Source organism: Mycobacterium sp. IS-1742 (genome assembly GCF_001500125.1).
GTDB lineage: Bacteria > Actinomycetota > Actinomycetes > Mycobacteriales > Mycobacteriaceae > Mycobacterium.
On sequence record NZ_LQIV01000005.1, the window covers coordinates 1 to 114981 of the forward strand.

Sequence of the window (114981 nt, forward strand, 5' to 3'; positions counted from 1 at the left end):
CCCCCGTCGCCCACCGTGACTGCGTTGCCTCCCCCGCCACCACAACCGGGAACGACCTGCCGGGCGGCATCATGACCACCCAGCCGCAGTCGCCGGTGACGGTCACCCCGCCGCTGCCGAATCGGCGCAACGCCGAGCTGCTGCTGCTGGCCTTCGCCGCGGTCATCACCACCGTCGCGCTGCTGATGGTGGAGGCCAACCAGGAACAGGGCATCAGCTGGGATCTGGCGCAGTACACCGCCGGATACCTCGCGTTGTTCGCCGGCGCCCACCTCGCCGTGCGCCGCTACGCGCCCTACGCCGACCCGCTCCTGCTGCCGGTCGTCGCGCTGCTCAACGGGTTGGGTCTGGTGATGATCCACCGCCTCGACCTCGCCCAGGGCGAGCTGACCGGACGGGGCCTGGGCGGCACCGCGAACCAGCAGATGCTCTGGACCCTGGTTGGGGTCATCGGATTCGCCTGTGTCATCACGTTTCTCAGTGATCACCGGATGCTGGCCCGGTACGGCTACGTCTGCGGGCTCAGCGGCCTGATCCTGTTGGCCATCCCGGCGGTGCTCCCCGCGTCGATGTCGGAGCAGAACGGCGCCAAGATCTGGATCGAGTTGCCGGGCTTCTCGATTCAGCCGGCGGAGTTCTCCAAGATCCTGTTGCTGATCTTCTTCGCCGCCGTGCTGGTCGACAAACGCGAACTGTTCACCAGCGCGGGCAAGCACTTCCTCGGGATGACGCTGCCGCGGCCGCGCGATCTGGCGCCGCTGCTCGCGGCGTGGATCGCCTCCATCGGGGTGATGGTGTTCGAGAAGGACCTCGGCACCTCACTGCTGCTCTACACGTCGTTCCTGATCCTGCTCTATGTCGCTACCGACCGGGTCAGCTGGGTGGCGATCGGACTGAGCCTCTTCGCGGTGGGCTGCGTCGTGGCGTACTACCTCTTCGGCCACGTCCGCGTGCGGGTGCAGACGTGGCTGGACCCGTTCGCCGATCCGGAGGGCGCGGGATACCAACTCGTGCAGTCGATGTTCAGCTTCGCCACCGGCGGCGTCTTCGGCACCGGCCTGGGCAACGGCCAGCCGGGTACGGTGCCCGCGGCGTCGACGGATTTCATCATCGCCGCGATCGGCGAGGAACTCGGCCTGGTCGGGTTCTCCGCGGTGCTGATGCTGTACACGATCCTCGTCATCCGGGGCCTCCGCACCGCGATCGCCGTGCGCGACAGCTTCGGCAAGCTGCTCGCCGCCGGACTGGCGTCGACGCTGGCGATCCAGTTGTTCATCGTGGTCGGCGGCGTGACCCGGCTGATTCCGCTGACCGGGCTCACCACGCCGTGGCTGTCCTACGGCGGTTCCTCACTGCTGGCCAACTATCTGCTGCTGGCCATCCTGCTGCGCATCTCGCACGCCGCACGCAGGCCGATCAGCACCAAACCGCTGCCGCAGACACCGATCGCCGCCGCCAGCACCGAGGTGATCGACAAGGTATGAACACCTCACTGCGGCGCATCTCCGTCACGATCATGGTGCTGATCGTGTTGTTGCTCGGCAACGCCACCATCACCCAGGTCTTCACCGCCGACGGGCTGCGCACCGACCCCCGCAACCAGCGCGTGCTGCTCGACGAGTACTCCCGCCAGCGCGGCCAGATCACCGCGGGCGGTCAGCTGCTGGCGTATTCGGTCGCCACCCCGGGCCGGTTCCGGTTCCTGCGCGTGTATCCCAACGCGCCCGCCTACGCGCCCGTCACCGGCTTCTACTCGCTGACGTATTCGAGCACCGGCCTCGAACGGGCCGAGGACACGATCCTCAACGGGTCGGACGAGCGGCTCTTCGGCCGCCGGCTGGCCGACTTCTTCACCGGCCGGGATCCGCGCGGCGGCAACGTGGTCACCACGATCAACCCGCAGGTGCAGCAGGCCGCCTGGGAGGCGATGGAGCAGGGCTGCAACGGCCCGTGCAAGGGTTCGGTCGTCGCCCTGGAGCCGTCGACGGGCAAGATCCTGGCGATGGTGTCCGCACCGTCCTACGACCCGAACCTGCTGGCGACCCACGACGTCGAGGAGCAGACCGCGGCGTGGCAGCAGTTGCGGGACAACCCGGACAACCCGCTGCTGAACCGGGCGATCTCGGAGACCTACCCGCCCGGGTCGACGTTCAAGGTGATCACCACCGCGGCCGCCCTGGAGAACGGCGCGACCCCGGACACCCCGCTGACCGCCGCGCCACGCGTCCCGCTTCCCAACAGCTCGGTGACGCTGGAGAACTTCGGCGGCTCCGCCTGCGGCGGCGGGCCCACCGCGCCGCTGCGTGAAGCGTTCGCCCGGTCGTGCAACACCGCCTTCGTCGAGATGGGCATCGACAACGGGGCGGAGGCGTTGAAGAGGACCGCCGCGGCCTTCGGGCTCGACACCCCGGCCGCGCCGATCCCGCTGCAGGTGGCCGAATCCACGGTGGGTCCCATCGGCGACGCCGCCGCACTCGGCATGTCGAGCATCGGGCAGCGGGACGTGGCGTTGACACCGCTGCAGAACGCGATGGTCGCTGCCACCGTCGCGAACGAAGGGGTGACCATGCGGCCCTACCTGGTCGACAGCCTGCGGGGACCCGACCTGGCAAACCTCACGACGACCGATCCGGTCGAAGAGCGCCGGGCGGTGACACCCGAGGTCGCGGCTACACTGACTGATCTGATGGTCGGCGCCGAGCAGCAGACGCAGCAGAAGGGAGCCATCGCCGGCGTGCAGATCGCTTCGAAGACGGGCACGGCGGAACACGGGACTGATCCCCGCAACACTCCGCCCCATGCCTGGTATATCGCCTTCGCACCGGCGCAGGCCCCGAAGGTCGCCGTGGCCGTGCTGGTCGAGAACGGCGGCAACCGGCTCTCGGCCACCGGGGGACAGGTGGCCGCGCCGATCGGCCGGGCCACCATCGCCGCGGCATTGCGGGAGGGCTCATGAGCCCCCGCGTCGGCGTCACCCTCTCCGGCCGCTACCGGCTCCAGCGGCTGATCGCCACCGGCGGTATGGGTCAGGTCTGGGAAGCCGTGGACAGCCGCCTGGGCCGCCGCGTCGCCATCAAGGTCCTCAAGGCCGAGTACTCGACCGACCCCGAGTTCGTCGAACGGTTCCGCGCCGAGGCGCGCACCGTCGCGATGCTCAACCACCCCGGCATCGCCAGCGTCTACGACTACGGCGAGACCGACATGGACGGGGAGGGCCGCACCGCCTACCTGGTGATGGAACTCGTCAACGGGGAGCCGCTGAACTCGGTGCTCAAGCGCACCGGCCGGCTGTCCCTGCGGCACGCGCTGGACATGCTGGAACAGACCGGGCGCGCACTGCAGGTCGCGCACACCGCGGGTCTGGTGCACCGCGACGTCAAACCCGGCAACATCCTCATCACCCCGACCGGTCAGGTGAAGCTCACCGACTTCGGGATCGCCAAGGCCGTCGACGCGGCCCCGGTCACCCAGACCGGCATGGTGATGGGCACCGCGCAGTACATCGCGCCCGAACAGGCGCTGGGCCACGACGCGACCGCGGCCAGCGACGTCTACGCACTCGGCGTCGTCGGCTACGAATCCGTCTCCGGCAAGCGGCCTTTCACCGGTGACGGGGCGCTGACCGTGGCGATGAAACACATCAAGGAGACGCCGCCGCCGCTGCCCGCGGATCTGCCGCCCAACGTGCGCGAACTGATCGAGATCACGCTGGTGAAGAACCCCGGCATGCGGTACCGCTCCGGCGGCCCGTTCGCCGACGCCGTCGCGGCCGTGCGGTCCGGTCGCCGTCCACCGCGGCCGAACCAGGCGCCGACCCTCGGTCGTGCCACCCCCGCCGCCGTTCCGTCGGCCGCGCAGGCCCGCGCCGCCGCCGACCTCACCGGCCGCGCGCCGGTCACCGCCGCCAGGGCGCGGCCCACGGGCGCAATCCACCGGCCGCCCCCGCCGCGGCGCACGTTCTCGTCCGGGCAGCGCGCGCTGCTGTGGGCCGCCGGGGTGCTCGGTGCGCTCGCCATCGTCATCGCGATCCTGATCGTGCTCAACGCCCAGGACCGCAAGGACCGCGAGTTGCCGCCGCCGACGGTGACGAACACCATCACCGAGACCACGCCCTACCAGTCGCCCGCAGCCATGCCCGAATGGATGCCCGATTGGACCTCCCCGGCGGTCATCGGTCATGGTGGAGACACCTCCGGGGCGGTCCGCCCCGACGCGGCCGCCGCATCCACGCACCTCAGGGCGCTGCCCGCCCCAGCACAGACATGGCCCCGAACACAGACATGACCACCCCACAGCACCTGTCCGACCGCTACGAACTGGGGGAGATCCTCGGCTTCGGCGGGATGTCGGAAGTCCACCTCGCCCGTGACACGCGGCTGCACCGCGACGTCGCGATCAAGGTGCTGCGCGCCGACCTGGCCCGCGACCCGAGCTTCTATCTGCGGTTCCGGCGTGAGGCGCAGAACGCGGCGGCGCTGAACCACCCCGCGATCGTCGCGGTCTACGACACCGGGGAGGCCGAGACGCCGACCGGGCCGCTGCCGTACATCGTGATGGAGTACGTCGACGGCGTCACGCTTCGCGACATCGTGCACTCCGAGGGGCCGATGCCCATGAAGCGGGCGCTGGAGGTCATCGCCGACGCCTGCCAGGCGCTGAACTTCAGCCACCAGCACGGCACCATCCACCGCGACGTCAAACCCGCCAACATCATGATCAGCAAGACCGGCGCGGTGAAGGTGATGGATTTCGGCATCGCCAAGGCGCTCGCCGACGCGAACAGCGTCACCCAGACCGCCGCGGTGATCGGCACCGCCCAGTACCTGTCGCCCGAGCAGGCCCGCGGCGAGAAGGTCGACGCCCGCTCCGACGTCTACTCGCTGGGCTGTGTGCTCTACGAGTTGCTCACCGGCGAACCGCCGTTCGTCGGTGACTCCCCGGTCGCAGTCGCCTATCAGCACGTTCGCGAGGATCCGGTGCCGCCGTCACAGCGCCATGCGGGCATCTCGCGCGATCTCGACGCCGTGGTGCTCAAGGCGCTCGCGAAGAACCCCGACAACCGCTACCAGACCGCCGCCGAGCTGCGGGCCGATCTGGTGCGGGTGCACAGCGGCGAGCCGCCCGAGGCGCCGAAGGTGTTCACCGACGCTGAGCGGACGTCCATGCTCGCCGCGGCGCCGCATCCCGACCGCACCGAACCCATCACGCACATGCCGCGTCCGGAGCCGCGGCTGGTGGAGCGCAACCGCGGGGGCTCGATCGGGCGTTGGCTCGCCGCGGTCGCCGTCCTGGCGGTGCTGACCGTCGTGGTCGCGGTGGCCATCAACACCTACGGCGGGGAGACCCGCGCGGTCCAGGTGCCCGATGTGCGCGGCGAGGTGTCCGCCGACGCGATCGCGCAGCTGCAGAACGCCGGCTTCGCGGTGCGCACCCAGAACGAGCCGAACTCCGAGGTGGCGCCCGACCACGTGATCAACACCTCGCCGGAGGCGAACACCGAAGTCGACGCCGGCGAAGAGATCACCATCAACGTCTCCACCGGGCCGGAACAGCGCGAGGTGCCCGACGTGAAGTCGCTGACCTACGCCGAGGCGGTCCGCAAACTCACCGACGCCGGATTCGGACGCTTCCGCCAGCAGGCCTCGCCGTCGACCCCAGAACTCAAGGACCGGGTGATGGCCACCAACCCGCCGGCCAACCAGACGTCGGCGATCACGAACGAGATCACGATCATCATCGGCTCGGGCCCCCAGAGCCGGTCTGTTCCCGAGGTCGTCGGGCAGACGGTCGACACCGCGCGGCAGATCCTCACCGCGTCGGGTTTCAGCAACTCGGTGCCCGCCGAGGTCGACAGCACCGAACCGGCCGGCCAGGTCCTCGGCACCAGCCCGGCGGCCGGCGAGAACGTCCCGGTGGACACCCTGATCCAGCTTCAGGTCTCCCGCGGCAACCAGTTCGTGATGCCCGACCTCACGGGTCAGTTCTGGACCGATGCCGAACCGCGGCTGCGCGCGCTGGGGTGGACGGGTGTGCTCGACAAGGGCGGTGACGTGCCGAACAGCGGTCAGCGCACCAACGCGGTGGTCCGTCAGACCCCGCCGCCGGGCGCGGGCGTCAACTTCGACAGCAGGATCACGCTGAACTTCGCGTCGTAGCCGACGCGACCGTGGTGGCGACCTCGTCCTCGAGGCGGCGGACCAGTGCCTCGTCCGGGGCGCTGCCGCAGTAGCCGAGCCAGTTGGCCAGCATCCGGTGGCCGCCTTCGGTGAGGATCGACTCGGGGTGGAACTGCACACCGTGGATGGGCAATTCGGTGTGGCGCACACCCATGATCACGCCGCCCGGGGTGCGGGCGGTGACCTCGAGTTCGTCGGGCATCGTCTCGGGGAGGATCGTCAGCGAGTGGTACCGCGTGGCGGTGAACGGGTCCGGCAGTCCCTTCAGCACACCCGTGTTCGTGTGGTGCACGACGCTGGTCTTACCGTGCAGCAACTCCGGCGCACGGTCGACGGTGCCGCCGAACGCCACGCCGATCGCCTGGTGGCCCAGGCACACACCGAGCAGGGGAGTGCCCGCCGCCGCGCACGCGTGGACCAGCGAGATCGAGGCCCCGGCGCGCTCGGGCGTGCCCGGGCCGGGACTCAGCAACACCCCGTCGAAGTCCTCGGCGGCCCGGGCGATGTCGGCGTCGGTGCCCAGGCGGCTGTCGTCGTTGCGCCAGACGGTCACGTCCACCCCGAGCTGCCCGAGGTACTGGACGAGGTTGAACACGAAGCTGTCGTAATTGTCGACGACCAAGAACTGCATCCGGCCAGGTTACCTCCGGGGTTCAGTACCCGACGGGTCCGATCGGCTGCGCGAATTTCATCCGCACCGGTTCGGTGTGCCCGACCAGTTCGACCTCGGCGCGAGGCTCCTCGGTGTAGCCGAGGCCGAACCGCACCACGTACTGCTTGTACAGCGCCACCAGCGGCGACGCCGACAGCGCGGCCCGCATGGCGTCGGCGTCGCCGATCGCGGTGATGACGTAGGGCGGGCTGTACGTGCGCCCGTTGAGCAGCAGCGTGTTGCCGACGCAGCGGGGTGCGGACGTGGCGATGATCCGTTGGTCCTGCATCTGGACGCCCTCGGCCCCCGCACTCCACAGCGCGTTGAGGACGGCCTGGATGTCCTGTTGGTGGACCACCAGGTCGTCGGGGGAGGCGTCCCTGGGAAAACGCCCCTCGGCGTCGCGCTGGGCGTCGTTGAGGGTGACGGTCAGGCCGGGCCCCTTCACCGGGTTCAGCCCCGCGTCGGCGGCCAGGGCCGCCGACCGGTTCGTGATCGCGGTCAGCGCCGACTCGGTCCCCGGGCTTCCGCCGTGGTGTCCGTCGACCTCCGCCGACAGGCCGTCGCGTTCGGCGCCGAGCCGGTCGACGGACTGCTGCGCCTCGCGGACGAGGTCGACGAGCCGTGGCGCGTCGCTGCGGCGGATCTCGTCGCCGCCGGACACCCCGTGGGTGGCGGCCAGCAACAGGCCCGCGGCCAGACACACCATCGGCACCCCGAAGCGCCAGCCGGAGGGTCGGCCGGGGCGGGTACGCGCCGGGGCGGCGGGGGCCGCCGACTCCGTGGGCGGCGTTCCCCGGTCCGGTCCTGCGTTAGGCTCAGGGGGCATCTGCACCATCGTCGCATCTCGGAGCCGGTCAGCGCACCGGTGGAACTGCGACGCCGACAGCCACGAAGGTGACCATGCCCAAGTCGAAGGTCCGCAAGAAGAACGACTTCACCATCAACCCGGTGAGCCGGACTCCGGTGAAGGTGAAGGCCGGCCCGTCGAGCGTGTGGTTCGTCGCGCTGTTCGTGGGCCTGATGCTCATCGGGCTGATCTGGCTGCTGGTCTTCCAGCTCGCCGCCACCAATCCGGTCGACGCCCCGGGCATGCTGCAGTGGATGGCCGACCTCGGCCCGTGGAATTACGCGATCGCGTTTGCCTTCATGATCACGGGTCTGTTGCTCACGATGCGCTGGCGCTGACCCGCAGAACGGCGAAATGAATTCATTTCGCGCCCGGTCGGCCGGTAACACAGCAACGATGGGCCCGCGCAATCACATCCGTGTAGTTCATCCCCATTGGGGATAGCACTTGTGGATAACCCCATCGGCAACGGTAAAAGGGTGTGCAGAACGCATGCAGCAAACTGAGTGGAGCCCCCCTGCGGCGGGAATCGCAGGTTGCGGCCTCGTGGGTGTGTTGATGGCTACCGCGGCTGTGACTGTTGTCACAGACCCCCCGGGCAGGATTCTCACCGGGATTGCCGCAGTGGGATTGATCACGTTTGCAATCTTGTCGTGGCGGGCACGACCGAAGCTGGCAATCACACCCGAGGGCGTGGCGGTGCGCGGCTGGTGGCGCACCAGCGTGTTCGGGCGCGCCGACATCGAACTCGTGCGGATCACCGAGTTCCGGCGCCTGGCCCGCACGATGCGGCTCCTGGAGATCGACACAGCCGACGACCGGCTGCACGTGTTCACGCGGTGGGACCTGGGAACCGACCCACTCGACGTGCTCGACGCCCTCACCGCGGCCGGCTACACCGGCCCGCGGTGACGGGCGCGGTCGGTCAGCTGATGGTGACCGATTCGATGACCACCGGATCGGTCGGGCGGTCGTTGCGGTCGGTCGCGGTCGTGGCGATCGCGTCGACCACCTTCTGCGACTCGGCGTCGACGACCTCACCGAAGATGGTGTGGCGGCGGTTGAGGTGCGGGGTCTTGCCCACGGTGATGAAGAACTGCGAACCGTTCGTGCCCGGTCCGGCATTGGCCATCGCCAGCAGGTAGGGCTTGTCGAACTGCAACTCGGGGTGGAACTCGTCGGCGAACTGGTAGCCCGGCCCACCACGGCCGGTGCCGGTCGGGTCGCCGCCCTGGATCATGAACCCGTCGATGACCCGGTGGAACACCGCGCCGTCGTAGAACGGGCCCGACGTGCTGCCGGAGGCGTTCTCGCCCTTGTAGTCCTTCGTGCCCTGCGCCAAGCCGACGAAGTTCGACACCGTCTTGGGTGCGTGGTTTCCGAACAGGGCGATCTTGATGTCGCCACGATTGGTGTGCAGGGTCGCCGTCGCGGTCTGAATGGGGCTCGTCACGGGATGTCAGTGTGCCATCCGCCGATTGGGCGTCGACACCGCACCCTGTGGTGGCAGGCTGTACCCACCCGTTCCTTGCCACCGACCGGTCCCATCGCCGTGAAAGAGGTCCCGATGAGCGTGAAGCCACTGACTCCGCGGCAGCGGTTGGCCCAGGGCCTGCGGTACACCGCGGTCGGACCCGTCGACGTGACCCGGGGCGTGCTGGGGATGGGCGCGGATTCCGCGCAGGCCACCGCGGCGGAACTACGCCGGCGCTACCGCAACGGCCAGCTGCGCCGGGAACTCGCCGCCGCCCAGAGCACCCTCGTCGCCGAGCTCGCGGCCGTCCAGGAGGCGGTGAGCGGTCTTCCCGAGGCCCTCACGGGCGCACGCGCGCGCACCCGGCGCCGCAAGCGCCTGCTGGCGCTCGGGATCGGCGCCGGGGTACTGGCGGTGGGCGCGGTGACGTTCTCGATCCTGCGCCGCTCGATGAAGCCGGAGCCGTCGCCGCTGCCGCCGAGCGTGGAGGTGACGCCCAAACCCTGACCGGGTCGGGCGGAACGAAACAAGTGTGGAGCCTAGGAGATTCGAACTCCTGACATCTGCCTTGCAAAGGCAGCGCTCTACCAACTGAGCTAAGGCCCCTCGCGGGTCAGGCTGGCCGTTCGTCGAGCGCGTGCCACACCTCGGGGCCGTGCCGTGACCGCCACACCAAGACCGACACCGCCACCGCGGCGAGCACCAGGACGAATCGCACGGTGCCCCCTTCCAGTGGGCCTAGGAGGACTCGAACCTCCGACCTCTTCGTTATCAGCGAAGCGCTCTAACCGCCTGAGCTATAGGCCCGTGGTCACTACGGACGAGCAGCGAGATTACCGTAACCGCGCCGCTGTCCCCAAATCCCTAGTCGCGGTCGGCCAGGGTCACCTCGACGCCGCCGACGAGGTCGGTGGTGAGGTTGTAGATGAACGCCCCGGCGGTGGCCATCGCGGTGAGGACCACGATGTTCACGAGGCCGATGAGCGCGGCACCGCCGAAGATGGTCCCGCTCGACACCAGCTCGCCGCCACCGGACCCGCTCGTGCTGGTCAGCAGGTCGCCGACGTTGCTGTTGAGCTTGTCCCACACGCCCATCCCGCCGAGCACGAGGTACAGGAACGCGACGGCGATCATCCACACGAAGAACAGCGCGACCGACAGCACGAGCGAGACCTTCAGCGCGCTCCACGGATCGACGCGACGGATCTGCATGCTGGCACGCACCGGGCCGCGGGCGGGCCGCTGACCCACCTGCGTGCGGGCGGCGGGCCGGGCCGGCGGTTCGGCCGCGGGCCGATCACCGGCCGGCTTGCGCTGCGGTGGCCGCGGCACCGGGCCGGAGAGGTCCGGGAGCTCGCTGGCGTACGCCTCGGGACGGGGGGTGTCCGTGCGTTCGGAGGTCCGGACCGGGGCGGCGGGCGCCTGCGTCTCCTCGGTCGGTGCGGACCCGCTCACCGGGAACCGACTCGTGTTGCGGGCCTCGGCGCCGGGAGCGTGGGTGGCCGACGCGCTGCGGCCGGGCTTCGGCCGGGCCGGCCCACCCTGCGGCGGGCGGCTGGGGCGGCCGCGCTGCCAGGGCGGGACGTCCCCGCCTTCGGTCCCGACCCGACCGGCCGGACCGGCCGGCGAACCGTTGTCGCGGCCCGCGCCCGGCGTGGGGGAGCCGTTCCCGCTCCCGGGCCCGTCGCCCCCGCGCGGGAATCCCGGCTCGTTCGGTGCACTCACCTACGGCTCCTCACTGATCAGACCGCATCCGGGTCGGTGTTGACCTCGTCGGTGCTGTCGCCCGCCTCGGCGTTGCGCGCGATGGCAATCAGTGTGTCGCCCTCACCCAGGTTCATCAACCGAACGCCCTTCGTCTGCCGCCCGGCCTTGCGGACCTGGCGGGCCGCCGTCCGGATGACACCGCCACCCGAGGTGATCGCGTACAACTCCGTATCGTCATCGACGATCAACGCCCCGACCAGATTGCCACGTCGGCGGTCGTACTGGATCGTCAGGATGCCCTTTCCGCCACGGCCCTGCGCGGTGTACTCCTCGATCGAGGTGCGCTTGGCGTAGCCGCCGCTGGTCGCGACCAGCAGATAGGTGTCCGGTCGCACCACGTTGAGGGACAGCAGTTCGTCGTCGGCGTTGAACCGCATGCCCTGCACACCGGAGGTGGCGCGGCCCATCGGCCGCAGCGCCTCGTCGGTGGCGGAGAACCGGATCGACTGCCCCTTGGCCGACACCAGCAGCAGGTCGTCCTCGGAGGAGGACAGGACCGCGCCGACCAGCTCGTCGCCGTCGCGCAGGTTCACCGCGACGATGCCGCCGGAGCGGTTGGAGTCGAAGTCGGTCAGGCGGGACTTCTTCACCAGCCCGTTGCGGGTGGCCAGCACGAGGTAGGGCGCGTCCTCGTAGCCCTTGATCTGGATGACCTGCGCGATGCGCTCATTCGGCTGGAAGGCCAGCAGGTTCGCGACATGCTGGCCGCGGGCCGTGCGGGACGCCTCGGGCAACTCGTAGGCCTTCGCCCGGTAGACCCGGCCCTGTGTGGTGAAGAACAGGATCCAGTCGTGGGTGGAGCAGACGAAGAAGTGGTTGACGATGTCGTCCTGCTTGAGCCCGGCGCCCTGGACACCCTTGCCGCCGCGTTTCTGGCTGCGGTACAGATCGGTCTTCGTCCGTTTGGCGTATCCGGTCTCGGTGATCGTGACGACGACGTCCTCGCGGGCGATCAGATCCTCGTCGCTGACCTCACCGTCGGCGGGCATGATGCGGGTCCGTCGGTCGTCGCCGTACTTGTCGGCGATCTCCTTGAGCTCGTCACGCACGATGGCGCGCTGGCGTTCCGGCTTGGCGAGGATGTCCTCGAGGTCGGCGATCTCGGCTTCGATCTTGGCCAGGTCGTCGACGATGCGCTGACGCTCCAGGGCGGCCAGCCGCCGCAGCTGCATGTCGAGGATCGCCTGGGCCTGGATGTCGTCGATGTCGAGCAGTTCGATCAGGCCGGCCCGCGCGATGTCGACGGTCTGCGACGCCCTGATCAAGGCGATGACCTCGTCGAGCGCGTCGAGCGCCTTGACCAGACCACGCAGGATGTGGGCCCGCTCGTTGGCCTTGCGCAGCCGGTATCGGGTGCGCCGCACGATCACGTCGAGCTGATGGTCGACGTAGTAGCGGATCAGCTGGTCGAGCCGCAGCGTGCGGGGCACCCCGTCGACGATCGACAGCATGTTGGCCCCGAAGCTGGTCTGCAGCTGGGTGTGCTTGTAGAGGTTGTTCAGCACCACCTTGGCCACGGCGTCACGCTTGAGCTCGACGACGATGCGCAGACCGACGCGGTCACTGGACTGGTCCTCGATGTTGGAGATGCCGGCGAGCTTGCCGTCGCGGACCTGTTCGGCGATCGAGGTGATGAAGTTGTCGTGGTTGACCTGGTAGGGCAACTCGGTGATGACGATGCCGGTACGCCCGCGGCTGTCCTCCTCGATCTCGACGACGCCGCGCATCTTCACCGACCCGCGGCCGGTCTTGTAGGTGTCCTCGATGCCCTGGCTGCCCACGATCAGTCCGTAGGTGGGGAAGTCCGGACCCTTGACCCGTTCCATCACCGCGGCGAGGGTGGTCTCCTCGTCGGCCTCGAAGTTCTCCAGGCACCAGTAGACGGCCTCGGCCAGCTCGCGCAGGTTGTGCGGCGGGATGTTGGTCGCCATACCGACCGCGATACCGCCGGAACCGTTGGCCAGCAGGTTCGGGAACCGGCTCGGCAGAACCGTCGGCTCCTGCACCCGGCCGTCGTAGTTCGGTATGAAATCGACTGTCTCCTCGTCGATTTCGCGCAGCATCTCCATCGCGAGCGGGGTCAGCCGCGCTTCGGTGTTGTGGCTGACGAACCCGTTGGTAATGAAGGCGTGGTCTGCGGTGTCGACCCGCAGGCTGTAGACCGGTTGAACGCCGGCATCGGTCACCGAGGCCACTGTGGCGTAATAGAACCGGCCGTCGGTCAGCTCCGTGGCGATGGCCCGTACGTCGCGATCCTCGATGTGGCTGAGCATTTCAGCACCGTCGCGTTGCCACCGCGAGATGCGATCGACGTTGTGCTTGCGCAACCATTCCTTGTCGGCCCACCGGCCGCCGCCGTGCTCGCGGATGAGGCGCGCCAGGCCGGGCACGAAGTCCCGATCGAGACCCGCAGCGTCGCTTGGAAGTGCCGCCAGGATTTCGAGCAGCTTCGACTGCTTCGCCCCGCCGAAGCCGATCTGACGGGCGAAGACTTCCGCCTGGGCGCGGTTGGTGAGCACCACCTGGTATTCGCCAACGGCGTGGCAGTAGCGCCGGGACACGATGCCGAACTCCAGCAGCATCTGCTGGACGTCAGCGGCCAAGCGCTCGCTCTGAGTTGAGTACGACACCTGAACGGTGTTGCGCGGCAGGCTCGAGCACGAGCCATCACCTTCGAACAGTGCCTGCAGGAAGACCCGCTTGACGGCGGCAGGTGACTGCCAGATCCAGTCCGGCACGAACTTGTCGGCAGATCGCTGACCCACTGCGACTCCCAACCTCGAAGCGCGCAGGGCATCGAGATTGTGGATGTCCAGTTGGTGCAGCAGAGATCCGGACGCGATCGTCCGACTGGAGACGTACCGGCGACCACCGACGACCGCGTCATAGGCAGCGACAACCATGTTGAAGAAGTCGCGATCGAGATTGTTGAATACTGCGCGATTGTCCGAGATAAAACCTTCGCTGATGAAGGCTCCTGCAAGCAAGGCCTCGAGTGTCTCCTGCCAGTTGGCCGGACCAAACTCCATAGGCGGGGTCCGTTGGAGCACCACGGTGTCGCCGGGTCGAATCTCCTCGACCAGCTTCCACAGGAGAGTCGGAACGCCGCCGACATCCACCAGGCAGAGCAGCGGATGGTTCTCGGTGCCGGTGACCGTGTACCCCTCCGTAGTGGTCACCGTGAATGTCTGTTGTTCACCGGAGTGGAACAGCCGGTCAGCAGCCACGGGATCGCCGTGGCGGTCGACGACCTTGAGGTCGATGACATTGTCAGTGTTCGGCTTCGCGCCCGGGACGACATCATTGATGCGCACCGACTGCCCCAGCGGCAACCGAACCAATGCATCGCCGGTGACGCAGTACCTCATCGCCGCCGGCGGATCGTTGCCCGGCGAGCCGAAGTTGCCCTGCCCGTCGACCAGCGGATAGCGCAGCGACCACGGCTGCGCCATGCGCACCAGGGTGTCGTAGATCGACGCGTCGCCGTGCGGATGGTAATTGCCCATCGTCTCGGCAACGGAGCGTGCCGATTTCGCGTGGCCGCGGTCCGGTCGGAAACCGGAGTCGAACATCGCGTAGAGGACCCGGCGGTGCACCGGCTTGAGGCCGTCCCGCACCTCGGGCAGCGCACGACCGACGATGACGCTCATCGCGTAGTCGATGTAGCTGCGCTGCATCTCCTGCTGGATGTCGACCGGTTCGATCCGGTCTCCGGTTTCGTCGCCGGGAGGCAACGTGGTATCAGTCATCGAGGATCCCTAGATAGCGGTCGGATGTCTCTACACGTCAAGGAAGCGAACGTCTTTGGCGTTCCGGGTGATGAAGCTTCGGCGCGCCTCGACGTCCTCGCCCATCAGGATCGAGAACAGTTCGTCGGCGGCCGCGGCATCGTCGAGCGTGATCTGGCGCAGCACCCGCACCGACGGGTCCATCGTGGTCTCCCACAGTTCCTTGGCGTCCATCTCGCCCAGACCCTTGTAGCGCTGGATGCCGTCCTCGGCGTTGATGCGCTTACCCGCGGCGCGCCCGGTTTCGAGCAGACCGTCGCGTTCCCGGTCGGAGTACGCGAATTCCGGTGCGCTGCGCTGCCATTTGAGTTTGTAGAGCGGCGGCTGGGCCAGGAACACGTGGCCGTTCTCGATCAGCGGCTTCATGAACCGGAACAGCAGTGTCAGCAGCAGCGTCGAGATGTGCTGGCCGTCGACGTCGGCGTCGGCCATCAGCACGATCTTGTGGTACCGCAGCTTGGTGATGTCGAACTCGTCGTGGATACCGGTCCCCAGCGCGGTGATGATGGCCTGGACTTCGGTGTTCTTGAGCACCCGGTCGATCCGGGCCTTCTCGACGTTGATGATCTTGCCGCGCAACGGGAGGATGGCCTGGAACATCGAGTCGCGCCCGCTCTTGGCCGAGCCACCCGCCGAATCGCCCTCCACCACATACAGTTCCGACTTGCGCGGATCGGTCGAACGGCAGTCGGCGAGCTTGCCCGGCAGACCGCCGATGTCGGTGGCGCTCTTGCGCCGCACCAGTTCCCGCGCCTTACGTGCGGCCAGGCGCGCCTGCGCCGACGAGACCGCCTTGTTCACCACGGTTTTCGCCTCGGCGGGGTTGGCCTCGAACCAGTGGCTGAGCTGCTCGTTGCAGATTTTTTGCACGAACGACTTCACCTCGGTGTTGCCGAGCTTGGTCTTGGTCTGACCCTCGAACTGCGGCTGGGACACCTTGACCGAGATGACCGCGGCCAGGCCCTCGCGGATGTCGTCACCGGTGAGGTTCGGATCCTTGTCCTTGAGCAGCTTCTTGTCCTTGGCGTACTTGTTCACCACCGACGTCAGCGCCGTGCGGAAACCCTCTTCGTGCGTGCCGCCCTCGTGGGTGTTGATCGTGTTGGCGAAGGTGTGCACCGACTCGGAGTAGCCGGCGTTCCACTGCATCGCGATCTCGACCTCGTGACCTTCGCCCTTGCCGTCGAAGTCGATGACGCTGGGCTGGATCGGGGTCTTCGTGCGGTTGATGTGCTTGACGAAGTCGACCAGACCGCCGGGGTAGTGGAACACCCGGTGCTTGACCTTGTGCGGTTTGGCCGCCTCGGCCGATTTCTCCTCGGCGCTCTTGGGCGCCTCGGCGTGGTCGCTGACGACGTCGTCGACGACCTCCTCGGGGGTGACGCGCTCATCGGTCAACTCGATGGTCAGTCCCTTGTTGAGGAACGCCATCTCCTGCAGCCGGCGGGCGATCGTCTCGAAGTCGTAGTTCGTGGTCTCGAAGATGTTCGGATCGGCCCAGAAACGGATCGTGGTGCCCGTGGCCTTCGTCTTCTCGCCCTGCTTGAGGGTGCCCGGCACGGACCGGTCGTAGGTCTGGAACCACTCGTAGCCGTCGCGGCGGATATCCGCCTCGAGCCGGGTGGACAGCGCGTTGACCACCGACACACCGACACCGTGCAGACCGCCGGACACCTGGTAGGCGCCTTCTTCGAACTTGCCGCCCGCGTGCAGCACCGTCATCACGACGTCGACGGTCGGCACACCCGTGGCATGCATGGCGACCGGGATGCCGCGGCCGTCGTCGGTGACCTGCACACCCCCGTCCTCGAGGATGCGGACGTCGACCTTGGAGGCGTACCCGGCCATCGCCTCGTCGACCGCGTTGTCGACGACCTCCCAGATGAGGTGGTGCAGGCCGCGCTCTCCGGTGGAACCGATGTACATGCCCGGGCGCTTGCGGACCGCTTCCAGACCTTCGAGCACCTTGATCGCATCGGCACCGTACTCGCTGGGAGCGTTCTTCTTCTGGGCAGCCACGTTGGACGCGTCTCCTCGGGGTTCGCGGGCGAACGGTCGACGGACCGCCGCGTAGTTCCTGTCCAGTCTACCGGGAGATACCGTCAGGACCGACGCTGCGGCGGCGTTTTCACCTATCTGTCCGCGCCGTGCGCGGAATTTCTCGAACTTCGGTGCGTCCAGACGCTCGAGAACACGCCTCGAGAACCCCAGGCGGCTCTCAGCGCACAGTTGTGACCGCTCATCCGTACGTGTCACGGGGTCCGCGGCCCGCGATGTGATAACGGCCCTTACGCCACGACGGCGCCGTCGGCCCGGTGATCTTCAGCGAGGTGACCACCCCGTCACCGACCGCCGCCGCGATCTTCGCCAGCAGCTGTGACTGCACCATCCGCAGCTGGGTCGCCCAGGCGGTCGACTCGGCGGCGACCGTCAGCACGCCCTCGCGCAGGGAACTCGGTGTGGCGTGTTCGGCGATCTGCTCGCCGACCACGGTCGACCACTGTCCGAACACCGCACCTTCGGCGACCCGCGGTGACCATCCGCGGGTGCGCGCCAGGTCACGGGTCGCGGCGCCGAGGGTCTGGGGATCCCGGGAGTCCGGGCCGGGACCCGACCAGGTGCGGCGGCGACCCGTCCCGGCCACCCGGCGAGTGGGGGAGGTCCGACCGCGGCCCACATCTTTACCCTGGCTGCGCGCCGCGCCCCTGGCTTCCTCGAGAGTCCGGCGCACGAGGTCCATGCCCTTGAGCTCCGACAGGTGCGCCGGGGGGCCTGCCCCGTCGTCGCCCCGGTCCCGGTCGCCGTCCTCGTTCATCCGTCCACCATCGACACGCGCCCATCGTCGTCGTCCTGCATCCGGATCATGATCCGACGCGCATCCCAGTCGGCGGGGATGTCCTCGGCCACCGCCGCGGTGACCAGCACCTGTTCGGCGGACGCGGCGACCTCGGCCAGCGCGCGCCGCCGTGCGGCGTCGAGTTCGGCGAACACGTCGTCGAGCAGGAGCACCGGATCGCTGCCGTCGGTCCGCAGCAGTTCGTAGGCGGCCAACCGCATCGACAACGCCATCGACCACGATTCCCCGTGGCTGGCATAGCCTTTCGCCAACTGATCGCCGAGGCGCAGTTCGAGGTCGTCGCGGTGGGGTCCGACCAGGCAGACGCCGCGTTCCAGTTCGGCGTCCCGCCGGCGGGCCATCGCATCGAGCAGGGCGGCCTCGTAGTACTCCGCGCTGACGTCGGCGTCCACGTCGTCGGCGTCGACGCTGGTGCGGTACCGGATCGCCGCGGGCCGCGATCCGGGGGCCAGGAGCTGGTAGGCCTTCTCGACTTCCGGCGCGAGGTGATGCACGAGGTCGGCGCGCGCGGCCATCAGCAACGCGCCGTGCGCGGCGAGATGCCCGTCCCAGACGTCAAGGGTGTCGAGCACGCTGCGGTCCCCGCGGTACCGGGCTGCCGCGGCGCTCTTGAGCAGTGCGGTGCGCTGGCGGATGACCCGGTCGTAATCGGCGCGCACCCCGGCGATGGCCGGACGGCGGGTGGTCGCCAGTTCGTCGAGATAGCGGCGCCGTTCACCCGGATCCCCGCGGACCAGCGCCAGATCCTCGGGCGCGAACAGCACCGCCCGCAGCACCCCCAGCACTTCGCGGGGGCTGCGTACCGGAGAACGATTGAGCCGCGCCTTATTGGCCCGGCCGGTGGTGATCTCGAGGTCGACCGCCAACTCGCGACCCTCGTTCACGACGATGGTCGACACCACTGCGCGCGGTGCGCCGGCCCGGATCAGCGGGGCGTCCGACGCCACCCGATGCGACCCCAGGGTAGCCGAATACCACAGCGCCTCAACAAGATTGGTCTTGCCGAAACCGTTGGGTCCCACGAAGACGGTGCGGCCGGACTCCAGTTCCAGGTCGGCTCGCGCCCAGGACCGGAAATCGGTCAGCGTCAGGTGTCGGACGAACAACTCACGCACCTAACCCGACTTGCTGATCCTCTGCACCGCATGCCCACCGAACTGGTTGCGCAGCGCCGAGACCGCCTTCATGGTGGGGGAGTCCTCCTGGCGGGACTCGAAGCGCGCGAACAACGACGCGGCGATGGCCGGCACCGGCACACGGAGCCGGATCGCTTCCTCGACCGTCCACCGGCCTTCGCCCGAATCCTCGGTGTAGCCGGAGATCTCGGCCAGCCCGGGGTCTTCGCGGAGCGCCTTGGCGAGCAGCTGCTGCAGCCACGACCGCACCACGGTGCCGTTGGTCCAGGCCTGGTACACCGCCTGCGGATCGCGGATCAGCTCCTCGGCGGCCAGCATCTCGTAACCCTCGCCGTAGGCGGTCATCAGCGCGTACTCCACGCCGTTGTGCACCATCTTGGCGAAGTGGCCCGCGCCGACGGGACCCGCGTGGACGAAGCCGTCCGCCCGGTCGCCGGGGGGACGCAGGGTGTCGAAGATCGGCATCACCCGTTCGATGTCGGCGTCGTCGCCGCCGACCATGAGGCCGTACCCCTCCGCCAGACCCCAGACACCGCCGGACACACCTGCGTCGACGAAGCCGATTCCCTTGTCCTTCAACAACTCCGCGTGCGGGGCGTCCTCGGTGAAGCGGGAGTTGCCGCCGTCGATCACCAGGTCGCCCTCGGCCAGGACGTCGGCCAGGGAGACGATCGTGTCGTGTGTGACCGGACCGGAGGGCACCATCACCCACACCACCCTGGGGGCAGGCAGTGCCTCGGCGAGGGCGGCGAGCGACGGAACGTCGGTCACCTCCGGCCGCGGGTCGTAACCGACCACCTCGTGACCGCCCTCGCGTAGGCGTTCACGCATGTTGAAGCCCATCTTGCCGAGCCCCACCAGACCCAGTTGCATGTCCGCCCCTCTACGTTGCGTCGGCCGGTCAGCCGGGAAGCCGTACCGGCATCAACAGATACACGTAATCGGTCTGCAGTGCCGGGAACGGGCCCGCGCCGCCGCCGGTGTCCTCGTCGCCCGCCGGACGCAGGACCGCGGGGCGGCTGGGCGTCGTGAAGCCGAACGTCACGCGTTCGGAATGCAGCGATCCGAGCCCGTCGGTGAGGTAGGTCGGGTTGAAGGCGATGGTCAACGGCTCACCGGAGAAGGCGACCGCCAGATCCTCCTCGGCGCGGCCGACGTCGTCGGCGCCCGCGGACAGCCGCAGCACGTCGTCGGCGAATTCCATCCGGACCTGGGCCCCGCGGTCGGCCACCAGCGCGACGCGTTTGATCGCCTCGGTCAGTTCGGCGACGCCGATGGTGGCGACCGCCGTGTGCTCGCTGGGCAGCAGCTGCCGGAATTTCGGGAATTCGGCGTCGAGCAGGCGGGTGGTGCTGCGCTTGCCCTCGCTGCGGATACCGAGCAGGCCCTCTTTGCCGACGGCGGACCCGGCGCCGAGCGCGAGGTGCACCTCGGTGCCGTCGGTGCCGGCCTTGGCCGCCTCCGCGAGCGTCTTGGCCGGGACCAGCACCGCGGCCTCGACGTCGGGGGAGCTCGTCGACCAGGTCAGCTCGCGCACCGCCAGCCGGAACCGGTCGGTGGCCGCCAAAACGACGCTCTCACCGGTGATCTCGACACGGATACCGGTGAGCATGGGCAGGGTGTCGTCGCGGCCGGCGGCGACCGCCACCTGGCCGATGGCCTCGGCGAACAGGTCGGCGCCGATCACGCCGGTCTCATCGGGCAGCGTCGGCAGGGCCGGGTAGTCCTCGACCGCCATGGTGGGCAGCGAGAACCGGGCGCTTCCGCAGGTCAGCGAGACGCGGGTGCCCTCGACGCTGACGTCGACGGGTTTGGCCGGCAGTGCCCTGGTGATGTCGGACAACAACCGCCCCGACACGAGAACGCTTCCCGGAGAAGCGATTTCGGCTGCGACGCGGACCTCGGCCGAGACCTCGTAGTCGAATCCCGAGATCGTCAGCCCGTCGTCGTCGCCGGTGAGCAGCACACCGGCCAGGACGGGGACGGTCGGACGGGTCGGCAGATTGCGGGCCACCCAGGCCACTGCATCGGCGAAGTCCTCGCGCACCAGGCGGAACTTCAGATCGGTGTGACCCGCCGTCGTCGGCACCACGTCCATAGCGTCCCTTCGCATAACAACCACAATGAGCTCTACCAGCGGTTTCACCGGCGTCTCGGAACGCGTCGCCCTGATGCGTCTCGACGACCGTAACGGCTGTCGATGAACCACCGTAGAGCTTTCCACCCGAACTTGAAAGCTAATCGATCGGGCTGACATCGGGCGCACCGGAGGCGACGATCCGGTGTGTCCCCAGAGCCTTTGTTCTTAGAAGAGAACTAGAGAGATATACAAGCAACAGTATTAGGGCCTGTGGAGATTGGGGATGAACGCCGTTCGTCGCAGCCTGTCAGGCGTGTCGGGCTGTGCGGTGGCTGTGGAGGAAGTCCCGCGCCGGCCGCGGCGGCTGTGTACGGCGAGCGCGTTGTGTAACAAGGTCGAGGTTCTGCGAGGTTCGGCCACCAGGTTGTCCCCAGTCTGTCCACAGGCGCGATGAGTGACGGATGTGACAGCCGATACCCAAATTTTTTCGGCGTGGATGCGGACGAACCGGTTTCGACACGTGACAGAAGGCCGCCGGATGGACCCCGGCGGCCGGAAATCGAGAAAAACTAGGGCGCTCAGCGCTTGGCGCGCTGGCGGATCCGCGTGGTGAGTTCCTTGACGTGATCGAACACCTCGCGGCGTTCGGCCATCTCGCCCCGGATCTTCTTCTCCGCGTACATCACTGTGGTGTGGTCGCGGCCGAACGCCTGGCCGATCTTCGGCAGCGACAGATCCGTCAGCTCGCGGCACAGGTACATCGCGATCTGGCGGGACTGCGCCAGCGCGCGGGTCTTACCGGGGCCGCGGAGCTCTTCGACCGTGGTCTCGAAATACTCCGCGGTGGCCGCCATGATCGCGGCGGTCGAGATCTGCATGGTGCTGGCGTCGGAGATGAGATCCCGCAGCACGATCTCGGCGAGCGACTTGTCGATCGGCGTCTTGTTCAGCGACGCGAACGCGGTGACGCGGATCAGCGCCCCCTCGAGTTCGCGGATGTTGCGTTCGATGCTGCTGGCGATCAGTTCGAGGACGTCGTCGGGGACGTCCAGCCGGTCCATCTGGGCCTTCTTGCGCAGAATCGCGATACGCGTCTCGAGTTCGGGCGGCTGCACATCGGTGATCAGGCCCCATTCGAAACGCGTCCGGAGCCGATCCTCCAGCGTCGCCAGCTGTTTGGGCGGGCGGTCGGACGAGATGACGATCTGCTTGTTCGCGTTGTGCAGCGTGTTGAAGGTGTGGAAGAACTCCTCCTGGATGCCTTCCTTGCCCTCGATGAACTGGATGTCATCGACCAGCAGGACGTCGATGTCGCGGTAACTGCGCTTGAACGACGCCTTCCGGTCGTCGCGCAGCGAGTTGATGAAGTCGTTGGTGAATTCCTCGGTGGAGACGTACTTCACGCGCATACCGGGGAAGAGGCGTTGGGCGTAGTTGCCCGCGGCGTGCAGCAGATGCGTCTTGCCCAGGCCGGACTCACCCCAGATGAACAACGGGTTGTACGCCCGGGCCGGTGCCTCGGCGATGGCCAGCGTCGCCGCATGGGCGAACCGGTTCGAGGCGCCGATGACGAAGGTGTCGAACGTGTAGCGCCGGTTGAGGCTGACCGCATCCGGATCCTCGGCGGCCGGCGTCTCCGGCGGGCGGCTGAAGTACCGCGGCCAGGTCTCTTCCGCGCTGACCCGCGCCTCGGTGTCCTCGTCGACCTCGTCGGCGTCGGACATGACCGGGGCCGGCGGCGGATCGTCGTCGGTCGGGGAGGGGGTGGCGATGCGGACGCCGAGTTCGACGCGCTGGCCGAGATGACGGCTCAGTGCGGTGATGATGGGTTCGCGCAGGTGACGTTCGATCTCGTTCTGGACGAACGGCGTGGGGACCGACAGCAGGGCGAACCCCTCGGTGATCACCAGGGGTTTGACCAGTTTGAGCCAGGCTCGTTGCTGAGGGGTCAGGGTCGGCAGCGCGCCGTCACCGTTGCGCGGTCCGGTGGCCGCGGGGTCGCCGTTCAGTTCGGCGACGACGGTGTTCCAGACGGCGACGAAAGGTGGGTCGGGGTCAGCTGTCAACGACTGCTACCCCCTTGCGGTCCGTCCAGAGACGACCAATCGAACGAAGACACAAAGCTGTCCACAAAGTTATCCACAACCTGTGGAGTAACGGGCAGGCGTCGTTCGTTCTGTTGTCTACCGGTTTGGACGCCACCGGGACGGGGCTCGGCACAGCGGATGGTGCGGCTGTGGGCTCGCGGCCGGTGGATCGTCCTCGTTTCGTTGTCGGCGGCCGTTTCGGGTGCGAAACGGCATTGCCAGAAGCTAACAGTTTTCTCTCGTAGTGCCAACCGTTCGACAACATTGGGGGACTTCATCTTTCTGTCCGCCGGACGACGGTGAACAATGTGACGAATGTCAACGGTTCGGCGCCTCGAGGGCGAGGTTTGACCCGGGGAAATCTCGTCAGTACCCTCGAACAGTCGCCCGCACGTGGCGATACGGCTGCGATCCGTACGCGGAGACCGCGCCGGCAAGCCAGCAAGACGCACGAGCTTAACAACGGCGACCGCGTCCACCCGCGAGTGACATGCGGAGGGAATGCGGGTGCCACACGTAACGAGGAGAGATTGCCGTGGCCAAGGGCAAGCGGACGTTCCAGCCCAACAACCGCCGTCGCGCGCGGGTGCACGGGTTCCGGCTGCGGATGCGCACCCGTGCCGGGCGGGCCATCGTGACGGGCCGTCGTCGTAAGGGCCGCCGTTCTCTGACTGCGTGAGTCGACGCAGGATCTCACGCGGTGCTTCCGGCTCGGTACCGGATGACCCGGTCGACGGAGTTCAGTACCACGGTCAGTAAAGGGGTGCGCTCGGCGCAACCCGATCTCGTGCTGCACATGGCGAACGTCACCGACGATCCGAGCGGTCCCCGGGTGGGTCTGGTCGTGGCGAAGTCGGTGGGTAACGCCGTAGTGCGCCACCGGGTCTCCCGTCGGCTCCGACACAGCGTTCATCCCATGCTCGGGGAGTTGCAGCCCGGACACCGGCTGGTGATCCGCGCGCTCCCGGGCGCCGGCACGGCCACGTCGCAACGGCTCCGCCAGGAACTGTCCGCGGCCCTGCGCCGAGCCCGGCCGCGCGTCGAGGCGTCGGCGTGAATGCACCACGACGAGTTCGCATCTCGGCCGCTTCGCTCCCGCTGAAGGTCGTCGTGTACGTCATCCAGCTCTACCGCCACATGATTTCTCCGCTTCGTTACCCGTCATGCCGCTTCACGCCGACCTGTAGTCAGTACGCCGTGGAGGCGCTGACCGAATACGGGTTGGTGCGCGGTGGCTGGCTGTCGCTCGTGCGGCTGGCCAAGTGCGGTCCGTGGCATCCAGGAGGATGGGACCCGATCCCCGAACGCCCGGACGCGGCGAGCGCGCCGCCCCGAGACCGAAGCGGTGCAGACTTCACCGCCGACCCCGTCAGGAGCAAGTCGCGTGTTTAACTGGTTCAGCCTCGACATCATCTATTACCCGGTGTCGGCGATCATGTGGGTCTGGTACAAGGCGTTCGCCTTCCTGCTGGGCCCCGAGAACTTCTTCGCCTGGGCGCTGTCGGTGATGTTCCTGGTCTTCACCCTGCGCGCGATCCTCTACAAGCCGTTCGTCCGGCAGATTCGCACCACACGACAGATGCAGGAACTGCAGCCGCAGATCAAGGCGCTGCAGAAGAAGTACGGCAAGGACCGCCAGCGGATGGCGCTGGAGATGCAGAAGCTGCAGAAGGAGCACGGGTTCAACCCGATCCTCGGCTGTCTGCCGATGCTCGCGCAGATCCCGGTGTTCCTCGGCCTCTACCACGTGCTGATGTCGTTCAACCGGACACAGACCGGTATCGGCCGGCTGGGCCTGTCGGTGGAGGAGAACCGCAGCCTGCCGAACTACGTGTTCAGCTCGACCGACGTCGCACACTTCCTGGACGCCAACCTGTTCGGGGCGCCTCTCGGCGCGACGATGATCCAGCAGCACGGCCTCGAGGCGTTCACCGAGTTCGACCGCTTGGCCGTGGTGATCGTCGGTGTGCCGATCATGCTGCTGGCGGGCATCGCCACGCACTTCAACAGCCGCGCCTCGGTCGCCCGTCAGACACCGGAAGCGGCGGCGAACCCGCAGACCGCGTTGATGAACAAGCTTGCGCTGTACGTCTTCCCGCTCGGTGTGGTGGTGGGCGGACCGTTCCTGCCGCTCGCGGTGATCATGTACTGGCTCGCCAACAACATCTGGACCTACGGCCAGCAGCACTACGTGTTCGGCAAGATCGAGAAGGAAGAAGAGGCGAAGAAGGCCGAGGCGCTCGAACGCCGTGCCGCGAACGCCCCCGCGCCCGGCGCCAAGCCCAAGCGCGCACGGAAGGCGCAGGAGGCGGCCGAGGCCGGCGAGGACGTCGTCGACGGTTCCGGGACCGGTGTCGACGGCGCCGACGGCGCTGTGGGCGGGCCCGTGGCGAAGGCCGGCGGGCCGGCCGCGAAGGCGAGTGGGAACGGTGCCGCGAAGGCGAGTGGCGGCCAGGGCGCGAGCCGAGCGCCGAAGCCGGGAGCCCGGCCGAAGAAACGCAAGCGTTGACCAGTCCGGGACTGGCGGGAGAGGGAAGGCAGACATGACTGACGCTGATACGACCGAGCGGGCCGAGGACGTCGAGACGCGGGAGGGCGCGGAGACCGCGGCTCCGGAGGACGACCTCGAGGACCGGTTGGTGGCCGAGGGAGAGATCGCCGGCGATTACCTGGAGGAGTTGCTCGACCTCCTGGACTTCGACGGCGACATCGATCTGGATGTCGAGGGTGACCGCGCGGTGGTGAGCATCGACGGGGGCAGCGATCTGAACAAGCTGGTGGGTCGCAAGGGCGAGGTGCTCGACGCGCTGCAGGAGCTGACGCGGCTTGCGGTGCACCAGAAGACGGGCGAGCGAAGCCGTCTCATGCTCGACATCGCCCGGTGGCGTCGGCGCCGCCGTGACGAGCTGGCCGCACTGGGCGAGAAGGTGGCGCGCCGTGTGCTCGAGACCGGTGACCGCGAGGAGCTCGCGCCGATGACGCCGTTCGAGCGGAAGATCGTCCACGACGCCGTTGCGGCGGTCGACGGCGTGCACAGCGAGAGCGAGGGCGTCGAGCCGTCGCGGCGCGTGGTCGTCCTCGCCGACTGACGCCCACTGAACGAGTTACACCCATGTAGTTCACCGAGCTGTCGGCCAGAAGGCAGGGGATGTTTCACGTGAAACACGTAGCGCCGCCGCCCGCCGCAGAGGCAGTCTTCGGCGAGCGTATTGCGCTTGCGCAGCGCTATGCCGACCATCTGGCGACCGCCGGTGTCGAGCGCGGGCTGATCGGTCCACGCGAGACGGACCGGATCTGGGATCGGCACATCCTCAATAGTGCGGCCCTCGGCGAGTTGGTCGAATCGGGCGAGCGGATCGCCGACATCGGAAGCGGAGCGGGCCTGCCCGGGATACCGTTGGCGCTGGCGCGGCCCGATGTCCACGTCACGTTGATCGAGCCGATGCAGAGACGCTGCGACTTTCTCACGGAAGTGGTCGACGCTCTCGGTGTGACGGTCACGGTGGTGCGAGGGCGCGCGGAGGAACCGGGGGTGCTGCGCGAGGTGGGGGAGATGGACGTCGTGACCTCGCGGGCGGTCGGATCGCTGGACAAGCTCGCGGCGTGGAGCTTGGGACTGCTCCGCGTCGGCGGACGCATGCTGGCGCTCAAGGGCGCGCGGGCCGAGACGGAGATCGAGGAGAACCGGCGTGTACTTGCCCGGGTGGGCGCAGTCGATGTCAGGGTGTTGAGATGTGGCGCGGACTATTTGAACCCGCCCGCGACCGTGGTCGAGGCGCGGCGCGCGGCACCGGTGACGGGCCGCGGCCGGCCGGGAAGATCGGGCAGGAGATGAGCATGAGCGAGGGTCCCGACGGGCCGCGGGCGGCACGAGGCGGTGCGCGCGTTTCACGTGAAACATGGCCGGTGGGGCCGAAGGGCGCGTCGGCCGACGCCGCTCAGGACTGGCAGAACGATGCCGTGATCGACACCCCGATCGGCGCCGAGGCGGAACGGGCGGTGCGGCTGCTGCACTCCGCATCCCGCGGCGGCCTACCACGTCCCGCACGGCAGCGGGTGTTCACCATCGCCAACCAGAAGGGCGGGGTGGGCAAGACGACCACCGCCGTCAACATCGCGGCGGCGCTCGCTCTCCAGGGGTTGAAGGTTCTGGTCATCGACCTCGATCCGCAGGGTAACGCGAGCACGGCGCTCGGCATCGAACACCGGCCGGGGACGGCCTCGTCGTACGAGGTGCTCATCGGAGACATCCCGGTTCAGGAGGCGCTGCAGCAGAGCCCGCACAGCGAGCGGTTGTACTGCGTGCCGGCGACGATCGATCTGGCCGGCGCGGAGATCGAGCTCGTCAGCATGGTCGCCAGGGAGGGCAGGCTACGGACGGCGCTCGCCGAGTTGAAACAGTACGACTTCGACTACGTGTTCATCGACTGCCCGCCGTCGCTCGGGCTGCTCACCATCAACGCGTTGGTGGCCGCACCCGAGGTGCTGATCCCGATCCAGTGCGAGTACTACGCCCTCGAGGGGGTGGGTCAGCTGCTCCGCAACATCGAGATGGTGAAGTCACACCTGAACCCGGAACTGACCGTCTCGACCGTCGTCCTCACGATGTACGACGGCCGGACGCGGCTGGCCGATCAGGTCGCCCAGGATGTGCGCGCGCACTTCGGCGACAAGGTTCTGCGCACGGTCATCCCGCGCAGTGTGAAGGTCTCGGAGGCGCCGGGTTACGGCATGACGATCCTCGACTACGACCCCGGGTCCCGGGGCGCGATGAGTTACCTCGACGCCAGCCGTGAGTTGGCGGAGCGGGGAGCTCCCCATGACGGCACCACACGATGACCATCGGTGCGCGAAGGAGAGAAGGACATGACGCAGCCCACTCGTAAGCGCAGCGGTCTCGGCCGCGGCCTGGCCTCCCTGATCCCGACCGGACCGACCGAGGACGGCAGCCAAGCCGCGCTGGGTGGTCCGAGGATGGGCAGCGCCGCGGCCGACGTCGTGATCGGCGGTGGGCCGGCGGTGGTGCCGCCCACCGTGGAGGTCGGCGCGGTCTACCGGGAGATCGACCCGTCGGCGATCGAGCCGAACCCGCGCCAGCCGCGTCAGGTGTTCGACGACGAGGCACTCTCCGAACTCGTGCACTCGATCCGTGAATTCGGGCTCATGCAGCCGATCGTCGTACGAGCCCTCGACGCCGCTGACTCCGGGCCGCGCTACCAACTCGTCATGGGGGAGCGGAGGTGGCGTGCCGCGCAGCAGGCCGGCCTCGCGGCCATCCCGGCAATAGTGCGCGAGACCGCCGACGACAGCATGCTCCGCGACGCGCTGCTCGAGAACATCCACCGCGTCCAGCTGAACCCGCTCGAAGAGGCGGCGGCCTATCAGCAGCTGCTCGACGAGTTCGGCGTCACCCACGATGAACTCGCGACGCGGATCGGCCGCTCCCGCCCGCTGATCACGAACATGATCCGTCTGCTCCGACTGCCGATCGCGGTGCAGCGCCGTGTCGCCGCCGGCGTGCTGTCCGCCGGACACGCCCGCGCGCTGCTCGCCCTCGAAGGCGGACCCGAACGCCAAGAGGAGCTCGCGGCACGCATCGTCGCCGAAGGACTGTCGGTCCGCGCGACGGAGGAGGCGGTCACGCTGGCCAACCGGAGCGATCCGGCCGCGCCGCCGGCGCCGCGGCGCAAGCCCATCCAGATGCCCGGCCTCCAGGATGTTGCCGAACAGCTCTCGACGGCCTTCGACACCCGCGTCACGGTGAGTCTCGGCAAACGCAAGGGCAAGATCGTCGTCGAGTTCGGCTCGGTGGACGATCTCCAGCGAATTGTCGAGTTGATGAACTCGACGAAGCCCTGACCGAGGACACGGGGGCATTACGTCACTGTGACACCAGCACCTTGGGCATCCGGGACTCACCCGGCGGCTGCCGGCAGATCATCTGGCCGGCAACGCTTTTCGTGTGCCGCGGCCGCGCTGCCTATCCTGGAGACCGAACCGCGGTCGCGCGCAGCGTCCGCAGCGCACGAGAACCGGGGAACCTAGTGCCCGCACGCATCACGCCCTTGCGTCTGGAGGCTTTCGAGCAGCTTCCCAAGCACGCGCGGCGCTGTGTCTTCTGGGAGGTCGATCCCTCGACGCTCGGGCGTGAGGATCATCTGTCCGACCCCGAGTTCGAGAAGGAAGCGTGGCTGTCGATGGTCATGCTCGAATGGGGATCGTGCGGGCAGGTGGCGGTGCGGTGCGCGGAAGCGTTGAGCGACGAAGCCGCGGCGACCGACCCGTCCGCCGAGGAACCCTGCATCGGCTACGCGTTCTATGCACCGCCCCGTGCGGTTCCGCGGGCCCGTCTGTTTCCGTCCGGACCGGTCAGCGCGGACGCCGTTCTTCTCACGACGGTGGGGGTGGAGCAGGGCGATGACGCCGACGCTCTGCCGCGCACGCTGTTGACGTCGGTGGTCGGGGATCTCGTGCGCCGCGGTGTTCGCGCCCTCGAGGCGTTCGGCCGCACCGAGGAGGCCGCCGAACTGATGGACCCGCGACTGGTCCCCCCCGAGCTCACCCCGGTGGTCGAAGCGCTGGGTGATTGCTCGGTGCACCAGTGCATGGTGGACGCCGACTTCCTGGAACAGGTCGGCTTCACCGTCGTGTCCCCCCACCGGTATTTCCCTCGCCTGCGGCTGGAACTCGAGCAGGGCCTCGGATGGAAGGCGGGTGTGGAGGCGGCGCTGGAGCGTCTGTTGGAGTCGGCCCAACTGCAGCAGCCCGTCGGCGCAGGCAGCGGCCGCTGTTAGCGACCGAACGGGTCAGTTCGAGCTGAGCCGGCCGGCCTGCTCGACGGACAGTTCGTGGGCCAGCAGCTCGGCGAACGTGAAAGTGCCAGTGGGACGGTCGTTCTTGCCGAGAAGGTAGAGCCGCTTGACCGCGGCGAGTATCCCCTCGGCGATCGCATCGCGATTGTGGTTGGACACCAACAGTTCCCGGTCATGGGGATTGGTGATGTAGCCGACATCGACCTGCACGGTGGGCATCCGGGTCAGGCGCAGCAGATCCCAGGTCCGGCCGTGGGTGCGGCAGTCGCGTAATCCGGTGCGGGCGACGACCTCCCGCTGAATGAAGTCGGCAAGGTTGCGCCCGATGGTGGAGACCGATCCGTGCGAGTTGCCGAAGTGGAACGACGCGACCCCGTTCGCCCCCGGGGTGGGCTGCGCGGCGCAGCGCAGGCTGATCATCAGGTCCGCGCCGACGGTGTTGGCGGTCGCGGCCCGCTCGGCGTCGGAAGGGCTGCGGTTGGCCGGGCGGGACAGGAACGTGTCCATCCCGATGGCGGTCATCCGGCCCTCGAGGCGAGTTGCCAAGTCCCACAGGATGTCCGCTTCGCTGATCGGGCCCTGCGGTCCATTCATGATGAGTCCGTGGTCGCTGCCGCCGCGGCCCGGATCGATGATGACCCGCTTACCGGACAGCCGGGGACCGGAGCGGCGGACCAGCTCCTCCTCCCGGATCGCGTGCGGGGACCCGCCGGTGACCCGCGAACCGAGGAAGTACAGCGAGCGCAGCGTCTCCGGACCACAGATGCCGTCGGGGTACAGCCCGTACTCGCGTTGGTAGGAGGTGAGTCCGTGGTGGGTCTGCAGCCCGAAATGGCCGTCGACCAAACCGGTGTAGAACCCGAGGTCCTGCAGCCGGGCCTGCAGCGTCGCCACGTCGTCGCCGTACATCGGGGCACCGAACTGGTGCATCAACGTACGCGCGCCGAGGCGGTAGGACGCTTCCTTCAGTGCCCGGTACGTGGCCTCACCGACGATGCCGTCGACCAGCAGCCCGCGGTGCTGCTGGAAGGCGCGGACCGCCTGGTCGAGGTCATCGTCGAACAGGTCCGCGACGACGTGTCTTCCGGTGGTGAGGTCGTCGTCGGGGCTGTCCAGCAGGCCCAGAGCCGAAAGCGCTGCGCGGATCTCGGTGACCGCGGCCCCGCGATCACCCTGACGCAGACTCGACATACTCGCCCCTTCGGCAGGCCCTCAGCTCTGGCTGTCAGTACCCCTGCGGCACGGACATATGCACGACAGGCCCGGAAGGCATTCTCTCAGAAGTTTCCGCCAATCCGGAAAACGCCAGGCGAACCGGAATCGGCCCGTGATCCGTCAGAGCAGGTCGGTGAGCTCGCGCAGCAGCGCGGCCTTACCCTTCGCGCCGACGATCCGCTTGACCGGTTCACCGTCCTTGAACAGGATCATCGTCGGGATCGAGACGACCTGGAAATCGCGTGCGGTGGTCGGATTCGCGTCGACGTCGAGCTTCGCGACGGTCAGCGCGCCGGCCTTCTCGCTGGCGATCTCCTCGAGGACCGGGGCGACCATCTTGCACGGGCCGCACCAGGTGGCCCAGAAGTCCACCAGCACGGGCGTGCTGCTGGTCAGCACGTCGCTGGAGAACGAGTCGTCGGTGACGGTGACGGTGGCGCCGTTGTCGGCCATGTCTGCTCCTCGGGTAGGGGTGTCTCAGATCGGTGCTGAGATCTCTTGATCGCTTGGGGCGACGCCGATTTCGGCCAGCCAGCGTTCGGCGTCGATGGCGGCCGAACATCCGCTGCCCGCGGCGGTGATGGCCTGCCGGTAGGTGCGGTCGACGAGATCGCCTGCGGCGAAGACACCTTCGATCGACGTGTTGGTCGTGCGACCCTCGACCAGGACGTACCCGTCCTCGTCGACCTCGACCTGACCGCGGACGATGTCCGAGCGGGGCACGTGGCCGATCGCGACGAACACGCCGGTCACCGCGAGCTTCGATTCCTCACCGGTCACGGTGTCGCGCAAGCGGATTCCGGTCACCTTGGGATCACCCTCGATCTCCGTGACGGCGGTGTTGGTCAGGAACGTGATCTTCTCGTTGGCGCGGGCGCGGTCGAGCATGATGCGGGAGGCCCGGAACTCGTCGCGGCGGTGGATCACCGTCACGCTGCGGGCGAAGCGGGTGAGGAACGTCGCCTCCTCCATCGCCGAGTCGCCGCCGCCGATGACGGCGATGTCCTGGTCGCGGAAGAAGAACCCGTCGCACGTCGCGCAGGTGCTGACGCCCATGCCGAGCAGCGCCTCCTCGCCGGGGACGCCGAGGTGACGCGCGGCCGCACCCATCGCGAGGATGACCGCGCGGGCCCGATGGGTCTCATCACCGACGGTGACCGTCTTGACGGGGCCGTCGAGGGACACCTCGTCGACGTCCTCCATCCGCAGGTCGGCGCCGAAACGCAGCGCCTGCTCGCGCATCTCGTCCATCAGTTCGGGTCCGGTGATGCCGTTGCGGAAACCGGGGTAGTTCTCCACCTCGGTGGTGGTCATCAGGGCGCCGCCGAACTGGCTGCCTTCGAACACGAGCGGCTTGAGCTGCGCGCGGGCGGCGTACACGGCGGCCGTGTAGCCGGCCGGTCCGGAGCCGATGATGATCACATCGTGAACCGTCGATGAGGTGGTCATGTGAGCCTTTCTGCCGTTTCGCACCGGCACGGGTACAACACCAGCCTAGGTCCGGGTGTTCCCGCACGCCTGCAGGGTCACGCTACGGCCGGTCGACCGGCGTCCCGCCGTGGCCCACGGCGCGGACGATGGTCGCGCGGGGGCGGCTGCGGGCGGACCGGGGCACCGCGTGGCAGGCGCGTGGCGTCGTCTCGTCCAGACCGCGCAGTGTCTCGGCGAGTTTCGCCCGGCCCCGGCTGCACCGACTCTTGACCGTGCCCTCCGCGACGCCCAGCATGCGGGCGGTCTCGGCGACCGAGTAGCCCTGCATGTCGACCGCCACGATCGCGGCCCGCTGTTCGACGGGCAGCCGCAGCAGGGCCCGTTCCACCACGATCGCGGTGTCCACCCTGGCGGTCGGATCGCCGGGCGGCGCGACGTCGTCCACGAGGGGGCTGGTGGCGTGGTTGCGGTTGCTGCGCAGACGATCCAGACAGGCGTTGACCACGACGCGGTAGAGCCAGCTGCTCACCGCCGAGTCGAAGCGGAAGCTCGCGGCCTTGCGATGGGCCGAGAGCATCGCGTCCTGCAGCGCGTCGGCGGCGTCCTCGCGGCTGTTGCTGGTGATCCGCGCGAGCCGCTCGAGTTGGCGCTGATGGCGGGCGAACAACTCCGCGAACGCATAGCGGTCACCCGCGACGTGATCGGCCAGCAGCTGGGCGTCGGACCGGCCGACGGCGTCGAAGCTCCCCACAGCCGAACAGTAAGCGGGTGCCGGCCGGGTTCCGCACACCTGATCCGCCGGTGGCCCGTACGCGGAGGTCGGGGGTCGCGGGCCCTGTGGATAACCCGCTAGGTGGTGCCCTTCAGCGTGATCTCGGAGACGTCGGTGCGGTTCAGACCGTCGACCGTGCCGAGTTTGTCGATCCACACCAGCACGTACGGGGTGGGGGAGGCGTTGCTGACCTCGATGGTGTTGTTGCCGGTCCGCAGGGGTGTCGACGGGGTCATCGCGGTGGTGCCGTCGAGCGAGGACGGTTCGGCCGACTGCGACGACCGGATCTGTACGGAGGTGTCGGTCGACGAGACGTTGATGTCCACGGCGGTGATGACGGTGGGCTGCGGCAGCTCCAGCATCAGGCCGACGCCGTTCTTGAAGTTCGGGAACGGGTTGGGGTCGGAGTAGGTGTCGGTGGGCCACACCGTCGTCGAACTGCCGTCGATGGCGTTACCGGCCTGATCGGGGGAGTCGGCGCCGCCGTCGGGGGAGAACACCGTCGCCCGCACGGGGCGCACGACATTGCCCGGGGCCGTCGGCCCGCCCTCGGCTTCGGCCGACGTGCTCGGGTCGTTGAGGCCGAGCTGGTCGCCGCCGAGCCCGCCACCGACGTCGCCGAAGATACGGCTCAGCACGGTCGCCAGCACGATGAGCGCGACGACGACGATCGCACCGCCGACCGTGAGGCCGACCATCAGACCGCGCTTCCGCCGGGCCTGTGCCTCCGGGTCGTCGTCGGCTCCGCCGCGGAAGCGCGACGTCGCGCCGCCGTCGGGCCGGTCGACGGGGGAGATCAGGTCGGTTCGGTCGGCGACGGCGGTGGCCTGCTGCAGCAGGTTCAGCAGCGTCGGTGCGCTGCGGATGCCGCCGTCGGGTTGGACGGCGTGCGCGGCCGCCGCCGAGATCTGGAACGGGATCTCGCGGTCCACGGCCCGTGGTTCGAGGGGTTCGCCCGCCGGGTCGCGGTCGGCCGGGGCGAGGCCGCTGGGGACGCCCGTCTCGGGCAGCGGCCAGCGGTTGACCAGGAGCGCGTAGAGCGCTGCCCCGATACCGCGGATGTCGTCCTCGGGGGTGGCGTCGGGCATCGTGGCGGGGAAGGCCAGGGCGACGTCGCCCTCGATGCTGACCCGCACGCGGCTGGGGTGGTCGATCGACAGCGCCACCCCGGAGCGGTGCGCGGCCTCGGCGGCCGCGGCGAGCGACTGCATCGCGCGGGCGCCGCCGATCGGGGAGGGCGCCGTCTCGGCGACCTCGGCCAGCGATCCGCCGCGGATCCACTCCGAGACGATCAGGCCGCCGGATCCGGTGTTGGCGACGTCGAGGACGCGGGCCACGCCCGGCATGTCGAGGCGGCTGAGCTTGAGGGTGCGCGACAGGATGTCCTGCACCCGTTCGTCGGGCAGGGTGGCGTCCGGGTCGACGAACGTCAGCGCGACCTGACGGTCGAGCGCGGTGTCGAGCGCCTGCCAGAACTGCAGGTTGGGGGGTCCGCCGTGGAACACCAGCAGCCGGTAGCGGCCGCCGCCGATCGTCGCGCCGGGGATGAGGTGCACATCCTCGTCGGAGGTGGCCGCCTCGATCGCCGGTTCGCGCGGCGGTTCGAAGGGCAGCGATTCGCGGGTGGGGTCACCGCCGTAGTCCGAGGGCGGACGACCGGAGGCGGACATCTCGGTGGTGGCAGAGGGTTCGGCGACGTCGGGCTGGAAATCGTCCGCAGAGACCTTGGTGGTCGAAGCGCTGTCGGGCGTCGCTGCGGAATCACCCGCGGAGTCGTCGCTCACCGCTGGTCCCCTCCACCTCTCTTCTCCGGCCCCACGCACCGGAGTTCCCCGAACCGGAGACTCGTACCGGCCGGTCGCGGGGCCCCGACTCCTCCGCACCGGACGCGCACTCCTGCCGTCAGAGTACGGGACGGCACCGGCGGGCCGCGCCTGGTCGGGCCGAGATATCGGTGCGGCGGCCGCAGGGGCGGGCCTTCCGAGGCGCCTGCGCACGAACGCGACGGCGGCGCCGGCCTCGGGCACGCGCGCTGCGAGCAGCACCGCGGCGATGACCGGCAGCATGATCAGGCCCAGCACGGCCAGCCGTACCAGCGACCCCGCTCCGCCGCCGCTGGCCGTCAGCGATTCGAGGCCGAGCAACTGGTCGGCGACGTGGGCGAGCAGCCCGGCCAGCAGTGAGGCGGCGACGGTCACCAGGATGGTGCGGCTCACCTGCACGTCGAGCATCCGCCCGCCCGGCGGGCGCAGGCTCGACTTCAGCAGGAAGTGGCCGACGATCGCACCGGCGAGGAAGCCCAGGCCGTTCGCGAGGCCGAGGAATCCGGCCACCAGGTCGGGGTCGTCGGTCATCGACGGCGCCGCGACCGAGGCGAGCACTTTGACCATGGTCACGACGACGATGACGATGATCGGCGTCCACGGCTGTTCCCGCGCGTAGAAGACCCGCAGCTGCAGGAGCACGAGCGCGTACGGGATCAGCGTGAACGCCGACAGCGTGATCGCCATGCCCAGGTAGCCGGCGTCGGTCTCGCCGAAATTCCCGTAGGCGAACAGCGCGGTGCCGATCGCCGGGCCGCCCACGGTCATGACCGCGACGATCGGGATGAGCGTGACCATCGTCAGCCGCGTGGCGAGCGAGAAGTCGCCGAGGACGGCGCTGATGTTGTCGGCGGCGGCGTTGCGGGACAGCCGGGGCATGACCACCGTGAGCACGGTGACGCCGATGATCCCGAACGGCAGCTGGAGCACCAGCCAGGTGTAGTTGTAGATCGCCGGGCCCGATGCGGCTGCGCCGCTGGCGATCTGGTTGCCGACGATCAGCCCCACCTGGCTGATGAGCACGTAGAGCACCATCGCCGCGGCCATGGTGCCGAACTTCTTGAGGCGATCGTCGATACCCCACAGCGGGCGCAGGCTGATCCGTTCGCGGCGGATCGCGACCAGCAGGACCGCCGTCTGCGCGAACACGCCAAGGGTGGTGCCGATGCCGAGGACCAGCAGTTTGGCGTTGCCCATCTCGACGGGGTCGACCGAGAGTTCGCCCGGCACGATCACATACAGCCCGAGGGTGGCGATGGCGACGACGTTGTTGACCACCGGCGCCCAGGCCGGCGGCCCGAAGACGTTGCGGGTGTTGAGGATCGCCATGAAGACCGACGACAGCCCGTAGAACAGCACCTGCGGCAGGAGGAGGTAGGCGAACGCCGTCGTCAGCGGATTGTTGACCTGCGGGTCGTCACCGAGCATGAGGCGTACGAGCAGGGGCGCGCCCGCCACCGACAGCACCGTGGCGACCAGCAGCAGCGTGGTCGCCAGGGTGACCAGGCGGCGGACGAAGGCCGTACCGCCGTCGGGGTCGTCGCGCTCCGCGCGGGCGAGCACCGGCACGAAGATCGCGGTGAAGGTGGCCTCGAGCACCAGTGCGGCGACGAGGTTCGGCAACTGGTTGGCCACCGTGAACGAACTCGACAGGGCGGCGCCGAGGATCGCGGCGAGCAGCACGATCCGCAGGAAGCCGGTGATCCGGCTGACCAGCGTCGCGACGGCCATACCCCAGGAGCGCGAGACCACGGCCGCATCGGACAGTTCCGGGCGGCCGGCGCGGCGGCGGGGCGCCGGACCGCGAGGGATGCGTTGGCGCGGTGGCGGGGGGGGCGGGCGCCGGGCCGGGTTCGGCCGCGCGGCGCCGGGCGCCGGGGGGATGCGGCGCGGAGGCGGGAACGGCTGCGACGGCGGATGCGGTGGGGGATCGGGTGGCCGGTTCGGCGGTGGACCCGGTTCCCACCCGGTGGTGCTCATTTCTGGTCGCCGACGGGCTGGTCGCCGGGCGCGTACCGGATCGCGGTGTCGAGGGGGTCGCCCACCGGCCGGCCGGTGTCGTGGTCGGAGTGCAGATGCGCCTCGGCGACCGCGCGTTTGGGCCGGTCCAGGTCGGCCGGATCGGGTTGGCCGCGGAAGCGGTGCCACAGCCGGCGGCCGGCCAGCAGCACGAGCACCGCGCCCGCGCTGAGCGTGATGACGAACAGGACCTTGCCGTAGGCGTTGGAGTGCACCGACAGCCGCACCGGTTCACCCAGCGGTACCCCGGCGGCCGTCTGCAACGCCACGTCGACGGCGACCCGTTGGGTGAAGTGCACCTCGATCGGGACCCGCAGGGGCAGGTAGCCGGGCGGGAGGCTGATCTCACCCATGTCGTCGACCGTCATCCCCGGCGGCGCGTCGACGGCGAGCCGCACCCGGATCGGCACGGGCAGGTCGTTGCGCAGCGCGAGCGGCAGCGGGCTGCGTTCGGTGGCCAGGGTGTACGCGCCGCCGGGGTTCATGATGCGGACTGCGCCGAACATGTCGCCGACGGTGTCGGAGGTGACCGCGAGCCGCTCCTGGGCCAGGCCGTTGCGGGCAACCGGGGGCACGGACTGGCTCAGCGCGCGCAGCATGTCCTCGCGCAGCGGGGCGGTGTATCCGATGCCGGTCAGGCCGGTCCGCTCGTCGACGCCGAGCGCGGCGGTCAGCCCGGACAGCCGCCCGTTGGTGGCGGCGACACCGGAGGTCACCGCGTCGTCGATGCGGCCGCGGGGGTTGCCGATGTCGTCGGCCGGCCAGCCGGCATCCGGCTGGGGCGGGACGGCGTCCCCCTCGGCGATCACCTCGCGCAGCGGCCGGGGGCGCGCGAGACCGGCCCGGATGGCGGTGCCCATCGTGGTCAGGACGGCCTGCGCGTCGTCGGGACGCGGGCTCCACACCAGCGGCGGCACCACGATCTGGGCGCGCGGTTCGGTGTCGGGTCGCAGGCTGCGCCACAGCAGGGACCCGATCGCGTTCTGGCGTCGGGCCACCGGCGAGTCCTGGCGCAGCGGGATGTCCAACGAGGGGTCGAGGTAGGTGGGCGCGGTGGGCTCGCTGCCCGCACCGGCCAGTGCCGCACCGACGGTCGGGTCGAACGGCATCGCGACGAGGTTGGGGGAGTAGCGCGTGGGAACCAGCTCCGCGGTCGAGCCGAGGCCGGTCGCATCGTCGCGTGCGGTGAGCGTCGCCGCGGTGACGGCGACCGTGCGGCCCTGCGCGGACAGCAGCTGCGCCGCCGGACCGGTGAGCGGGCCGTCGCCGGTCAGCGTGACCCCGCGGGTGGTGGCGACGCCGAGGATCTGGTCGACGATGTCGGCGGCGCCGGTGGTGGCGACCGTGCTGAGGCGCGGGTCACCCACCCGCTGCAGCGCGTCCAGATCGGCCTGGGCGTACGGCGTGGACGCCACGCACATGCGCTTCGCCAGCGCCTTGAGCCGGTTGAGCCAGCCGACGGCGGCCTCCTGCCCGGTGCCGGGGCGGGTGGGTGTGGTCGGCCCGGCGTCGGGTCCGTCGTTGACGACGTACCCGGCGGTCATCGCGTTGACGGTCACCAGCAGGTCCGGGTCGACGGCCAGGCACAGCGCCCGGCCGACGTCGCCGCCGGGGTCGACGGCCGGGCCGGTGGCGAAGTCGACCGCGGCGAGCAGCGTCTCCAGCCGGCCGCCCGGCGCCAGCGACGCGGCGAGATCGTCGTCGGCGAGTCGCACGGGCGTTGTTCCGCCCGGGATGCCCGCGGCCAGCCGGGGTTTGTCGGCCAGCGGCCAGAACATGGTGAGCCGCACCGGTTTCGAGGTGTCGGGGGCGACGACGGAGGTCAGCGTGTCGGCGGCCGACTCCGCGCCCGGTTCGGGCGGGACGCCCAGCACCGGCAGCAGGAACCGCGCGTCGTCGAGCCGGGCCGGTGCCCCGTACTCCGGCGTGCCGTTGACGTTGACCAGCACCGGATACACGCCCGGCTGGTCGATGCCCAGCGACGGGCCGGCCGCCCCGCGGATCGGGTAGGCGAGGGTGAACGGCACCTCTTTCCCGCGGGCGAGTTCGGGGGCGACGGTGATGAAGTCGGCGACCGGATCGAACTGGTCGAGGTTGCCGGTCAGGTTGGTGCGCAGCCCGGAGGACGAGTCGACGGCCGGGGCGTGCTCGAGGCGGAGTACCACGTCCCGGACCGGGCGGTCCCCGACGTTGCGCACCACCCCGGACACCGTGACGACGGGATCGCTGGCGGTGGTGACGACGTCGGGGGTGACGCGGTCGATGCGCAACTGGAGGAACGGCGCGGCGCCGGGCTCCCCGGCGGCGGCCTGCGGCAGCGCGGTCGAGACGGCGGTCAGCAGCAGCAGGACGAGTGCGGCCAGCAGACGCGGTACCGCCGTCGTCGTGCGTGGCGCCGCCACGGTCCTCACTGGCCTTGTCCGCATCCGTTCGTCCGCCGGCCGGGAGGGGTTTGGCTGGACTCGTCACGACGACGGTTGCGGGTGTGCGAATGGGTCTGGGGGCGTCGGCGCGGCGAGGTGCGGGGCAGCGGTGGCAGGGCCGACGGGCCGTCACTGTGCAGTTTGTCGATGAGTTCGTGGGCGACCTCGGCCAGCCGGCGTTCGTCGGCGTAGGCCAGCCGGTCGGGCAGTTCCTTCAGCGGCACCCACGCCACCTCGGTCACCTCGACGTCCTCGTCGGACAGTTCTCCGCCGAGGAATCGCATCAGGTAATGGTGCACGGTCTTGTGGACCCGCCGGCCCTCGGTCACGAACCAGTAGTCGATGCTGCCGAGCGCGGCGAGCACGTCACCACGGATCCCGGTCTCCTCGGCCACCTCGCGGATCGCGGTCTGCTCGGCCGTCTCGCCCAGCTCGATGTGTCCCTTGGGCAGCGACCACAGCATCCGGCCGCGCCGGTCGATGCGCCCGATCAGCGCGGCGACCTGGCTGTCCTTCGGGCCGTCGATACCGTCGATGACCAGCCCGCCCGCCGACGTCTCGCGCACGGTGCGCAGCCGTTCCTGGGGGCGGCGGGGCCGGGTCTTGCGGGCCTGGTCGGTGGGTTTGGCCGTCGTCTCGGGGGTATCCGTGCCGTCGGCGCCTCCGGCGGAGGCGGTGGGCCGGTCGGTGGCCGCCTGCGGGGGTCCGGCCGCGCGTCGGCCACGACGTCGCCCGCGGCGGCGTCGTGATTTGGGCTGTTCGCCTTCCGACACCCAAGCGATAGTAGCTGCCACCCTGTTTCACTCCGGCCACACTCGCCGGTCGCTGCCGGACCGTTACCCTCTAGGCTCAACGAACGTGCCGGACGACCCACACGACCTCGCCACCGACGCCGAGCTGCTGGCCCGCGCCGCGGTGGCGCTCAACCGCGACGGCGAGGTCCTGCGCGATATCGGCGCGGTGTTCGCCGAAGCCGGCCACAGCCTGTATCTGGTCGGTGGCAGTGTCCGCGATGCGCTGCTCGGCAGGCTGGGCGAGGATCTCGACTTCACCACCGACGCCCGCCCCGAGCAGATGCAGGCCTTCCTGCGGCCGTGGGCGGACGCGCTGTGGGATACCGGCATCGACTTCGGCACGCTCGGGGTCGGCAAGGCCGGTCACCGCCTGGAGATCACGACCTTCCGCGCCGACAGCTACGACCAGGTGTCGCGCAATCCCCAGGTCCGGTACGGCGACCGGCTCGAGGACGATCTGGTGCGCCGGGACTTCACCGTCAACGCCATGGCGGTGGCGATCACGGCGGCCGGACCGGGTGAGTTCCATGACCCGCTGGGCGGTTTGGCCGCGCTGCGCGCGAAGGTGCTCGACACCCCGTCGGCGCCGGAGGTGTCGTTCGGTGACGACCCGCTGCGGATGTTGCGTGCCGCGCGCTTCGCCTCGCAACTGGGGTTCGAGGTCGCGCCGCGGGTGCGGACGGCGATGACGGAGATGGCGCCGCAACTGGCCCGCATCACCGTGGAGCGTGTCGCCGCGGAACTGGACAAGCTGCTGCTCGGTGCCGACCCGGTGACCGGGATCGACCTGATGGTGCAGACCGGCCTCGGCGACGTGGTGCTGCCGGAGGTCGGCGGGATGCGGTTGGCCATCGACGAGCACCACCAGCACAAGGACGTCTACTGGCATTCGCTGACCGTGCTGCGCCAGGCCATCGATCTCGAGGACTCCGGGCCGGACCTGGTCCTGCGCTGGGCGGCGCTGCTGCACGACATCGGGAAGCCCGCCACGCGGCGCCACGAAGCCGACGGCGGGGTGAGCTTCCACCACCACGAGGTCGTCGGCGCGAAGATGGCCCGCAAGCGGATGCGGGCGCTGAAGTACTCCAAACAGATGGTCGACGACGTGTCGCAGCTGGTGTTCCTGCACCTGCGCTTCCACGGTTACGGTGACGGCAAGTGGACCGATTCGGCGGTGCGCCGCTACGTCACCGACGCCGGTCCGCTGCTGGGCCGGCTGCACAAGCTCGTCCGCGCCGACTGCACGACCCGCAACAAGCGGCGCGCCGCCCGGTTGCAGGCGAATTACGACGACCTCGAGCGCCGCATCGCCGAGCTGGCCGCCAAGGAGGATCTGCAGCGGGTGCGGCCGGACCTCGACGGCAACGAGATCATGAGGTTGCTCGACATCCCGGCGGGGCCGCAGGTGGGGGAGGCGTGGCGCCACCTCAAGGAGCTGCGCCTCGACCGCGGTCCGCTCTCGCACGACGAGGCGGTCGACGAACTGGTCAAGTGGTGGAACGAGAAGCAGCAGCCCGGCGTCTGAACATGTGTGGAGTACTGCCTGGGTGAGCCCGACGGGTCGGCGACGATGTGGACCGCCGAGCCGGACATCGACACCGACGGCGACGGAGTGGTCGACGCGGTGGGTCTGGACCTCGACGGCGACGGCCGTCTCGACGATGCACTCGCCGATCACGACGGCGACAGCCGGGCCGAACTAGCCGCCCGGGATCTCGACGACGACGGCGTGGTCGAGGCCTACTTCGGCGACGACGGGACCGGCACCTGGCTGCTGAGCGTCGACCGCACCGGGCAGGTGCGCTGGTTCGGTCTCGACGGCGTCGAGCAGACGGGCGGGCCGGTGGTGGACGTCGACGCCGACGGACAGGTCGACGACCGGCTCGTCGACAGCGACGGGGACGGGCTGGCCGACCGGGTGTTCAGCGGCGAGACCGCCCACGTCGACACCGACGGCGACGGACGCTGGGACGTCCGGTTGTCCGACGGTGACGGGGACGGTCTGGCCGACGCGGCGACGGGAATGTCGCGGCAGCCGTTTACGGGGCGGTAAACCGGGCTACCGCTTGGCTATGACCGGCCCCGAAGTACTCGCAGGCCGCTACGAGCTCCGCGAGGTGCTGGGCCTCGGCGGGATGGCCGAGGTCCGCGACGGATGGGATACGCGCCTCGACCGCGCGGTCGCCGTCAAGCTGCTGCATCCGGCCCTGCGGACCCAGCCGGACGTGCGCAGCCGATTCGAGGCCGAGGCCCGCTCGGCTGCCGCCCTCACGCATCCGAACATCGTCGCGGTGCACGACTACGGCGAGGACGACGGCACACCGTTCATCGTCATGGAGCGGCTGCCCGGCCGCACCCTCGGCGACGTGATCGCCGCGGGCCCGATGTCGCCGGCTCAGGTGCGCGCGATGCTCGACGAGGTGCTCGCGGCCCTCGAGGTCGCCCACGCCGCGGGCGTGCTGCACCGCGACATCAAACCGGGGAACATCCTGCTCTCGGCCGACGCCAACAGCCTGAAGGTGGCCGACTTCGGCATCGCCAAGACCGGCGGCGCCGCCCACACGATGACCGGACAGATCGTCGGGACGCTGGCGTACATGAGTCCCGAGCGGATCAGCGGCGCCCCGGCGTCGGTCGCCGACGACCTCTACGCCGTCGGCGTGATGGCGTACGAGGCGCTGCTGGCTCGGCGGGCCTTCCCGCAGGACAACCCGGGCTGCGTGGCGCGCGCGATCATGGACGAACCCCCGCCCCCGGTAACGGCGTTCCGCTCCGACGTCGACCCGATCCTCGCCGGCGTCATCGAGCGGGCGATGACGCGTGACCCGAGTCAGCGGTTCGGCAGCGCGACGCAGATGCGCGCCGCGCTCGCCGGCGATCAGGGCGCCTTGTTCGGCGGGACCGCACCGGTCGTCCCGCCGCCCCGCCCGGTGACCAGGGTGCTCGCCGCGCCGCTGCCGCCGTCGGCCGTCGGTCCGCCTCCCCGCCGCGGCCCGTCGCGGCGTGCGCGCGCTGCCGCGGGTGCGGTCGCGGTGCTGGCCGCGTTCGCCGTCGCCGCCGTCGCCCTGGCGATGGACCCGTTCTCGTCGGCGCCCGCCCAGATGCCGGTGAGTGACAGCAGCAGCATCGCGCCGCCGCCGCCGACGGCGCCCCCGCCCCCACCGCCGCCGCCACCACCGTCGGTCGCGCCGATCGTGGAGCAGCCCGCGCAGGTCCAGGCCCCGGAGATCAAGGCGCCGAAGGGAGCGGGGAACAACGGCAAAGGCAACGGCGGTGGCAACGGCAAGGGGAACGGCAAACGCGGCTAGCTCAACCGCGGCCGTGGCCGGGCGGGCCGGCGAACGCCTGGGCGATGTCCAGCCAGCGCTCGGCGTCCGGCCCCACGGCGGTCACCTCCAACTCGGCGCGGGGCCGCCGCTGCGTGACGAGGAAGCAGAAATGCTCGGCGGATCCGGTGACCCGCTGCGGAGCGTCGGCCGGCCCCCAGGTCCACCGCGACCCGTCGGGCGCGTTCAGTTCCACGTGAAACGGTTCGACCGGGACAGGCAACCCGTGCACGGCGAAGGCGAAGTCGCGGGTACGGACCCCGATGTGCGCGATGGACCGCAACCGCGCGGTCGGCGGCCGCCGCACGCCGAGCGCGTCGGCGACGTCGAGACCGTGCGCCCACGTCTCCATCAGCCGTGCGGTCGCCATCGACGGCGCACTCATCGGCGGGCCGAACCACGGCAGTTTGCGACCGCCCTCGACGGTGAGCAGGGCGTCGTGCAGCAGATCACGGGTGGCCCGCCAGTCCGCCAGCAGTTCGGCCGGCGGCGTGGTCGCCAGGTCCTCGGCGGCGCGGTCGACGAATCCGGAGGGATCCTCGGCGGCCTCACCGAGTACGACGTTGAAGCCGGCCTCGTCCCGCACCGACAGCAGCGCGACGCGGTCGGTCCACAACAGGTGGGCGATCTGATGGGCGATGGTCCATCCCGGCGCCGGGGTCGCCGTCGACCACGCCGGGTCGGGGAGGTCGGCGACCAGCGCGTCGAGGTCGGCGCTCTCGGCGCGCAGATCGGCGACGATGGAGTCAGCGGCGGCCATGGAGTGCAGACTAGTTGCGCGGTGTCTGCCGGCCCAGTGCGGCATGCAGCGCCAGTCCGACGAGGTAGACGCCCACACCGGTGGCCGCCAGCCCCGGGGAGTGCCCGTCGGGCGGGATGACCCCTGCGGCCGCGGCGATGGCGCCGATGAACGCGATCCAGAACAGCGAATCCTGCACGGTGAACACGTGCCCGCGCAGGGCGTCGTCGACGTCGATCTGCATCGCGGTGTCCGCACAGAGTTTGACGATCTGCCCGGCCGCGCCGAGCAGCGATCCGCAGATCACCATCACGGGAAGGTGCAGTCCGAGGGCGACCAGCTGGACGGCGGCCGCGACGACCAGCGCGCCGTTGCCGGTGCGGTAGCGGCCCCAGCGGCTGATCAGCGCCGGCGTGGCGATCGTCGCGAGGAACGAGCCTGCGCCCGTGGCGGCGACGAACAGCACCGCCGTGCCGAGGCCGGCGACCGCGGTGGTGTCACTGTGCCGCACGATCACCAGCACCAGCAGCGTGTTGATCCCGAACACCACGCGGTGGGCGCCGAGTCCGGACAGGGTGGCCGCGACCGTGCGCACCGACAGCACGGTGCGCAGACCGTGCACCCAACCCGTGGCGACCGCGTAGACGACCGATCCGTGGACGGCGCGCACGCTGTCGTCCGGGCCGAGCACGTGCGAGCCGATGCGCACCGACAGCAGCAGCGCCAGCGCCACCGGCAGCGCGACGATCAGGATGATGACCGAGGCGCCGGTGTCGTCGTCGCCGAACACCCAGCGGGGCAGCAGCATGAAGTTCGCACCGAGGAACGCCGCGACCGCGCCGGTGGCCGCCGCGACGGAGTTCATCGCCACCACCTGCTCGCGGGGCACGACATGCGGCAGCGCCGCCGACAGCCCCGAGGACACGAAGCGGGTGAACCCGTTGACGATCAACGCGCCCAACAGGATCGGCAGATCGCCGACCCGGGCGGCGAGTAACGCAGCGACCGCCAGGACCAGGAGCAACCGCGCCGAGTTCGCCCCGATCAGCACGAGCCGCCGGTCCCAGCGGTCGAGCAGCGCACCGGCGAACGGCCCCAGCAGCGAGTACGGCAGGAACAGCACCGCGAATGATCCGGCGATCGCCCACGGCCCGGCGGCCCGGTCCGGGTTGAACAGGATGGCCCCGGCCAGACCGGCCTGGAACAGCCCGTCCCCGAACTGGCTGACGGCACGCAGTTCGAGCAGCCGACGGAACTCGGTGAGTCCGCGCACCGACCGCCAGACGGCCACGAGCGCGCGAGCGTCAGCCACGAGAGATCACGTCCTGTTCCGGCGGAATGGATGCCCGAGGCGCTGAGGCGCGCGGCACCGCCTCCACAGTACAAATGTCTGCGCGGGGCGGGCTGGTCCACCACATCGGCAGCCGGCCGGTGACATGATGGTGAACGTGGCGCAGTCAGAGGATCCCGAGGACTTCATCGCCCCCGCGGCACAGCGGGTGCGGGCGGGAACGCTGCTGCTGGCCAACACCGATCTCCTCGAGCCGACGTTCCGGCGCAGCGTCATCTACATCGTCGAACACAACGACGGCGGAACCCTCGGAGTGGTGCTGAACCGGCCGAGCGAGACCGCGGTCTACAACGTGCTGCCGCAGTGGGCGAAGCTGGCCGCCAAACCCAAGACGATGTTCATCGGCGGGCCGGTCAAGCGCGACGCCGCGCTGTGTCTGGCCACGTTGCGCGCCGGCGTGGCGGCCACCGGTGTGCCGGGGTTGCGCCACGTGCAGGGGCGCATGGTGATGGTCGACCTCGATGCGGACCCCGAATCGCTGGCGCCGGTGCTCGAGGGGGTGCGGATCTTCGCCGGGTACTCCGGCTGGACCATCGGCCAGCTCGAGGGTGAGATCGAGCGCGATGACTGGATCGTGTTGTCCGCGTTGCCTTCTGACGTGCTGATCGAGTCCCGGGTGGATCTCTGGGCGCGGGTGCTGCGCCGTCAGCCGCTACCGCTGTCGCTGTTGGCGACCCATCCGATCGACGTCAGCCGGAACTAGCTCACCGGCAGGACAGCACGCAACTGGCGCACGAGCCCGCGCAGTCCGCGCCGGCAACCGCCGCGGCTTCACCGCGGGCCACCACCTTGGCGCTCTGCCAGCAGCCCGCGGCGACCGTGGCGACGGCCCCGACACCGCATGCGGCCACCGCGAGCACTCCCGTCTCGGACGGGGCGGCCAGGGCCACCACACCACCGGCCGCCAGCATCACCGCGGCAGCGAGTTGGGTGGGGGCCACCGCCCGCAGGATCTGCTGACGGGGATCGGCCGAACGCGGCCGCGTCAGCAGCCACAGCCCGAGGGCGCCGACCGCGACGGCGGCACACAGGCACAGCACCGCTACAAAGACCATGGGTGACAAGGATACGAGGCGCGGTTCGTGGCCGCCCCCCGGGCGCCAGGCACGCCCGGGGGACGTCGTATCAGGGCTGCCCGAGGGGCTGCGGCAGCGGTGCCAACCCGGGCGCCGGCGGCGTCGCGGGGGCCGGCGGGGGCGGTGGGACCGCGGGCTGCGCGGTGGGTGAGGTCACCTTGAACCCGGTGACGATCGCGTCGGTCGCGTCCGCGGCCGGGACGGCCTGGTCGACGGTGGTGGTAACCGCCAGGGACACCAGGTATCTGTCCGGCCCGGAGGACGCGATCACATGTCGGCGCGAGGTGTTGAGCGTCATCGAGTTCTCGCGGTAGGTGCCCTCGATCAGCGAGGACGGCATCCCGTTGTAGGGCGCCAGCGACGCATCGGTGGACCGCCACGCAGGCAGCATCTGGCTGTCGATGAAGCCGTGGCTGATCGCCTCGTCCGGGTTGAAGGCGCCGATCAGCTTGTACACCTTGAGCTGCGCGTTCGACGAGTACAACCCGTCACCGCCGACGCGGTCGGCGATCACCGCGAACGCCTCGGGGACATTGGGGTCCGGGATGTAGGCCCAGCCCCGCGGCATCGGCAGTGTGATGTTGAGCGCGTTGAAGTCGCGGGCCACCTGCGGCTGCATGGCGACGCCCTTGGCGCGGAAGAACTCGGCGATCGTGCCGGACGAGGCGGGCAGGATGGCCGGGGCCTGCGGCGTGACGGCCGCAGGCGCCGTGCCCGCGCTGGGGCTGATCACCGCACCGGTGAGGCCGGGCATCGTCGCCGACTCGGGCACCGCCGCGGGTGCCGCGGCAGGCGCGGCGCTCACCACGGCGGGGCCCGGTACCGGGGGTTGGGGGAAGACGGGTTCTGCCGTGGCGGTTGCTCCGGCGAAGCCGACCAGTCCGGCCACGCCCGCAGCCACACCTCCTGCCAGAACCCGCCAGTGACGGGCTTTCTCGATCATCGACGCAGTCCTTCTCCCGTGGTGGTTGGGCTCGCCACGCCCTGAGGTCAGGCGCCGACTGTAACCACGGGCCGATGGCACTCACCATGGCTGGGACCGACCTGGGACCAACCCCTGACTTCGCCGCAACGGAACCGATACCGAGACGTGTCCTGCGGGGGCGTCCACCGCGGTCACGTGGGCCCGCAAGGGTGGCAGAACTCTCCTTATACCCTGGTGAGGTGACCGAAACCCCGACCGCCCGGCCCGACCGGGCCGCTGACGCCGACACCCCGCAGCATCGCTACACCGCCGAACTCGCGGGGCGGATCGAGGACGCGTGGCAGCAGACATGGGCGGCCGAGGGCACCTTCAACGTGCCCAACCCGGTCGGTGAGCTGGCTGCGCCGGACGGCACGGTGCCCGCCGACAAGATGTTCGTCCAGGACATGTTCCCGTACCCGTCGGGTGAGGGGCTGCACGTCGGGCATCCGCTGGGATACATCGCCACCGACGTGTACGCGCGCTTCTACCGGATGACGGGCCGCAATGTGCTGCACGCCTTGGGATTCGACGCGTTCGGTCTGCCCGCGGAGCAGTACGCGGTCCAGACGGGCACCCATCCGCGGACCCGCACCGAGGCCAACATCGTCAACTTCCGGCGCCAGCTGGGCCGGCTCGGGCTGGGTCACGACACCCGGCGCAGCTTCTCCACCACCGACGTCGACTTCTACACCTGGACGCAGTGGATCTTCCTGCAGATCTACAACGCCTGGTTCGACCGCGACGCCAACAGGGCGCGCCCGATCGCCGAGTTGGTCGGTGAGTTCTCCTCCGGTGCCCGCGCACTCGACGACGGCCGGCAGTGGTCGGAGCTGACCGCCGGTGAGCGCGCCGACGTCCTCGACTCCTATCGCCTGGTCTACCGCGCCGACTCGGTGGTCAACTGGTGCCCGGGTCTGGGCACCGTGCTGGCCAACGAAGAGGTCACCGCCGACGGCCGCAGCGACCGCGGCAACTTCCCGGTGTTCCGGAAACGGTTGCGGCAGTGGATGATGCGTATCACAGCCTACTCCGACCGCCTGCTCGAGGACCTCGACGTCCTCGACTGGCCGGACAAGGTGAAGACGATGCAGCGCAACTGGATCGGGCGCTCCACCGGCGCCAGCGTGTTGTTCGGCACGGATGCCGGTGACATCGAGGTGTTCACCACCCGTCCGGACACGCTGTTCGGCGCGACGTATCTGGTGCTGGCGCCCGAGCACCCGCTCGTCGACTCGTTGACGGCCGGGCAGTGGCCCGACGGCGTCGATGGCCGCTGGACCTTCGGTGCGGCCACCCCGGGTGAGGCGGTGGCCGCCTACCGCGCGTCCATCGCCGCGAAGAGCGATCTGGAGCGTCAGGAGAACAAGACCAAGACCGGAGCGTTCCTGGGCGCGTACGCGACGAATCCGGCCACCGGACACCAGGTTCCGATCTTCATCGCCGACTACGTGCTGATCGGTTACGGGACCGGCGCCATCATGGCGGTACCCGGTCACGACCAGCGGGACTGGGAGTTCGCCCACGAGTTCGGGCTGCCGGTGGTCGAGGTGATCTCGGGTGGCGACGTCTCCGAGGCGGCCCACGCCGGCGACGGCGTCCTGGTGAACTCCGGCCACCTCGACGGGATGGACGTGGCGACCGCGAAGGCGGCGATCACCGAACGGCTGGTCGCCGACGGCCGCGGCCGGGCCCGCGTCGAATACAAGTTGCGCGACTGGCTTTTCGCGCGCCAGCGGTACTGGGGTGAGCCGTTCCCGATCGTCTACGACAGCGACGGCCGTGCGCATCCGCTGCCGGAATCGGCGCTGCCGGTGGAGCTTCCCGACGTCCCGGACTATTCGCCGGTGCTGTTCGACCCGGACGACGCCGACAGCGAGCCGAACCCGCCGCTGAACAAGGCCACGGACTGGGTGCACGTAGAACTCGACCTCGGCGACGGTCTGCAGACCTACACCCGCGACACCAACGTCATGCCGCAGTGGGCGGGCAGCTCCTGGTACGAGCTGCGCTACACCGATCCTCTGAACAAAGAGGCGTTGTGCGCCAAGGAGAACGAGGCCTACTGGATGGGCCCGCGGCCGGACCTTCACGGGCCGCAGGACCCCGGCGGGGTCGACCTCTACGTCGGCGGCGTCGAGCACGCCGTGCTGCACCTGCTGTATTCGCGGTTCTGGCACAAGGTGCTCTACGACCTGGGCCACGTCAGCTCGCGGGAGCCCTACCGGAGGCTGGTCAACCAGGGCTACATCCAGGCGTTCGCCTACACCGATGCGCGCGGGTCGTACGTGCCCGCGGCCGAGGTCGTCGAACGCGACGGGAAGTTCTGGTACGAGGGCTCGGAGGTCTTCCAGGAGTTCGGCAAGATCGGCAAGAGCCTGAAGAACTCCGTCTCGCCGGACGAGATCTGCGACAACTACGGCGCCGACACATTGCGGGTCTACGAAATGTCGATGGGCCCGTTGGAGGCCTCGCGGCCGTGGGCGACCAAGGACGTCGTGGGGGCGCACCGGTTCCTGCAGCGGGTGTGGCGGCTGGTGGTCGACGAGCAGAGCGGTGCGGTGCGGTTGGCCAATCACGAGGCGCTCGACACCGACACCCTGCGGGTGCTGCACCGCACCATCGCCGGCGTGTCGGAAGACTATGCGGCGCTTCGCAACAACACCGCGGCGGCCAAGCTGATCGAGTACACCAACCACCTCACGAAGGAGGGGGTGACCGCGCGCGCGGCCATCGAACCGCTGGTGTTGATGGTCGCGCCGTTGGCGCCGCATCTGGCCGAGGAGCTGTGGCGGCGGATGGGCCACGACACCTCGCTGGCGCACGGACCGTTCCCGGTGGCCGATCCGCAGTATCTGGTCACCGACACGGTCGAGTACCCGGTGCAGGTCAACGGAAAGGTGCGCAGCCGGATCACCGTTGAGGCCGATGCCGGCAAGGACACGCTCGAGGCGGCGGCGCTGGCCGACGAGAAGGTGCAGGCGTTCCTCGACGGCGCGGCGCCGAAGAAGGTGATCGTCGTCCCCGGCCGCCTGGTCAACCTCGTCGTCTAGGGGGCGATTTGGGTGTAGTTGGTCGCGGTGAGCGCAACCAACTACACCTAAATCGCATCGGATGGAACCGCCCGTACCCTCGGCGGCGTCCCTGTGTTGTGCTCAACGACTATCTCCGTCGACACGATGGCGTCGTGACGCTGACCCAGGCGCTCGAAGTAGGGCTCAGTCGGCACGCGGTGAACAGGCGGGTGAAGTCGGGTCTGTGGCGGCAGTGCTCGCGTGGCGTCTACTTCGTCGACGATCGTCCGTTCACCGACGCGGCCCGCCTCCGCGCCGCGGTGTGGGGCCACGGCGAACACGCCGTCGCGAGCGGGTTGGCCGCTGCCTGGTGGCATGGACTGACGATGTTCGCCCCGGACGTCGTCGAGGTGACCACGCCCCGAAACGGCAGCGGAAGATGCCGACCGGGATCCCGGCTCCGCCGGCGTGATCTGGTACCCGCCGACATCGTCGAGCGACGAGGACTTCGTGTCACCGCCGTCCAACTCACCGTCGTCGAGGCCGCGGTACGGGTCCGCGGCGGCGCAAAGATCCTGGACCGAGCGCTGCAGAACAACATGGAGCTCCGCGAACTCTGGCGTGCCCATCTTCGTAACAAGGGACGTCACGGTTCACCCGCCGCACGCATGCTTCTGCAGGCCGCGGCAGACGGTGCGCAGTCCGAAGCCGAACGGCTCTTCGTCCGGCTGCTCAAACAGGCGGGCATCACCGGGTGGCGGGCGAACCATCGCGTCGGTGGCTACCGCGTTGATGTGGCATTTCTCCGACAGAAGGTGGCTGTCGAGATCGACGGCTTCGCCTTCCACAGCAGTTCGGACGATTTCCACCGAGACCGGTTGCGGCAGAACGACATCGCGTTGGCGGGCTGGCAGGTGCTCAGGTTCACGTGGCTGGACCTCACCGAGTATCCCGAGCGGGTGATCGCCACTCTCCGCTCCGCGATATCGGCGTAGTTTGTCGCGCTCACCACAACGAAGTACACCGAAATCACAAATCGCTCAGCGGGGGCGGACGATCACCTCGTGGATGTGCGCATCGGCCGGCGCGTTGATCGCGTCCGCCGTCACCCGGGCGACGGTCTCCGCGCTGAGGAAGTCGGCCGGGTCGTAGTCGCGGCCCTCGTACGCCCGGAGATCCTGCTGCATCTCGGTCGCTATCCGGCCCGGGTGCACGGACGTGACCCGCAGGCCGGCCTCGTCGTTGCGCAACGAGTCGGCGAACGACCGCAGCGCGAACTTGCTCGCCGAGTACGACGCCAGGCCGGGGGAGGCGTTGATCCCCGAACCGGAGTTGATGAACACGACCTGACCGTCGGCCGCGCGCAGTGCGGGCAACAGCGCCAGCGTGAGCGCGACCGCGCCGATCACGTTCACGTTCATGGTGGCCCGCCATTCGTCGACGGTCGACTCGGCGACCCGCGCCGGATAGGCGACGCCGGCGTTGTGGACGAGCACGTCGAGTTCGACGATCGGTTCTACGGCGGCCGGGATCGCGTCGACGTCGTCGAAGTCGATCTCCCAGGTGGTGGCGCCCAGCCGCTGCGCGACCTCGTCGAGCTGCGCCGACGGCCGCCCGGCCAGGAACAGGGTGTGCGTGGACGCCAGCGCGGTCGCGATGGCCGCCCCGAGCCCGCGCGAAGCGCCTGTGATCATCGCGGTCGGCATGTGGCCAACCCTACCGACCTGCGCGAAACGCCCTGCCGTCGCATGATTGAACGGATGCCCCACGATCCCAGCTTCGCGCCCACCCAACTCGCGGCCCGCGCCGCGTATCTCCTGCGCGGCAACGACCTGGGATCCATGACCACCGCGGCGCCTCTGCTGTACCCGCACATGTGGAGCTGGGACGCGGCGTTCGTGTCGATCGGGCTGGCGCCGCTGAGCGTCGAGCGCGCCGTCGTCGAACTCGACACGCTGCTCTCGGCGCAGTGGCGCAACGGAATGATCCCGCACATCGTGTTCGCCAACGGGGTGGACGGCTACTTCCCCGGCCCCGCCCGCTGGGCCACCTCGGCCCTGGCCGCCGATGCGCCGCGCACCCGGCACACCTCCGGCATCACCCAGCCGCCGGTCCACGCGATCGCGGTGCAGCGCATCCTGGACCACGCCCGCACCCGCGGCCGGTCGACCCGTCAGGTGGCCGAGGCATTTCTGGACCGCCGCTGGGGTGATCTGGTGCGCTGGCATCGCTGGCTGGCCGAATGCCGCGACCAGAACGGCCGTGGCCGCGTCACGCTCTACCACGGCTGGGAGTCCGGCATGGACAACTCCCCGCGGTGGGATGCCGCCTACGCCAAGGTGATTCCCGGTGCGGTGCCGGAATATCAGCGTGAGGACAACGCGATCATCACCGACTCGAGCCAGCGGCCGTCCGACCACGAGTACGACCGCTATCTGTGGCTGCTCGAGGAGATGAAGTCCGCGCGCTACGACGACCATCTGCTGCCGAAGGTGATGAGCTTCGCGGTCGAGGACGTGTTCGTCTCGGCGATCTTCTCGGTGGCGTGCCAGGTGCTCGCCGAGATCGGCGAGGACTACAAGCGCCCGAACGCCGACGTGCGTGACCTGTACGCGTGGGCCGAGCGGTTCCGCACCGGCGTGATCGAGACCACCGACCAACGCACCGGCGCCGCAAGGGATTTCGACGTCCGCGCGGACAAGTGGGTGGCCACCGAGACCGTCGCGCAGTTCGCCCCGCTGCTGTGCGGGGGGCTGCCCCACAACCGGGAGCGGGCCCTGCTGCGCCTGCTGGAGGGGCCGCGGTTCTGCGGGCACCCCGACCTGAAGTACGCGTGCATCCCGTCGACGTCGCCGGTGTCGCGCGACTTCCGGCCCCGGGAGTACTGGCGCGGCCCGATCTGGCCGGTGATGACGTGGCTGTTCGCGTGGTGTTTCGCCCGGCGCGGTTGGGCCGAGCGCGCCCGGGTGTTGCGGCACGAGGGGCTGCGCCAGGCCAGCGACGGGTCGTTCGCCGAATACTACGAACCCTTCACCGGCGAACCGCTGGGCAGTATGCAGCAGTCGTGGACCGCTGCGGCGGTGCTGGACTGGCTGGGCTGACGCCTAGTCCTCGTGCTGTTCGGCGAGGCGTTCCAGCGGCGCCAGCGCCTTGGCCAGGGTGTCGAGCTCCTCGTCGCTGAGCTTCGACAGCAGCGTGGCCAGGTGAGCGCGGCGCGTCGCGAGCGCCTCCCGGTGCTGGACCAGGCCTTCGGGTGTGACCTCGACCAGCACGGCCCGCAGGTCCGAGGGGTCCCGGGAGCGCTTGACCAGGCCGAGCTTCTCCAGCCGGCGGATCGCGACCGTCGTGGTGGGCGTACGGACCCGTTCGTGAGCGGCCAGCTCGGTCATCCGGATCGGGCCGCAGTCGAGCAGCGTGAGCAGGATGGACAGCTGGGCCAGCGTCAGATCGCCGCCTTCGGTGCCCCGATTGGCGTCGCCTCGGCGCAGGACGGAGAACACCTTCGACAGCACACGCTGCAGCTCACCTGCCAACTCGGTGACCTGAGCCTGCGTCTCGACCATAGTTCGCCAGTCTAACGTGTCCGGGCCTGCCGATTTGGCTTTGGCCGTTAATTCACAGCACCTGCGACAGGAACCGCTGCAACCGGTCGGTCTGCGCCGCGTCGAAGATCTGCTCCGGTGGCCCGGCCTCGACGACCTGCCCCTGATCCATGAACACCACCGAGTCGGCCGTCGACCGCGCGAAGCCCATCTCGTGGGTGACCACCACCATGGTCATCCCGTCTGCGGCGAGCTCGGCCATCAGCGCGAGGATGCCCTTGACCAGCTCCGGGTCCAGCGCCGAAGTGGCCTCGTCGAAGAACATGATCTGCGGCGACATCGCGAGCGCGCGGGCGATCGCCACCCGCTGCTGCTGACCACCGGACAGCGTGCCGGGCCGGACGTCGGCCTTCTGCCGCAGCCCGACGCGGTCGAGTTGGGCCAGGCCGAGGTCTCGGGCCTCGTCGGCGGGCAGCCGTTTGAGCTTGCGGGGGGCCAGGGTCACGTTGTCGAGCACGCTGCGGTGCGGGAACAGGTTGAACTGCTGGAACACCATCCCGATTCGCTGCCGCAGCTCGTCGGGGTTGTCCTTGAGCACCGAGCGTCCGTCCAGCAGGATGTCACCGCGGTCGGGTTCGTAGAGCCGGTTCAAGGTCCTCAGCAGCGTCGACTTCCCTGAGCCCGACGGCCCGATGACCGCTGCGGTGGTTCCGGCCGGAACGTCGACGTCGACGCCGCGCAGCACCTTGTTGGGTCCGAACGCGACGTGAATATCGTTGGCGCTCAACGACACCGGATCGACGGGTGCGTCGGCCATCAGATCATCTCCTGGGTCGCCGCCGGCTGGAGGGTGGGCGGATCCTCTTCGGTGGGTCGCCGCCCGCGGCGCAACCGGGCGTCGACGTAGTTCACCAGGTGGGTCAGCGGAATGGTCAGCAGCAGGTAGAACAGGCCCGCGGCGACGAGCGGCGACAGGCTTCCGGTCTGGGCATTGAGGTCGCGCCCGACCTGGAACAGCTCGCGCTGGTCGGCCACCAGGCCGAGGAAGTACACCAGCGAGGACGCCTTGAGCAGTGAGATGAACTGGTTCATCAGCGCGGGCAGCACGCGCCGCACACCCTGCGGGATCACCACCAACCGCATCGACGACGAATAGCTGAAGCCCAGCGCGCGGGACGCTTCGAGTTGCCCGGTCTCCACACTCTGGATGCCGGACCGGAAGATCTCGCCGATGTAGGCCGCGGCCATCAACCCGAGTGCCGCGATACCGAGCGGGAACGGGTTGTTTCCGGTCAACCCGCCGACGATCGGTCCGACGCCGAGGCCGATGAGCAGGATGATCACCACTTCGGGCAGGCCGCGGAAGATGTCGGTGTAGATCCGCGCCGGCCACCGCAGCAGCCGGGACCTCGAGATCCCGGCGACCGCCAGCGCCATCCCCAGCACCAGGCCGATGACCGCGGCGCTGACGGTGAGGATCAGCGTGTTCGGCAGGCCCGTCTTGAGCAGGTCCGGGATGGCCTGCTTGTAGAGATCCCAGTTGAGAAACGAGTCGGACAGTTGGCGCAGGGTCGATTTCGGCGCGGCGGGGCCGGCATCGGACTCCTCCTGTTGCGCGGCGATCGCCTGGAAGTCCGGCAGCTCGGGGGCCGGCGCCGCCTTCGAGCCGGGTTTCCAGCCGGGCGGCAGGGCCCGCGGCACCCAGTCCGAGTACAGCCGCGCCCAGGTGCCGTCGGCGATCACCGCGTCCAGCCCGGAGTTGAGCGCGTCGATCAGCGGCTGGTTCTCCTTGGCCACGGCGTAGGCGATGAAGTTGTCGAGGCTGAACGTGTTCTCGATGATCTGGGCCGGGTCGCCGGCCTGGACGGTGCCTTCGGCCTGCGCCGACGGCGCCACCCACGCATCGATCTGCCGGGTCTTGAGGCTGGCGTAGACGGTGTTGTAGTCGGGGAAGATCACCGGCTGCAGGCGCAGCGTGTCGACGACGTAGGCCTCCTGCACCGTGCCCTGGACGACGCCGATGCGCTGGCCCGGCCCCAGCTTCCCGAACCCGTCGATCGGCGAGCCGCTGGGCACGACCAGCGAGAAGTAGCCGAAGTCGTAGCCGTTGGTGAAGCCGACGGTGCGCCGGCGTGCGTCGGTGGTGGTGATCGACGACGAGCCGACGTCGAAGCGCCGCGCCGCGGTCTGCGCGAGCAGACCGGAGAACTCGGTGCCGACGAAGTTGACTTGCAGACCGAGTTTCCCGGCGATGGCGCGCAGCAGTTCGTTGTCGAATCCGGTGAATTGACCGGCGGAGTCGATGCAGATGCTGGGCGGCGCGTCGGACAGCGTGCCGACGGTCAGCACACCGGGTGTGCCGAGCCCCAGCGCGTCGACGTCGACGCCGTCGAGCGGGCGCACGGTCGGGGTGGTGTAGCGGTCGGCCTCCGGACCCTGTGCGGCGGCAGCGAGGTTCGTCGGTAGCGCGCTGGCGCTTTCCACACCCGGCGGAGCGCACTGGTCGACCTGCGCGCCCGCCGGCGCGGCGCTACACAGGGTGATCACCATCAGCATCGTCGTGATCAGTGCGGCGATCCGTCCGACGTTCATGGGTCTGAACCTAACCACCGGGGCTTGGCAGCACACCCCGGCGGGTCAGCTCGGCGACCATGATCGTGGCCATCAGGTCGGACCGCTCGACGCAGGCGGCGCGCGCGCCGGACGGGTCCCGGTCGGCGATGGCCGTGGCCTCCTGCTGATAGAACGGCAGGAATTCCGCCCGCACCCGCGGATAGGACACCCAGAAGTCCGACGCTGCGAAACACTGCGACGCGCGGATCGCCGCGTGCAGTCGCGGACCGGCGTGCGCGGTGTTGACGACGTCGCGGAACCGTTGGCAGCATTCGTGGAATGCCCTGCGGTCTTTGCCCTTTCGCATGTTCTGCAGCGCCTCGTCGAGCTGGCCGAGCAGGTCCGGGCCGGGATCGGTGGCGGCCCGCGCGGACGCGATCCCATTGAGCACGCCGTACAACTCGTGGTGTTCGTGCAGCGTCGCGGCGTCGAAGCGTTCGACGAACGCGCCGCGGTGATACCGCGTCGAGACGATTCCGTCGTGCTCGAGCTGGACCATCGCCTCCTGGATCGGCACACGGCTCACCCCGAGTGTCTCGGCGATGGCGTTGCGGTCGATGCGGTGGCCGCCGCGCAGCCGGCCGGTCATGACCAGGTCGACGACATGCGCGACGACCTGGTCCTTCTCCTTGACTCCGTAGCGTTTCGGCATCCGCGGGGGCGGATCGCTACCGGCTGTCCCGCCAACGGCACAGCGCTTCGGCGGCGGTCAGGTCGTAGTCCGGGCCGTTCACACCGACGGTCAGCAGGGTGACGCCCAGGCCGACGAGCGCATCCGCCTCGGCGAGCATCGCGTCCTTCCCGCTCTCGGGCACGCCGGAGGAGCGTTCGACGGCCGAGGGGTCGCGGCCGACGTCGGCGCAGTGCCGGTCGAGGACGTCGGCCTTGGCGGGGTAGGTGGTGCGATCGGTGAAACCGTGCCAGACGTCGGCATATTCGGCGACCAGGCGCAGCGTCTTGCGCTCACCCTGACCGCCGATGAGGATCGGGATCTCCCGCGTCGGTGCGGGGTTGAGCTTGGCCAACCGCGACTTGATCCGTGGCAGCGCCTGCGCGAGATCGTCGAGCCGGCTTCCGGCGGTGCCGAATTCGTAGCCGTACTCGTCGTAGTCCTTCTGCTTCCAGCCCGAACCGATACCCAGGATCAGCCGACCGTCGCTGATGTGGTCGACCGTGCGGGCCATGTCGGCCAGCAGTTCCGGATTGCGGTACGAGTTGCAGGTGACCAGCGCGCCGATCTCGATGCGCGAGGTCTGCTCCGCCCACGCCGCCAACATGGTCCAGCATTCGTAGTGGGCGCCGTCCGGATCGCCGTACAGCGGGAAGAAGTGATCCCAGTTGAAGGCGACGTCGACGCCGAGGTCCTCACAGCGGCGTACCGCGTCACGGATGTGGCGGTACTCCGGTGAGTGTTGGGGCTGCAGTTGGACACCGATGCGTACGCGGTAGGTCATGCCTCAATCTATCCCTTCGCGAGCAGACGCAAACTCGCGTGAATTACCTCGGATGAACGCGATTCTGCGTCTGCTCGCGGCTCGTTCTACACGCCGATCTGCCCGTCGGCCTTCCACACCGCGACCACCGACGGCCGCGCCGTGCCGTTGCCGCCCTCGGGCCAGCGGGACACCGGATCGTCGATGCTGTTGTCGTCGTTCTCGCCGGGATGCTGCACGCACACCGTGACGAAGTCGTCGGTCACCACTGGACCGCAGGTCTCGGCGCCGATCGGCACGGTGAGGAATTGCCTGGTCTCACCGCGGTTCTCGCCGTCGAGCGCGACGGCGAACAAGCCGTCGTTGGAGTCCAGCGCGTTGCCGTCGGTGGAGATCCACAGGTTGCCGTGGCTGTCGAACGCCAGGTTGTCCGGGCACGAGATGGGGCTGACCTTCGTCTTGTCGAAGCCCGCGTAGTACGTGTCGGCGGCGGCGGGGTCACCGCACACCAGCAGCAGGTCCCAGGTGAAGCCGGTGCCGGCGTGGTCGTCGGTGATCTCGAGGATCTGCCCGCTCTTGTTGTCGTTGCGGGGGTTGGCCGCGTCGACGGGAGCCTCACCCGGGGCGCCCCGCTCGTCGTTGTTGGTGAGCGCGACGTAGACCTTGCCGGTGGTCGGGTGCGCTTCGACGTCCTCGGGTCGGTCCATCTTGGTGGCGCCGGCCTTGTCCGCGGCCATGCGGGTGAACACCGCGGCCTCCTGGGCGCTGACACCGTCGACCAGCGACTCGGCCTGTCCGTCCGGCCCGGACCGCAACAGCGGAAGCCAGGTGCCGGTACCGCTGAACGAACCCTTCTTCGGCAGGGCGCCGGAGCCGTCGATCTCGCCGGCCGGGATGTCGCTGGAGAGCTTGGCGACGTAGAGCGTGCCCTCGTCGAGGATGCCCATGTTGTGCGTCATCGCGGCGGGCTCACGTCCCGGCTGCATCTTCCGGCTGGAGACGAACTTGTAGAGGTAGTCGAAGCGCTCGTCGTCGCCGGTGTAGGCCACCACCGTGCCGTCATCGGCGACGTGGATGTTGGCCCCCTCGTGTTTGAACCGTCCCAGTGCACTGTGCTTGACGGGCGTGGACTGCGGATCCCACGGATTGAGTTCGACGACGTAGCCGAACCGGTTCACCTCGTTGGGTGTCGCAGCGAGGTCGAATCGGGGATCGAAGGTCTCCCACTTCAGTTCCGAGGGTTCGAGTGCGACGCCGTAGCGGTCCTGTCGGTCGGCGTCCACCGGTGCCGGAGGCGGGGACCCCTCCGCGGCGCCAAAGTAGCTGTGGAAGTTCTCTTCGCCGGAAAGCACTGTGCCCCAGGGAGTCACACCGCCGGCGCAGTTGGCGAAGGTCCCGGCGACGGTGCGGCCGTCCGGGTCGGCCGCGGTCTTGACGAAGTCGGTGCCTGCCGCCGGACCGGTCAGCGTGAACGGGGTGTCGGCGGTGATCCGCCGGTTGTAGCGGCCCATCACGGGTGTGAACCCCTGCGGCGTGCGCTCCACCTCGACCACGCCCATGCCGATGGCCGCGATCTCCACGTCGAACTGGTCGCGGGTGGGGGAGTCGGGGTTGTAGCCGGGGAACATGAACTGCGGGGTGACGTACTCGAAGTTGGTGACGAGCAGGAAGCGGTCGGGTTGCCCGTCCACCGGCAGCAGGGCGGCGAAGTCGTTGTTGAAGCCGAATTGCCCGCGTTGCGCGGCGCCACTCTGCCGGACGAGGTCGAACGCCGGCGCGCCGGGCAGCACGGGGTCGCCCCAGCTGATCACGACCGCCTGCTGGTACCCGTCGGGGATGACGACGGCGTCCTCGCTGTTGGGGGCGACGGGGGTGAACCGCATACCGGGGCGCGGTTCGAGCGGTTGGGCCGACGGGCTCGCGGCCGGGGGAGCCTCGTCGCTGCCGCAGGCGGCGAGCACCGAACCGGCGCCGACAGCGAGAACGGTCACGCCGGTGGCCTGCAGGATCGAGCGCCGCGAGACCTGTTTGACGATGTCGCCGAAATACTCGTTGCCGCTGGTGTTGGGAACCGGCTTGGAGCAGGCATCGCCGCACTTGTAACGGCAGGTGATGTGCTGACGCTTCGACTTCCCGTCGTGCGACACAGGGAGATTCAACGGCACTAACGCCATGGCAGGCAGGATCCTTCCGTCCGCACGGCCGCGGGCTGAGCGACCGATCGCGCGGAAACCTACGGCAATCGGACGTGCAGCAGGCGATGAACAGGTGAACAACCGGTTGCCGCCGCGACACGCGGTTGCGATTTCAACGAATTTGCTGCGGTCCGCGCTGCGCGCGGGATACGTTCCCCGCACATAAATAACGGAGGGGTCAAATCATGGCGGGTCGTCGGGGCGTGCGCCGATCGGAGAGCTTTGCGGTCCGGCGTTGGCTGCAGCTGGGGGCGGCGTCGGCAGGCGTCGGGGCGGGGTTGCTCGGGTTCTCGCTACTGGGTCCGCAGGTCGGTACGGCCGCCGCGGAGACCGCGGGGGAGTCCTCGACCTCGGCGAGTGCCTCCGCATCGGACGACAAACCGTCGGACGCGAAGGATCGGGACACCGAGGACACCGAGGGCGCCGCGGACGCCGACGCTGATGACGCTGACGACGCCGAAACCGAAGTCGATGAGGACGACGAACCCGAAGTCGACGACGAAGACGACACCGAAGACGAGGACGTCGAACAAGAAGACGAACCGGAAGTCGACGAACCCGAGGACGCCGACGAACCCGAGGTCGACCAGGACGACGACGAGGACCACGTCACTCCGTCGGCCGCACACGAGAATTCCGAAGCCGTTGCCCCCGAGGCGAAGTCCCAACCGCAGGCGCGCTCGCTGGCCCCCAAGGCGCCGTCGTCGGGCAGCTGGAGTGAGGTCACCGGGCGGGCGATCTCGAACTGGACCGACGATTCGCAGGGCTGGATCAACTCGCTGCCGGTCGACAACCAGGCCAAGTACCACCTCGAGGGGGCGCTGTGGGCGACCCGTCGCACCTTCTTCAACCAGGCGCCCAATGTTGCGCCTATCCAGATCAGCGGCAAGCTGGACGGCCCGGTGGTCGGAACGATCGGCGCGGTCGATCCCGACGGCGACCGGCTGTTCTACGTCGTCACCCGGGGGCCGCGATCCGGGTCGGTGCATGTCAACGCCGACGGCACCTACACCTACACGCCCGGAGCGGATTTCGACGGTGTCGACACCTTCCGCGTGGTCGCCGTCGACGTCGGACCGCATGTCAACCTGCTCGACCCGTTCCGCCGGGTCGGCACCAGCGCCGACAATCTGGTCAACCAGCGCGCCATCAGGTTCACGTTCGCCTACCGCGACGGAGCCGAGCATTGGACCCCGGAACGGCGCGCGGCGCTGAACAACGTCGCCGACCAGCTGGTGGAGTACTTCACCGTCACCCGGGCGGTGACCGTCACCTACGACGTCCTGGGCGAAGAGGACGCCACCTCACGGACGCTGGCGTGGGCGTACAGCGAGCCCCTCAGCGAGGATGACGGTTACTGGCGAACCGTGGTGCAGAACAAGATCATCTCGGGCGTCGACTCCAACGGCGAGGCGTCGGACGGTCAGATCGCCTTCAACTTCGCGAACAGGTGGGGACTCGGCGAGACCGTCCGACCCGACGAGTTCGACTTCACCTCCACGGCGATCCACGAGATCCTGCACTCATTCGGCTTCATGACCGGCGTCGGCAGCCCGGGCGACAACACCGACCGGAGCTGGCTGATCTTCGACGGCTTCATCGTGGCGGCCGACGGGCGGCGTCCGATCGGCTCCGACCACGTCTGGGATACGCAATACGATCCGTACCTGATCGGTCAGGACGGCGGACTGTACTTCGGCGGAGCCAACGCCATTGCGGCCTACGGCGGCTTCGTTCCGCTCTTCACGCCGACGCCGTGGATGTCCGGCAGTTCGATGCACCATCTGGACGACGACACCTTCACCGGCGTGAACCAGAAGGTCATGAACGCCATGGCGGGTGTCGGCCCGCATGCCCGCCTGTTGAGCCCGATCGAGCTCGGGATTCTGCGGGACCTCGGATACCGGGTGAGCGCACCGCTCGTTCAGCTCTGACGGGACAGCACCCCGCGCAGGATGTAGACCAGCGCCCGCGGTTGATCACCCTGCACGGAGTGCCCGGAGTTCTCGACCACGTGGGTGCGCTGAAAACCGGGCGCGCCCTTGGCGAATGCCTCGGCGTCCTCGTCGTTGACGAAGAACGACTTCGCCCCGCGCACCAGCGTGGTGGGCATGGTGATCGAGGGGACGTCGTCCCACAGTCCTTCGAAGCCGTCGCCCTTGCGGAACGAGTCGTAGCGCCACGTCCAGGTACCGTCCTCGAGCCGCTTGGAGTTGTGGAACACCCCGCGGCGCAATGAGTTCCGATCGCGGTGTGGCGAGGCGGCGACGGTCACGTCGAGCATCGCCTCGAACGACGGGAAGGTGCGGTCGCCCTGCACCAGCGCGACGGCGCCGAGCTGGGCCTTGGTCATCTGCTCGTGGCGTTCGGGCGCCGACGGGGTGACGTCGACGAGCACCAGTTCGGGCACCAGCGCGGGTTCGGTGGCCGCGATGCGGAGCGCGGTCAGCCCGCCCAGCGACATCCCGACGACCAGCCGCGGCCGCGGCGCCCACTCACGCAGGACCGGACGCAGCGTCTCGGCGTTGAGCTTCGGTCCGTAGTCGCCGTCCTCGCGCCACGCGGAGCGGCCGTGTCCGGGGAGGTCGACGGCGAGCGCGGGCACGCCCAGTCCGAGCACGACGGTGTCCCACGTGTGCGCGTTCTGTCCGCCGCCGTGCAGGAAGATCACGCGCGGTTCGTCGTCGCCCCACTTGATCGCGCTGATCGGTCCGGCCTCGATGCGCGCCGCCGGCGGGATCTCGGAGGCGCCGATCTGCTCGGCGTTCTCGGGCAGCAGGGCGAATTCGTCGAGGTTGAGCAGTTCAGCGTCGGTGACCACGGATCGAACCTACTCATGAAACGACTCTGCGCCCAGGGTGGAGAAGTGCGAGAGCCGCACACCCTGGACGCAGAGTCAACGTGGAGGAGGTCAGCCCTCGATGAAGGTTTCCAGCTGCGTGCGGGCGACGTCGTCGGGCAGCTGCTGCGGCGGGCTCTTCATCAGATACGCCGACGCGGCGACGACGGGGCCGCCGACACCGCGGTCCTTGGCGATCTTCGCGGCGCGGACCGCGTCGATGATGACGCCGGCCGAGTTCGGCGAATCCCACACCTCGAGCTTGTACTCCAGGTTCAGCGGTACGTCACCGAAGGCGCGGCCCTCGAGGCGGACGTAGGCCCACTTGCGGTCGTCGAGCCAGCCGACGTGGTCGGACGGGCCGATGTGGACGTCCTTGGTGTTGAACTCGCGCTGCAGGTTGCTGGTCACGGCCTGGGTCTTGGAGATCTTCTTGGACTCCAGGCGCGAACGCTCGAGCATGTTGAGGAAGTCCATGTTGCCGCCGACGTTGAGCTGCATGGTGCGGTCGAGCTGCACGCCGCGGTCCTCGAACAGCTTGGCCATCACGCGGTGGGTGATGGTGGCGCCGACCTGGCTCTTGATGTCGTCGCCGACGATCGGCACGCCGGCGTCCTCGAACTTCTTCGCCCACACCGGGTCGGATGCGATGAACACCGGAAGCGCGTTGACGAACGCCACGCCTGCGTCGATCGCGCACTGGGCGTAGAACTTGTCGGCCTCCTCCGAACCCACCGGCAGGTAGGACACCAGCACGTCGACCTTGGCGTCCTTGAGCGCCTTGACCACGTCGACGGCCTCGGCGTCGGACACCTCGATCGTGTCGGCGTAGTACTTGCCGATGCCGTCGAGGGTCGGGCCGCGCTGCACGACGACGTCGGTCGGCGGCACGTCGGCGATCTTGATGGTGTTGTTCTCCGACGCGAAGATCGCCTCGGACAGGTCGAAACCGACCTTCTTGGCGTCGACGTCGAAGGCGGCGACGAATTTGACGTCGCGCACGTGGTAGGGCCCGAAGCGAACGTGCATCAGACCGGGCACGGTCGCGTTCTCGTCTGCGTCCTTGTAGTACTGGACGCCCTGTACCAGCGAGGACGCGCAGTTGCCGACGCCGACAATGGCGACCCGGATGTCTCCTGCGTGCTCAGTCATGGCCGTTCTCTCCCTCTCCTACTGAAATTCGGTGGTGCTGCCTGTGGTCGCCCCGGTTCAAGGCTGTGCTCACGTGTTGTCCGGACTCCCCTGCCCGAGACGCTCTGCCGCGATGAGTTCGTTGAGCCACTTCACTTCGCGCTCGCTGGACTCCAACCCCAACTGGTGCAACTGCCGGGTGTATCGGTCGAATGAGCTGCTGGCCCGCGCCACTGCTTCACGCAGACCTTCGCGACGTTCCTCCACCTGACGACGGCGACCCTCGAGGATCCGCATCCTGGCTTCGGCCGGGGTGCGGTTGAAGAAGGCGAGATGCACACCGAATCCGTCGTCGGAGTAGTTCTGCGGGCCGGTGTCCGCCACGAGCTCGGCGAAGCGCTGCTTACCGGCGTCGGTGAGCTGGTAGACCCGCCGGGCCCGTCGACGCGTCACTGTGCCCGCGGGCGCGGCGTCCTCGACGATCAGCCCGTCGACCTGCATGCGGCGCAACGCCGGGTACAGCGAACCGTACGAGAAGGCGCGGAACGCACCGAGCAGACCGGTCAGGCGTTTACGCAGTTCATAGCCGTGCATCGGCGATTCGAGCAGCAGACCGAGAATGGCGAGTTCCAGCACCCGGAACCACCCCCTCACGATCCGCACCGTCGCTACGACGCATCGACACCTCGTTGAATAGTATCGCGCCGATATATTCGACGCCACACGGGGCGTTGCCTGCTGTTTGCCTGCCGGTCACCTGGACCGGCCGCTCAGCTGCTCGGCGGCCAGATCGCCTTGGTGGTGCCGTCCGGGAACAATTCGATCCGCCCGGTGCCGAAATCGCTGTTCGCGACGATCTCGACGGCCACCAGGTCGGGCGTCGCCGGATCGCCGGACGGTCCGACGCGCACCCAGGTGTCGGTGACGTCGGCCCGGTTCATCCCGAGGGTGTCGGGCGCGCCCCGCATCACCGCCAGGGTCTTCTCGTAGTCGAATCTCGCCAGGTCGACGAGCCGGTCGTCGCTGCTCAGCGTGCTGGGCGAACCCCACGGGTCACCCCAGCCGCCGCGGTAGTCGTAGTTCTGCTGGCGCCGGTTGTCGGTCGGGTCCGGCCGGTCCAGCGACGCGTAGTCGGAGTGGATGTCCAGTTCGTAGCCCATCGTGCTGCCGAACCGCTGCCGCATCTGCTCGAACAGCCCGGTGAATCCGTTGAGGGACTGCAGCTGCCGCGGCGGGGTGAGCACGACGGGTTCGATGCCGTCCGATTTGGCGCCCGGATCGCTCTGGAAGTCCAACGGCGAACTGGTGTTGCCGTAGAGCCCCCAGCCGATGCACATGCCGAGCACGACGAGAACCGCGGCCATCGCCGCCTTCACTCCCCAGCCCGTCGGCGCGGAGATGCGGCGCGGGGGTTTGGGGCGGCTCAGATCCGGGAGTTGCACCGGTGCGTTGCCGGTCTGCAGATCCGACACCAGCGCCTGCAGATCGCCCAGCGTCGCGGCATGGGTCGCGGCCTTGACCCGCTCCCCGTGCTCGGCCATCGACAGCTGTCCCTCGCTCAGCGCGGTGTCGAGCACCTGACAGGTGTCGTTGCGGTCGCTGTCCTTGGCCCGGGTCCCCGCCGTCCGCCGCCCGGAGCTGCTCACTGCCACGCCGAGATCGTAAGAGTTCGATGGGCGATACCGCAGACCAGACGCGGAATCGGCGGTGACGTTGCGGCGTCTCACACCGGCCTCGAGTGGGCCGACGTACTCTGGTCACCGTGCGATTGCAGAGACAGGTGGTGGACTACGCGCTCCGGCGCCGGTCCCTGCTTGCCGAGGTCTACTCGGGGCGCACCGGCGTCTCGGAGGTCTGTGACGCCAACCCCTACCTGCTGCGCGCCGCGAAGTTCCATGGCAAGCCCAGTTCGGTGATGTGCCCGATTTGCCGTAAAGAGCAGTTGACGCTCGTGTCGTGGGTGTTCGGTGATCACCTCGGCCCGGTGTCGGGGTCGGCGCGCACCGCCGAGGAGCTGGTCCTGTTGGCCACCAAGTTCGACGAGTTCTCCGTACATGTGGTGGAGGTATGCCGAACCTGTGAATGGAATCATCTGGTGAAGTCGTATGTGCTCGGCGCGGTGCGGCCGCCCAAGGCCCCGCGCGGTACCCGGCCGGCGCGCAAGAGCGCGCGTACGGCGAGTGAATAGCGAAGGGCGCCACGAACGGCCGGTCGACGATGTCCGCAGGGGACACTCGGCTGACCGTGTCGGCGCGCCGCCTCCAGGATCCGACCCGGCGTTCGGCAAGGGCCCGCGGCACGCCGATCGGGGCCGTCCGCCCGGTCCGCCTCAGGGCCCGGTGCAGGGTCGTCTGCAAAGGCCACCCGAACCGGCTCCGCGCAACCGTCCGCCGCGGGCGCCCGACGACAACCGCACGGCGATCCTGCCGGCGATCCGCGACGAACAGCCGCGGCATCTGCGTGATCCGATCGACGTGGTCAAGGCCGCTCTGGAAGGCAGCCCGCCGCAGAAGCCGCCGCCGCCGCGCGGTCCGGGCGGCGGTGGCGACGGGCCGTCCGGTCCGCCGCCCGGCGGGCGTCGGCACTGGCGTGAGCGCGTCAACTGGAGGTGGGTCCGGCGCGGCCTGATCACGGCGGCCGTGGTGTTGATCGTGCTGCCGCTGGTCACGTTCGGGATGGCGTACATGATCGTCGACGTCCCCAACCCGGGCGACATCCGGACCAATCAGGTGTCGACGATCCTGGCCAGCGACGGCAGTGAGATCGCCAAGATCGTCCCGCCCGAGGGCAACCGCGTCGACGTCAACATCGACCAGATCCCGGTCCACGTGCGGGACGCGGTGATGGCCGCCGAGGACCGCGACTTCTACTCCAACCCGGGGTTCTCGTTCACCGGCTTCGCCCGTGCGTTCAAGAACAACCTGTTCGGCGGCGACCTGCAGGGTGGGTCGACCATCACCCAGCAGTACGTGAAGAACGCGCTCGTCGGCTCCGAGCGCGGCGGGCTGGGCGGCATCACCCGCAAGGCCAAGGAGCTGGTCATCTCGACGAAGATGTCCGGCGAGTGGTCCAAGGACCAGGTGATGCAGTCGTATCTGAACATCATCTACTTCGGACGCGGCGCCTACGGCGTGGCGGCGGCGTCGAAGGCGTACTTCAACAAACCGGTCGAGCAGCTCACGGTGGCCGAGGGCGCACTGCTGGCCGCGCTCATCCAGCGTCCGTCCGCGCTCGACCCGGCCGTCGATCCGGAGGGCGCCGCCGACCGGTGGAACTGGGTGCTCGACGGCATGGTCGAGATCGGGGCGCTCTCGGAGTCCGATCGCGCCGCGCAGGTGTTCCCGCCGACGGTGCCCCCCGACGTCGCGCAGACCCAGAACCAGACGACCGGCCCCAACGGCCTCATCGAGCGTCAGGTGCAGCGCGAACTGCTCGAGTTGTTCAACATCAGCGAGCAGCAGCTCAACACCGAGGGTCTGCAGATCACCACGACGATCGACCCGAAGGCGCAGCGGGCGGCCGAGGAGGCCGTCGCGGAGTACCTGGACGGTCAGGACCCCGACATGCGCACCGCGGTGGTGTCGATCGATCCGAAGACCGGCGGGGTCAAGGCGTACTACGGCGGTTCGGACGCCAACGGGTTCGACTTCGCCCAGGCCGGTCTGCCGACGGGATCGTCGTTCAAGGTCTTCGCGCTCGTGGCCGCGCTGCAGCAGGGCATCGGCCTGGGCTACCAGGTCGACAGCTCCCCGCTCGAGGTCGACGGCATCAAGATCAGCAACGTCGAGGGCAACAGCTGCGGCACCTGCAACATCGCCGAGGCGCTGAAGCGCTCGCTGAACACGAGCTACTACCGCCTGATGCTCGATCTCAACAACGGGCCCCAGGACGTGGCCGACGCCGCCCATGAGGCGGGTATCCCCGAGAGCTTCCCGGGTGTCGAGCACACGTTGAGCGAGGACGGGCAGGGCGGACCGCCGAACAACGGAATCGTGCTGGGCCAGTACCAGTCCCGGGTGATCGACATGGCCTCGGCGTACGCCACGCTGGCCGCCTCCGGCGTCTACCACAAGCCGCACTTCGTCCAGAAGGTCGTCAACTCCGAGGGTGACGTGCTGTTCGACGCCGCCCAGGAGGACAACAGCGGCGAGCAGCGCATCGACAAGAACGTGGCCGACAACGCCACCGCGGCGATGCAGCCGATCGCCGCGTACTCGAACGGTCACGCCCTGGCGGGCGGGCGGCCGTCGGCGGCCAAGACCGGGACCAACCAGCTCGGCGACACCGACGACAACCGCGACGCGTGGATGGTCGGGTTCACCCCGTCGCTGTCCACCGCAGTGTGGGTCGGCACCGTGGAGGGCAACAAACCGCTCGAGAACAAGTGGGGCTCGCCGGTGTACGGCTCGGGTCTGCCGTCGGACATCTGGAAGGCCACGATGGACGGCGCGCTCGAGGACACCGACAACGAGGAGTTCCCCGAGCCCGAGGAGATCGGCGGGTACGCCGGTGTGCCGCAGGCGCCGCCGCCGCGTCAGACCTACACGACCACCGCACCGCCGACGCCGTCGCAGACCGTCATCCAGCCGACGCTGGAGGTCGCCCCCGGCATCACGATCCCGCTGGGCCCGCCGACGACGGTCCCGGTGGGCCCGCCGCCACCGATCGGCCAGCCGGTGCCCGCGCCCGGGGTGCCCGCACCCGTCGCGCCCGCGCCGGGTGTTCCGCCGCCGCCGGTCGCCCCGGGTGTGCCCGTGCCGCCCGGTCCGCCGCCGCCTCCGTGACGGCGCCCGAGGAGGAGCGGGCCGAACCGGAACCCCGGTGGGTGTCGCCGGCGCCGCTGGCGCACGACCTGCGCAGCGCCGACGACCGCGACCTGCCGAGCCGTACCGACCCCATCGGTGCCGCGCTCGCGGAGACCGTCGGCGGCCCGGTGGGCCGGCATGCGCTGATCGGCAGGCAGCGGTTTTTGACACCGCTGCGCGTCATGCTGATCATCGCGGTCGCCTTCCTGGCGCTGGGCTATTCGACGAAGGCCGCGTGTCTGCAGTCCACCGGCAGCGGGTCGGCCGATCAGCGGGTGGCGAACTGGGAGAACAACCGCGCCTATTACCAGCTCTGCTACTCCGACACCGTGCCGCTCTACACCGCGGAACTGCTGAACCAGGGCAAGTTCCCGTACAAGTCGAGCTGGATCGAGGTCGACGGCAGCGGTGATCCGCGGATCACCCACGACGGCGAGGTCGCCGTGCGGTACATGGAGTATCCGGTGCTGACCGGGCTGTACCAGTACGTGTCGATGGCGCTGGCCAAGACGTACTCCGCGGTCACGCGCGCGGTGTCGGTCCCGGTGGTCGCCGAGGTGGTGATGTTCTTCAACATCGCCGCGTTCGGGCTGGCGCTGGCCTGGCTGGCCACGGTGTGGGCGACGGCGATGCTGGCCGGCCGCCGGGTCTGGGATGCGGCGCTGGTGGCCGCGTCACCGCTGGTGATCTTCCAGATTTTCACCAACTTCGACGCGCTGGCAACGGCTTTCGCGGTCGGCGCGATGCTCGCCTGGGCGCGGCGAAAACCGGTGCTGGCCGGTGCGTTGATCGGCCTCGGGGTGGCGGCCAAACTGTATCCGCTGCTGCTGCTGGTGCCGTTGGCGCTGCTGGCGGTGCGGACCGGGAGACTGCGCGAAGTGGCCAAGGTGGCCGCGACGGCGGCGGTCACCTGGCTGCTGGTGAACCTGCCGATCATGGTGCTGTTCCCACGAGGGTGGTCGGAGTTCTTCCGGCTGAACACCCGTCGCGGGGACGACATGGACTCGCTGTACAACGTGGTGAAGTCGTTCACCGGGTGGCGCGGTTTCGACACCGACCTCGGATTCTGGCAGCCGCCGACCATTCTCAACGCCGTCACCGCGGTGCTGTTCGCCTCCTGCTGCATCGCGATCGGGTACATCGCGCTGACCGCACGGCAGCGCCCGCGGGTGGCGCAGCTCGCGTTCCTGGTGGTCGCGGCGTTTCTGTTGACCAACAAGGTGTGGAGTCCGCAGTTCTCGCTGTGGTTGGTGCCGCTGGCCGTGCTGGCGCTGCCGCACCGGCGGATTCTGTTGGCGTGGATGACGATCGACGCGCTGGTGTGGGTGCCCCGCATGCTCTACCTCTACGGCGAGGCGAACCGCGGGTTGCCCGAACAGTGGTTCACCGCGACCGTGCTGCTGCGTGACGTCGCGGTGATCACGTTGTGCGCGTTGGTGATCCGTCAGATCTACCGCCCCGAACTGGATCTGGTCCGTGCCGGCGGGCGCGTCGACGACCCGGCGGGCGGCGTCTTCGACCGGGCGCCCGATGATCCGCCGCGCTGGCTGCCCGACTGGTTGCAGCCGTCGGCCCGGCGGGTCCGGGTCGAGGCCCCGCCACCGGCTCCCGAAGAGCAGCCGACGGATTTCGCAGCTCAGACCCGTCTCCTGTAGCCTGGGCAGGTTGCCGACGCAGGCGACCCTCCTGCCACGGAATTCGCCGTGGCCGCACTACGACCATAGGAGGTGATGAGGTTCTAATGCGTCCATACGAAATCATGGTCATTCTCGACCCCACACTTGACGAGCGCACGGTAGCTCCCTCGCTGGAGACGTTCCTGAACGTCATCCGCAAGGACGGCGGAAGCGTTGACAAGGTGGACATCTGGGGCCGCCGCAGGCTCGCCTACGAGATCGCCAAGCATGCCGAGGGCATTTACGCGGTGATCGACGTCAAGGCCGCCCCCGCCACGGTGACCGAGCTCGACCGTCAGCTCAGCCTGAACGAGTCGGTGCTGCGCACCAAGGTCATGCGGACCGACAAGCACTGATCACCGAACGGCTCCGGGTGTCATTCGCCTTGCGTAGGCTCGCGCCCAACATGCCGTCCATTTCAGGAGGACCCAGTGGCTGGTGACACCACCATCACCGTCGTCGGAAACCTGACCGCCGATCCGGAATTGCGGTTCACGCCGTCCGGTGCGGCCGTCGCCAACTTCACCGTGGCGTCCACGCCGCGGATCTACGACCGCCAGAGCGGTGAGTGGAAGGACGGCGAAGCGCTGTTCTTGCGCTGCAACATCTGGCGCGAGGCCGCCGAGAACGTGGCCGAGAGCCTGACCCGGGGGTCTCGGGTCATCGTGACCGGACGGCTCAAGCAGCGGTCCTTCGAAACCCGTGAGGGTGAGAAGCGCACCGTCATGGAGGTCGAGGTCGACGAGATCGGCCCCTCGCTGCGGTATGCCACGGCCAAGGTCAACAAGGCCAGCCGAGGCGGCGGCGGAGGCGGCGGCTTCGGTGGCGGTGGCGGCGGGGGATCCCGTGGCAGCGGCGGTGGTGGACAGGCGGCTGCGGCCGAGGACCCGTGGGGCAGCGCCCCGGCATCGGGCTCCTTCAGCGGCGCCGACGACGAGCCCCCCTTCTGAGTGGCTCCCGAAGCACTCCCGAAAGAACATTGAGAAAGAGATAGCGATATGGCCAAGTCCAACAAGCGGCGGCCGGCACCGGAGAAGCCGGTCAAGACCCGCAAGTGCGTGTTCTGCTCCAAGAAGGGCCAGGACATCGACTACAAGGACACCGCACTGCTGCGTACCTACATCAGCGAGCGCGGCAAGATCCGTGCCCGCCGGGTGACCGGCAACTGCGTGCAGCATCAGCGCGACATCGCGGTCGCCGTGAAGAACGCCCGTGAGGTGGCCCTGCTGCCGTTCGGTTCGTCGACGCGGTAGACCGCCACCGGAAACGAGAGATCAACGAGATGAAACTGATTCTGACCGCCGACGTGGAACACCTCGGCGAGCCCGGTGACACCGTGGAAGTCAAGGACGGCTACGGCCGTAACTACCTGCTGCCGCGCGGGCTGGCGATCGTCGCCAGCCGGGGCGCCCAGCGCCAGGCCGACGACATTCGTCGCGCCCGGGAGCTCAAGACCGTCCGCGGTCTCGAGCACGCCAACGAGATCAAGACCGCCCTCGAGGCGCTCGACACCGTCGAGCTCGCGGTGAACGCGTCGGCCGACACCGGCAAGCTGTTCGGTTCGGTCACGTCCACCGATGTGGTTGCCGCGATCAAGAAGGCCGGCGGGCCGAACCTCGACAAGCGGACGGTCCAGCTGCCGAAGGCGCACATCAAGAGCCTCGGCACGCACGCCGTTTCGGTGCGGCTGCACCCGGGTGTGGAAGCCTCGGTGTCGCTGAACGTCGTCGCCGAAAGCTGACACCAGCGTCAAATACGCCCGGGTGGGAACTGATCTTGTTCCCACCCGGGCGTTGCTGTGTCTTCTGGCGAACTTCTTCGGCCGAAGTTTGCGTAGCGAACGTTATCTGGTGTTAACCTGCCCGGCGCTGCCGCGCTACTCAACACGCCCGACTCGTCAACCCGCCACGACACGCCGGGGAAGTTTCTATCCACAACGAATTACTGGCGCTGTGATGCGCTTATCTGCAGTGATATCCACATAACGAACCTTCATCCACAGGTTCTCCCCAACGCCTCAACATGCGCGGCCTGATCTATCCACACGCGATGCACAGGTTCCTCCACAGGCCTGGTTCCCGGCCGCCCCAGCAACGTCTAACGTTGGCCCTCGCGCGGAGTTGTCGGTGGGGGTCCCTACAGTCGCAACGAGCGGAAAGCGAACTGACGTTCGACAGATTGAGGGGGTCTCGTGGCTGTCGTGGACGACCGTGGTCATCCGGACATGGACGCTCCTCCGCCCAGTGAGGATTTCGGCCGTCAACCTCCGCATGACGCCGCGGCCGAGCAGGCCGTTCTCGGCGGCATGCTGCTCAGCAAGGACGCGATCGCCGACGTGCTCGAACGGCTGCGTCCCGGCGATTTCTACCGGCCGGCACACCAGAACGTGTACGACGCCGTTCTCGACCTGTACGGGCGCGGTGAGCCCGCCGACGCGGTGACGGTGGCCGCCGAGTTGGACCGGCGTGGGCTGCTGCGGCGGATCGGCGGGGCGCCGTATCTGCACACGCTGATTTCCACGGTGCCGACGGCGGCCAACGCCGGGTTCTACGCGGGCATCGTGGCCGAGAAGGCGCTGCTGCGCCGGTTGGTGGAGGCGGGTACCCGCGTCGTGCAGTACGGCTATGCGGGCGCCGACGGGGCGGACGTGGCCGATGTGGTCGACCGGGCGCAGGCCGAGGTCTACGACGTGGTGGACCGGCGCTCGTCCGAGGACTTCGCCGTACTGGAGAGCCTGCTGCAGCCCACGATGGACGAGATCGACGCCATCGCCTCCCAGGGCGGGATCTCGCGCGGTGTGCCGACGGGTTTCACCGAACTCGACGAGTTGACCAACGGCCTGCACTCGGGCCAGATGATCGTGATCGCGGCGCGGCCGGGTATGGGGAAGGCGCTCGCGCTCGATACACCGCTGCCGACGCCGGACGGCTGGACCACCATGGGCGAGGTCGCCGTGGGTGACCAGTTGATCGGTGACGACGGCAAGCAGACCCGGGTGGTGGCGGCGACCGACGTGATGGTCGGCCGGCCCTGCTACGAGGTCGAGTTCTCCGACGGCACCGTCATCGTCGCGGACGCCGAACATCAGTGGCTCACTGATACGCGGGCGTCGCGGAGGTCCACGCAGGAAGCGGCGATCCGTACGACTGAGGAGATTGCGGCGACGCTGCGCTGCCCGACCGCCGACCGCCGTCTGAACCACTCGGTCACCAACGCGGCGGCGCTCCAAGCGCCCGAGCGCGATCTGCTTGTGCCGCCGTACACGCTGGGTGCTTGGCTCGGTGACGGCACCTCCGCGGCTGCGCAGATCACCTGTGCTGATCCAGAGATCGTGATGCGCATCGAGGGAGAGGGCATCGAGGCACACCGGTCGGCCAGCGCTCTATACCGGTATCAGCTGCGATTGCCCGAGCCTGCAGCCATTGCGCCCCGAGAGTGCGAGGTGTGTGGCGCAAAGTTCGTTCCCCAGACCAGCCAGGTGCGCACGTGCGGACGGTCGTGTGGCGGGCGGGCGCGATTCGTGTCCGCGCCGGTGCCGCCACCCTCCTGTGAGCGGTGCGGGGGACGATCCTGCGGACTGCGCCTATGCCAGCGCTGCCACAGCGAAGTAGGGACGCTGCAGGGTCGGCTCCGCACGATCGAAGTGCTGGGCGACAAGCACATCCCCATGGACTATCTGCGAGCGTCGGAGTCGCAGCGGCGGGCCTTGCTCGCGGGACTGCTCGACACCGACGGAACGGTCACCGTTGGCGGCGGGATCCAATTCAGTGTCACGAACAAGCGACTCGCGTCGGACGTCGCGGAGTTGGTGGTGAGCCTGGGTTACCGGTGCCAGACCTCGACCAAGGTCGTGAAAGGCCGCTGGGAGAGTACATCGGTCGCGTACACCCTCAACTTCTCCACGGACGACGAAGTCTTCGGGCTCAGTCGAAAGGCATTGCTGCACAAGGAACGGCGCGGCGCCACGAGCACCGCCCGTTCCGGGTCGCGCTTCATCGTCGACGTGCGGCCGGTACCCAGCGTTCCCGTGCGGTGCGTCGAGGTCGACAACACCAGCCATATGTACCTGGCGAGTCGGTCGATGGTGCCGACGCACAACTCCACACTGGGACTGGATTTCATGCGGTCCTGCTCGATCAAGAATCAGCTCCCGAGCGTCATCTTCTCCCTGGAGATGAGCAAGTCCGAGATCGTCATGCGATTGCTGTCGGCCGAGGCGAAGATCAAGCTGGCCGACATGCGCTCGGGCCGGATGAGCGATGACGACTGGACGCGGTTGGCGCGGCGGATGAGTGAGATCAGCGAGGCTCCGCTCTACATCGACGACTCGCCGAACCTGACGATGATGGAGATCCGGGCGAAGGCGCGCCGGCTCCACCAGAAGGCCGGACTGCGGCTCATCGTCATCGACTACCTGCAGCTGATGACGTCGGGCAAGAAGGTCGAGTCACGCCAGCAGGAAGTGTCGGAGTTCTCCCGAAACATGAAGCTGCTGGCCAAGGAACTCGAGGTCCCCGTGATCGCCATGAGCCAGCTGAACCGTGGTCCCGAGCAGCGGACGGACAAGAAGCCGATGCTCTCGGACCTTCGCGAGTCAGGCGCGATCGAGCAGGACGCCGACATGGTGATCCTGTTGCACCGGCCCGATGCGTTCGAGCGTGACGATCCGCGCGGCGGCGAGGCCGACCTCATCGTGGCCAAGCACCGTAACGGCCCGACGAAGACGATCACCGTTGCACACCAACTGCATCTGTCGCGCTTCGCGAACATGGCCCACGCGTAGGGGCTTCGTGGGCTGGATCGCCGAACCCGCCTGTCCTGTCCTTCTTTTGAACAGCCGGGCCGGCGACCGTCGGACGCGGCGGGTGTCAGCGCCGCGTCCCTGTCATAGCCGCTAAGCGATGTTGTTGGTGTACGGCGGCAGCCAACCGGGTTCGTCGGGCAAGACCCTATTTGGCGCTACGACGCAGGACTCCTGAGCCCGGGTGGTCCGGGGGACCGGGTAGCCGCCGGTACAGGTGAAGCTGCCGTTCCCGAGGTCCTGGGCGCAGCAGGCTTCCCACCCGCCGCGATGCCGTGGGGTGCGGGTGTGATGTGTGGCGGTCAGGCCGCCTGAGCTTCCGGTGGTGCGGGGCCGCCCGGCTCACCAGGACTGTCGGCGGACCGGGTGGGCGAGTCCGGCTCCACTGGGTCGGGCTCGTCGGCGTCGTCAGCGGGCTCGGCGGGGTCGTCGGGCGCGTCGGGGTCGTCGGGTGGGGCGAGGAGGCGTTCGGGTCGGTGGTAGTGGTTGATCCGGGTTTGGCCGGTGTCCAGCGGTGGGGGTGGGATCCATTCGACGTCGTGTTGGTCTGTCATGCGGGTGGTCCAGCCGTTGTCTTTGTCGACAACGCGGTTGTCGGGTCCGCAGGCCAGCCCGAGTTCGTCGATATTGGTGTTGGCGCCATCGGCCCAGTCGGAATCGACATGGTGAACCTGGCAGCCGTAGGCGCCGACAGTGCAGCCGGGTTTGGTGCAGCCACCATCTCGGGCGGTCAGCATGATGCGTTGCGCCGGGGACGCGGTGCGTTTGGTGCGGAACAGATCTAGCGCCGATCCGGTCGCGCGGTCGAACACCGCGAGGTAGTGGTTGGCGTGGCCGGCCATCCTGATCACGTCCTTGATCGGGATCATGGTGCCGCCCCCGGTGGTGCCGACCCCGGCGCGCGATTCGAGGTCCTGCAGGGTGGTGCGGATGATGACCGAGACCGGCAGCCCGTTCAACTGACCGAGCTCTCCGCTCATCACCGCGATGCGCCCGATCGCCACCATCGCATCGTGTTGCCGCTGGGCCAGGGTGCGGTGGTCGTTGTCGATCTGGGCTTGGGTGGGCGTGCCCGAGGTGCAGGGTTCGGGATCGTCGGGATTGCACATCCCCGGTGCGGCGTACTTGGCGAAGATGACCTCCCACACCGCCCACGCTTCCGGCGTCAGGTGGCCGGACAGGTCGACCATCCCGTCGTCGCGCTGTTTGTGCTTGGTGACCCCGCGTTTGCGGGCACATTCGGTGTCATCGGGTTCGGGACCGTCCTGGTCGAGCAGAAACAGGATCAGCTCGGCGGCGTCTTTGAGTTCCTTGGGACCCACACCCACGGCGGTGCGCACCAGGGTGACCTCGCACTGCTCACGGGTGGCGGGGTCGACGAATCCGGGCAGCTTGTCGACGGCTTTGCGGATGACCTCCACGTGCTCCCCGGTGATCAACCCGTGCGCCTGCGCGATCGCGGTGGCGGCCAACTTCGGCGGTAGCGAGGGGCCGGTCACCGCCGGGCGTGGCGCCAAAAGGGCGGCCTCGGTGAGGCGCCGGTGGGCCTCGCCGGTCGATATCCGCCAGCGGATTGTGAGGACCTCTTTCCACGATTTGGCGCCCAGCTGCTGCGGTGTCGCCTCGACCTGCAGGCGGGCCAGCAGCCGGTGGCGCAGCGCGGGCAGCTGACACCCCAGCCCCTCGAGTTCATCCAGCGCCGCCAGGAGATCGTGGTGGCCGAGTAGGTCGACATCGCAGGCGGCCACCGCGTCGCAGGCGGCGCGCAGCGCCGTCACCGCATCCTGGAGACCGCCAACCGACATAGATCGAACATACATTCGACCACCGACAAAACCCGTCGCCCGCATCGAGTCGGCTTGGATGGCGGGCCGGTGCCGGTCCTGTAGCGGCCGCCACCAGGTCGTGAGCGGCGTCCTCCAGTGCGGGTCGTAGCAGTGTTCGGGCATGGGCTCTACCCGCTGCATAACGCTGCGTACCACCACGCCGACGCCAACCGTCGCGACGCAGCGACGGCTTTCGGAGACGTTGGGACGAGCAGGAACCCGATTGGTCGCGGGACTACGGGAACAACACCCAATCCATGGCCCCCTTCGCAGGCTGGTGGCGGGTAACTCGTGCGGCAGACCGAATTGTCGGTGGGCATCAGTAAAATGTTCGCCTGCTTGAGGTCCGGGTTCCGGGGGGAATTCCGGGGGAGGGGGATGAATGGCAGTCCGAGAGTTCCGGGATGACAACGGTGACCGTGACGATGACTTCCTGGCCTGGCTCGCCGCCAACCCCGGCGGCTATGTGATCAACATCCTGCGCAGCTACAGCGTCAGCGGGGCCCGTCTTCACCGTGCCAGCTGCCGGACGATCAATGGTCAGAACCCCGGTGGGGGCAAGTGGATCGGACAGTACGCGAAAGTATGCGCGCCCGATCCGGCCGAGATCGACCAGTGGGCGGTCGACAGGCTCGGCGAGCCGATCGTGCGATGCGGAATCTGCCACCCGAAAGAGCTGACTCACAATGCGTTTCGGCAAGCCACAGCGCGAGCACGGAGATCGCCGTGACGCACGAGGGGCAATTCCTGCTCCACGGACCGGAACCGGACAGCGCCGTAGTCGTGGCCTGGACCGATGATTACATCCGATTCGAGCGCCGGCCACCGTGGCAAGAGCGTCTGCGACATGAGATCCGTGATCGTTGCCGGCAGCTCGAACCGTCGGCGGAGCAAGTGTTGCACGCCACGTTCGGCGGCGCGAAACTCCCGAATGCCGACGTCGAGAATCTCGTGCTCTACAACATCGGCACGTTCAAGGTCGCCGGCCGCAACGGGATCCGCTTCGAACTCGCGGACACACTGCCGGCGGCTCCAGATGGCGCCGACTATCGATTCCACTACCGCTACGCGCTCGCGCCCCGTTCTGAACCCTTCTCACATTGGAGCAAAGGCCGAGCACTCGGCTCCTTCGACTGGACTGATCTGGGTGTGTTCAAGTCCGAAAAGCAATTGGCGCAAGTCTGGCTGGCGCTGTGGCGCGGCGACTGTCAGGTGTTCTCCCCGGTGATCGGGCCCGACACACCATTCGGCGTCCGAATCGAAGTTCGGGCACCACATCGTCGGCAAAGGGTATGGGGTGGATTGGTGAAGGGGATCGTCGACGGGGTGATCTGCGCCTTCCAAACCCACACCGAGAGACCCGTCTCGCCGGAGGTGACAGAGCGACTCGCGAAAGCCCTCGGGGTGCAGCCCGAAGAGATCGAGAAATATCTGCTCGATCGAAGCCGCGGCGTGCTGGGTGATAGGCCCCGGTTGGTCTCTCCGTACCGGTCAGGCGTCAAGTGGGACCCTTCCGACCACTTGTGCGTGGGTGGGGAATTCCTCGCCGCCGAATGTGAAGCGGGCGTGGACCGCTGGGCGATCAAAGGCGAGATATTCGAGCTTTCGCGCAAGGGTTGAGGCCCACGAACGTCAACAAGCCGGGGAGAGGGCAGTAGACAGTCGACCCGCAGTCACCGCCTTCCATGAAGGGTGTGTTCGATGCCCACCCCACCGGGCAGTGGTCGAGTGGCGCGTCGATTTCCACAGCAGCGGACACGATGTCCTGATAGTCACCGGCCACGACGCCTGGGCGCACACGCTGATCGTTCGATGGCTCTCGGAACATCTGGCGGTGTCGCCCGCCGGCATCCATACGCGCCGGCACATGGACGTCCGACCCAACATGGACGTCAAACGAGAGATTCACGACGGCCTGGCGTTCAAGTACGACATCCGTGCGGCCATCGACGACGATCCGGAGATCGCGGGGCTGTGGCAGGAATTGGGCATACCCGTCGCGCTGGTCCTCGACTGGGGAGAGATACTCCCGCTCGGGGCCGGCACGTAGAAGTGCACGCCGCAGCAGTCACTACCCGGACTCGCGACCGGGCCGCCCCGCCAACCACTTTCGCACGAGTTCGCCCTCGTCCGCCTCGACCGAGCGCAGCTCCGTCAGTGTGGGGTGCCCGGCGTCGAGCAGCGCGCTGTCGGTGTCCTCCTCGGGCTCGTCGGACACCTCGACCTCGCCCAGACGCACGCCCCCATCGCGCACCTCCTCGACGCGCGTCTGCACCGCCCCGCTCCGGGCCAGCCGCGCGTGGCGAAGCGGACCCACATCCGCCGCGGGCCGATCGGGGACGTTGAGGGACAGCACGGTGCCGTCGGGTGCATCGAACAGCAGCTCCAGCACCGGCGCCAGCAGGCCGGCGGCCGTTCTCCAGTGCCGTTCGCCGGTCGGGTGCAGCGCGACGTCCAGCGACACCGCCAGCGCGCGGGTGTCGCTGATCTTGGCCGTGAGTGCGGCACCGACGGTGCCGGAGTGCAGGACGGCGCGACCGACGTTGGCGCCGTGGTTGATTCCGGACAGCACGACGTCCGGACGCGGATCGAACCAACCGTTGAGCGCGGCAGCGACGATGTGACCCGGCTGCGCCTGAACCGCCCACGCCTGGACGTCGAGGCCGGGCAGATCGCGCTGCTCGACGACCGTGTGACCGTCCTCGCGGACTGCGCTCAGCGCCGCGCTCGCGCCGCTTGCCTGCTCGGCCGGGGCGGCCACGATCACGTCCAATCCCGCCTCCAGCGCCGCCATCACCAGCGTGTGGAGCCCGGGGGAGTCGATCCCGTCGTCGTTGGTCACCAGTGCGAGTGGCACGCGTCCACCTCCTCTGCCGGCACTACTTCCATGGGTGCAGCTCCACCCGCTCGGCGAGCGTCTCGACCGCCCGTGCGCCACCGGTGCCCAGCCCGTGTCGCACGACGTTGAGCGCCCCGCAGGCCGCGCCGATCTGCAGCGCTCTGCGCAGCGGTCGACCGTTCGCCAGCGCGGACACGATGCCTGCGGTCATGGAGTCTCCGGCGCCCGCCGAATCGGCCGGCTCCAGCGCAGGCATGCAGATTTCGACGACCTCATCGTCGTCGAGCAGGGCCAGCGCAGGCTCGGATCCGGACCGGGACACCACGATCGTGCCCGCACCCTCATCGCGTATCGACCGCATCGCCTTGACCAGGTCTTCCGCGTCCTCCGACTTCGCCCGGCCGTCGTCGAGGAGCTCCTCGTGGCTGACCTTGATCAGGTCCGGCTTGCCGGCGAGCACGGCTTCGAGCCGCTCGCCGGAGAGGTCGGCGGCCACCTTGCAGCCGTTGGCACCCAGGTCGGTGGACAGCCGCCGGTAGAGATCGGCAGGCACCACGTCGTCTTCCTGCGGCCCAGACAGCAGGACCCGGCCGTGGGTCAGGCCCTCGGTGAGCGTGAGTTCGTAGAGGGAGTCGAGTTCGTGGCGGTCCAGCGGGCTGCCGTCGGCCTCGGCGATGACCTCACGGCTGCCCGAGCGGCGGTCGTGCACGTACGAGCCGTTGCGTGCGCTGACCGGCACGGCCCGCACGGTGACGTCGCGCATGGGCAGCAGGTGCCCGAGGACGTCACCCGTCTCCCCGCCGAGCGCCGAGCACAGCACCACCGGCACGCCGAGGGACGACATCATGCGGGACTGCCAGACACCCTGGCCCCCGGCGTGGACGTGGATGTCGGCCTTCCCCGAACGGTCCTCGACCGTCACGGTGAGCACGGGCAGCGGGGCGAAGATGACAACGGAATCGCGGTCACCGGAGTTGTCGTCGCGGGGTTTCTTGTCGGCCATGGGCTGGGGGGTACCCACCCGGAGGGGGGTCCACCCCTGGTCATCGCCCCGCGGTCTGCCGGGCCCGCAAATCGAAGCGGCGCAACGGTGTTGACGTCAGCTGCGAAGAGCAGTCGCTATCTGGCCTGGACCTGGCCGCCGTCGACCACCAGATTGCTGGCGGTGATCCATGCGGCCCGGTCGGAGGCGAGGAAGGCGATCGCCTCGGCGATGTCCGACCCCGTGCCTTTTCGGCCGAGCGGGATCGGGGTGCCACCGGCCTCCGGGCTGTCGGCACCCCCGGCGTCGATGATCGCCTGCCGGATGGCGTCGGCACCCGGTGAGGTGACGTTGCCGGGAGTCAGGGTGTTGACTCGTACGCCGCGCGGCCCGGCCTCTGCGGCCAGCCCTGTGGTGTAGGTGGCCAGGGCCGCTTTGGCGCTGGCGTAGTGCAACATCGGCGACGGTGGACTCAACGTCACCGCGGAGGAGACGTTGATGATCGAACCCTTGCCGCGGGCGTACATAGCGGGGAGCAGCGCGGCGTTGAGTCGAACGGCGGCCAGGAAATTGATCGCGAGGTCTGCGGCCCACTCCGCATCCGGGATGTCGAGTACGCCGCCGAAATGCGGTGTCGACGCGCCGGCGTTGTTGACGACGATGTCGACGTCGCCGAGGATCTCCCGGGATCGCCGGGCCAGGTGATCGACACCGTCGACGGTGGCGACGTCGGCGATGACGTATTCGACCCCCGGGGGCAGCGAGTCCGGCCGGGAGCGACCGGAGGTGACGACGCGCGCGCCCCCTTCGACGAAGCGGGCCACGGTCGCCGCGCCGATGCCCTTGCTGCCGCCGGTGATGACGGCGGTCTTGCCGACGAGGTCGTGGAGGGGTGTCGTGGGTACTTCCGGTGCCACGATGACGGAACTCATGGGATGTCTCCTTCGGGTCGATACGGTTATTGACTGAATGGTACACAATGTCGACCGCACGTTGTGTACCGAAAGGTCACCAATGGGTACGATGGCGGCATGGCACGCCCCCGCAAGTTCGACGAAGCCGCCGTCGTCGAGGCCAGCCGCGATCTGTTCTGGGACCAGGGATACGCCGCGACGAGCATCGACGACCTCAGTGCCGCAACCGGTTTGGGCCGCGGCAGTTTCTACAAGGCGTTCGGCGACAAGCACAGCATGTTTCTGCGCGGCCTCGAGTCCTACTGCACCGACGCGATCAGCGGTATCCGCGCCGAACTCCGCAACCCGGACCTCCCGGCGTACGACCGCCTGGTCGCGCATGTGCGCGCTGTCGCCGCCAACGTGGTGTCGGACACCGATCGCCGCGGGTGCCTCCTCGCCAAGAGCGCGGCCGAACTGTCCTCGACCGATCCGCTGGTGGCCAAGCACGTCAAGCGGACACTCGACGTGTGGCTGCGTGAACTGACGGCCACGATCGACGCCGCGCGAGCCGACGGCGACCTCCCGTCGGACATCGACGCCAAGTCGACGGCCAGTCTGCTGTTGGCGGTCCTGCGGGGGATGGAGGCGCTGCGCAAGGGTGGCGCATCTGCGGCGACGGTGAAGGCGGCGGCTGATGAGGCCGTCGCGTTGTTGACGGCCGGCCCCGGCCGTCGTGCCGACGGCACCTGACCCGACCCGCGAGCGAAAGGGTCAGGGTGACGCTTCCGCATCGGACGGTATGCCGTCGGTGGAGGACGTTTCCTCGTCGGCGCGCGCTTCGACCTGCTCGTCGTAGTAGCGCAGGATGACGGCGACGGCCGCCGCCACCGGTACCGCGAGGAACGCTCCGATCACTCCGAAGGTGGACGCGCCCAACGTCACGGCCAGCAGCACGATCACCGCGTGCAGCTTCATGGACTTCGACTGCAACCACGGCTGCAGGACGTTGCCCTCTAGTTGCTGCACCGCCAGGATGATCCCCAACACGATGAGCGCGTTGACCGGCCCGTTGGACACCAACGCGATCAGCACCGCGAGACCGCCGGCGACGAACGCACCGACGATCGGCACGAAGCCACCGATGAAGGTGATGATCGCGAGGGCGTAGGCCAGGGGCACCCCGAGGATCAGCAGACCGATACCGATGAGCACCGCGTCGACGAAGCTCACCAGCGCCTGAGTGCGGATGAATCCGCCGAGCGTCGACCACACCCGCTGGAGGATCTCCGCCACGTGACGGGCGCCCGGGGCGCCCACCGCATGACGCAACCACGGCAGGAAGCGCGGGCCGTCCTTCAGGAAGAAGAAGGTCACCACGATGGTGGTGAACACCGTGACCAACGCCGACGTCGCGGCTCCCACACCGGTGAACACCCCGGCGGCGATCTGGGCGCTACTCGAGTTCAGCCGGTCGGTGATCGCCGCGACCGCGGAATCGAGCTGCGCGTCACTGATGTCCAGCGGCGGGCCGCCGAGCCAGTCCCGCACCTGCACCACACCGGCGGACGCCTGTTCGGCGAGTTCGGTGGACTGCTCGACGATCGCCGGTGCCACCGCCGCCAGGACGCCGGCGATCACGCCGAGCGCCAACAGCAGGGCCGACAACGCCGCCGCCGCAGGGGGCACGCCCTTGTCGCGTAACCAGCGCACAGGTGGCCACAACACCGTGCACAGGACCAGGGCCAGCGCCACCGGCAGCAGGATCACCCACGTCTTCCCCACCACCCACGCCAGGACCCAGAGCGCGGCGGCGACCGCGATGAACTGCACCGCGACGACCGCCGTCGACCGAAGGTGCGAACCGTACACCGAACCGCGGTCGCGGACCGCCGGCTTGTCGTCGCTCATCTCTCTCCTCTACCCACCGCGGTTCGGCGGCCACGCATAAGACAGCGTGTCCAACACCTCAACGTCGACCGCCCTGTGACGCGACTTCCAGAGGTACCGCGAGTTAGGACACCGATTCGAGCGGATCCGCGCAGGAAAAACCAGATGCGGTGTGATCTGCGTCGCACTGCTGCACTCGCCCGGTATCCACCGTCTGCCCGGCGTTTTTTGAGAACCGTTGGCGTTCCACTACAGTCGGCGCCTAACTCACAGGGCGGCGACCCCGACAACGCAATGTAGGCCACATCCCGCAAACAGTGGCGCCAGTTGTCCGGGTGACCATCGGCCGCTGTGCAGCACTCGTTCCCTAGTGGCACGTCCTCCGACCGTGTCGGGATCGGCCGCTGCCCACGACACACGCACACAGAAGAAAGACCATGCCGAAGCCCAACCGATTGACGACGTTCGCAGAGAAGAAGCACGGAAAGACCTTCCTCCTCACTCTTTCCGTCACCGCCGGCGTCGGGGGTGCTGCTCTGTTCGTATCGCCCGACCAGCCAGTGGCAACCACCCCCGAGCCGGTGCTCGCGGCCGCCCCCGCCCCCAAGCCGGTGCTCGCGACCAAGGACTCCGGCCCGCAGGACATCGTCAGGGCCATCGTGAGTCAGGGCCAGGCCGCCGGGCTGACCGCAGAGCAGATCAAGACCATCATCGCCACCGCGAAGATCGAGTCCTCCTTCCGCCCGGCGGCATCCGGCGGGGTGCAGCCCTACGGCGGGCCGGGGACAGCGGCCGATGAGGTCCTCGGCCTGTTCCAGGAGAAGGCGAGCTTCGGCACCGTCGCCGAACGGCAGGACCCCAACCAGGCGATCGCTCGTTTCATCGTCAGGTACAGGGAGGCGTTCACGAAATACGGCATCACCGGCGACACTGTGCAGGCCGCGACGCTCGCGCAGAACCCGCAGCTGCTCAAGCACGGGCGCGGGGTCGGAACCGGCTACTACAACACCGTCGAAGCCGCGATGGGCGAAGCCGGGGCCCTCTACAACCAGGCGGCCGCGCCCCAGGTTCAGTTGGTCGTCCGCTAGGTCTCCAACGAGGAGAAGTGGACATCGTCGGCGTCAGTTCGTAGCCTTGCCCGGGACATCGACAGCCGGGCCGAGTGTGGTCCTCGAGTGAAGGATCGTGACCATCCGCGTGACCGGGGCGCGCCGCTTACTTCGGCGAGCGATGTGCGGTTCGGCATCCGCGATCCTGGTTCTGGCCCTGTCGATGGGGAACGTCGACGCTGATCCGGCGGCTGATGCGCTGGCCCGACTCAACGAGTTGTCCCAGCAGGCGGTGCAGAGTCGCGAGGCCCTCACCGCCGCTCAGCGCGACGCCGACGCCAGGCTGGGTGAGCAGGCAGCGGCCGCCGATCGCCACCGCGCCGACCTGACGGCTCTGGAGACCGCGAACGCCCAGCTCGAGCCCTATCAGGACGCGGTCAACAGGATCGCGGCGATGAACTACATGAGCGGGAGCGACGGTCAGTTCGCGGCCGTGCTGACCGCAGGCTCCCCGCAACAGCTGATCGATCGGCTGTCGGTGCAACGGACGGTCGGGGCCGGCATCGCCGACCAGATGGCGGCCTTCAAGACGGCCCGCGAACGCGCGGCCACCGCCGCCCAGGCGTCCGAGAGATCGGCCGCCGACGCGCGCGCCGCGGCCGAGGCGGCCGCTGCCGTGCGCGCTGAACTGCAGGCCAAACTGAGCGAGCTGCTGCGTCAGATCGCCGCCGCCGAGGCGCAGTACGCGGCGTTGACACCGCAGCAGCAAGCGATCGTCGACAGCGCGCCGCTGCCGATCGCCGCGGTGCCCGGCGTGCCTCCCGGCGACGTGGCGCCGCCGCCCGAGGCACTGCCGGTCGGCGTCGCCTCCGAGGCCGGGTTGCAGCCGAACACCATCGTGGCGGCCAGGGCCGTCAGCCACCAGTTCCCCCAGATCTCCGACATCGACGGGGTGCGGCCGGACTCGAAGCCGTGGCATCCCAGCGGCCTGGCCATCGACATCATGATCCCCGATCCCGAGAGCCCCGAGGGCATCGCGCTCGGGGATCAGATCCTGGCGTTCGCGATGAGCAACGCGGGCCGGTTCGGGCTACAGGACGTGATCTGGCGCGGCACCTATTACACGCCTGCCGGTCCGCAGGCATCGGGTTACGGCCACTACGACCACGTCCACATCACGGTGACGCCCCGCCGCTGACCCGGTCACGGATGCAGGTTCCACTGGCCGCAGTCCTGGGCCAGCACGTCGTTCACGTCGACGCGGATGCCGCCGACCACCGGCCCCGGGTTCGACGCGGTGTCGATGATGCGCTGGTAGAGCACGGCGCCGGGGTAGATCTGGCCGTTGGACCAGGACCGGGTCTGCCAGGCCCACACCTTGCCGGGTGACCGCGACCTCCCGATGACCCCGTCGGCCACAGCCCACTGGCAGGGTCGGATGCCCCCGTATATTCCGGTGCGCATCTCGCCGATCACCGAGTTGATGCCGCGAAACCAGGGGAGCACCAGACGGTTCCACGTCTCGCGATCGACGTCGTCGTCCACGCTGAAGTAGATCGGTGCGCTCTGGCCGCCACCGGCCGCGGAGTGCAGGCGCCATGCGGTCTGCGCGTCGGCGACGCCGCCGGCATATCCGCGGGTGAAGTCCGACGGCGCAGTCCCGCCCGGTTTGCCGTACTGGTAGTTGCTGACGATCGCCAACCCGGCGGCGGTCAGCGATTTCGCGTAGGGCAGGGTGATCGGTTTGGCGCCGAAGGATGAGCCGGGCCGTGACGTCGAGACGTAGTTGATCACCCCGGCGTGGCCCGCGGCCCGGATGTCCTGTGCCGGGATCTGCTTCATGGCGTAGTCGATGAGCGTGGGGGCGGCGGCCGACGCCGCGGGTGGGCGGGCGCCCGCCGCGGCACCGAGCCCGGCCAGGGCCGACGCGCCGAGGGCGTAGCGCAGCGCGTCACGCCGGGATATCGACACGGCGCGATGTTAACAGTGTGACGGCTGTGGCCAGGGTAACCACTGTGCCGGTGTCGCGACGCTGCGTGCGGCTACCCCGCAGGTGTCACGTCCGCGCCGGAACCCTTGATCGACGCTTTCGCGCGGTTCTCGGCACGAACCGCCCTTTTGCCTCGCACGAACCCCGTCGCCGAGATCGACGCCGCCAGCAGTGCGTCCTCGCCCTTGACGAACGGGTGGAACCCGACGCCGGCGCCACCGCGGCCCTTCACCGGGATGTCGGCGACTTCGGTGACCTTCCAACTCTTCTCGGCGATCGACAGAATGGCCTCACCGTTCTCACACGACACCGGCAGTGCAGCGATGACCTCGTCATCCTCGGCGGCGAGTTTCACCCCCGCCACGCCGTTGCCCGCCGCGCCCTGCGGGTTCACCGCCGCGGGATCGATGCGCAGGATCTTGCCGCGCCGGGTCACCAGCGCCAGGTGCGAGCCGGGTGTCAGCACACCGGAGCGCAGCAGCCCGGTGATGTCCGGCGCGACGGGGATGTCGCGGATCTTGTACGGCAGACCGCCGCCGGTGGTGAACTTGACCCGGCCGTCGGTCCACACCGCCCAGCCCAGTCCGGAGGTCAGCAGCTCGCCGTGGCTGTCGGAGAACACGCCGCGGTCGTCGAGGCGCCAGGCGGCGTTGACCTTTCGTTCACGCGGTCCGTCGTCCGCGGCGCCGGACGCCACCGGAGTGGCCTCGAAGTCCAGCACGGTACGCCGGTCGAACTCCGGGCCCTTGAACAGTTTCGCCGTCTCCACCAGCTCCTGGTCGATCACGTTCCGGCGTGCATCCGGATTGGACACCAGCTCGGTGAGTTCGGCGAACTCGGCGTCCAGCTTCTCGGCCTCGGCGCGCAGTTCGATCACGTCGAGTCTGGTCAGGCGACGCAGCTGCAACGCCAGCACGTAGTCCGCTTGAACCGCGTCGATCGCGAACCGGTCCTGCAGACCTGAGCGGGCCTCGTCGACGGTGTCGGAGTTGCGGATGACCGCGACGGCAGCATCGATGTCGAGGTGGATGAGCATCAGGCCCGCCACCAGATGGCGCCGCGCGGTCACCTTCTCCAGCCGATACTCGCTGCGGTGCAGCACCACCGAGTCTCGCAGGGACAGGAAGGCACGGATCAGCTCACGCACCGACCACCAGCGCGGCACCCGGTTCTCGTCGAGGGCCACCAGGCTGGCGGCGAACGTCCCCTCCAACGGTGTCAGGGCCAGCAGTTGCTCGCGGATCTGCTCGGCACTGTGACCGCGTTTGGCGGTGACGACGATCCGCAGCCCGTTACGGCGGTCGGTCAGGTCGGACATGTCGGCCACACCGGGCATCTCCCCGGATTCGACCAGCGCCCGAACCCGTTCCTGCACAGTGTTACTGGCCACCCCGGGCGGCAGCTCGGTGATGACGCAGTTCTTTCCGTCCACCGAGACCGTGCCCCGCACCGTGAACGCCCCCCGGCCGGTGGTGATGTACTCCCGCAAGCCGGTCTCACCGACGACCGTCGCGCCGCAGCCCCAGTCCGGACCGGGGACGAGTTTCATCAGCCTGTCGTCGGTCATGTTCGGGGTCTTCAGTAGCGCCCGGCAGGCGGCCATGATCTCGCGCGGGTTGTGGGCGGGCACTTTGGTGGCCCAGCCTTCGGCGATGCCCACCGCGCCGTTGCAGAGCAGCACCGGCCACCGCGCAGGCAGGACGGTCGGCTCGGTCCACTCGCCGTCGAACGTCGCCACCATGGGCACCGCGTGGTCGTCGAGTTCTGCGGTCAGGGCCGCACCGGGTGCGGACAACCGCATCTCGGTGTAGCGGTCGGCGGCGGGGATGTCGCCCTGGATGCGCGGGAAAGCGCCTTGTCCGTCAATGACTTTCACGCGCTGGAACTCGGCGGCCATCAGCGCCGCGGCACCGTACATCGACGCCCCGCCGTGGGGGTGCAGGTTGCCGGTGACGGCCGAACAGACCTTCGAGGACTTCTGCGGCTTGTTGCCGGGCAGCAGCCGGGAATCGTGCATCTGGTACAGCAGCCGTCGCTGCCCCGGCTTGAGCCCGTCGAACGCCGACGGGATGGCGCGGTCGCTGACGCTGTAGAGCGCGAAGGTCAGCTGATAGTGGTTCCAGTAATCGTCGGCGCTCTGGTCGAGCACCAGGTCCGGATTCTGCTCGGGAACGTCCAGGGTGGCGGTCACAGCGTGCTCCTAGTCCAGGTCCAGCGCCAGGGTGTCGACGCGGGAGGCGACATCGGCCATCCACGTCCGCCGGCCCTCGGGCGGCCCACCGAACAGCGTGTGGTGCAGCTTCGCCTCACCGTCATCGAGCTGCACCCGAATCACGGTGCGCCGCTGCGGATCCAGCACGGTGTTCCAGAAGTCGTCGGCGTCCATCTCGCCCAGACCCTTGTTGCGCTGCACCTCCACCTTGCGCTTGGAGGTGGCCTTCATCTGCGCCACGGCGGCGTCGCGTTCGGACTCGTCCTGGCAGTAGATCCGCTGCTGGCCGTCTTTGACCACGAACAGCGGTGGCAGCGTCACGTAGACCATGCCGGCCTCGATCAGCGGCCGGTAGAAGTCCAGGAACATCGAGATGAGGCTGGAGTTGATGTTGCCGCCGTCTGGATCGGCGTCGGAGGCGAACAGGATCCGGTCGTAGCGGCACGACTCCGGATCGCAACTGTCCCGCACCCCGCAACCCAGGATGCGTTCGATCGCATCGAACTCGTCCTTGACCCGAGCCTTGGTGAGGGTGAAGCCATAGACGTTGGGTGGCTTGCCCTTCAGCGGAAAGGCCGCCTGGAAGGTGGCGTCCCGCGCGGCTTTGATCGTACCCAGCGCGGAGTCACCCTCGCACAGGAACAGCTCGGCACCCGACCCGCGTCCGGTCTCGCGGCTCGGCAGCAGCTTCGGCGGCAGCGACAGGTTCGTACCCAGCCCTTTGGCCTTCGAGGCGGCGCGCGAGCGCGCCTTCGCCCCTTCCGCGCTGCGCCGGGCCCGCGCCGCCTCCAGCGCCAGCTTGGTCCACAGCGACACGGTGTCGCCGTTGGCGGGGTTGGCCGCCCAGATGGTGACGCTGCGCGCGACGTCCGGGGCCATCGCCACATTCAACGACCGCGAGGACACCGCGGTCTTGGCCTGCGAATCCCAGGACACATCCGGGGCGCGGGTGTCGACGACCAGCGCGGTGACCGCGGCGAAATCCTGTGCTTCCGGGCCGTCCTCGCCTTTGGCCAGGCCCAGGTCGCGGATGCGGGACGCACGGTCGGCCAGGGCCTCCGACAGCCCCTTGACCGCCGCGGTCAGGTGCGAGCCGCCGCCGGGGGTGCGCACGGTGTTGCAGAACGCGGCGACGGTTGCCGGTTCGGCGGGGCCCGCGGTCAGGGACCAGCGGAACGGGGTCGGGCCGCGACCGGTGGTGTACTCACCACGGCCCTCCACCACCGCGCGCACACCGGGTACCGGAGTATCGGCAGCGGCGCACATCAGGTCCAGGAGGGTCTCGGTACCCCACGGCCCGCTGAACGCTTCGATCAGCTCGGGCCGGACGTCGTCACCGGGCCAGCCGTCGTCGACCACGACCAGATGCACCCCCGGTGACATCCGCGCCGCGGCGTGCGCCCGCAGCAGCACTTCGTTGATGTCGACGCCGGAATCCGGGACCACGGCCGGGTCGAACAGGATGCGGACCGTGGTGCCGTGGTCATCGGGCCTGCGGTTGGCGGTGCCGCGCAGCTTCTGCGTGTCGGCCCGCGTGAAGGGGGCGTCCGGGTCGAAGTCCTTGCCCTCGAAGACACCGGGGTAGCCGCCGCCGAAGCTCTGCAGATAGGTCTTCCCGGCGCGGCGCACCGTCACGTCGGTGCGTTTGGAGATGAACACCGCTGCGGCGGCGCCGATTCCGTTCAACCCGGCGCCGGTGCTGGCGGCGTCGGCGTGGGCGGAGAACTTGCCGCCGGCGCGCGCGGTGCCCAGCGTCTTGACGATGCCGTTCTTCCCGTTCACCGGATCGGAGTCGACGGGCAGGCCGCGGCCGTCGTCGGCGACGCTGACCGAGCCGTCGGCGTGCAGGGTGATGGTCACGTATGCCCCGCCGTGGCTGGGATCGGCCACCTCCTCGATCGCATTGTCGACGAGTTCGCGCAGCGCGGTGTTGAGCACGTCCAACCCGAGGTTCACCGCGGGCCGCAGGCGCGTGTGCTGGACATCGTCGAGCTCGGTGATGTCGGCCGCGGTGTAGCTCACTGCTCGTCTTCTCCATCGGTGCCGGGTGGGGTGCCGCAGGAATCGTAGACGGCGGGCCCGACGTTTCAGCTGATCCTGGCCGACGGCACTCGGTTCGACCGTGGAGACCGGCGCTAACGCCGTATTGGTGCCGGTCGATAACAGAGGCATGACCCCGTTCCGTGCCGGTTGCGCGCTCACTGTCGCCATCATCGCGACCTGGGCGGCGGCGGGAACCGCTCACGCCGAGGCGTCCGCGCAACTCGCCCGAGTGCCCGTGGTGGCGTCCCCGTCGTGTGCAGGCAGCGTCAGCGGCGAGGCGCAGGTGGCGCCGGTCCAGGTCGACGATCGGGTCGAGGACGGCGTCCGCGTGGCGATCCATTACGACGCCGGTGTCTACGACGGCTCGTGTGCGTTGACGGTGACCGCCGCGTGGGTCAACCTCGACACCGGCGCGTCGGGAAGCGGTGACGTCACCGCGGTGTCGACGATCGACGGGCACTACGGCTTCATCGGCTACGCGAACACCGCCTTCGAAACGGGCAGCGGTTCGGTCCTCGTCACGCTCAGTTCGCATCCGGGTGCCGACATGCGGATCACCGTCTGACCCCGTAGCCGGCGTAAAGCCACGTCCTTGTGACGGTCCTCACACGACAATGTACGTTGTCAGAGTTCGTGTCGGTGTCGAGAGGGAGCCGTCGGCCGTGGAAGACGTCAAGTACGCACGCAGCCGTATCAACTCCAGGTCGGTCCGTTACGGCATCGCGGCGATCGCGCTGTGCGCGGCGGTCGCCGGCGCGCCCGCTCCGGGCGTGGCGTGGGCCGACGAGACCGTCTCCGACACGCCCTCGAATGCGACCGCCCAGACGAACCAGGAGCCGGCCGACGATCCACAACCGGCGGACCCGCCGGCCGAGGCAAAGATCGACGACAGCGCCGAGGTACCCGAACAGGACCGCGAGCTCGACGCCGACGCCGGCGACCCCGTAGGCGACGAGGGGCCGGACCCGAACGCGCCGGCCGAGGAGATCACCGACGGCGAGGCGCCGCAGCCGGCGCAGCCCGGAGATGCCACCGTCGACGAGCCCGTCGTCCCGGAGCCCGTCGTCCCCGAGCCCGTCGTCCCGGAACCCGTCGTCCCGGAACCCGTCGTCCCGGAACCCGTTGCCCGGGAACCGGACCCGGGCACCGGAGCGAAGGCCGCGTCGGCAGCGGAATCCGTCCGCACCACGCAGGCCACCGACCGCGCGGTGGCGACGCTCACCCTGCCTGTCGAGGTCGGCGCCGTAGAGGTCGCACGGGACCTGAAGACCTCTCTGGTGGCGCCCAGCCTGGTCGACGCGACGGCGCCCGCACTCGCCGCCGTCGTCGATCCCACGGTCGATACGGCGCCCAGCCCGCCGCAGCCGCTGTCACCGATCGCCGAGTTGATCGAGCTGCCGGGCCGCGTGGTCAACGCCGTGCTCGAGATCCTCGACTTCACCTCGTCGGCGAACAGCCCCAGCCTTCCGATCAGTTTCGCGCCCATCAACGACGCGATCTTCGGCGCGTTCCGCGAGCTCGAACGGCAGCTGGGCCTGTGGCGGACCCCGGTGCCGCAACCCGTGGTCCCGACCCTGACCTACACCGGCCCCACGGACAGGCCGACTCCGACGGTGGCGCAGTTCCTCAACGCGTCCGCGGCCGGATACGTGCTCGGGGCGACACCCGGGGGGTTGGTCCCGTTCACCGTCGACGGGTTCCAGATGTCGTCGACCAACGTCTTCTCGGGCATGGTGGGCCGGGCCTGGGTGACCCCCGAGGGGCAGGTGATCATCGCCTATCAGGGCACGACGGGCGGATCGCATCTGCTGTTCAACCCGTTCATCACCATCGCTCAGGTACTCGCCGATCTCCAGGTGGTGTTCACGGGGACCACGCCGTTGGCGTTCCACGACGCCCTCGATTTCGCCGAAGAGGTGCGCGCCGAGGCCGCCCTGCAGGGTTACCGCGACGAGGACATCTTCGTCACGGGTCACTCGCTCGGCGGTTGGGAGGCGCAGTACGTCGCGCAGCAGACCGGCCTGTCCGGCATCGGCTTCGAGGCCCCCGGTATCAACACCGTCGTGCCCGGCAACGGCGCCGACTCGATGTTCGTCAACATCGGCACCTACGGAAGCTCCGCGCCGTACATGGCGACGGATCTGCCCGGCCTGCAACCGTTCATGCCGCCGTACGTGCCCGGCGGGGGAGCAAACCGCACTACGGCCCGATCGTGATGATCGGCGACCCCGCGGCGATGACGCCGTTGTACAACGCCTCGCAGTTGTGGGGCACGAGCCCGATCGGCAGCGTCGTCTTCCTCGTGGACTACCTCATGAATTTCTTCCAGTACCACCTGCCCGGCGTGCAGGCCTACCACCTCGACGTCACCCCCGACCCCGGCATCGTGCTGTGGCTCGGCACCGCACGGGGACCTGTCCACACCGGCTACGGCGAGCTGACCATCCCGCAACTCATGAAGGCCGCCTCGGACGACGGCATCCTCTTTCTGCCCTGAGGCAGGCGCACCGGCTGATCAGCCCGGGCCGGAGCTGTCGACCAGTGACCAGTAGCGCGCTTCCCGTGGCGTCATGTCGTTGGAGGTGATGGCGCCGAACGCGGCTGCGTCGCTTTCGAATCGGCGCGCGGCGTCCGGTCGGGCGTCGGGGCCTTCCATGCGGAAGCAGCTGGGCGCCAATGGCCCGAACAGCAGCGCGCGCCGCAGTTGCGGCCACCGGTCGAGCCGCGGTTCCACTCCGGCCGCGCGCGCGAACGCGAGAGCCGCCAGGTTCATCCGTGTCTTCTGCGGCAGGCCCCGTCGCGCTCGGTATGCGGCAATTCCCGAACGCTGTTCGGCCTCGGTCGGCGCGGCCACGACGCCACCCCACGTGTACGCGATCCACCGGGCCTGCAATTCGAGCGGGACGAAGTACCCACCCGACTGATCCCACATGCCGAGGAACGCCAGTCCCGGCAGCTCGGGATGGAAGGTGTGGAGGTACGAATCCAGATGTGCGGCATCGAGACCCACGACAGAGCGGATGTGTTCGCTGAGAAAGGGCAGGTGCAACCGGAACCCTGTGCCGAACACGATGCCGTCGACATCCTCGGCGGATCCGTCGGCGAATGTCACGCGCGTCCCGTCGACGCCTGCCATCCACGGGCGGATCGCGATGCGCCCTTCCGCCACCAGTGGGAGATAACCCTGGTTGAGGGTCACGCCCGCGGCGAACAGGGACGGATCGGGTGCGGGCGCGCCGTACTGGTCCGGGGTGCCCGCGGCCTCGACGACGATCTCCCTGAGCTGACGATCGACCTCGGGTGCGGGGAGTGTCTCGGCGGCCAGCGTCGCGTACCGGGTGAACATCCGGTGGTCGGAGGGCACGCCGCGGGCGAACTTGGGTAGCACGTAACGCTGCCTGCGTTGGGCCACGACGACACGCGCGGCGCCGGAAAGCGCGAGCTCCACGGCGATCTCGAGGGCGCTGATGGCACATCCGGCGACGAGGATGCGTTTGCCGGCGTACGGCAGGGGGCCGCGATAGTCGTAACTCGGCACGATCGCCGCCGACCCGGTGAAGGTCGCCAGGCCGAGGACCGGGGGGATGGCGGGCCGATGAAACCGGCCGGTCGCCACCACCACCTTGTCGAACCACTCGCTTGTGCCCGCACCGCCGATCCGCCAGCCGGCACCGTCCTGCTCGAGCCGGTCGACCTGGAAGCCGAAGCGGATCCGGGGGTACAGGCCGAACATGTCGGCATAGCGGTGCAGATAGTCGAGCACGTCCCGGTTCGACGGATACACCGGAGCGCCGTCGTTGTCGAGGTCACTGAAGGCCGTCATCACCCGGCTGGTGTTGGTGTGCATGGCCGGCCACACGCCGCTGCGGCCCACGATCCCGGCCCACTGCCCTCCGAGCGTGGGACTGCGTTCGAAGATCGTCGGGGTGAAGTCCTGGGCCTGCAACCACCGTGCGGCGACCAGCCCGCCCGGGCCGGCTCCGATCACCGCGACACGTCGCCCCATCCCGAAAACTGTGGCACGGGTGGTGCTCGCAGGGGTCGGATCAGCGCACCCGGCGGTGATACGGGCGGCGCGTCACTCCGCGGGAGGCGGGAGATGCTTGCGCGCCTCGCGTTTCGAGAGCCCGCTGAGCCGGTCCTCCCGTTCGTCGACGAACATCCGAACCCACTCCGGATCGGTGCGCGCGTACTGCCGCAACGCCCAGCCGATGGCCTTGCGGATGAAGAAGTCGGTGTCGCCGGCATTGGCGTCGATGGCCGAGGTCAGCAGGTCGAGGTCGGTTCCGTCCATGGCGCCCAGCTGAGCGATGATCGCGGTCCTGCGCAGCCACAGGTTTCGATCGGTCGCCCAGCGGAGCACGATCGGCCGAACTTGTGCGGGGTGTGAGGCCAGTATCGGGCCGACCAGGTTGGCGGCGATCTCGTCGACGGTGTCCCACCAACCGCCGGCGAGGATCAGCCGGCGATACAGCGGTATCCGGGCCGCGCCCTGGTAGGGCCGGTAGCGCCGGTGGCGTGCGAGCTGGACGGCGGCGTATCGCTCTTCGCGGTGCGTCGCCTCGGTGAACAAACGCTCGACGGTGGCGTCGAACGCCTCCTCGGAGCCGAGGGGATGCGCGTCGAAGATGGGCGCGCAGATCCGGCGTACGTCGGGCAGGCGCACGCCGTAGTACGGCATCTCGGACCGCATGTAGGCCTGCATCGCCGGTGCGCGGCCCGGATCCGCCGCCGCGGCCAGAGCGCCGCGAACCTCGGCGATCAGCCCGGACATGTCAAGCGACGGCCCACAACCCGAGACTGATGACGAAGGCACTGAGCCCGAGTGTCGTCTCCATGACCGTCCACGTCTTGAGCGTCGTCTTCACGTCCATGCCGAAGAACCGGCTGACCAACCAGAAACCCGAGTCGTTGACGTGGGAGAGCACCGTCGCGCCCGCCGCGATGGCCATCACCAACGCCGTGAGCTGGATACTGCTCAGGCCTGCCGCGGCGACGGCCGCGCTGAGCAGGCCCGCGGTCGTCGTCAACGCGACCGTCGCCGAACCCTGCGCGACGCGAAGCAGCGTCGAGATGAGGAACGCCTGCAGGATCAGCGAGATACCGAGATTCGACAGTGAGCTGCTCAGCGCGTCGCCGATGCCGCTCAGTCGCAGCACGCCTCCGAACATCCCGCCGGCGCCGGTGATGAGGATGATGGCGCAGATGGGTCCGAGGGCGCCGTCGAGGATGTCGCTGACAGCGGCCATCGAGCGGCCGCGCAACCCCAGTACCAGTGTCGCCACGATCACCGTGATCAACAGCGCGATCGAGGTGTTGCCGAGCAGTTTGAGGTACTCCGCCCACGTCGCGCCCTCCTCGATCACGCCGGCGGTCATCAGGGTGTCGAGCACGGTGTTGAAGGAGATCAACACGAACGGCAGCAGCAGCACCCCGAGCACGGTGATGAACGCGGGCGGGGTGCGGGTGGCGGTGCGCGTCGTGCCGGCCGCGGAGGTGTCGGCTTCCTCGACGTCTCGGCCCCCGTTGATCTCCCCGAACAACGAGGTGGGGATGTCGACGTGGACGCGTCGTCCGATGACCTGGGAGACCAGGAACGCGCCGACGTACCAGGAGGCGATGGCGACCGGGACGCCGATGATCAGGGTGAGACCGATGTTGGCGCCGAGGAGTTCGGCGGCCGCCACCGGACCGGGGTGCGGCGGAACCAGCGCATGCATGGCCGCGAAGGCGCCGGCCGCCGGGAACGCATAGAGCAGCATCGAGCCGCCGAAGCGCCGCGCGACCGTCATGATGATCGGGAGGAACACGACAAGCCCGGCGTCGAAGAAGATCGGGAACCCGAACAGCAGGGCGGCCACGCCGAGCGCGAACGGCGCCCGCTTCTCACCGAACCGTCCGATGAGGGTGTCGGCGAGAACCTGTGCGCCCCCGGTGATCTCGAGGAGCCTGCCGATCATGACGCCGAAACCGACGAGCAGCGCCACCGAGCCCAGCGTGTTCGAGAATCCGAACGCCAGCGCGTCGGGGACGTCGGCCACCGGGATGCCCGCGGCGAGCGCCGTGAGCGCGCTGACCAGTACCAGTGCGACGAAGGCGTGGAGTTTGACCTTGATGATGAGGAACAGCAGTAGCGCGACGGCGCCCGCGGCGATCAGCAGCAGCGTGGCGGTTCCGAATGCCGGATCAATGGCCTCCACGCGAACCCCCGACCACAGTGATGTCCCTACCCCGACTCATCGGTCCTCCTTCTCGGACGTGTGGAAACCTCGTGTGCTGACGTAACTCTCGATGATCGAGTCGATGCTCTGGGCGATGTCGATGGCGACGCCCCGTTCATCGGGGCCGAGCGGCTCCAGCGTTGCGAACTGCGACGCCAGCAGCGTCGCCGGCATGAAGTGGCCCGGCCGGCTCGCCTGCCGTCTACCGATGGTCTCGACGGAACCCACCAGATGGAGGAACTCGACGTCGGCGCAGTGGCGCCGCAGTTGGTCTCGGTACTTGCGTTTGAGCGCGGAGCAGCTCATCACCCCACCGTCGCCGTGCCGGGCGAGCCACTCGCCGATCGACTCCAGCCAGGGATGCCGGTCGTCGTCGTCGAGGGGATGCCCGGCCGTCATCTTCGCGATGTTCTCCGGGGGATGGAAGTCGTCGGCGTCGGCGAACGGCACCCGCAGTCGCTGCGCCAATGCCGCGCCGACGGTCGACTTGCCGGACCCGGAAACCCCCATGACGACGATCGGCGATGCCATACCCTCCACCTGAATCATGTGTGCGACGTCACACAGCTTGCATCAATAGTCATACTTTTGCAAGGTGTTGGCGGGAAAGAAGCGGTTCCTTCCGTGTGACACAGCGATCTGACATGATTTGACGATGCTCGATCGGCCGTATGCCGGCGCTCTTCACGACAGTCTGCTGACTGCCCTGGGGACCGCGATCGTGTCCGGTCGGTACCCGACGGGCGCGATTCTCACGCTGGATGCCGTGAGCGCCGAACACGGCGTGTCGCGCACCGTCGCCCGGGAGGCGATCCGGGTGCTGGAATCCCTGGGAATGGTCGAGTCGCGGCGTCGGGTCGGGATCACGGTTCAGCCGGCGGAGAAGTGGAACGTCTTCGATCCGATGCTGATCCGGTGGCGGCTGGACGTCGGGGACCGCACCGCGGTACTGGTGTCGCTGTCGGAGTTGCGTCTGGGTTTCGAGCCGGCGGCGGCGGCCTTGGCGGCTCGGCGGGCCACTCCGCATCAGTGCCGGGTGATGGCATCTGCGGTGTCCGACATGGTCGTCCACGGACGAGCGGGCGACCTCGACGCATACCTGTTGGCGGACAGGTTGTTTCATCAGACACTGCTGGAAGCCAGCGGCAACGAGATGTTCCGGGCCCTCGCCGGTGTCGTCGCCGAGGTGCTCGCCGGCCGCACACACCACGGAATGATGCCTGAGAAGCCCAACCTGGCCGCGATCGCCCTGCACGACGAGGTGGCGCGCGCGATCAGGATGGGCGAGGAGGAGCAGGCCGAACAGGCCATGCGCGCCATCATCGACGAGGCGGCCACCGCCGTCGTCGACGAGTCGCAGCAGTCGGGCTCTCGGTAACGATTCGAAACCCGTTGTGTTGCGGGATGACACAAGCGCGCTGACAGCGCGGCGACGAACACTATGGTCACGTGGTGCACCGGCGAACTGCCCTCAAGCTCCCGCTGTACCTGGCCGCAGCGGCGGCACTGACCCGAGTGCCCGTGGTCTCTGCCGCGCCGAGCCGATGGACGGCTGACCGCGCCAACGCCTGGTACGCGGCGCAGGGATGGCTGGTGGGCGCGAACTACGTCACCTCGACCGCCGGGAATCAGATCGAGATGTTCCAGGCGGGCACCTTCGATCCGCGCCGCATCGACGCCGAGCTCCGCCTGGCGCAACAGATCGGGTTCAACACCGTCCGGGTGTTCCTCCACGATCTGTTGTGGGCCACCGACCGGGTCGGTTTCAGCCACCGGCTGGCGCAGTTCGTCGGCATCGCGGCGAGGCACAACATCAAACCGCTCTTCGTCCTGTTCGACTCGTGCTGGGATCCGCAGCCGAAAGCGGGCCGCCAGCGGGCGCCGATCGCCGGAGTGCACAACTCCGGCTGGGTGCAGAGCCCGGGAGCCGCGCGGCTGCAGGACCCGGGCTACACCCGTGTGCTGCAGAGTTACGTGACCGGCGTGGTCGGCCAGTTCCGCAACGATCCCCGTGTGCTGGGCTGGGACGTCTGGAACGAACCGGACAATCCGGCGCGCGACTATCGCAAGGTGGAGCACGAGGACAAACAGGAACTGGTCGAGGCGTTCCTACCCCACGTCTTCCAGTGGACCCGGGCCGTCAATCCGGTGCAACCGTTGACCAGCGGTGTGTGGCAGGGACACTGGAGAGATCCGGGCGGCCGCAGCGCGATCTGTAGCCTGCAGCTCGAGCACTCGGACGTCATCAGTTTCCACAGCTACGGTGACCCGGGCGAGTTCGAGGCCCGCATCGACGAACTCGCTCCGCTGGGGCGCCCGATCCTGTGCACCGAGTACCTGGCACGGGGTCTGGGCAGCACCGTGGAAGGAATTCTCCCGGTTGCCAAGCGGCGCAACGTCGGGGCGTACAACTGGGGCTTCGTCGCCGGGAGAACGCAGACGTATCTGCCGTGGGATTCGTGGAAGAAGCCCTACACCTCGCCTCCCGATCCGTGGTTCAGCGACCTCCTGCACCCGGATGGGCGGCCCTACGAGGAGAACGAGATCCGCGTCATCCGGAAACTCGCCGGAGCGGGCACCGAGAACTGACCGGATGTGTCAGCGGAAGCGGACGTTCATCGTTGCCAGGCCGAAGATCTTCTTCCCCTGCGATTTCGCCGCCACCACGATGACCCCGGAGCGGGTGGCCGGATCCAGTGACTTGATGCGGCCGCTGAACTCGATGTCGGCGCCCTCCTTGGCCGGCACGATCGCGGGGGCGGACAACCGCACCGCGTAGCGGGTGACCGCGCCCGGGTCGCCGGTCCATGCGGAGGCGAACCCGGCGCCGAGACCCATGGTGAGCATGCCGTGGGCGATCACGTCCGGGAGCCCGGCCAGTTTGGCGATGTCCTCGTCCCAGTGGATCGGGTTGGCGTCGCCGGCCACGCCGGCGTAGTTGACCAGGTCACCGCGTGACAGTCGGGTGTGGCGCACCGGCAGCTCGTCGCCGACCTTCACGTCGTCGAACGAGGGCGTCGCGGGTGTGCGCGTCAGGCCGCCGTCGGCGATCCGGATCTCGCCCTCGGGGCGCACCGTCTTCTCGTAGTGGCCGTCCAGGCTGCCGACCCCGGAGAAATCGACGTCGTGCATCATCGCGTTCTGCACGGCGGTCTTGACGTCGGGGTTGAGGTCCTCGGCGGTGACGCCCACGACCGTGGTGTGCAGGGTGTGCACCCGTTCGCCTGCCGCGTCGGTGAAGGTGTTGGTCACCGTGATCATGTCCCGGCCTGCGATCCTGCGCACCGAGGTCAGCTCGACGTCGACGCGGAGTTCGTCGCCGGACACGATCGGCCGGTGCTGCTCGAAGACCTCCTCGGTCTGCAGGTACGTGTCGTAACCGACGACGATCTGCTCGAACATGCGGCGGTTGCAGGACATCCCGGGGGCCGAGGTGAACGTCAGTGGCGCCACCAGACCCGGATAGCCCAACTCGGCGGCGGCTGCGAGATTCCAGTGCGCCGGGTGGTAGTCCTGCACGGCCCGGGCGTATTCGCGGACCTTCTCGCGGCCGACCAGGTAGGTGTCGTCCATCTGGTAGTAGTGGCCGACCCGGGCTTCGAGCGGCGACGCTTCTGGTGCTGCGGTCATGAATTCACTCAACTCTTCTGCCGGCTTGTCGCGGAGACCGACCCAAGCACACTAACCGGCGGCGATGCTCGACCGACAAACCGATGCGTGTCAGGCCAGGGCGTCGCCGAGTTTGGTGAGCAGCTCGGTGAGCAGCTTCTTCTCGTCGTCGCTGAATCCGGCGAACATCGCGTGCGCGGCCTCGGTGTACTGCGCCCGCCACTCCCGGGCTTGGTCACGGCCCAGCTCCGTGGTGGTCAAACGCACTGCCCGACGGTCGTTCTCGTCCGGTGCGCGCGCGACGAGGCCTTCTCGCACGAGCGCGTCGACCAGGGTCGACGCCGTCGCCTGGGTGATTCCCACCGCTCGGGCCACATCGGCGGACCGGACCGGCTGCAGCCGGTCGATCTCGGCGAGGAGCTTCGACCGGGGAGTCGAGACGCCACGGTCGCCGAGGTGTTCGTCGAACGCGCGGACAACCGACTTGGCGGCGCGGCCGAAAGCGTCGGCGAGTTGCGCAGCGACCTGCTGGTCTTCCACGAGAGATCTCCTCAGAACGGTTGACCAGACTATCAGTACTCGTATAGTTTGATTACAGATAGTTAGATGCCTAATGAAAGGCCGCCGTTCGATGACCGCAACGTTCCCCCTCGGCCCGTACACCGTCCGACGCGTCGGATTCGGCGCCATGCAGCTGCCCGGGCCCGGCGTGTTCGGCCCGCCCCGCGACCACGATCAGGCCGTCGCGGTGCTGCGGCGCGCAGTGGAACTGGGTGTCGACCACATCGACACCGCGCAGTTCTACGGACCCGACGTCGCCAACGAGCTCATCCGGGAGGCCCTGTACCCGTACCCCGAGAACCTCGCCCTGGTCAGCAAGGTGGGCGGCCGACGCGACGACCAGGCCAACTGGCTGCCCGCCCAGGAACCCGAGGACCTGCGCCGCGACATCGAGGCGAACTTGAGGACCCTGGGCGTGGACCGGTTGGCGGCGGTGAACCTGCGCGTGTTCGGCGACGACGTCGGCGGTCCCGCGCGAGTCGACCGTGATCTGTTCGAGCGGCAACTCGACACGATGATCGCCGCCCGGGACGAAGGGCTGATCGCCGGGATCGGGCTGAGCAGCGTCTCCCGCGAACACGTGGAGATCGCGCTGGAGCGCACCGAGATCGCCTGCGTGCAGAACGCGTACAACCTCGCCGACCGTACGTCTGCGCCCGTGCTCGACCTGTGCGTGGAACGGGACATCGCCTTCGTGCCGTTCTTCCCGTTGGGTTCGGGATTCGTCGCCGACAACCCCGTGCTCGGCCATCCGACGATCAAGCGCGTCGCCGACGAGCTGAACCGGACCCCGGCGCAGATCGCCCTGGCGTGGACGCTGAACGTGGCGCCCAACGTGCTGCTGATCCCCGGGACGTCGTCGGTCGCGCACCTCGAGGAGAACATGGCCGTCGCTGACATCGACCTGCCTGCGGACCTGGCGCTGTAGAGCCTGGGCAGGAGGCTAGAGGGAACCCAGGATCTGGTTCATGGTGTCGATCTCCTTCTTCTGGCTGGTGACGATCGACCTGGCCAGCGCGATGGTGTCGGGGAACTGGCCGTTGTCGATCTCGTTCTGCGCCATGGTGATCGCGCCCTCGTGATGCCTGATCATCTGGGTGAGGAACAAGCGGCTCGCCTCCACGCCCTGGGCGTTCTGCAGCGCCTGCATCTCGGCAGGCGACATCATCCCGTCCATGCCGGGCATCCCGTTCATCGCAGGCATTCCGGGCATCATCGGTCCGCCCGGCATGCCACCGTGGTGTGGCCCCATGTCCCCACGCGGCGCGTTCGGTCCCGGCATGCCCCACTGATCGACCCACCCGCGCATCTGCTCGATCTCCGGGCCCTGCGCGGCCTTGATCTGCTTCGCCATCTCGGTCACGCGCGGGTCGACACCCTGCTTGGCGGTGACCATGTCGCTCATCTCGATCGCCTGCTGGTGGTGCGGGATCATGTGGTGCGCGAACATCATGTCGGTCTGGTTGTGCGCCGCGGCGGGGGCCGCGGCCGACGTCTGAACGGGCATGGGCGACGGTGACGTCGCCTCCCCGTTCCCGGAATCGCCACACGACGCGAGCACAGTCACCAGCGCCGCCGCTGCCGCTGCGAACGCACGACTTCTGTTGCGGTGCAAAGGTGTTCCTTTCCTCGTCGGACAGTCGACCTCAGCCTCGCCGACGGACGTGGAGCCGCGCTGGTGGTTCTGTGAAGATTCCGTATAGAAACGCTGTTGACCCCACCGCCCTAATGGGCGTGGTCGCCGTGACCGGTGTCGAGCGGCGCAGGGGCGTCAGGCGGCGACGGCGCCGCGGGCACGGCAGCCGGCCCGGTGTCCGGCGCCGGTGCTGCCGGCGGTTGAGGATGATGGTTCGGGTGGCTCTCGGCATGTTTGACGATCGGCCCGTGGTGGTGTGCTTCGGCCCCGGCCGGCGCATGGTGGCCGTGCCGAAGACCCGACGCCACGCCCACGGTGGACGCCAGCGTGACGACGCCCGCGGCGCCGAGAAGCACCAGTGCGTTGGCGAACGCGGGGATGTGCTGACCATGGCGACCCCGGTGCAAGACCCAGCCGGCTCCCATGACGACGTAGATCTGCAGCAGCAGGGCGCACAGGTCGGCGGCCTGTACGAGTTCAGCGTCACCGGCGTGCGGGCCGAACGGCGCTCCGGCGGTCCTCGACACCGCCCACAGCGCCACCGCCCCGAGATTGAGCAGGATGCCACCGGCGAGCACCGGCGTGGTGGCCAGGCCCAGCACGACGAACGCCCAGATCAGCTGGCAGACGGCGAGTGCGACGAAGAACAGGCCTGCGGGCGGCCACTCCTGCCAGTGCGCCGGGACGACGGCGAAGTGGATGACCGCAGCGCCCAGCGAGGCGAGCGCCGCCAGACGAGCCGCCAGCTTGCTGTCCGTCTTCGTCGCTGCTCTGGGTGACACCCGTCCGATGGTGGCAGCCCCGTCGAGATTTGCAGCGGTGTGACATCACATCTCAACCCGACCGAGATTCGCCCGTCACCGGTCATGCGGCGACCCCGCGGGAGGTGAACAGACTGCTGAAGCGGCGGAGCGGGCAGTGCGCATACCGGGTACACGCGACCGATATCGTCCCGGCCGCCACCGTGAGTGCGGCCGCGGCGATCCCGACACCCAGGTGGATCTCCTGCGCAAGGATGACCGACGACATCGCAAGCACGAACCAGCCGAAGGCCATTCGCAGTGAATCGGGGTCGACCATCGCGGTCAGCCGGGCGCCGGCGAGTGCGCCCACCACGGCCGCGGCGGTCACGGCCAGCGCGACCGGCCAGTCGATCTGGACGCTGGACAGATATCCGCCCAGGCCCGCGAACGACTTCATCGCGATCACGATCAGCGAGGTGCCCACCGCGATCGGCATCGACAGGCCGCCGAGCAGGGCGAGGGCGGGCACGACCAGGAATCCGCCGCCGGCCCCGACGAGGCCGGTGACCAGCCCGACCACCAGGCCCTCGGCGAGGATCTTCGGTACCGGCAGGCGACGGGTACCCTCGCCGGCCTCGACGTTCCTGCGTCCCCGCAGCATCGCGACCGCGGTGGCGACCATCATGACGGCGAAGCCGATCAGCAGCACCGTGCCCGGGATGAACCGGGCCAGCACGCCGCCCGCGTAGGCGCCGGCCATGCCCGCGCCGCCGAAGATCAGTCCCGTGCGCCACTGCACCCGGCCGGCGCGAGCGTGTGAGATCGCGCCGATCGCGCTGGTGACGCCGACGACCAGCAGGGAGGTGGCGATGGCTTGTTTGGCGTCCATCCCGGCCACGTAGGCCAGCAGCGGAACGGTGAGGATCGAGCCGCCGCCGCCGAGCAGTCCCAGCGAGATGCCGACGAAGACGGCCAGGCCGATGGTCAGCGCAATCATGATCGGCCACCCGCTTCCTTGGCTGTGGGAGCGGAGTCGACCAGTTGCGACACGATGGTCTGCGCATCGCAGCTGGCGCCGCGGTTGTAGGGCAGCTTGGCCAGCATCATTCCCATCGCGCAGGTGTTGGACAGCGCGGCGAAGGTCAGACCGCCGCCGATGGCGCCGGCCACCCACTTGAGCTTGGGGGCGGCGATGCTGCCGAGGATGCTGGCCAGCACGACGGATCCGGCGACCAGCCGCACCTGACGCTCGAGGTCCCAGCGCTGGGCGCCGCGGTTGACCGAGAAGCCCTTGCCCTCCCAGTCGGTGATGCCGCCGGCGAGGATGTGCACGTTGGACAGCCCGGCGTTGCGCAGGGTCTCCTCGGCCTGGGTGGCGCGCTGCCCGGACCGGCACACCAGGACCACGTCCTCGTCGAGGTGCTGGACGATCTCGTCGCGGTGCTCGCGCAGCAGGTCCAGTGGCACGTTGTAGGCGCCGGCGATGTGGGCGCTCTCGAACTCGGCCGGGGTGCGCACGTCGAGCACCCGCGGCGGGGTGGGGGATCCGAGCAGCTGGCGCAGGTCGTGCGAATCGATGGTGGCGGGTGCGGTCATCTCCGCGTCCTTTCGGGTGGGGCGGCCCGGTTGGCTGTCGATACCGCCGGGGGTATCCTGACCGCAATGCTACACATACCCCCGGGGGTAAATACAAGGAGGAATATCGATACCCCCTAGGGTACTTAACATACCCATAGGGGTATAGGCAGGCTGTTGGACAACAGGCCTAGGACCCGCCACCCGAACGAAAGGACTGTCACCGTGAAATTCACCCAGTACTACCTGGACTGCCTGTCCCACGCGTCGTACCTGATCGCCGACGAGAAGACCGGCCGCGCAGTCGTTGTCGACCCGCAGCGCGACGTGTCCGAGTACCTGGCGGACGCGAAGGAGGCCGGCTACACGATCGAGTTGGTCATCGAGACGCACTTCCACGCCGACTTCCTGTCCGGCCACCTGGAGCTGGCCAAGGCCACCGGCGCGAAGATCGTCTACTCCGCGGTCGCCGAGACCGAGTTCGAGTCGATGGGTGTGGCCGACGGTGAGCGCTACTCGCTGGGTGACGTGACGCTGGAGTTCCGGCACACCCCCGGCCACACGCCGGAGTCGATGAGCATCGTGGTCTTCGAGCACGCCGACGACGAGGTTCCCTACGGTGTGCTGACCGGCGACGCGCTGTTCATCGGTGACGTCGGCCGGCCCGATCTGCTGGCCTCGATCGGCTTCACCCGCGAGGAACTGGCCGAGAAGCTGTACGACTCGCTGCACAACAAGCTGATGACGCTGCCCGACGCCACCCGGGTGTACCCGGCGCACGGTGCCGGCTCGGCCTGCGGCAAGAACCTCTCCACCGACCTGTGGTCGACCATCGGCGACCAGAAGGAGACGAACTACGCACTGCGCGCCGCCGACAAGGCCACGTTCATGGACCTGGTGACCGAAGGGCAGCCCCCGGCACCGAGCTACTTCGTCTACGACGCGGTCCTCAACCGCAAGCACCGCGAACTGCTGGACGAGACCAAGATGCCGGCCGCCATGACGTACGAACAGGTGCGCGACGCGATGAAGGCAGGCGCGATCCTGGTCGACGGCCGCGGCCCGGAGGAGTTCGCGCTGGGTCACCTGCGCGGCGCCGTCAACATCGGGTTGGCGGGCCGGTACGCCGAATTCGCCGGATCGGTGGTGCCCACCGACGTCGACATCGTGCTGTTCACCGAACCGGGCCAGGAGCTGGAAGGCAAGAATCGGCTCGCCCGAATCGGTTTCGACCGTGTGATCGGTTACCTGGACCGCCCGTTCGAGGTGATGGTCAACCACCAGGCCGAGGTCCAGATGGCGTCCCGCTTGACGGCCAAGGCCTTCGACGAACGCGTGGCCGACGTTTCCAACCTGCAGATCGTCGACGTGCGCAACCCGGGTGAGGTCGCCGCGGGAACCATCCCGAATGCCCTCACCATCCCGGTGGGTCAGCTGCCGTCCCGGGTGGCCGAGCTGGATCCGGCCAAGCCGACCGTCGTGTACTGCGCCGGTGGCTACCGGTCCTCGGTGGCCGCAAGCCTGTTGCGGCAGAACGGGTTCGGCGATGTCAGCGACATCCTGGGCGGCTACAACGCCTGGGACGACGCGCACCAGAACGCCTGAGCGGAGCGAAAACCACGACCGACAAGCACCAGATCGTCATCGTCGGCGGGGGGACCGCCGGCATCTCCGTCGCGGCCCGCCTGCTGCGCAAGGGACACACCGACGTGGCCGTCATCGAACCGTCCGACACGCACTATTACCAACCGCTGTGGACGCTCGTCGGCGGCGGGCAGGCGAAGGCGTCGACGACCGCGCGCCCCGAGGCCTCGGTGATGCCCAAGGGTGCGACGTGGATCAAGAACGCCGCGGCATCGGTCGATCCGGACGACAACACGGTCACCTGCGGCGACGGGGCGGTCTACGAGTACGACGTCCTCGTCGTCAGTCCGGGCATCCAGCTGGACTGGGACCGGACCGAGGGTCTGCAGGATGCGCTCGGCAAGGACGGCGTGTCATCGAACTACCGGTTCGACCTGGCGCCGCGCACCTGGGAGTTCATCCGCGACCTGCGTTCGGGCAGTGCGGTGTTCGCGATGCCGTCGGGCCCGATCAAGTGCGCGGGCGCGCCGCAGAAGATCGCCTACCTGGCCAGTGATCACTGGCGCAGGCAGGGCGTTCTCAAGGACATCGACGTGCACCTGGTGGTGCCCACCCCGCGGCTGTTCGGCATCCCCGCGATCGCCGACAACCTCGACGTCATCGCCGCGGACTACGGCATCACGGTGCACACCGGAGCGGAGGTGACCTCTGTCGACGCCGCGGCGCACAAGGTGGGCATCACCCGCACCGGCGACGGCGGATCCGACACGATCCTGGCCTACGATGTGCTGCACGCTGTGCCGCGCCAGTCGGCGCCGGACTGGATCAAGGCGAGCCCGTTGTCGACGGGCGACGGAGGCGGCTACGTCGAGATCGACAAGCACACCATGCAACACGTGCGGTATCCGAACGTCTTCAGCCTCGGCGACGCCGGATCGTCACCGAACTCCAGACCGGCGCGCCTATTCGCAAGCAGGCGCCGGTGGTGGTCGACAACATCGAGGCGTTCCTGGCCGGCCGGCCGTTGACGGCCTCGTACAACGGCTACGGCTCGTGCCCGATCGTCACCTCGTCGCATGCGATGCTGCTGGCGGAGTTCGACTACGACCTGAACGTGACGCCGTCGTTCCCGCTGCTCGATCCGACCGCGCCGCATCGCGGCTACTGGTACCTCAAGAAGTACGGGCTGCCGTTCATGTACTGGAATCTGATGCTCAAGGGCTTGGCCTAGCGATCCGGCAGCAGCGGGTCGAGGAGGCGCAGTTCCGCGGTGCTCACCCACGACGGATTGGACTGCTGGGGGGACCGGAACACCTCCATCGACTGCAACCCCGGGATCGCTTGCAGTTCGGCGGCCGTCAGGGGCGTCGCGAACAACGGGATGTGCACGGGCAGCCGCAGCCCACCGTCGCTCGCGGTGAGCTCACCGGTGACGTGCCCCGCACCCCAGAAGCCTCGCCGCGGGTGCGCCGACACCCAGAACAGGACACGCTGACCGCGCCGGATGAGCCGTGACCGGTAGTTGTCGGCGACGCACCACTGCGGCGTCGTCTCGCCGGCCGCCAGCATGGCGTCCAGGGGTGTCATGTGCGGATTGCACTTGATGACCCACGCGCCCAGGGCTTCGAGAGTCACGCTGCGTTCGGGGGCCACAGGTGAATCCTCCTGCCGACGATGCCGTCGCAAACCGAGTAGGGTTCGGCTGCCATGCCCGAACTCGACGGATACAAACGGTGACGAGTCGACTCGACGTCCTGATCGCCTCCTATCTGGAGCCTGTTCTGGTCGAGGCGATCGCCGCCGCCGACCCGCGGATCCGCGTGCACTACCACCCCGAACTGCTTCCCGAACCACGCTGGCACGGCGATCACCTGGGTACGCCGCGACGGTTGACCGCAGAGCAGGACCAGCAGTGGACGAGGCTGCTCGCGGAGGCAGAGGTGATGTTCGACTTCGACTGGCGGCGCCCGTCGGACACGCTGGCGCAGTCGCCCAGGCTGCGCTGGGTGCAGGCCACCTCGGCCGGGATCGGCACCCGGATGGAAGCGCTCGGGCTGCGTCACACACCGCTCACCGTGACCACGGCCTCCGGTGTGCACGCCGATCCGCTGGCCGAGTTCGCCCTGGCCGGGATCCTCTACTTCGCCCGTGGCCTCCCGGGGTTGGCTGCGGCTCGCCGCGACCGGTCCTGGCGGCAGGGCCCTGCGACCGAACTCGCGAATCGGCATGCCGTCGTCGTCGGTGCCGGCCGGATCGGGACCCGCATCGCCGAACTCCTGGCCGCATTCGGGGTGAGCTCCACAGGGGTGACGCGCACGAGTCGCGAGCTCGGCTCACCGTTCATGAAAGCCGTTACGCGCGAGGCGCTTCCCGGGCATCTTCCGGACGCCGACATCCTCGTGGTCGCCGTGCCCGGCACCGACGAGACGCGCGCCATGATCGGGGCCCGGGAGGTGGCGGCCCTGCCCGATGGGGCGATCGTCGTCAACGTCGGCCGGGGCACGACGATCAACGAGGACGCCCTGGTCGAAGCGCTCGCCGACCGGAGGCTGGGCGGCGCCGTGCTCGACGTGACCCGGGTCGAACCGCTGCCGTCCGATTCCCCGTTGTGGACCCTCGACAACGTGATCGTGAGCCCGCACACCGCCGCCAACGTGTCGTCCGAGAACGCCAAGATCGTCGACATCTTCGTCGACAACCTGCGGCGTCACCTCGACGGCGAGGATCTCCGCAACCGCTACGACCACGACGCGGGGTATTGACGCACCGCCGGCGATCGTCGCGGTTACCCTTCCGGGTGAGTGCCGACCGCTCGACGTGCCGGCCCGACCCAGGAGATGTTCGACATGAGCGTTGACGATGTGTTCGACACCGCCGCAACCGCAGGAGCGGCCATCGAAGAAGCGGTGGCGGTGTTCATGTTGCATCCGGAGACCTACGGCGGAAGCGTCGCAGCCGGCTACGAGAACCCGCTCGCGGGCTATGTCGCCGGCCGCGGCGGAGTGCTGGGTGACGCCACCGGCACCACGGTCGCGGCGGTGTTCGCGGTGTTCGAGCCGACGGGGTTGGCGGCGATGTGGGACGAGGGCGTCGCGGTCCGAGGCGCGATCGGTGCGGCGCAGGTGTACTGGGACCAGACCGCGGAGTTCGGCCGTACGTACCTTTCCGGTGCAGAGGGACTGGATCGCATCGCCGCACTCGGGGAGAAGGTGATCGCGGCGGCACCGATCAGCGGATTGCCGCTCTTCGCGGGCTGGCGCGCGATGCCGCTGGCCGAAGACGCCGCGGCCCGGGCACTGCAGGTGATGTTCGTGCTGAGGGAACTGCGTGCCGGACTGCACTTCAACGCGCTGTCGCTCACCGATGTCACCCCGATCGAGGCGCACATGCTCAACAAGGGCCCGAGGTACGCCGCGATGTTCGGCTGGCCCGAACCGTTCGCCGACGGTGCGGACAAGAAGGAGCGCTACGACGAGGCCGAGCAGGCGACCAACCGTCGGATGAGCGGGATCTTCTCGGCTGCACTGGATCCCACCGAGGCCGAGGAACTCGCCCGGCTCAGCACCGCGGCGCTGGCGTCGTTGAAGGCGAACGTCCCGAGCTGAGATGGACCGCGCCGACCACCCGAACCACACCGCGTGGCCGTTGTCGGTCGCGATGAGGGAGGGCTCGGCCGCCGAACACGACGCCGCCGAGCAGTCACCGTTCGTGACGGAACTTCTGGCCGGCCGGGTCGGCCGCCGCGGTTACGCCGAATACCTGTTGCGTCTGCGGGTGGTCTACGAAGCCCTGGAGGATGCCGTCCGCGCCCGTCGCGACGACCCACTGGTCGCCGCGATCCACGACCCGGTGCTCGAACGCCTGCCGGCCATCGACGCGGATCTCGAGCACTGGGCCCCCGGCGCACGTCGCGCCATCGATTCGCCTGCCGCGCAACGATATCGGGACCGAATCCTCGAATCATCCTGGGGCGGAGCGTTACTGGCCCACCACTACACCCGATACCTCGGCGACCTGTCCGGGGGTCAGGCCATGGGCAGGATCCTCGACCGCGAATTCGGTCTCGACGGTGCGGGGCTGGCCTTCTACGACTTCGGCCTGCGGGTGAAGCCGTACAAGGACGGATACCGGGACCGCCTCGACGGGCTGGGCCTGGACGCCGGTGACACCGACCGAGTGGTGGACGAGGTGAAGGTGGCCTTCGGCCTCAATCAGGCGTTGTTCGACGAACTGGCCGCGCGGCTGCCGAGTTTTCGCCGCTGATCGGTCCGCTCGCGGTTGCGCAACGCGACGACCAGCACCGCGGCGACGAGCACGGCGGCACCGGCCAGTGACGCGATCAGGATCGACGTGGTCTCGCGCAGACGCACCGCGATGCCGATCAGGGCCCAGATGAGTACCAGCGCATAGGCTATGTCGCGGTGGAGGAACGTCATCGTCACGCCGAGCGTGGCCGCCACCAGCACCATGATGACGCCCCACGTCGGCTCGGAGAGACCGAATCCGTTCCAGCCCGCGTCGTCGAGCGTGATGGTGGCGTTGGCGATGGTGGCCACCGAGATCCAGCCCAGATACACCCGGAACGGGATGTGCACCGTCCAGCGCTCCACCGTCGACATCGGCGGATGGGCGGCCTGCAGGCGGTAGATGACGATCAGCGTGCCCAGCAGCACCAGCATCAGCAGCATGCTCAGCGGGAAGGGGTTGTAGTGCCAGGCGAACAGCCACGTGCAGTTGGCCGCGGCGGTGAGCAGATACCAGGGCGCGATCGCCCGCGCCGCGCCGCTGTCCGGACGCCCTCTGGCCAGGGTGAGGCTCAGGTAGACGCTGTAGGCGATCAGCCCGAGATAGATCACGCTCCAGATCGAGAACACGTACCCGGCGGGCACGAAGTACACCTCGAAGCGACGGGTGACGTCACCGGTGGTCTGGCCATTGATCGGCAGGCCGTTGGCGAGATAGTTGACGAACAGTGTGGCCGCCGTCGCCAGGCTGACGCCGCCCGGCAACAACAACGTCGACGCCGTGGTCGACCGGCTGTCGACGGTCCGACCGGACATGGGGGAGCTCCTCTTCGTCTGGGGTGTCAGGTAGATGCCCGCTGGGGGCGATGTCCAACCGCCGCGTGCACCGCCGCCTGTACCCCGTGCCCGGCGCACACGATGGGTTCGACGGAGCGCAGCGTGCGGCACAGCACGAAGGCGCCCTCGAGGGCGGTCAGGGTGATCGTCGCCAGCCGGCGGCACTCCTCCTCGGAGACGCCGAGTCTGCCGAACCACGCCGCGAGGCCGGTCAGCCAACTCTCGAAGACCTCCGCCGCCTCCATCCGGAGCCGTTCGTTGGTGCTGGCCACCTCCAGGGCGATGGTCTCGATCGAACACGCCTCGCTGTAGTCCTGGGCCTCGAGGTCCGCACCCGCCTTCTCGAACAACCGGGGGATGCCGTCGAGCGGGTCGATGCCCGCCAGCTGCGCGCCGACGAACTCGCCGTACCGAACGCCCTCGCGGCGAATGACTTCCACGCTGATGGCCTCTTTGCCGCCGGGAAAGTGGTGGTAGATCGACCCGAACGGTGCGTGCGCGGCGGCCGAGATCTGCTTGAGGCCGGTGGCCGGCATGCCCTGACGTCGGTACAGCTCGGCCGTCGCATCGAGGATCCGGCTGCGGGTGGACGGATCTGGCATGAGGTCTCCTTCTTGCGCATCGTGCCACGACAGCATATCGTCCAAATAAGTAGAACGATCTATCTAGGAGGCGATCACATGCTCTCCGTGGACGTGCCGTCCGGACCCATCTCCTACGACGACACCGGTGGCGACGGGCCCACGCTCGTATTCGGTCACGGCCTGCTCATGGACGGCAGGCAGTGGCGCAAGGTCATCCCGCTGCTGCCCGGGTACCGCTGCATCACACCGACTCTGCCGCTGGGCGCGCACACCGCGCCGATGAACGACGACGCGGACCTGACCCAGACGGGGGTGGCCGGCATCCTGGCCGACTTCCTCGACGCCCTCGACCTCGACGACGTGACCCTGGTCCTCAACGACTGGGGCGGTGGACAATTCGTCATCACCGAGCGCCGCGACAAGCGCGTCGGCAGACTCGTGCTCGCGTCCTGCGAGGCTTTCGACAACTTCCCGCCGAAACCGGCTCGGCCCGCGGCCCTGCTGTGCCGGCTCCCGGGTGGCGGCTGGGTCCTGAGCCGGATGCTGGGGACGCGGTTCTTTCGCCACAGCCGCCAGGCCTACGGCGGGATGGCCAAATCCGGACTACCCGACGAGTTGTACGACGAGTGGTTCCGGCCCGCCGTCGAGAACGCCGCGATCCGCCGCGATCTGGTCAAGTTCGCCACCGGTGCACCTCCGCGCCGCCGGTTGCTCGAAATGTCCGAGATGCTGGGCGCTTTCGACCGCCCGGTACTCGTCGTCTGGGCGCGGGAGGACCGGATGATGCCCCTGGAACACGCCGACCGCCTGGTCGCGCTGTTCCCCGACGCCAGAAAAGTCGTGATAGACGACTCCTGGACACTCATCCCCGAGGACCAACCGGAGGCCATGGCGCAGGCCCTGCGGGATTTCGTGGGCTAGCCGGGGCCGACGCGGACCTCGTCACCCACGCCCACCGTGCCGGTGCCCACGACTTCGGCGTAGAGCCCCGCGCACGGAAGCAGCCCCCCGAAATCCGGCGCCTCGACCCGGTTGTGTTCGAGCACGTAACGGACCGACTGCGGGGACCGGCCGAGGGGCCCGTGCTCGAGCGTCGGCACCGCACAGCGCGGCGTGGGCATGGTGCCGCGCACCGCCGCCTCGCCGAGACGCAGCGTGACGCCGACCCAGTCGTTCTCGACGAAAGGCGGGCAACCGGGCGGCGTCTCGATGATGACGTTGGGCCGGTAACGCAACGCTTCGGCCTCCCCGAGACCGATCGCGTCGAGTGTCGCGGTGGTGATCAGGTGCACCGGCGAGTGGTCGACGAAGGCGCCGCCCGGGGTGCCCTGAGCGATCTCCAGCAGCGCGGCCTCGATCTCGGCGTCGAGGCCGTGGGTCAGCACGTCCATCGGGTCGGACCGTTCGACCACCGCGCCTGCGGAGCGCTCGTCGGCCACGTGAACACCGCGGCCGGTCAGCTCGGACACCGGTCCGGCCGATTCGCCGACGGGTACGGTCTGCCCGCCGGGCAGCGTCACCGAGACCCCGTCGGCCTCCGTCCTCGCGGAGCACTGCAGCAGCCGGCGCCACAGGCGGGGGTTCTTGGCGGTGGCGACCCGGCCGGTCTCGTCGTCGATGTAGGCGTAGCGGCGGTCGCCGGACACCCCGAGTGGCGTGAGTTCCAGGGACGCGCGCTGCTCACCGAGCATCGACTTCACCGGATAGCGGCGGAGCATGGACACGCGACCGGCGGAATCACCCTCGACACTCATCGCTTGACGAGCTTACGGAACGCACCCTCCACCGCGTCGGCGATGCCGGCGTCGGCGGCGGCCGTCAGGAGCGCCTCGACGACGATCGAGGTGGGCTCGCGGGCCAGGGTGACCAGCCCGACGGTGGGGCCGGGCCCGCCGCCGGCCATCGGGCGGGCCGCGAACCCGGGCGGAACGCCGAACGCGTGCAGCCAGGCGTGCGAGGCGATCGTGCCGAGCCCGAGACCGGTGACATGCGAGTAGAGCGC

General features: G+C 68.9%; 102 protein-coding genes, 2 tRNA genes and 3 pseudogenes (1 of these 107 only partly in view). 49 read left to right on the top strand and 58 right to left on the bottom strand.

The window, feature by feature from the left end; translation table 11 throughout:
• The first annotated feature begins 71 nt into the window (after positions 1–71).
• Genes AU196_RS04330 through pknB form a run of 4 tightly spaced genes read left to right on the top strand, consistent with a single transcriptional unit; the run spans position 72 to position 6155 of the window.
• The gene (locus tag AU196_RS04330) at positions 72–1484 is read left to right on the top strand and encodes an FtsW/RodA/SpoVE family cell cycle protein (RefSeq protein WP_059093873.1); all 1413 of its coding nucleotides are present in this window, start codon (positions 72–74) and stop codon (positions 1482–1484) included.
• Positions 1481–2956, top strand: coding sequence for a D,D-transpeptidase PbpA (pbpA, locus tag AU196_RS04335; RefSeq protein ID WP_059093874.1), 1476 nt, complete (start codon positions 1481–1483; stop codon positions 2954–2956). Before AU196_RS04330 ends, pbpA begins: the two co-directional genes overlap by 4 nt.
• Entirely contained in the window at positions 2953–4284 is a 1332-nt protein-coding gene (locus AU196_RS04340) for a protein kinase domain-containing protein (protein ID WP_059093875.1), read from the top strand. Before pbpA ends, AU196_RS04340 begins: the two co-directional genes overlap by 4 nt.
• On the top strand, positions 4281–6155 hold the full coding sequence (gene pknB, locus AU196_RS04345; RefSeq protein WP_059093876.1) for a Stk1 family PASTA domain-containing Ser/Thr kinase: 1875 nt from the start codon (positions 4281–4283) through the stop codon (positions 6153–6155). Before AU196_RS04340 ends, pknB begins: the two co-directional genes overlap by 4 nt.
• On the opposite strand, the gene AU196_RS04350 is transcribed toward pknB, so the two are convergent.
• Complete coding sequence (locus AU196_RS04350) at positions 6133–6807, bottom strand: aminodeoxychorismate/anthranilate synthase component II (protein ID WP_059093877.1); 675 nt, start codon at positions 6805–6807, stop codon at positions 6133–6135. The genes pknB and AU196_RS04350 overlap by 23 nt on opposite strands.
• Positions 6808–6829: 22 nt before the next feature.
• On the bottom strand, positions 6830–7666 hold the full coding sequence (locus tag AU196_RS04355) for a DUF881 domain-containing protein (protein ID WP_059093878.1): 837 nt from the start codon (positions 7664–7666) through the stop codon (positions 6830–6832).
• A 65-nt stretch (positions 7667–7731) separates the two neighbouring features.
• Between AU196_RS04355 and crgA the strand changes: the two genes are divergently transcribed.
• Both crgA and AU196_RS04365 read left to right on the top strand, forming a co-directional pair.
• Complete coding sequence (gene crgA, locus AU196_RS04360) at positions 7732–8016, top strand: cell division protein CrgA (protein ID WP_059093987.1); 285 nt, start codon at positions 7732–7734, stop codon at positions 8014–8016.
• A 154-nt stretch (positions 8017–8170) separates the two neighbouring features.
• Positions 8171–8590: a PH domain-containing protein gene (locus AU196_RS04365; RefSeq protein WP_082695622.1), complete on the top strand. Its 420-nt coding sequence runs from the start codon at positions 8171–8173 to the stop codon at positions 8588–8590.
• A 13-nt stretch (positions 8591–8603) separates the two neighbouring features.
• Here the strand turns inward: AU196_RS04365 and AU196_RS04370 are convergent, their stop codons facing one another.
• The gene (locus tag AU196_RS04370) at positions 8604–9131 is read right to left on the bottom strand and encodes a peptidylprolyl isomerase (RefSeq protein ID WP_059093880.1); all 528 of its coding nucleotides are present in this window, start codon (positions 9129–9131) and stop codon (positions 8604–8606) included.
• A gap of 114 nt (positions 9132–9245) precedes the next feature.
• Between AU196_RS04370 and cwsA the strand changes: the two genes are divergently transcribed.
• Positions 9246–9659, top strand: a complete 414-nt coding sequence (gene cwsA / locus AU196_RS04375) for a cell wall synthesis protein CwsA (RefSeq protein WP_059093881.1) — start codon at positions 9246–9248, stop codon at positions 9657–9659.
• Positions 9660–9685: 26 nt separating this feature from the next.
• On the opposite strand, the gene AU196_RS04380 is transcribed toward cwsA, so the two are convergent.
• The 10 genes and pseudogenes from AU196_RS04380 to dnaA form a co-directional block, all read right to left on the bottom strand.
• Positions 9686–9758 (bottom strand) — tRNA-Ala (locus AU196_RS04380).
• A 127-nt stretch (positions 9759–9885) separates the two neighbouring features.
• Positions 9886–9959, bottom strand: a tRNA-Ile gene (locus tag AU196_RS04385).
• Positions 9960–10016: 57 nt separating this feature from the next.
• Entirely contained in the window at positions 10017–10877 is an 861-nt protein-coding gene (locus AU196_RS04390) for a DUF3566 domain-containing protein (RefSeq protein WP_059093882.1), read from the bottom strand.
• Between the two features lie 17 nt (positions 10878–10894).
• Positions 10895–14668 (bottom strand): intein-containing DNA gyrase subunit A, encoded by a 3774-nt coding sequence (gene gyrA, locus AU196_RS04395; protein ID WP_059093883.1) that lies wholly within the window; start codon positions 14666–14668, stop codon positions 10895–10897.
• A gap of 30 nt (positions 14669–14698) precedes the next feature.
• Positions 14699–16726 carry a DNA topoisomerase (ATP-hydrolyzing) subunit B gene (gene gyrB / locus AU196_RS04400; protein WP_059093884.1) on the bottom strand — a complete coding sequence of 676 codons (2028 nt, stop codon included), beginning with the start codon at positions 16724–16726 and terminating at the stop codon, positions 14699–14701.
• A 220-nt stretch (positions 16727–16946) separates the two neighbouring features.
• Entirely contained in the window at positions 16947–17522 is a 576-nt protein-coding gene (locus tag AU196_RS04405; RefSeq protein WP_059093885.1) for a DUF721 family protein, read from the bottom strand.
• Positions 17519–18670 carry a DNA replication/repair protein RecF gene (gene recF, locus AU196_RS04410; protein ID WP_059093988.1) on the bottom strand — a complete coding sequence of 384 codons (1152 nt, stop codon included), beginning with the start codon at positions 18668–18670 and terminating at the stop codon, positions 17519–17521. Before recF ends, AU196_RS04405 begins: the two co-directional genes overlap by 4 nt.
• Before the next feature lie 9 nt (positions 18671–18679).
• Positions 18680–19579: pseudogene (gnd, locus tag AU196_RS04415) on the bottom strand (phosphogluconate dehydrogenase (NAD(+)-dependent, decarboxylating)); the annotation flags it as partial.
• Positions 19580–19601: 22 nt separating this feature from the next.
• Positions 19602–20798, bottom strand: coding sequence for a DNA polymerase III subunit beta (dnaN, locus tag AU196_RS04420; protein WP_059093887.1), 1197 nt, complete (start codon positions 20796–20798; stop codon positions 19602–19604).
• Positions 20799–21358: 560 nt separating this feature from the next.
• The gene (gene dnaA / locus AU196_RS04425; protein ID WP_059093888.1) at positions 21359–22846 is read right to left on the bottom strand and encodes a chromosomal replication initiator protein DnaA; all 1488 of its coding nucleotides are present in this window, start codon (positions 22844–22846) and stop codon (positions 21359–21361) included.
• 556 nt (positions 22847–23402) lie between these two features.
• Between dnaA and rpmH the strand changes: the two genes are divergently transcribed.
• The 9 genes from rpmH (at position 23403) to AU196_RS04460 (ending at position 29661) form a co-directional block, all read left to right on the top strand.
• The gene (rpmH, locus tag AU196_RS25015; protein ID WP_005142265.1) at positions 23403–23546 is read left to right on the top strand and encodes a 50S ribosomal protein L34; all 144 of its coding nucleotides are present in this window, start codon (positions 23403–23405) and stop codon (positions 23544–23546) included.
• 21 nt (positions 23547–23567) lie between these two features.
• Positions 23568–23924: a ribonuclease P protein component gene (gene rnpA / locus AU196_RS04430; protein ID WP_059093889.1), complete on the top strand. Its 357-nt coding sequence runs from the start codon at positions 23568–23570 to the stop codon at positions 23922–23924.
• A complete protein-coding gene (yidD, locus tag AU196_RS25020) occupies positions 23921–24259 on the top strand; it encodes a membrane protein insertion efficiency factor YidD (RefSeq protein WP_082695623.1) in 339 nt (112 codons plus the stop codon). The genes rnpA and yidD overlap by 4 nt, the downstream gene beginning before the upstream one ends.
• A gap of 43 nt (positions 24260–24302) precedes the next feature.
• Positions 24303–25376: a membrane protein insertase YidC gene (gene yidC / locus AU196_RS04435; protein WP_502687214.1), complete on the top strand. Its 1074-nt coding sequence runs from the start codon at positions 24303–24305 to the stop codon at positions 25374–25376.
• A gap of 34 nt (positions 25377–25410) precedes the next feature.
• Positions 25411–25956 (top strand): Jag family protein, encoded by a 546-nt coding sequence (locus tag AU196_RS04440; RefSeq protein ID WP_059093891.1) that lies wholly within the window; start codon positions 25411–25413, stop codon positions 25954–25956.
• Positions 25957–26024: 68 nt separating this feature from the next.
• Entirely contained in the window at positions 26025–26702 is a 678-nt protein-coding gene (gene rsmG, locus AU196_RS04445) for a 16S rRNA (guanine(527)-N(7))-methyltransferase RsmG (protein WP_059093989.1), read from the top strand.
• A gap of 2 nt (positions 26703–26704) precedes the next feature.
• Entirely contained in the window at positions 26705–27706 is a 1002-nt protein-coding gene (locus AU196_RS04450; protein ID WP_502687211.1) for a ParA family protein, read from the top strand.
• Between the two features lie 27 nt (positions 27707–27733).
• Positions 27734–28726 carry a ParB/RepB/Spo0J family partition protein gene (locus tag AU196_RS04455; protein ID WP_059093893.1) on the top strand — a complete coding sequence of 331 codons (993 nt, stop codon included), beginning with the start codon at positions 27734–27736 and terminating at the stop codon, positions 28724–28726.
• 185 nt (positions 28727–28911) lie between these two features.
• On the top strand, positions 28912–29661 hold the full coding sequence (locus tag AU196_RS04460) for a hypothetical protein (protein WP_059093894.1): 750 nt from the start codon (positions 28912–28914) through the stop codon (positions 29659–29661).
• A 12-nt stretch (positions 29662–29673) separates the two neighbouring features.
• On the opposite strand, the gene AU196_RS04465 is transcribed toward AU196_RS04460, so the two are convergent.
• The 7 genes from AU196_RS04465 to AU196_RS04495 form a co-directional block, all read right to left on the bottom strand.
• Positions 29674–30870, bottom strand: a complete 1197-nt coding sequence (locus AU196_RS04465; RefSeq protein ID WP_059093895.1) for an N-acetylmuramoyl-L-alanine amidase — start codon at positions 30868–30870, stop codon at positions 29674–29676.
• Between the two features lie 144 nt (positions 30871–31014).
• The gene (trxA, locus tag AU196_RS04470) at positions 31015–31347 is read right to left on the bottom strand and encodes a thioredoxin (protein WP_059093896.1); all 333 of its coding nucleotides are present in this window, start codon (positions 31345–31347) and stop codon (positions 31015–31017) included.
• Between the two features lie 24 nt (positions 31348–31371).
• Positions 31372–32343 (bottom strand): thioredoxin-disulfide reductase, encoded by a 972-nt coding sequence (gene trxB / locus AU196_RS04475; RefSeq protein ID WP_059093897.1) that lies wholly within the window; start codon positions 32341–32343, stop codon positions 31372–31374.
• A gap of 82 nt (positions 32344–32425) precedes the next feature.
• Entirely contained in the window at positions 32426–33076 is a 651-nt protein-coding gene (gene sigM / locus AU196_RS04480) for an RNA polymerase sigma factor SigM (protein ID WP_059093898.1), read from the bottom strand.
• 98 nt (positions 33077–33174) lie between these two features.
• Complete coding sequence (gene murJ, locus AU196_RS04485) at positions 33175–36900, bottom strand: murein biosynthesis integral membrane protein MurJ (RefSeq protein WP_197415703.1); 3726 nt, start codon at positions 36898–36900, stop codon at positions 33175–33177.
• Complete coding sequence (locus tag AU196_RS04490; RefSeq protein ID WP_502687212.1) at positions 36897–39365, bottom strand: hypothetical protein; 2469 nt, start codon at positions 39363–39365, stop codon at positions 36897–36899. The genes murJ and AU196_RS04490 overlap by 4 nt, the downstream gene beginning before the upstream one ends.
• Entirely contained in the window at positions 39347–40135 is a 789-nt protein-coding gene (locus AU196_RS04495) for an NUDIX hydrolase (RefSeq protein ID WP_059093899.1), read from the bottom strand. The genes AU196_RS04490 and AU196_RS04495 overlap by 19 nt, the downstream gene beginning before the upstream one ends.
• Positions 40136–40220: 85 nt before the next feature.
• Between AU196_RS04495 and AU196_RS04500 the strand changes: the two genes are divergently transcribed.
• From AU196_RS04500 to AU196_RS04510, 3 genes are read left to right on the top strand one after another with little or no spacing between them, the layout of a single operon-like run.
• Positions 40221–41681 carry a CCA tRNA nucleotidyltransferase gene (locus AU196_RS04500; RefSeq protein WP_059093900.1) on the top strand — a complete coding sequence of 487 codons (1461 nt, stop codon included), beginning with the start codon at positions 40221–40223 and terminating at the stop codon, positions 41679–41681.
• Positions 41682–41687: 6 nt separating this feature from the next.
• Positions 41688–42209 (top strand): hypothetical protein, encoded by a 522-nt coding sequence (locus AU196_RS04505; RefSeq protein ID WP_059093901.1) that lies wholly within the window; start codon positions 41688–41690, stop codon positions 42207–42209.
• Positions 42210–42228: 19 nt separating this feature from the next.
• Positions 42229–43464 (top strand): serine/threonine-protein kinase, encoded by a 1236-nt coding sequence (locus AU196_RS04510; RefSeq protein ID WP_059093902.1) that lies wholly within the window; start codon positions 42229–42231, stop codon positions 43462–43464.
• A gap of 1 nt (position 43465) precedes the next feature.
• On the opposite strand, the gene AU196_RS04515 is transcribed toward AU196_RS04510, so the two are convergent.
• Entirely contained in the window at positions 43466–44242 is a 777-nt protein-coding gene (locus AU196_RS04515) for a TIGR03084 family metal-binding protein (protein ID WP_059093903.1), read from the bottom strand.
• Between the two features lie 10 nt (positions 44243–44252).
• Positions 44253–45533: an MFS transporter gene (locus AU196_RS04520; protein WP_059093904.1), complete on the bottom strand. Its 1281-nt coding sequence runs from the start codon at positions 45531–45533 to the stop codon at positions 44253–44255.
• Positions 45534–45660: 127 nt separating this feature from the next.
• Between AU196_RS04520 and AU196_RS04525 the strand changes: the two genes are divergently transcribed.
• Positions 45661–46275 carry a YqgE/AlgH family protein gene (locus AU196_RS04525; protein ID WP_197415707.1) on the top strand — a complete coding sequence of 205 codons (615 nt, stop codon included), beginning with the start codon at positions 45661–45663 and terminating at the stop codon, positions 46273–46275.
• A gap of 1 nt (position 46276) precedes the next feature.
• Here AU196_RS04525 and AU196_RS04530 read toward each other — a convergent pair whose 3' ends face one another.
• Together AU196_RS04530 and AU196_RS04535 are read right to left on the bottom strand one after the other, a co-directional pair.
• The gene (locus tag AU196_RS04530) at positions 46277–46627 is read right to left on the bottom strand and encodes a hypothetical protein (RefSeq protein WP_059093905.1); all 351 of its coding nucleotides are present in this window, start codon (positions 46625–46627) and stop codon (positions 46277–46279) included.
• A 70-nt stretch (positions 46628–46697) separates the two neighbouring features.
• The gene (locus AU196_RS04535; RefSeq protein ID WP_059093906.1) at positions 46698–47591 is read right to left on the bottom strand and encodes an LpqN/LpqT family lipoprotein; all 894 of its coding nucleotides are present in this window, start codon (positions 47589–47591) and stop codon (positions 46698–46700) included.
• Positions 47592–47812: 221 nt separating this feature from the next.
• On the opposite strand from AU196_RS04535, the gene leuS reads away from it, so the two are divergent.
• Both leuS and AU196_RS04545 read left to right on the top strand, forming a co-directional pair.
• The gene (gene leuS, locus AU196_RS04540) at positions 47813–50665 is read left to right on the top strand and encodes a leucine--tRNA ligase (protein WP_059093907.1); all 2853 of its coding nucleotides are present in this window, start codon (positions 47813–47815) and stop codon (positions 50663–50665) included.
• Positions 50666–50763: 98 nt separating this feature from the next.
• Positions 50764–51621 carry a PDDEXK-like endonuclease domain-containing protein gene (locus AU196_RS04545; protein WP_059093908.1) on the top strand — a complete coding sequence of 286 codons (858 nt, stop codon included), beginning with the start codon at positions 50764–50766 and terminating at the stop codon, positions 51619–51621.
• Between the two features lie 45 nt (positions 51622–51666).
• Here the strand turns inward: AU196_RS04545 and AU196_RS04550 are convergent, their stop codons facing one another.
• The gene (locus AU196_RS04550; RefSeq protein ID WP_059093909.1) at positions 51667–52332 is read right to left on the bottom strand and encodes an SDR family oxidoreductase; all 666 of its coding nucleotides are present in this window, start codon (positions 52330–52332) and stop codon (positions 51667–51669) included.
• A gap of 54 nt (positions 52333–52386) precedes the next feature.
• Here AU196_RS04550 and ggh point away from each other — a divergent pair, with 54 nt between their 5' ends.
• Complete coding sequence (ggh, locus tag AU196_RS04555) at positions 52387–53727, top strand: glucosylglycerate hydrolase (protein ID WP_059093910.1); 1341 nt, start codon at positions 52387–52389, stop codon at positions 53725–53727.
• 3 nt (positions 53728–53730) lie between these two features.
• Here ggh and AU196_RS04560 read toward each other — a convergent pair whose 3' ends face one another.
• The 6 genes from AU196_RS04560 to AU196_RS04585 all read right to left on the bottom strand — a co-directional run bounded on the left by AU196_RS04560 (position 53731) and on the right by AU196_RS04585 (position 60388).
• A complete protein-coding gene (locus AU196_RS04560) occupies positions 53731–54189 on the bottom strand; it encodes a MarR family winged helix-turn-helix transcriptional regulator (RefSeq protein ID WP_059093911.1) in 459 nt (152 codons plus the stop codon).
• A 52-nt stretch (positions 54190–54241) separates the two neighbouring features.
• A complete protein-coding gene (locus tag AU196_RS04565) occupies positions 54242–54985 on the bottom strand; it encodes an amino acid ABC transporter ATP-binding protein (protein WP_059093912.1) in 744 nt (247 codons plus the stop codon).
• Positions 54985–56760 (bottom strand): ABC transporter substrate-binding protein/permease, encoded by a 1776-nt coding sequence (locus AU196_RS04570; RefSeq protein ID WP_059093913.1) that lies wholly within the window; start codon positions 56758–56760, stop codon positions 54985–54987. The genes AU196_RS04565 and AU196_RS04570 overlap by 1 nt, the downstream gene beginning before the upstream one ends.
• A gap of 10 nt (positions 56761–56770) precedes the next feature.
• On the bottom strand, positions 56771–57433 hold the full coding sequence (locus AU196_RS04575) for a GntR family transcriptional regulator (RefSeq protein WP_059093914.1): 663 nt from the start codon (positions 57431–57433) through the stop codon (positions 56771–56773).
• Between the two features lie 16 nt (positions 57434–57449).
• A complete protein-coding gene (locus AU196_RS04580) occupies positions 57450–58235 on the bottom strand; it encodes an LLM class F420-dependent oxidoreductase (RefSeq protein ID WP_059093915.1) in 786 nt (261 codons plus the stop codon).
• An 86-nt stretch (positions 58236–58321) separates the two neighbouring features.
• Positions 58322–60388, bottom strand: coding sequence for a PhoX family protein (locus AU196_RS04585; RefSeq protein WP_059093916.1), 2067 nt, complete (start codon positions 60386–60388; stop codon positions 58322–58324).
• A gap of 206 nt (positions 60389–60594) precedes the next feature.
• On the opposite strand from AU196_RS04585, the gene AU196_RS04590 reads away from it, so the two are divergent.
• On the top strand, positions 60595–62343 hold the full coding sequence (locus tag AU196_RS04590) for a cadherin-like domain-containing protein (protein WP_059093917.1): 1749 nt from the start codon (positions 60595–60597) through the stop codon (positions 62341–62343).
• Here the strand turns inward: AU196_RS04590 and AU196_RS04595 are convergent.
• The 4 genes from AU196_RS04595 to AU196_RS04610 form a co-directional block, all read right to left on the bottom strand.
• On the bottom strand, positions 62334–63230 hold the full coding sequence (locus tag AU196_RS04595; RefSeq protein WP_059093918.1) for an Rv0045c family esterase: 897 nt from the start codon (positions 63228–63230) through the stop codon (positions 62334–62336). The genes AU196_RS04590 and AU196_RS04595 overlap by 10 nt on opposite strands.
• Positions 63231–63320: 90 nt before the next feature.
• Entirely contained in the window at positions 63321–64400 is a 1080-nt protein-coding gene (locus tag AU196_RS04600) for an inositol-3-phosphate synthase (protein ID WP_059093919.1), read from the bottom strand.
• Positions 64401–64469: 69 nt separating this feature from the next.
• On the bottom strand, positions 64470–65015 hold the full coding sequence (locus tag AU196_RS04605; protein ID WP_011562745.1) for a PadR family transcriptional regulator: 546 nt from the start codon (positions 65013–65015) through the stop codon (positions 64470–64472).
• Positions 65016–65149: 134 nt separating this feature from the next.
• Entirely contained in the window at positions 65150–66031 is an 882-nt protein-coding gene (locus tag AU196_RS04610; protein WP_059093920.1) for a DUF1707 SHOCT-like domain-containing protein, read from the bottom strand.
• Positions 66032–66141: 110 nt separating this feature from the next.
• On the opposite strand from AU196_RS04610, the gene AU196_RS04615 reads away from it, so the two are divergent.
• The 8 genes from AU196_RS04615 to dnaB all read left to right on the top strand — a co-directional run bounded on the left by AU196_RS04615 (position 66142) and on the right by dnaB (position 75643).
• Positions 66142–66567, top strand: coding sequence for a DUF5318 domain-containing protein (locus tag AU196_RS04615; RefSeq protein WP_011562743.1), 426 nt, complete (start codon positions 66142–66144; stop codon positions 66565–66567).
• 163 nt (positions 66568–66730) lie between these two features.
• Positions 66731–69163: a transglycosylase domain-containing protein gene (locus AU196_RS04620; protein ID WP_059093993.1), complete on the top strand. Its 2433-nt coding sequence runs from the start codon at positions 66731–66733 to the stop codon at positions 69161–69163.
• A gap of 41 nt (positions 69164–69204) precedes the next feature.
• A complete protein-coding gene (locus tag AU196_RS04625) occupies positions 69205–70839 on the top strand; it encodes a glycosyltransferase family 87 protein (protein ID WP_059093994.1) in 1635 nt (544 codons plus the stop codon).
• Between the two features lie 86 nt (positions 70840–70925).
• Positions 70926–71216 carry a 30S ribosomal protein S6 gene (rpsF, locus tag AU196_RS04630; protein WP_011562740.1) on the top strand — a complete coding sequence of 97 codons (291 nt, stop codon included), beginning with the start codon at positions 70926–70928 and terminating at the stop codon, positions 71214–71216.
• Between the two features lie 75 nt (positions 71217–71291).
• Positions 71292–71810: a single-stranded DNA-binding protein gene (locus AU196_RS04635; protein ID WP_059093921.1), complete on the top strand. Its 519-nt coding sequence runs from the start codon at positions 71292–71294 to the stop codon at positions 71808–71810.
• 48 nt (positions 71811–71858) lie between these two features.
• Positions 71859–72113, top strand: coding sequence for a 30S ribosomal protein S18 (gene rpsR, locus AU196_RS04640; protein WP_011562738.1), 255 nt, complete (start codon positions 71859–71861; stop codon positions 72111–72113).
• A gap of 29 nt (positions 72114–72142) precedes the next feature.
• Positions 72143–72601: a 50S ribosomal protein L9 gene (gene rplI, locus AU196_RS04645; RefSeq protein WP_059093922.1), complete on the top strand. Its 459-nt coding sequence runs from the start codon at positions 72143–72145 to the stop codon at positions 72599–72601.
• 450 nt (positions 72602–73051) lie between these two features.
• Positions 73052–75643, top strand: coding sequence for a replicative DNA helicase (gene dnaB, locus AU196_RS04650; protein WP_059093923.1), 2592 nt, complete (start codon positions 73052–73054; stop codon positions 75641–75643).
• 320 nt (positions 75644–75963) lie between these two features.
• Here dnaB and AU196_RS04655 read toward each other — a convergent pair whose 3' ends face one another.
• Complete coding sequence (locus AU196_RS04655) at positions 75964–77481, bottom strand: HNH endonuclease signature motif containing protein (protein WP_059093924.1); 1518 nt, start codon at positions 77479–77481, stop codon at positions 75964–75966.
• Between the two features lie 388 nt (positions 77482–77869).
• Here AU196_RS04655 and AU196_RS04660 point away from each other — a divergent pair, with 388 nt between their 5' ends.
• The 3 genes from AU196_RS04660 (at position 77870) to AU196_RS04670 (ending at position 79537) form a co-directional block, all read left to right on the top strand.
• A complete protein-coding gene (locus AU196_RS04660) occupies positions 77870–78217 on the top strand; it encodes a hypothetical protein (RefSeq protein WP_059093925.1) in 348 nt (115 codons plus the stop codon).
• Positions 78214–79107 (top strand): hypothetical protein, encoded by an 894-nt coding sequence (locus AU196_RS04665; RefSeq protein ID WP_059093926.1) that lies wholly within the window; start codon positions 78214–78216, stop codon positions 79105–79107. Before AU196_RS04660 ends, AU196_RS04665 begins: the two co-directional genes overlap by 4 nt.
• 100 nt (positions 79108–79207) lie before the next feature.
• Complete coding sequence (locus AU196_RS04670) at positions 79208–79537, top strand: phosphatase domain-containing protein (RefSeq protein ID WP_059093927.1); 330 nt, start codon at positions 79208–79210, stop codon at positions 79535–79537.
• 21 nt (positions 79538–79558) lie between these two features.
• On the opposite strand, the gene surE is transcribed toward AU196_RS04670, so the two are convergent.
• The 3 genes from surE to AU196_RS04685 form a co-directional block, all read right to left on the bottom strand.
• The gene (gene surE, locus AU196_RS04675; RefSeq protein WP_059093928.1) at positions 79559–80344 is read right to left on the bottom strand and encodes a 5'/3'-nucleotidase SurE; all 786 of its coding nucleotides are present in this window, start codon (positions 80342–80344) and stop codon (positions 79559–79561) included.
• Positions 80345–80366: 22 nt separating this feature from the next.
• Positions 80367–81329 carry a 1-phosphofructokinase family hexose kinase gene (locus AU196_RS04680; RefSeq protein WP_059093929.1) on the bottom strand — a complete coding sequence of 321 codons (963 nt, stop codon included), beginning with the start codon at positions 81327–81329 and terminating at the stop codon, positions 80367–80369.
• Positions 81330–81445: 116 nt separating this feature from the next.
• Complete coding sequence (locus tag AU196_RS04685; protein WP_059093930.1) at positions 81446–82240, bottom strand: SDR family oxidoreductase; 795 nt, start codon at positions 82238–82240, stop codon at positions 81446–81448.
• 99 nt (positions 82241–82339) lie between these two features.
• Between AU196_RS04685 and AU196_RS04690 the strand changes: the two genes are divergently transcribed.
• Entirely contained in the window at positions 82340–82954 is a 615-nt protein-coding gene (locus tag AU196_RS04690) for a TetR/AcrR family transcriptional regulator (RefSeq protein ID WP_059093995.1), read from the top strand.
• Between the two features lie 21 nt (positions 82955–82975).
• On the opposite strand, the gene AU196_RS04695 is transcribed toward AU196_RS04690, so the two are convergent.
• Positions 82976–84112, bottom strand: a complete 1137-nt coding sequence (locus tag AU196_RS04695; protein WP_059093931.1) for an AI-2E family transporter — start codon at positions 84110–84112, stop codon at positions 82976–82978.
• Between the two features lie 416 nt (positions 84113–84528).
• Here AU196_RS04695 and AU196_RS04700 point away from each other — a divergent pair, with 416 nt between their 5' ends.
• Together AU196_RS04700 and AU196_RS04705 are read left to right on the top strand one after the other, a co-directional pair.
• Positions 84529–85179 (top strand): hypothetical protein, encoded by a 651-nt coding sequence (locus tag AU196_RS04700; RefSeq protein WP_059093932.1) that lies wholly within the window; start codon positions 84529–84531, stop codon positions 85177–85179.
• A gap of 109 nt (positions 85180–85288) precedes the next feature.
• A complete protein-coding gene (locus AU196_RS04705; protein ID WP_059093996.1) occupies positions 85289–86338 on the top strand; it encodes a VldE C-terminal domain-containing protein in 1050 nt (349 codons plus the stop codon).
• Positions 86339–86343: 5 nt separating this feature from the next.
• On the opposite strand, the gene AU196_RS04710 is transcribed toward AU196_RS04705, so the two are convergent.
• The 3 genes from AU196_RS04710 to AU196_RS04720 all read right to left on the bottom strand — a co-directional run bounded on the left by AU196_RS04710 (position 86344) and on the right by AU196_RS04720 (position 91364).
• Entirely contained in the window at positions 86344–87111 is a 768-nt protein-coding gene (locus AU196_RS04710; protein ID WP_059093933.1) for a DUF1906 domain-containing protein, read from the bottom strand.
• Between the two features lie 71 nt (positions 87112–87182).
• Positions 87183–89321, bottom strand: a complete 2139-nt coding sequence (locus AU196_RS04715; protein WP_059093934.1) for a DNA gyrase subunit A — start codon at positions 89319–89321, stop codon at positions 87183–87185.
• 9 nt (positions 89322–89330) lie between these two features.
• Positions 89331–91364, bottom strand: coding sequence for a toprim domain-containing protein (locus AU196_RS04720; RefSeq protein ID WP_059093935.1), 2034 nt, complete (start codon positions 91362–91364; stop codon positions 89331–89333).
• Between the two features lie 148 nt (positions 91365–91512).
• Here AU196_RS04720 and AU196_RS04725 point away from each other — a divergent pair, with 148 nt between their 5' ends.
• The gene (locus AU196_RS04725) at positions 91513–91950 is read left to right on the top strand and encodes a hypothetical protein (protein WP_059093936.1); all 438 of its coding nucleotides are present in this window, start codon (positions 91513–91515) and stop codon (positions 91948–91950) included.
• Between the two features lie 49 nt (positions 91951–91999).
• Positions 92000–93882: pseudogene (locus tag AU196_RS26005) on the top strand (hypothetical protein).
• A gap of 18 nt (positions 93883–93900) precedes the next feature.
• On the opposite strand, the gene AU196_RS04735 reads toward AU196_RS26005, so the two are convergent.
• The 4 genes from AU196_RS04735 to AU196_RS04750 all read right to left on the bottom strand — a co-directional run bounded on the left by AU196_RS04735 (position 93901) and on the right by AU196_RS04750 (position 98137).
• A complete protein-coding gene (locus AU196_RS04735) occupies positions 93901–95391 on the bottom strand; it encodes a flavin-containing monooxygenase (protein ID WP_059093937.1) in 1491 nt (496 codons plus the stop codon).
• Between the two features lie 72 nt (positions 95392–95463).
• Positions 95464–96159 (bottom strand): DNA alkylation repair protein, encoded by a 696-nt coding sequence (locus AU196_RS04740; protein WP_059093938.1) that lies wholly within the window; start codon positions 96157–96159, stop codon positions 95464–95466.
• A gap of 1 nt (position 96160) precedes the next feature.
• Positions 96161–97585 (bottom strand): GntP family permease, encoded by a 1425-nt coding sequence (locus tag AU196_RS04745; RefSeq protein ID WP_059093939.1) that lies wholly within the window; start codon positions 97583–97585, stop codon positions 96161–96163.
• A 36-nt stretch (positions 97586–97621) separates the two neighbouring features.
• Entirely contained in the window at positions 97622–98137 is a 516-nt protein-coding gene (locus AU196_RS04750) for a gluconokinase (RefSeq protein ID WP_059093997.1), read from the bottom strand.
• A gap of 124 nt (positions 98138–98261) precedes the next feature.
• Here AU196_RS04750 and AU196_RS04755 point away from each other — a divergent pair, with 124 nt between their 5' ends.
• Together AU196_RS04755 and AU196_RS04760 are read left to right on the top strand one after the other, a co-directional pair.
• Positions 98262–98984 (top strand): FadR/GntR family transcriptional regulator, encoded by a 723-nt coding sequence (locus AU196_RS04755; RefSeq protein WP_059093940.1) that lies wholly within the window; start codon positions 98262–98264, stop codon positions 98982–98984.
• A 74-nt stretch (positions 98985–99058) separates the two neighbouring features.
• The gene (locus tag AU196_RS04760; RefSeq protein WP_059093998.1) at positions 99059–100195 is read left to right on the top strand and encodes a glycoside hydrolase 5 family protein; all 1137 of its coding nucleotides are present in this window, start codon (positions 99059–99061) and stop codon (positions 100193–100195) included.
• A gap of 9 nt (positions 100196–100204) precedes the next feature.
• Here AU196_RS04760 and AU196_RS04765 read toward each other — a convergent pair whose 3' ends face one another.
• The gene (locus tag AU196_RS04765; RefSeq protein ID WP_059093941.1) at positions 100205–101236 is read right to left on the bottom strand and encodes a fused (3R)-hydroxyacyl-ACP dehydratase subunits HadA/HadB; all 1032 of its coding nucleotides are present in this window, start codon (positions 101234–101236) and stop codon (positions 100205–100207) included.
• Between the two features lie 90 nt (positions 101237–101326).
• Positions 101327–101755, bottom strand: a complete 429-nt coding sequence (locus tag AU196_RS04770; protein WP_059093942.1) for a MarR family winged helix-turn-helix transcriptional regulator — start codon at positions 101753–101755, stop codon at positions 101327–101329.
• Positions 101756–101846: 91 nt separating this feature from the next.
• On the opposite strand from AU196_RS04770, the gene AU196_RS04775 reads away from it, so the two are divergent.
• Positions 101847–102704 carry an oxidoreductase gene (locus tag AU196_RS04775; RefSeq protein ID WP_059093999.1) on the top strand — a complete coding sequence of 286 codons (858 nt, stop codon included), beginning with the start codon at positions 101847–101849 and terminating at the stop codon, positions 102702–102704.
• A gap of 15 nt (positions 102705–102719) precedes the next feature.
• Here AU196_RS04775 and AU196_RS04780 read toward each other — a convergent pair whose 3' ends face one another.
• The 4 genes from AU196_RS04780 to AU196_RS04795 all read right to left on the bottom strand — a co-directional run bounded on the left by AU196_RS04780 (position 102720) and on the right by AU196_RS04795 (position 105751).
• Positions 102720–103283, bottom strand: coding sequence for a DUF305 domain-containing protein (locus AU196_RS04780; protein ID WP_231737344.1), 564 nt, complete (start codon positions 103281–103283; stop codon positions 102720–102722).
• A 218-nt stretch (positions 103284–103501) separates the two neighbouring features.
• Entirely contained in the window at positions 103502–104194 is a 693-nt protein-coding gene (locus AU196_RS04785) for a hypothetical protein (RefSeq protein WP_059093944.1), read from the bottom strand.
• 82 nt (positions 104195–104276) lie between these two features.
• Positions 104277–105152, bottom strand: a complete 876-nt coding sequence (locus AU196_RS04790) for a sulfite exporter TauE/SafE family protein (RefSeq protein WP_059093945.1) — start codon at positions 105150–105152, stop codon at positions 104277–104279.
• Entirely contained in the window at positions 105149–105751 is a 603-nt protein-coding gene (locus AU196_RS04795; protein WP_059093946.1) for a rhodanese-like domain-containing protein, read from the bottom strand. The genes AU196_RS04790 and AU196_RS04795 overlap by 4 nt, the downstream gene beginning before the upstream one ends.
• Positions 105752–105955: 204 nt before the next feature.
• On the opposite strand from AU196_RS04795, the gene AU196_RS04800 reads away from it, so the two are divergent.
• Both AU196_RS04800 and AU196_RS04805 read left to right on the top strand, forming a co-directional pair.
• A complete protein-coding gene (locus AU196_RS04800) occupies positions 105956–107335 on the top strand; it encodes an MBL fold metallo-hydrolase (protein WP_059093947.1) in 1380 nt (459 codons plus the stop codon).
• Positions 107332–108545: pseudogene (locus AU196_RS04805) on the top strand (NAD(P)/FAD-dependent oxidoreductase). The gene AU196_RS04800 and the pseudogene AU196_RS04805 overlap by 4 nt, the downstream one beginning before the upstream one ends.
• Here AU196_RS04805 and AU196_RS04810 read toward each other — a convergent pair.
• Positions 108542–108901, bottom strand: a complete 360-nt coding sequence (locus AU196_RS04810) for a hypothetical protein (protein WP_231737346.1) — start codon at positions 108899–108901, stop codon at positions 108542–108544. The pseudogene AU196_RS04805 and the gene AU196_RS04810 overlap by 4 nt on opposite strands.
• A 146-nt stretch (positions 108902–109047) precedes the next feature.
• On the opposite strand from AU196_RS04810, the gene AU196_RS04815 reads away from it, so the two are divergent.
• The 3 genes from AU196_RS04815 (at position 109048) to AU196_RS04825 (ending at position 111577) form a co-directional block, all read left to right on the top strand.
• Positions 109048–110076, top strand: coding sequence for a D-2-hydroxyacid dehydrogenase (locus AU196_RS04815; protein WP_059093949.1), 1029 nt, complete (start codon positions 109048–109050; stop codon positions 110074–110076).
• A gap of 84 nt (positions 110077–110160) precedes the next feature.
• Positions 110161–110919, top strand: a complete 759-nt coding sequence (locus AU196_RS04820) for an SCO6745 family protein (protein ID WP_157546029.1) — start codon at positions 110161–110163, stop codon at positions 110917–110919.
• A 1-nt stretch (position 110920) separates the two neighbouring features.
• Complete coding sequence (locus AU196_RS04825; RefSeq protein ID WP_059093951.1) at positions 110921–111577, top strand: biliverdin-producing heme oxygenase; 657 nt, start codon at positions 110921–110923, stop codon at positions 111575–111577.
• Here the strand turns inward: AU196_RS04825 and AU196_RS04830 are convergent.
• Both AU196_RS04830 and AU196_RS04835 read right to left on the bottom strand, forming a co-directional pair.
• Positions 111526–112374, bottom strand: coding sequence for a TspO-related membrane protein (locus AU196_RS04830; RefSeq protein WP_059093952.1), 849 nt, complete (start codon positions 112372–112374; stop codon positions 111526–111528). The genes AU196_RS04825 and AU196_RS04830 overlap by 52 nt on opposite strands.
• 26 nt (positions 112375–112400) lie before the next feature.
• Positions 112401–112997, bottom strand: a complete 597-nt coding sequence (locus AU196_RS04835; protein ID WP_059094000.1) for a TetR/AcrR family transcriptional regulator — start codon at positions 112995–112997, stop codon at positions 112401–112403.
• Positions 112998–113075: 78 nt separating this feature from the next.
• Between AU196_RS04835 and AU196_RS04840 the strand changes: the two genes are divergently transcribed.
• The gene (locus AU196_RS04840; RefSeq protein ID WP_059093953.1) at positions 113076–113900 is read left to right on the top strand and encodes an alpha/beta fold hydrolase; all 825 of its coding nucleotides are present in this window, start codon (positions 113076–113078) and stop codon (positions 113898–113900) included.
• On the opposite strand, the gene AU196_RS04845 is transcribed toward AU196_RS04840, so the two are convergent.
• A complete protein-coding gene (locus AU196_RS04845; protein WP_059093954.1) occupies positions 113897–114733 on the bottom strand; it encodes an MOSC N-terminal beta barrel domain-containing protein in 837 nt (278 codons plus the stop codon). The genes AU196_RS04840 and AU196_RS04845 overlap by 4 nt on opposite strands.
• Positions 114730–114981, bottom strand: the final stretch of a protein-coding gene (locus AU196_RS04850; RefSeq protein WP_059094001.1) for a LysR family transcriptional regulator. 687 nt of this gene lie beyond the right edge of the window; 252 of the gene's 939 nt are visible here — the last part of the coding sequence; the start codon falls outside the window, past its right edge; its stop codon occupies positions 114730–114732. The genes AU196_RS04845 and AU196_RS04850 overlap by 4 nt, the downstream gene beginning before the upstream one ends.

What these genes read in the sequence shown, in the direction of transcription:
- AU196_RS04330 (WP_059093873.1), top strand. Translation starts at nt 72, where the DNA reads ATGACCACCCAGCCGCAGTCGCCGGTGACGGTCACCCCGCCGCTGCCG.
- pbpA (WP_059093874.1), top strand. Translation starts at nt 1,481, where the DNA reads ATGAACACCTCACTGCGGCGCATCTCCGTCACGATCATGGTGCTGATC.
- AU196_RS04340 (WP_059093875.1), top strand. Translation starts at nt 2,953, where the DNA reads ATGAGCCCCCGCGTCGGCGTCACCCTCTCCGGCCGCTACCGGCTCCAG.
- pknB (WP_059093876.1), top strand. Translation starts at nt 4,281, where the DNA reads ATGACCACCCCACAGCACCTGTCCGACCGCTACGAACTGGGGGAGATC.
- AU196_RS04350 (WP_059093877.1), bottom strand. Translation starts at nt 6,807, where the DNA reads ATGCAGTTCTTGGTCGTCGACAATTACGACAGCTTCGTGTTCAACCTC.
- AU196_RS04355 (WP_059093878.1), bottom strand. Translation starts at nt 7,666, where the DNA reads ATGGTGCAGATGCCCCCTGAGCCTAACGCAGGACCGGACCGGGGAACG.
- crgA (WP_059093987.1), top strand. Translation starts at nt 7,732, where the DNA reads ATGCCCAAGTCGAAGGTCCGCAAGAAGAACGACTTCACCATCAACCCG.
- AU196_RS04365 (WP_082695622.1), top strand. Translation starts at nt 8,171, where the DNA reads ATGCAGCAAACTGAGTGGAGCCCCCCTGCGGCGGGAATCGCAGGTTGC.
- cwsA (WP_059093881.1), top strand. Translation starts at nt 9,246, where the DNA reads ATGAGCGTGAAGCCACTGACTCCGCGGCAGCGGTTGGCCCAGGGCCTG.
- gyrA (WP_059093883.1), bottom strand. Translation starts at nt 14,668, where the DNA reads ATGACTGATACCACGTTGCCTCCCGGCGACGAAACCGGAGACCGGATC.
- AU196_RS04405 (WP_059093885.1), bottom strand. Translation starts at nt 17,522, where the DNA reads ATGAACGAGGACGGCGACCGGGACCGGGGCGACGACGGGGCAGGCCCC.
- dnaN (WP_059093887.1), bottom strand. Translation starts at nt 20,798, where the DNA reads ATGGACGTGGTGCCGACGACGGCGGGTCACACCGATCTGAAGTTCCGC.
- yidC (WP_502687214.1), top strand. Translation starts at nt 24,303, where the DNA reads ATGTGGGTCTGGTACAAGGCGTTCGCCTTCCTGCTGGGCCCCGAGAAC.
- AU196_RS04440 (WP_059093891.1), top strand. Translation starts at nt 25,411, where the DNA reads ATGACTGACGCTGATACGACCGAGCGGGCCGAGGACGTCGAGACGCGG.
- AU196_RS04450 (WP_502687211.1), top strand. Translation starts at nt 26,705, where the DNA reads ATGAGCGAGGGTCCCGACGGGCCGCGGGCGGCACGAGGCGGTGCGCGC.
- AU196_RS04455 (WP_059093893.1), top strand. Translation starts at nt 27,734, where the DNA reads ATGACGCAGCCCACTCGTAAGCGCAGCGGTCTCGGCCGCGGCCTGGCC.
- AU196_RS04465 (WP_059093895.1), bottom strand. Translation starts at nt 30,870, where the DNA reads ATGTCGAGTCTGCGTCAGGGTGATCGCGGGGCCGCGGTCACCGAGATC.
- trxA (WP_059093896.1), bottom strand. Translation starts at nt 31,347, where the DNA reads ATGGCCGACAACGGCGCCACCGTCACCGTCACCGACGACTCGTTCTCC.
- trxB (WP_059093897.1), bottom strand. Translation starts at nt 32,343, where the DNA reads ATGACCACCTCATCGACGGTTCACGATGTGATCATCATCGGCTCCGGA.
- murJ (WP_197415703.1), bottom strand. Translation starts at nt 36,900, where the DNA reads ATGAGCACCACCGGGTGGGAACCGGGTCCACCGCCGAACCGGCCACCC.
- AU196_RS04490 (WP_502687212.1), bottom strand. Translation starts at nt 39,365, where the DNA reads ATGCGGACAAGGCCAGTGAGGACCGTGGCGGCGCCACGCACGACGACG.
- AU196_RS04510 (WP_059093902.1), top strand. Translation starts at nt 42,229, where the DNA reads ATGACCGGCCCCGAAGTACTCGCAGGCCGCTACGAGCTCCGCGAGGTG.
- AU196_RS04515 (WP_059093903.1), bottom strand. Translation starts at nt 44,242, where the DNA reads ATGGCCGCCGCTGACTCCATCGTCGCCGATCTGCGCGCCGAGAGCGCC.
- AU196_RS04525 (WP_197415707.1), top strand. Translation starts at nt 45,661, where the DNA reads ATGGTGAACGTGGCGCAGTCAGAGGATCCCGAGGACTTCATCGCCCCC.
- AU196_RS04530 (WP_059093905.1), bottom strand. Translation starts at nt 46,627, where the DNA reads ATGGTCTTTGTAGCGGTGCTGTGCCTGTGTGCCGCCGTCGCGGTCGGC.
- AU196_RS04535 (WP_059093906.1), bottom strand. Translation starts at nt 47,591, where the DNA reads ATGATCGAGAAAGCCCGTCACTGGCGGGTTCTGGCAGGAGGTGTGGCT.
- AU196_RS04550 (WP_059093909.1), bottom strand. Translation starts at nt 52,332, where the DNA reads ATGCCGACCGCGATGATCACAGGCGCTTCGCGCGGGCTCGGGGCGGCC.
- ggh (WP_059093910.1), top strand. Translation starts at nt 52,387, where the DNA reads ATGCCCCACGATCCCAGCTTCGCGCCCACCCAACTCGCGGCCCGCGCC.
- AU196_RS04560 (WP_059093911.1), bottom strand. Translation starts at nt 54,189, where the DNA reads ATGGTCGAGACGCAGGCTCAGGTCACCGAGTTGGCAGGTGAGCTGCAG.
- AU196_RS04565 (WP_059093912.1), bottom strand. Translation starts at nt 54,985, where the DNA reads ATGGCCGACGCACCCGTCGATCCGGTGTCGTTGAGCGCCAACGATATT.
- AU196_RS04570 (WP_059093913.1), bottom strand. Translation starts at nt 56,760, where the DNA reads ATGAACGTCGGACGGATCGCCGCACTGATCACGACGATGCTGATGGTG.
- AU196_RS04575 (WP_059093914.1), bottom strand. Translation starts at nt 57,433, where the DNA reads ATGCCGAAACGCTACGGAGTCAAGGAGAAGGACCAGGTCGTCGCGCAT.
- AU196_RS04580 (WP_059093915.1), bottom strand. Translation starts at nt 58,235, where the DNA reads ATGACCTACCGCGTACGCATCGGTGTCCAACTGCAGCCCCAACACTCA.
- AU196_RS04585 (WP_059093916.1), bottom strand. Translation starts at nt 60,388, where the DNA reads ATGGCGTTAGTGCCGTTGAATCTCCCTGTGTCGCACGACGGGAAGTCG.
- AU196_RS04590 (WP_059093917.1), top strand. Translation starts at nt 60,595, where the DNA reads ATGGCGGGTCGTCGGGGCGTGCGCCGATCGGAGAGCTTTGCGGTCCGG.
- AU196_RS04600 (WP_059093919.1), bottom strand. Translation starts at nt 64,400, where the DNA reads ATGACTGAGCACGCAGGAGACATCCGGGTCGCCATTGTCGGCGTCGGC.
- rpsF (WP_011562740.1), top strand. Translation starts at nt 70,926, where the DNA reads ATGCGTCCATACGAAATCATGGTCATTCTCGACCCCACACTTGACGAG.
- rpsR (WP_011562738.1), top strand. Translation starts at nt 71,859, where the DNA reads ATGGCCAAGTCCAACAAGCGGCGGCCGGCACCGGAGAAGCCGGTCAAG.
- rplI (WP_059093922.1), top strand. Translation starts at nt 72,143, where the DNA reads ATGAAACTGATTCTGACCGCCGACGTGGAACACCTCGGCGAGCCCGGT.
- AU196_RS04655 (WP_059093924.1), bottom strand. Translation starts at nt 77,481, where the DNA reads ATGTATGTTCGATCTATGTCGGTTGGCGGTCTCCAGGATGCGGTGACG.
- AU196_RS04660 (WP_059093925.1), top strand. Translation starts at nt 77,870, where the DNA reads ATGGCAGTCCGAGAGTTCCGGGATGACAACGGTGACCGTGACGATGAC.
- AU196_RS04680 (WP_059093929.1), bottom strand. Translation starts at nt 81,329, where the DNA reads ATGGCCGACAAGAAACCCCGCGACGACAACTCCGGTGACCGCGATTCC.
- AU196_RS04685 (WP_059093930.1), bottom strand. Translation starts at nt 82,240, where the DNA reads ATGAGTTCCGTCATCGTGGCACCGGAAGTACCCACGACACCCCTCCAC.
- AU196_RS04690 (WP_059093995.1), top strand. Translation starts at nt 82,340, where the DNA reads ATGGCACGCCCCCGCAAGTTCGACGAAGCCGCCGTCGTCGAGGCCAGC.
- AU196_RS04695 (WP_059093931.1), bottom strand. Translation starts at nt 84,112, where the DNA reads ATGAGCGACGACAAGCCGGCGGTCCGCGACCGCGGTTCGGTGTACGGT.
- AU196_RS04700 (WP_059093932.1), top strand. Translation starts at nt 84,529, where the DNA reads ATGCCGAAGCCCAACCGATTGACGACGTTCGCAGAGAAGAAGCACGGA.
- AU196_RS04725 (WP_059093936.1), top strand. Translation starts at nt 91,513, where the DNA reads ATGACCCCGTTCCGTGCCGGTTGCGCGCTCACTGTCGCCATCATCGCG.
- AU196_RS04735 (WP_059093937.1), bottom strand. Translation starts at nt 95,391, where the DNA reads ATGGGGCGACGTGTCGCGGTGATCGGAGCCGGCCCGGGCGGGCTGGTC.
- AU196_RS04740 (WP_059093938.1), bottom strand. Translation starts at nt 96,159, where the DNA reads ATGTCCGGGCTGATCGCCGAGGTTCGCGGCGCTCTGGCCGCGGCGGCG.
- AU196_RS04750 (WP_059093997.1), bottom strand. Translation starts at nt 98,137, where the DNA reads ATGGCATCGCCGATCGTCGTCATGGGGGTTTCCGGGTCCGGCAAGTCG.
- AU196_RS04755 (WP_059093940.1), top strand. Translation starts at nt 98,262, where the DNA reads ATGCTCGATCGGCCGTATGCCGGCGCTCTTCACGACAGTCTGCTGACT.
- AU196_RS04765 (WP_059093941.1), bottom strand. Translation starts at nt 101,236, where the DNA reads ATGACCGCAGCACCAGAAGCGTCGCCGCTCGAAGCCCGGGTCGGCCAC.
- AU196_RS04775 (WP_059093999.1), top strand. Translation starts at nt 101,847, where the DNA reads ATGACCGCAACGTTCCCCCTCGGCCCGTACACCGTCCGACGCGTCGGA.
- AU196_RS04780 (WP_231737344.1), bottom strand. Translation starts at nt 103,283, where the DNA reads ATGCCCGTTCAGACGTCGGCCGCGGCCCCCGCCGCGGCGCACAACCAG.
- AU196_RS04790 (WP_059093945.1), bottom strand. Translation starts at nt 105,152, where the DNA reads ATGATTGCGCTGACCATCGGCCTGGCCGTCTTCGTCGGCATCTCGCTG.
- AU196_RS04795 (WP_059093946.1), bottom strand. Translation starts at nt 105,751, where the DNA reads ATGACCGCACCCGCCACCATCGATTCGCACGACCTGCGCCAGCTGCTC.
- AU196_RS04810 (WP_231737346.1), bottom strand. Translation starts at nt 108,901, where the DNA reads ATGACACCCCTGGACGCCATGCTGGCGGCCGGCGAGACGACGCCGCAG.
- AU196_RS04820 (WP_157546029.1), top strand. Translation starts at nt 110,161, where the DNA reads ATGAGCGTTGACGATGTGTTCGACACCGCCGCAACCGCAGGAGCGGCC.
- AU196_RS04825 (WP_059093951.1), top strand. Translation starts at nt 110,921, where the DNA reads ATGGACCGCGCCGACCACCCGAACCACACCGCGTGGCCGTTGTCGGTC.
- AU196_RS04830 (WP_059093952.1), bottom strand. Translation starts at nt 112,374, where the DNA reads ATGTCCGGTCGGACCGTCGACAGCCGGTCGACCACGGCGTCGACGTTG.
- AU196_RS04835 (WP_059094000.1), bottom strand. Translation starts at nt 112,997, where the DNA reads ATGCCAGATCCGTCCACCCGCAGCCGGATCCTCGATGCGACGGCCGAG.
- AU196_RS04840 (WP_059093953.1), top strand. Translation starts at nt 113,076, where the DNA reads ATGCTCTCCGTGGACGTGCCGTCCGGACCCATCTCCTACGACGACACC.
- AU196_RS04845 (WP_059093954.1), bottom strand. Translation starts at nt 114,733, where the DNA reads ATGAGTGTCGAGGGTGATTCCGCCGGTCGCGTGTCCATGCTCCGCCGC.